General features: G+C 64.9%; 101 protein-coding genes and 1 tRNA gene (2 of these 102 cut by a window edge). 69 read left to right on the plus strand and 33 right to left on the minus strand.

Annotated features, from left to right (window positions below; translation table 11 throughout):
• From CAL29_RS05425 to CAL29_RS05435, 3 genes are all read right to left on the minus strand, one after another.
• Nucleotides 1-552, minus strand: partial view of a hypothetical protein gene (locus tag CAL29_RS05425; protein WP_094851918.1) — the 5' portion only. Its footprint begins 135 nt before the window's first position; 552 of the gene's 687 nt are visible here — the first part of the coding sequence; it begins with the start codon at nt 550-552; its stop codon lies off the left edge, out of view.
• Complete coding sequence (locus CAL29_RS05430) at nt 549-923, minus strand: response regulator (RefSeq protein ID WP_094851919.1); 375 nt, start codon at nt 921-923, stop codon at nt 549-551. The genes CAL29_RS05425 and CAL29_RS05430 overlap by 4 nt, the downstream gene beginning before the upstream one ends.
• Before the next feature lie 219 nt (nt 924-1,142).
• Complete coding sequence (locus CAL29_RS05435; RefSeq protein WP_094851920.1) at nt 1,143-3,119, minus strand: LTA synthase family protein; 1,977 nt, start codon at nt 3,117-3,119, stop codon at nt 1,143-1,145.
• Nucleotides 3,120-3,445: 326 nt separating this feature from the next.
• On the opposite strand from CAL29_RS05435, the gene CAL29_RS31960 reads away from it, so the two are divergent.
• Nucleotides 3,446-5,695 carry an AsmA family protein gene (locus CAL29_RS31960; RefSeq protein ID WP_256977206.1) on the plus strand — a complete coding sequence of 750 codons (2,250 nt, stop codon included), beginning with the start codon at nt 3,446-3,448 and terminating at the stop codon, nt 5,693-5,695.
• Between the two features lie 37 nt (nt 5,696-5,732).
• Here the strand turns inward: CAL29_RS31960 and CAL29_RS05445 are convergent, their stop codons facing one another.
• Complete coding sequence (locus tag CAL29_RS05445) at nt 5,733-7,331, minus strand: sensor domain-containing diguanylate cyclase (protein ID WP_094851921.1); 1,599 nt, start codon at nt 7,329-7,331, stop codon at nt 5,733-5,735.
• 582 nt (nt 7,332-7,913) lie between these two features.
• Here CAL29_RS05445 and CAL29_RS05450 point away from each other — a divergent pair.
• A tRNA-Lys gene (locus CAL29_RS05450) sits at nt 7,914-7,989 on the plus strand.
• 14 nt (nt 7,990-8,003) lie between these two features.
• Here CAL29_RS05450 and CAL29_RS31235 read toward each other — a convergent pair.
• A complete protein-coding gene (locus tag CAL29_RS31235; RefSeq protein ID WP_143277615.1) occupies nt 8,004-8,186 on the minus strand; it encodes a hypothetical protein in 183 nt (60 codons plus the stop codon).
• A 189-nt stretch (nt 8,187-8,375) separates the two neighbouring features.
• On the opposite strand from CAL29_RS31235, the gene CAL29_RS05460 reads away from it, so the two are divergent.
• Nucleotides 8,376-8,933 (plus strand): TetR/AcrR family transcriptional regulator, encoded by a 558-nt coding sequence (locus CAL29_RS05460; RefSeq protein WP_218831806.1) that lies wholly within the window; start codon nt 8,376-8,378, stop codon nt 8,931-8,933.
• A 114-nt stretch (nt 8,934-9,047) separates the two neighbouring features.
• Complete coding sequence (locus CAL29_RS05465) at nt 9,048-10,220, plus strand: MFS transporter (protein ID WP_094851924.1); 1,173 nt, start codon at nt 9,048-9,050, stop codon at nt 10,218-10,220.
• Nucleotides 10,221-10,353: 133 nt separating this feature from the next.
• Here CAL29_RS05465 and CAL29_RS05470 read toward each other — a convergent pair whose 3' ends face one another.
• Nucleotides 10,354-11,238, minus strand: a complete 885-nt coding sequence (locus CAL29_RS05470) for a LysR substrate-binding domain-containing protein (RefSeq protein ID WP_218831807.1) — start codon at nt 11,236-11,238, stop codon at nt 10,354-10,356.
• A gap of 65 nt (nt 11,239-11,303) precedes the next feature.
• Here CAL29_RS05470 and CAL29_RS05475 point away from each other — a divergent pair, with 65 nt between their 5' ends.
• A complete protein-coding gene (locus CAL29_RS05475) occupies nt 11,304-12,200 on the plus strand; it encodes a DMT family transporter (protein ID WP_094851926.1) in 897 nt (298 codons plus the stop codon).
• Between the two features lie 112 nt (nt 12,201-12,312).
• Here the strand turns inward: CAL29_RS05475 and CAL29_RS05480 are convergent, their stop codons facing one another.
• Together CAL29_RS05480 and CAL29_RS05485 are read right to left on the minus strand one after the other, a co-directional pair.
• Nucleotides 12,313-13,818: an amidase gene (locus CAL29_RS05480; RefSeq protein ID WP_256977207.1), complete on the minus strand. Its 1,506-nt coding sequence runs from the start codon at nt 13,816-13,818 to the stop codon at nt 12,313-12,315.
• Nucleotides 13,815-15,446 carry an ABC transporter substrate-binding protein gene (locus CAL29_RS05485; RefSeq protein ID WP_094851928.1) on the minus strand — a complete coding sequence of 544 codons (1,632 nt, stop codon included), beginning with the start codon at nt 15,444-15,446 and terminating at the stop codon, nt 13,815-13,817. Before CAL29_RS05485 ends, CAL29_RS05480 begins: the two co-directional genes overlap by 4 nt.
• Here CAL29_RS05485 and CAL29_RS31240 point away from each other — a divergent pair.
• The 9 genes from CAL29_RS31240 to CAL29_RS05525 all read left to right on the plus strand — a co-directional run bounded on the left by CAL29_RS31240 (nt 15,445) and on the right by CAL29_RS05525 (nt 27,835).
• The gene (locus CAL29_RS31240) at nt 15,445-15,654 is read left to right on the plus strand and encodes a hypothetical protein (RefSeq protein ID WP_143277616.1); all 210 of its coding nucleotides are present in this window, start codon (nt 15,445-15,447) and stop codon (nt 15,652-15,654) included. The genes CAL29_RS05485 and CAL29_RS31240 overlap by 2 nt on opposite strands.
• A 31-nt stretch (nt 15,655-15,685) precedes the next feature.
• Nucleotides 15,686-16,705, plus strand: coding sequence for an aldo/keto reductase (locus CAL29_RS05490; protein WP_094851929.1), 1,020 nt, complete (start codon nt 15,686-15,688; stop codon nt 16,703-16,705).
• Nucleotides 16,706-16,836: 131 nt separating this feature from the next.
• Nucleotides 16,837-18,396 (plus strand): ABC transporter substrate-binding protein, encoded by a 1,560-nt coding sequence (locus CAL29_RS05495; RefSeq protein ID WP_094851930.1) that lies wholly within the window; start codon nt 16,837-16,839, stop codon nt 18,394-18,396.
• An 18-nt stretch (nt 18,397-18,414) separates the two neighbouring features.
• Nucleotides 18,415-19,410 carry an ABC transporter permease gene (locus CAL29_RS05500; protein WP_094851931.1) on the plus strand — a complete coding sequence of 332 codons (996 nt, stop codon included), beginning with the start codon at nt 18,415-18,417 and terminating at the stop codon, nt 19,408-19,410.
• Nucleotides 19,411-19,591: 181 nt separating this feature from the next.
• A complete protein-coding gene (locus CAL29_RS05505) occupies nt 19,592-20,380 on the plus strand; it encodes an ABC transporter permease (RefSeq protein ID WP_373559717.1) in 789 nt (262 codons plus the stop codon).
• Between the two features lie 2 nt (nt 20,381-20,382).
• Nucleotides 20,383-22,104 carry an ABC transporter ATP-binding protein gene (locus tag CAL29_RS05510; protein ID WP_094851933.1) on the plus strand — a complete coding sequence of 574 codons (1,722 nt, stop codon included), beginning with the start codon at nt 20,383-20,385 and terminating at the stop codon, nt 22,102-22,104.
• A 49-nt stretch (nt 22,105-22,153) separates the two neighbouring features.
• Complete coding sequence (locus CAL29_RS05515) at nt 22,154-24,328, plus strand: hydantoinase/oxoprolinase family protein (RefSeq protein WP_094851934.1); 2,175 nt, start codon at nt 22,154-22,156, stop codon at nt 24,326-24,328.
• A gap of 146 nt (nt 24,329-24,474) precedes the next feature.
• Nucleotides 24,475-26,193, plus strand: a complete 1,719-nt coding sequence (locus CAL29_RS05520) for a hydantoinase B/oxoprolinase family protein (protein WP_256977209.1) — start codon at nt 24,475-24,477, stop codon at nt 26,191-26,193.
• Nucleotides 26,194-26,230: 37 nt separating this feature from the next.
• On the plus strand, nt 26,231-27,835 hold the full coding sequence (locus CAL29_RS05525; protein ID WP_218831808.1) for an ABC transporter substrate-binding protein: 1,605 nt from the start codon (nt 26,231-26,233) through the stop codon (nt 27,833-27,835).
• 90 nt (nt 27,836-27,925) lie between these two features.
• Here CAL29_RS05525 and CAL29_RS05530 read toward each other — a convergent pair whose 3' ends face one another.
• From CAL29_RS05530 to CAL29_RS05550, 5 genes are all read right to left on the minus strand, one after another.
• Nucleotides 27,926-28,588, minus strand: coding sequence for a methionine ABC transporter permease (locus CAL29_RS05530; RefSeq protein WP_094851935.1), 663 nt, complete (start codon nt 28,586-28,588; stop codon nt 27,926-27,928).
• Nucleotide 28,589: 1 nt separating this feature from the next.
• Nucleotides 28,590-29,393, minus strand: coding sequence for a methionine ABC transporter ATP-binding protein (locus tag CAL29_RS05535; RefSeq protein WP_094851936.1), 804 nt, complete (start codon nt 29,391-29,393; stop codon nt 28,590-28,592).
• A gap of 39 nt (nt 29,394-29,432) precedes the next feature.
• Nucleotides 29,433-30,608, minus strand: coding sequence for an acyl-CoA dehydrogenase family protein (locus tag CAL29_RS05540; protein WP_094852731.1), 1,176 nt, complete (start codon nt 30,606-30,608; stop codon nt 29,433-29,435).
• Nucleotides 30,609-30,684: 76 nt separating this feature from the next.
• Complete coding sequence (ssuD, locus tag CAL29_RS05545; protein WP_094851937.1) at nt 30,685-31,857, minus strand: FMNH2-dependent alkanesulfonate monooxygenase; 1,173 nt, start codon at nt 31,855-31,857, stop codon at nt 30,685-30,687.
• A 28-nt stretch (nt 31,858-31,885) separates the two neighbouring features.
• Complete coding sequence (locus CAL29_RS05550) at nt 31,886-32,692, minus strand: MetQ/NlpA family ABC transporter substrate-binding protein (RefSeq protein ID WP_094851938.1); 807 nt, start codon at nt 32,690-32,692, stop codon at nt 31,886-31,888.
• A gap of 265 nt (nt 32,693-32,957) precedes the next feature.
• Here CAL29_RS05550 and CAL29_RS05555 point away from each other — a divergent pair, with 265 nt between their 5' ends.
• From CAL29_RS05555 to CAL29_RS05570, 4 genes are all read left to right on the plus strand, one after another.
• Nucleotides 32,958-34,283: an LLM class flavin-dependent oxidoreductase gene (locus CAL29_RS05555; RefSeq protein ID WP_094851939.1), complete on the plus strand. Its 1,326-nt coding sequence runs from the start codon at nt 32,958-32,960 to the stop codon at nt 34,281-34,283.
• A gap of 210 nt (nt 34,284-34,493) precedes the next feature.
• Entirely contained in the window at nt 34,494-35,159 is a 666-nt protein-coding gene (locus tag CAL29_RS05560; RefSeq protein WP_094851940.1) for an RraA family protein, read from the plus strand.
• A 3-nt stretch (nt 35,160-35,162) separates the two neighbouring features.
• Nucleotides 35,163-36,158, plus strand: coding sequence for a Bug family tripartite tricarboxylate transporter substrate binding protein (locus CAL29_RS05565; RefSeq protein WP_094851941.1), 996 nt, complete (start codon nt 35,163-35,165; stop codon nt 36,156-36,158).
• Nucleotides 36,159-36,236: 78 nt separating this feature from the next.
• Nucleotides 36,237-36,926, plus strand: a complete 690-nt coding sequence (locus tag CAL29_RS05570; RefSeq protein WP_179283918.1) for a GntR family transcriptional regulator — start codon at nt 36,237-36,239, stop codon at nt 36,924-36,926.
• 67 nt (nt 36,927-36,993) lie between these two features.
• On the opposite strand, the gene CAL29_RS05575 is transcribed toward CAL29_RS05570, so the two are convergent.
• From CAL29_RS05575 to CAL29_RS05590, 4 genes are all read right to left on the minus strand, one after another.
• The gene (locus CAL29_RS05575; RefSeq protein ID WP_256977211.1) at nt 36,994-38,085 is read right to left on the minus strand and encodes a PhnD/SsuA/transferrin family substrate-binding protein; all 1,092 of its coding nucleotides are present in this window, start codon (nt 38,083-38,085) and stop codon (nt 36,994-36,996) included.
• Between the two features lie 186 nt (nt 38,086-38,271).
• Entirely contained in the window at nt 38,272-39,027 is a 756-nt protein-coding gene (locus CAL29_RS05580; protein WP_094851943.1) for an ABC transporter ATP-binding protein, read from the minus strand.
• Complete coding sequence (locus CAL29_RS05585) at nt 39,017-39,964, minus strand: ABC transporter permease (RefSeq protein WP_256977212.1); 948 nt, start codon at nt 39,962-39,964, stop codon at nt 39,017-39,019. The genes CAL29_RS05580 and CAL29_RS05585 overlap by 11 nt, the downstream gene beginning before the upstream one ends.
• A gap of 2 nt (nt 39,965-39,966) precedes the next feature.
• Complete coding sequence (locus tag CAL29_RS05590) at nt 39,967-40,902, minus strand: TauD/TfdA dioxygenase family protein (RefSeq protein ID WP_094851944.1); 936 nt, start codon at nt 40,900-40,902, stop codon at nt 39,967-39,969.
• 283 nt (nt 40,903-41,185) lie between these two features.
• Here CAL29_RS05590 and CAL29_RS05595 point away from each other — a divergent pair, with 283 nt between their 5' ends.
• The 11 genes from CAL29_RS05595 (at nt 41,186) to CAL29_RS05645 (ending at nt 52,863) form a co-directional block, all read left to right on the plus strand.
• The gene (locus CAL29_RS05595) at nt 41,186-42,406 is read left to right on the plus strand and encodes an ABC transporter substrate-binding protein (protein WP_179283919.1); all 1,221 of its coding nucleotides are present in this window, start codon (nt 41,186-41,188) and stop codon (nt 42,404-42,406) included.
• A complete protein-coding gene (locus tag CAL29_RS05600) occupies nt 42,406-43,197 on the plus strand; it encodes an ABC transporter ATP-binding protein (RefSeq protein WP_094851946.1) in 792 nt (263 codons plus the stop codon). The genes CAL29_RS05595 and CAL29_RS05600 overlap by 1 nt, the downstream gene beginning before the upstream one ends.
• Nucleotides 43,194-43,913, plus strand: coding sequence for an ABC transporter ATP-binding protein (locus CAL29_RS05605; RefSeq protein ID WP_094851947.1), 720 nt, complete (start codon nt 43,194-43,196; stop codon nt 43,911-43,913). The genes CAL29_RS05600 and CAL29_RS05605 overlap by 4 nt, the downstream gene beginning before the upstream one ends.
• Nucleotides 43,913-44,773, plus strand: a complete 861-nt coding sequence (locus CAL29_RS05610) for a branched-chain amino acid ABC transporter permease (protein WP_094851948.1) — start codon at nt 43,913-43,915, stop codon at nt 44,771-44,773. The genes CAL29_RS05605 and CAL29_RS05610 overlap by 1 nt, the downstream gene beginning before the upstream one ends.
• Nucleotides 44,774-44,780: 7 nt before the next feature.
• Nucleotides 44,781-45,698: a branched-chain amino acid ABC transporter permease gene (locus tag CAL29_RS05615; RefSeq protein WP_094851949.1), complete on the plus strand. Its 918-nt coding sequence runs from the start codon at nt 44,781-44,783 to the stop codon at nt 45,696-45,698.
• The gene (locus tag CAL29_RS05620; RefSeq protein WP_094851950.1) at nt 45,695-46,246 is read left to right on the plus strand and encodes a carboxymuconolactone decarboxylase family protein; all 552 of its coding nucleotides are present in this window, start codon (nt 45,695-45,697) and stop codon (nt 46,244-46,246) included. Before CAL29_RS05615 ends, CAL29_RS05620 begins: the two co-directional genes overlap by 4 nt.
• Before the next feature lie 25 nt (nt 46,247-46,271).
• The gene (locus CAL29_RS05625; RefSeq protein WP_094851951.1) at nt 46,272-47,702 is read left to right on the plus strand and encodes an LLM class flavin-dependent oxidoreductase; all 1,431 of its coding nucleotides are present in this window, start codon (nt 46,272-46,274) and stop codon (nt 47,700-47,702) included.
• 62 nt (nt 47,703-47,764) lie between these two features.
• Nucleotides 47,765-49,393 (plus strand): ABC transporter substrate-binding protein, encoded by a 1,629-nt coding sequence (locus CAL29_RS05630; protein ID WP_256977213.1) that lies wholly within the window; start codon nt 47,765-47,767, stop codon nt 49,391-49,393.
• A gap of 11 nt (nt 49,394-49,404) precedes the next feature.
• The gene (locus CAL29_RS05635; RefSeq protein ID WP_094851953.1) at nt 49,405-50,382 is read left to right on the plus strand and encodes an ABC transporter permease; all 978 of its coding nucleotides are present in this window, start codon (nt 49,405-49,407) and stop codon (nt 50,380-50,382) included.
• 7 nt (nt 50,383-50,389) lie between these two features.
• Complete coding sequence (locus tag CAL29_RS05640; RefSeq protein ID WP_094851954.1) at nt 50,390-51,220, plus strand: ABC transporter permease; 831 nt, start codon at nt 50,390-50,392, stop codon at nt 51,218-51,220.
• On the plus strand, nt 51,217-52,863 hold the full coding sequence (locus CAL29_RS05645) for a dipeptide ABC transporter ATP-binding protein (protein ID WP_094851955.1): 1,647 nt from the start codon (nt 51,217-51,219) through the stop codon (nt 52,861-52,863). Before CAL29_RS05640 ends, CAL29_RS05645 begins: the two co-directional genes overlap by 4 nt.
• A 23-nt stretch (nt 52,864-52,886) precedes the next feature.
• On the opposite strand, the gene CAL29_RS05650 is transcribed toward CAL29_RS05645, so the two are convergent.
• A complete protein-coding gene (locus CAL29_RS05650) occupies nt 52,887-54,104 on the minus strand; it encodes an acyl-CoA dehydrogenase family protein (protein ID WP_094851956.1) in 1,218 nt (405 codons plus the stop codon).
• 251 nt (nt 54,105-54,355) lie between these two features.
• Between CAL29_RS05650 and CAL29_RS05655 the strand changes: the two genes are divergently transcribed.
• The 11 genes from CAL29_RS05655 to CAL29_RS05705 all read left to right on the plus strand — a co-directional run bounded on the left by CAL29_RS05655 (nt 54,356) and on the right by CAL29_RS05705 (nt 66,472).
• Nucleotides 54,356-56,002 carry an ABC transporter substrate-binding protein gene (locus CAL29_RS05655; RefSeq protein WP_179283920.1) on the plus strand — a complete coding sequence of 549 codons (1,647 nt, stop codon included), beginning with the start codon at nt 54,356-54,358 and terminating at the stop codon, nt 56,000-56,002.
• Nucleotides 55,999-57,048, plus strand: a complete 1,050-nt coding sequence (locus CAL29_RS05660) for an ABC transporter permease (RefSeq protein WP_218831809.1) — start codon at nt 55,999-56,001, stop codon at nt 57,046-57,048. The genes CAL29_RS05655 and CAL29_RS05660 overlap by 4 nt, the downstream gene beginning before the upstream one ends.
• Nucleotides 57,049-57,051: 3 nt before the next feature.
• Nucleotides 57,052-57,897 (plus strand): ABC transporter permease, encoded by an 846-nt coding sequence (locus tag CAL29_RS05665; protein WP_094851958.1) that lies wholly within the window; start codon nt 57,052-57,054, stop codon nt 57,895-57,897.
• Nucleotides 57,898-57,988: 91 nt separating this feature from the next.
• On the plus strand, nt 57,989-59,638 hold the full coding sequence (locus CAL29_RS05670) for an ABC transporter ATP-binding protein (protein ID WP_094851959.1): 1,650 nt from the start codon (nt 57,989-57,991) through the stop codon (nt 59,636-59,638).
• 15 nt (nt 59,639-59,653) lie between these two features.
• Nucleotides 59,654-60,973, plus strand: coding sequence for an NtaA/DmoA family FMN-dependent monooxygenase (locus tag CAL29_RS05675; RefSeq protein ID WP_218831810.1), 1,320 nt, complete (start codon nt 59,654-59,656; stop codon nt 60,971-60,973).
• A 141-nt stretch (nt 60,974-61,114) separates the two neighbouring features.
• The gene (locus CAL29_RS05680; RefSeq protein ID WP_218831811.1) at nt 61,115-62,113 is read left to right on the plus strand and encodes an aliphatic sulfonate ABC transporter substrate-binding protein; all 999 of its coding nucleotides are present in this window, start codon (nt 61,115-61,117) and stop codon (nt 62,111-62,113) included.
• Nucleotides 62,113-62,910, plus strand: coding sequence for an aliphatic sulfonate ABC transporter permease SsuC (gene ssuC / locus CAL29_RS05685; RefSeq protein ID WP_218831812.1), 798 nt, complete (start codon nt 62,113-62,115; stop codon nt 62,908-62,910). Before CAL29_RS05680 ends, ssuC begins: the two co-directional genes overlap by 1 nt.
• A 21-nt stretch (nt 62,911-62,931) precedes the next feature.
• Entirely contained in the window at nt 62,932-63,720 is a 789-nt protein-coding gene (locus tag CAL29_RS05690; protein WP_094851961.1) for an ATP-binding cassette domain-containing protein, read from the plus strand.
• Nucleotides 63,721-63,915: 195 nt separating this feature from the next.
• On the plus strand, nt 63,916-64,725 hold the full coding sequence (locus CAL29_RS05695; protein WP_256977214.1) for a MetQ/NlpA family ABC transporter substrate-binding protein: 810 nt from the start codon (nt 63,916-63,918) through the stop codon (nt 64,723-64,725).
• Nucleotides 64,726-64,734: 9 nt separating this feature from the next.
• Nucleotides 64,735-65,838, plus strand: a complete 1,104-nt coding sequence (locus CAL29_RS05700) for a methionine ABC transporter ATP-binding protein (RefSeq protein ID WP_306430679.1) — start codon at nt 64,735-64,737, stop codon at nt 65,836-65,838.
• Nucleotides 65,816-66,472, plus strand: a complete 657-nt coding sequence (locus CAL29_RS05705; RefSeq protein WP_094851962.1) for a methionine ABC transporter permease — start codon at nt 65,816-65,818, stop codon at nt 66,470-66,472. Before CAL29_RS05700 ends, CAL29_RS05705 begins: the two co-directional genes overlap by 23 nt.
• 29 nt (nt 66,473-66,501) lie before the next feature.
• Here CAL29_RS05705 and CAL29_RS05710 read toward each other — a convergent pair whose 3' ends face one another.
• From CAL29_RS05710 to CAL29_RS05730, 5 genes are all read right to left on the minus strand, one after another.
• The gene (locus CAL29_RS05710; protein ID WP_094851963.1) at nt 66,502-67,485 is read right to left on the minus strand and encodes a Bug family tripartite tricarboxylate transporter substrate binding protein; all 984 of its coding nucleotides are present in this window, start codon (nt 67,483-67,485) and stop codon (nt 66,502-66,504) included.
• Between the two features lie 127 nt (nt 67,486-67,612).
• On the minus strand, nt 67,613-68,860 hold the full coding sequence (locus CAL29_RS05715; protein ID WP_094851964.1) for a CaiB/BaiF CoA transferase family protein: 1,248 nt from the start codon (nt 68,858-68,860) through the stop codon (nt 67,613-67,615).
• Between the two features lie 31 nt (nt 68,861-68,891).
• The gene (locus CAL29_RS05720; protein ID WP_094851965.1) at nt 68,892-69,869 is read right to left on the minus strand and encodes a Bug family tripartite tricarboxylate transporter substrate binding protein; all 978 of its coding nucleotides are present in this window, start codon (nt 69,867-69,869) and stop codon (nt 68,892-68,894) included.
• Between the two features lie 31 nt (nt 69,870-69,900).
• The gene (locus CAL29_RS05725) at nt 69,901-70,764 is read right to left on the minus strand and encodes an SMP-30/gluconolactonase/LRE family protein (protein WP_094851966.1); all 864 of its coding nucleotides are present in this window, start codon (nt 70,762-70,764) and stop codon (nt 69,901-69,903) included.
• Between the two features lie 252 nt (nt 70,765-71,016).
• A complete protein-coding gene (locus tag CAL29_RS05730; protein ID WP_094851967.1) occupies nt 71,017-71,907 on the minus strand; it encodes a LysR family transcriptional regulator in 891 nt (296 codons plus the stop codon).
• 75 nt (nt 71,908-71,982) lie between these two features.
• Between CAL29_RS05730 and CAL29_RS05735 the strand changes: the two genes are divergently transcribed.
• The 3 genes from CAL29_RS05735 to CAL29_RS05745 all read left to right on the plus strand — a co-directional run bounded on the left by CAL29_RS05735 (nt 71,983) and on the right by CAL29_RS05745 (nt 74,751).
• The gene (locus CAL29_RS05735) at nt 71,983-73,017 is read left to right on the plus strand and encodes a YeiH family protein (protein ID WP_094851968.1); all 1,035 of its coding nucleotides are present in this window, start codon (nt 71,983-71,985) and stop codon (nt 73,015-73,017) included.
• Nucleotides 73,018-73,158: 141 nt separating this feature from the next.
• Nucleotides 73,159-73,710 (plus strand): DsrE family protein, encoded by a 552-nt coding sequence (locus CAL29_RS05740; RefSeq protein WP_094851969.1) that lies wholly within the window; start codon nt 73,159-73,161, stop codon nt 73,708-73,710.
• Nucleotides 73,711-73,728: 18 nt separating this feature from the next.
• On the plus strand, nt 73,729-74,751 hold the full coding sequence (locus CAL29_RS05745; protein ID WP_218831813.1) for a substrate-binding domain-containing protein: 1,023 nt from the start codon (nt 73,729-73,731) through the stop codon (nt 74,749-74,751).
• A gap of 25 nt (nt 74,752-74,776) precedes the next feature.
• Here the strand turns inward: CAL29_RS05745 and CAL29_RS05750 are convergent, their stop codons facing one another.
• The 6 genes from CAL29_RS05750 to CAL29_RS05775 all read right to left on the minus strand — a co-directional run bounded on the left by CAL29_RS05750 (nt 74,777) and on the right by CAL29_RS05775 (nt 80,984).
• Nucleotides 74,777-75,352 carry a cysteine dioxygenase family protein gene (locus CAL29_RS05750; protein WP_094851971.1) on the minus strand — a complete coding sequence of 192 codons (576 nt, stop codon included), beginning with the start codon at nt 75,350-75,352 and terminating at the stop codon, nt 74,777-74,779.
• Between the two features lie 57 nt (nt 75,353-75,409).
• Nucleotides 75,410-76,615, minus strand: coding sequence for a 3-sulfinopropanoyl-CoA desulfinase (gene acdA / locus CAL29_RS05755; protein ID WP_094851972.1), 1,206 nt, complete (start codon nt 76,613-76,615; stop codon nt 75,410-75,412).
• Between the two features lie 9 nt (nt 76,616-76,624).
• On the minus strand, nt 76,625-77,824 hold the full coding sequence (locus tag CAL29_RS05760) for a CaiB/BaiF CoA transferase family protein (RefSeq protein ID WP_094851973.1): 1,200 nt from the start codon (nt 77,822-77,824) through the stop codon (nt 76,625-76,627).
• A gap of 230 nt (nt 77,825-78,054) precedes the next feature.
• The gene (locus CAL29_RS05765; protein WP_094851974.1) at nt 78,055-79,044 is read right to left on the minus strand and encodes a Bug family tripartite tricarboxylate transporter substrate binding protein; all 990 of its coding nucleotides are present in this window, start codon (nt 79,042-79,044) and stop codon (nt 78,055-78,057) included.
• A gap of 102 nt (nt 79,045-79,146) precedes the next feature.
• Nucleotides 79,147-80,199, minus strand: a complete 1,053-nt coding sequence (locus tag CAL29_RS05770; RefSeq protein WP_256977216.1) for an Ldh family oxidoreductase — start codon at nt 80,197-80,199, stop codon at nt 79,147-79,149.
• Nucleotides 80,196-80,984: a LamB/YcsF family protein gene (locus tag CAL29_RS05775; protein WP_094851975.1), complete on the minus strand. Its 789-nt coding sequence runs from the start codon at nt 80,982-80,984 to the stop codon at nt 80,196-80,198. Before CAL29_RS05775 ends, CAL29_RS05770 begins: the two co-directional genes overlap by 4 nt.
• A gap of 205 nt (nt 80,985-81,189) precedes the next feature.
• Here CAL29_RS05775 and CAL29_RS05780 point away from each other — a divergent pair, with 205 nt between their 5' ends.
• From CAL29_RS05780 to CAL29_RS05815, 8 genes are all read left to right on the plus strand, one after another.
• Nucleotides 81,190-82,401 (plus strand): pyridoxal phosphate-dependent aminotransferase, encoded by a 1,212-nt coding sequence (locus CAL29_RS05780; RefSeq protein ID WP_094851976.1) that lies wholly within the window; start codon nt 81,190-81,192, stop codon nt 82,399-82,401.
• A gap of 79 nt (nt 82,402-82,480) precedes the next feature.
• Nucleotides 82,481-83,158 carry an RraA family protein gene (locus tag CAL29_RS05785; protein ID WP_094851977.1) on the plus strand — a complete coding sequence of 226 codons (678 nt, stop codon included), beginning with the start codon at nt 82,481-82,483 and terminating at the stop codon, nt 83,156-83,158.
• A gap of 24 nt (nt 83,159-83,182) precedes the next feature.
• Complete coding sequence (locus CAL29_RS05790) at nt 83,183-83,656, plus strand: acetyl-CoA carboxylase biotin carboxyl carrier protein (protein WP_094851978.1); 474 nt, start codon at nt 83,183-83,185, stop codon at nt 83,654-83,656.
• Between the two features lie 3 nt (nt 83,657-83,659).
• Nucleotides 83,660-85,015, plus strand: coding sequence for an acetyl-CoA carboxylase biotin carboxylase subunit (accC, locus tag CAL29_RS05795; protein WP_094851979.1), 1,356 nt, complete (start codon nt 83,660-83,662; stop codon nt 85,013-85,015).
• Complete coding sequence (pxpB, locus tag CAL29_RS05800; RefSeq protein ID WP_094851980.1) at nt 85,005-85,676, plus strand: 5-oxoprolinase subunit PxpB; 672 nt, start codon at nt 85,005-85,007, stop codon at nt 85,674-85,676. The genes accC and pxpB overlap by 11 nt, the downstream gene beginning before the upstream one ends.
• Nucleotides 85,673-86,683 carry a 5-oxoprolinase subunit C family protein gene (locus CAL29_RS05805; RefSeq protein WP_094851981.1) on the plus strand — a complete coding sequence of 337 codons (1,011 nt, stop codon included), beginning with the start codon at nt 85,673-85,675 and terminating at the stop codon, nt 86,681-86,683. The genes pxpB and CAL29_RS05805 overlap by 4 nt, the downstream gene beginning before the upstream one ends.
• Complete coding sequence (locus CAL29_RS05810; RefSeq protein ID WP_094851982.1) at nt 86,680-87,138, plus strand: hypothetical protein; 459 nt, start codon at nt 86,680-86,682, stop codon at nt 87,136-87,138. Before CAL29_RS05805 ends, CAL29_RS05810 begins: the two co-directional genes overlap by 4 nt.
• Before the next feature lie 14 nt (nt 87,139-87,152).
• Nucleotides 87,153-88,166 (plus strand): phosphoglycerate dehydrogenase, encoded by a 1,014-nt coding sequence (locus CAL29_RS05815; protein ID WP_094851983.1) that lies wholly within the window; start codon nt 87,153-87,155, stop codon nt 88,164-88,166.
• A gap of 27 nt (nt 88,167-88,193) precedes the next feature.
• On the opposite strand, the gene CAL29_RS05820 is transcribed toward CAL29_RS05815, so the two are convergent.
• On the minus strand, nt 88,194-88,937 hold the full coding sequence (locus tag CAL29_RS05820; protein ID WP_094851984.1) for an IclR family transcriptional regulator: 744 nt from the start codon (nt 88,935-88,937) through the stop codon (nt 88,194-88,196).
• Nucleotides 88,938-89,303: 366 nt separating this feature from the next.
• Here CAL29_RS05820 and CAL29_RS05825 point away from each other — a divergent pair, with 366 nt between their 5' ends.
• A complete protein-coding gene (locus tag CAL29_RS05825) occupies nt 89,304-90,194 on the plus strand; it encodes a LysR family transcriptional regulator (protein ID WP_306430676.1) in 891 nt (296 codons plus the stop codon).
• A 342-nt stretch (nt 90,195-90,536) separates the two neighbouring features.
• Nucleotides 90,537-91,487, plus strand: coding sequence for a LysR substrate-binding domain-containing protein (locus tag CAL29_RS05830; protein WP_094851986.1), 951 nt, complete (start codon nt 90,537-90,539; stop codon nt 91,485-91,487).
• A gap of 2 nt (nt 91,488-91,489) precedes the next feature.
• On the opposite strand, the gene CAL29_RS05835 is transcribed toward CAL29_RS05830, so the two are convergent.
• Entirely contained in the window at nt 91,490-92,149 is a 660-nt protein-coding gene (locus tag CAL29_RS05835) for a TetR/AcrR family transcriptional regulator (protein ID WP_256977218.1), read from the minus strand.
• A 206-nt stretch (nt 92,150-92,355) separates the two neighbouring features.
• On the opposite strand from CAL29_RS05835, the gene CAL29_RS31550 reads away from it, so the two are divergent.
• The 7 genes from CAL29_RS31550 to CAL29_RS05865 all read left to right on the plus strand — a co-directional run bounded on the left by CAL29_RS31550 (nt 92,356) and on the right by CAL29_RS05865 (nt 100,374).
• Nucleotides 92,356-92,511 (plus strand): hypothetical protein, encoded by a 156-nt coding sequence (locus tag CAL29_RS31550; protein ID WP_179283921.1) that lies wholly within the window; start codon nt 92,356-92,358, stop codon nt 92,509-92,511.
• A gap of 117 nt (nt 92,512-92,628) precedes the next feature.
• Nucleotides 92,629-94,146, plus strand: coding sequence for a class I adenylate-forming enzyme family protein (locus CAL29_RS05840; protein ID WP_179283922.1), 1,518 nt, complete (start codon nt 92,629-92,631; stop codon nt 94,144-94,146).
• Nucleotides 94,147-94,190: 44 nt separating this feature from the next.
• Complete coding sequence (locus CAL29_RS05845; protein ID WP_094851989.1) at nt 94,191-94,946, plus strand: enoyl-CoA hydratase/isomerase family protein; 756 nt, start codon at nt 94,191-94,193, stop codon at nt 94,944-94,946.
• Nucleotides 94,947-95,148: 202 nt separating this feature from the next.
• Complete coding sequence (locus tag CAL29_RS05850) at nt 95,149-96,114, plus strand: Bug family tripartite tricarboxylate transporter substrate binding protein (protein WP_094851990.1); 966 nt, start codon at nt 95,149-95,151, stop codon at nt 96,112-96,114.
• Between the two features lie 95 nt (nt 96,115-96,209).
• Complete coding sequence (locus CAL29_RS05855; RefSeq protein ID WP_094851991.1) at nt 96,210-97,412, plus strand: mandelate racemase/muconate lactonizing enzyme family protein; 1,203 nt, start codon at nt 96,210-96,212, stop codon at nt 97,410-97,412.
• Nucleotides 97,413-97,483: 71 nt separating this feature from the next.
• Nucleotides 97,484-97,828, plus strand: coding sequence for a carboxymuconolactone decarboxylase family protein (locus CAL29_RS05860; protein WP_094851992.1), 345 nt, complete (start codon nt 97,484-97,486; stop codon nt 97,826-97,828).
• 416 nt (nt 97,829-98,244) lie between these two features.
• The gene (locus tag CAL29_RS05865; RefSeq protein WP_094851993.1) at nt 98,245-100,374 is read left to right on the plus strand and encodes a c-type cytochrome; all 2,130 of its coding nucleotides are present in this window, start codon (nt 98,245-98,247) and stop codon (nt 100,372-100,374) included.
• A gap of 131 nt (nt 100,375-100,505) precedes the next feature.
• Here the strand turns inward: CAL29_RS05865 and CAL29_RS05870 are convergent, their stop codons facing one another.
• Nucleotides 100,506-100,799, minus strand: a complete 294-nt coding sequence (locus tag CAL29_RS05870; protein WP_094851994.1) for a hypothetical protein — start codon at nt 100,797-100,799, stop codon at nt 100,506-100,508.
• Nucleotides 100,800-100,931: 132 nt separating this feature from the next.
• Here CAL29_RS05870 and CAL29_RS05875 point away from each other — a divergent pair, with 132 nt between their 5' ends.
• Complete coding sequence (locus CAL29_RS05875; RefSeq protein ID WP_094851995.1) at nt 100,932-101,351, plus strand: PaaI family thioesterase; 420 nt, start codon at nt 100,932-100,934, stop codon at nt 101,349-101,351.
• Between the two features lie 406 nt (nt 101,352-101,757).
• Here CAL29_RS05875 and CAL29_RS31555 read toward each other — a convergent pair whose 3' ends face one another.
• Nucleotides 101,758-101,925, minus strand: a complete 168-nt coding sequence (locus CAL29_RS31555) for a hypothetical protein (protein WP_179283923.1) — start codon at nt 101,923-101,925, stop codon at nt 101,758-101,760.
• Between the two features lie 522 nt (nt 101,926-102,447).
• Between CAL29_RS31555 and CAL29_RS05880 the strand changes: the two genes are divergently transcribed.
• The 8 genes from CAL29_RS05880 to CAL29_RS05915 form a co-directional block, all read left to right on the plus strand.
• Nucleotides 102,448-103,707 carry a nucleotide sugar dehydrogenase gene (locus CAL29_RS05880; protein WP_094851996.1) on the plus strand — a complete coding sequence of 420 codons (1,260 nt, stop codon included), beginning with the start codon at nt 102,448-102,450 and terminating at the stop codon, nt 103,705-103,707.
• 37 nt (nt 103,708-103,744) lie between these two features.
• Nucleotides 103,745-106,225 (plus strand): hypothetical protein, encoded by a 2,481-nt coding sequence (locus CAL29_RS05885; RefSeq protein ID WP_094851997.1) that lies wholly within the window; start codon nt 103,745-103,747, stop codon nt 106,223-106,225.
• Nucleotides 106,222-108,282, plus strand: coding sequence for a glycosyltransferase (locus CAL29_RS05890; RefSeq protein WP_094851998.1), 2,061 nt, complete (start codon nt 106,222-106,224; stop codon nt 108,280-108,282). Before CAL29_RS05885 ends, CAL29_RS05890 begins: the two co-directional genes overlap by 4 nt.
• Nucleotides 108,283-108,323: 41 nt before the next feature.
• Entirely contained in the window at nt 108,324-109,478 is a 1,155-nt protein-coding gene (locus tag CAL29_RS05895; RefSeq protein ID WP_094851999.1) for a polysaccharide biosynthesis/export family protein, read from the plus strand.
• A gap of 7 nt (nt 109,479-109,485) precedes the next feature.
• Nucleotides 109,486-110,826 carry an ABC transporter permease gene (locus tag CAL29_RS05900; RefSeq protein ID WP_094852000.1) on the plus strand — a complete coding sequence of 447 codons (1,341 nt, stop codon included), beginning with the start codon at nt 109,486-109,488 and terminating at the stop codon, nt 110,824-110,826.
• 9 nt (nt 110,827-110,835) lie between these two features.
• On the plus strand, nt 110,836-111,555 hold the full coding sequence (locus CAL29_RS05905; protein ID WP_094852001.1) for an ATPase: 720 nt from the start codon (nt 110,836-110,838) through the stop codon (nt 111,553-111,555).
• Nucleotides 111,556-111,676: 121 nt separating this feature from the next.
• Complete coding sequence (locus CAL29_RS05910) at nt 111,677-112,708, plus strand: sugar ABC transporter (RefSeq protein ID WP_094852740.1); 1,032 nt, start codon at nt 111,677-111,679, stop codon at nt 112,706-112,708.
• A protein-coding gene (locus CAL29_RS05915) for a tetratricopeptide repeat protein (RefSeq protein WP_094852002.1) crosses the window boundary here: on the plus strand, nt 112,701-114,388 show its 5' portion. Its footprint extends 247 nt past the window's final position; only the first 1,688 of its 1,935 coding nucleotides appear in the window; its start codon is at nt 112,701-112,703; its stop codon lies off the right edge, out of view. Before CAL29_RS05910 ends, CAL29_RS05915 begins: the two co-directional genes overlap by 8 nt.

The following is a 114,388-nucleotide window of genomic DNA, read 5'->3' on the forward strand; positions in this document are numbered from 1 at the left end:
CGGGGAGGTGTCGGGGCGCGGCTCGCGCCCGTTGGGTTCCGCGGGAGCCTGCTGGATGGCGGCTTCGATCCGGCCGGGCGCCGCCAGCCGGATGTCCAGGATCCCGCGCTGGGGCAGGGCCTGGATGGCGTGGATCATCCAGGCCATCAGTACATAGCGGGCGGCGCGCTGGGACACCGATGCCGCATGGGAGGACGCGTCCAACTGGACTTTCTTGCCGGACAGCAGCAACTGCGAGAACGCCAGCTTGCGGCATTCGGACAATATCTCGTGGACGCCGGCGCGCCGGCCTTCGTCCTGGAACCAGGTGTTGAGCAGCCGGATGGTCTCCACGCTTTCGTCCAGCATGCCGTCCAGGTCGCTGACGAAGGGAGGCGCCGCCGGATCCAGGATGGTGCCCTTGGCGATGGATTTCTCAAGCAGGACGATGGTCAGCTTGGCATTGGACAGCGGCTTGAGGGCGTCGTGCCGCAGCACGGGAAACACCTGCGCGAGCACCTTGAACTGGATGCCGGCCAAGACCTGGGCGCGTTGCTGCTCCGCCGGTGTCATGCCGGCTTCCTGTCGAGCTGCGCCAGCAGGTTTTCGAGCGTGGTCAGGTCGACGGGCTTTTCCAGCCAGTGATCGAAGGCCACGGCTTCGGGCCGCTGGTTGTTCTTCGGCAGGCCGCTCAGGGCGATGATGTGGACGCCGGCGCCGAGCTGCGCGCGAAAGCGCGCGGCCAGTTCATAGCCGTCGTGGTCCGGCAGCATGATGTCGGTAATGATGACGTCCGGGCGAGCCTCGGCGCACAGGGCCAGGGCCTCGGCGCCGGTCGCCGCGGTTTTCGCATCGTGGCCCAGCAGGCCGACAAACTCCGAAAGCAATTCCGACGCCATGTCATTGTCGTCGACGATCAAAACGTGGAGGCCTTCGGCGCTCATAAGGAAATCCGCTCCTCGCGCCTCCAGGTAGGCCGCTGTCTGTCAAATCTGTGTTTTTCGATGGGGCGGCGGCCTCTGGTCCTGGCAGATGCTGATACCGCTGATACCGCGTTGCAGCTTTGTAGTGTGACACGATTAATGAATCGCGCAGAGACGGCGACAAATCTCTGTTACAAAACAAATAAATAATTTCTGTCGGTGTAAAAAGCGACAAAAAATTTACGCCGGCTTTCCCCCTGTCGCACCGTCGGCGGCGGTGGCCGCCCCGGGCCGCGCGGCGGCCGCGCGCTGCGCCGCACCCTGGCGCGCCGGCAGGGCGTAGCGGCCTTCCCGGTACGCCCAACTGGGCCATAGCGCGTGGGCCAGCGCCTCGTGGGCCAGGGCTTCGTCGACGGCCACGGGCTCGTACGTTTCCGGCGCGGTGTAGCGGAACTGCGCGGGGGCCTTCTGCGGGCCCAGCACCAGCAACTGGTCGCCCTTCAGGTAGCCGTAGTTGTCGCCGTACTGCATGATGGCGCGGCCGTCGCCGGCGCCGGCTTGCGCGCGGGTCAGGTCGCGGCCGAGCATGGGATGCTGGGTTTGCACGCCCATCAGGGACAGCAGGGTCGGACCGAAATCGATCTGGCTGATCAGGCGGTCGTCGCGGCGCGGCGCGATGTCGGCGCCCAGCATCAGGGCCGGAATCTGGAAATGGCGCACCGGCACCAGGCTGGCGCCCGACACGCGCGAATCGTGGTCCGCGGCGATGAGGAAGACGGTGTTTTCCCAATAGGGCGACTGGCGCGCCTGGTCGAAGAACCGGCCCAGCGCCCAATCCGCATAGCGGACCGTGTTTTCCACGGTGGCCGGGTTGCCGTCCGGTTCGATGCGGCCGCTGGGATATTCCCAGGGCGTGTGGTTGGAGACCGTGAACGCCAGGGTGAAGGTCGGCTGTTCGCCGTCGGTGCTGAGCAGGCGGTGCAACTGGTTGAACATGTCCTCGTCCGAGGCGCCCCAGGTGCCGACGAACTGCGGATCGACGAATTCGCCGCGGTCGACGATGCGGTCGAAACCGTTGCCGAGGAAGAAGCCCTTCATATTGTCGAAGTGGGCCTCGCCGCCATAGATGAAGCGCGACTGGTAGCCATGGCGTCCCAGCAGGTCGGCCAGCGTGAAGAAGCCGCGCTGCGCATCGGGCAGCTTGACGACGGCCTGCGCCGGCGTCGGCATGAAGCCGGTGACGACGGCTTCCAGGCCGCGCACCGAGCGCGTGCCGGTCGCATAGGCGCGGGTGAAGTTCCAGCCCAGTTCCGCCAGCTTGTCGAGATTGGGCGTCAGCGGCGCGCCGCCCAGGTTGGCGACGTACTGCGCGCCCAGGCTTTCCTCCAGGATGATGACCAGGTTGAGCGGCCGCTGGCGCGGGCGCGCGGGCTCCTGGGCGTGCATGCTGGGAAAGTCGGGATCGGCGGGCGGGTAGGGCAGGCCGGCGCTGGCCAGGACCTGGGCGTGCATGTCCTGTTCGGGCATGTTGCCGTAGACGGCCGACGCGGATTTCTCGTTCTTCATGCTGTAGATGGCATACAGCACGCTGTAGAGCGAATTGAGCGGCAGCATATTGAGCATGCCGTCCGCGCAATAGGCCACCGTCGACGGGTTGATGGGACGATGCTGGAGCGTGCCGCGGATGGCCAGGATGCCGATGGCCAGCGCCAGCAGGCTGAGGATGGGAACCAGCCACCAGGGCAGCGGGGTGTCCGGCACGGCCTGGGCGAACAGCGCGTGGCCGACCCAGGCCGCCAGGATGACGATGACCGTGCCGCCCAGCACGGGCACCTTGAAGCCGCGCCACAGCATGCCGGTGACCTCGCGCGGATGCTTGAGGTATTCGACGAACAGCCGGTTGGGGCGCGAATCGTATTCCAGGATGAAGGGCGGCGTCGCCACTTCCATGAAGACCAGCAGCAGCCACGCGAACTGGAACCAGACCGACGCGATGGCCGTGGCCATGGGGTAGTGGCCCAGCCAGGGCGACAGCACGGCCGGCGCGACCGCCAGCACGGCCACTTCATGCGCGTCGATGCGCAGGCCGCCCAGCATGATGGGCCGCAGGCCGCCGGCATTGCGCACGCGTTGATGTTGCCAGGCGGCCAGCGCCAGCCGGCTGAGGCTGAGCATGACGAAGGCCGCGATGATGAAAACCAGAGTCAGGTGCCGCATGGGCTCTCCCGGACGGCCGGCGCGCTGCCGGAACGTCCCCTTGCTTGTCTATCTACAAATCGGCCTGACGCGGGGCGCCGGGCCGGCGATTCCATTCAGGCGCCTGCCCTTTGGGGCGGCGCGCGGGGGGTAAAGCTTACACGGTCGGACGTCGATTCCCCGTCGAACCCGCCGTCCGGCGGCCGAGGCGGCCCGGGGCAGGCACGAAAAATGCGTGGTACCGTCACCAAAACACGCGTCGCAGCGTCGCCGGTCCGGGGGCGCCGCATGCCCGGGGCCCCAGGCGCCTGGCGGCGCGACAGGGAACACGCACATGGGACCGACGCATGGCACGCAAGTACAAAATCCTGACCGGCATCGTCACGGTGTTCATTTTATTCCTGGTCGTCGTGGTTATCGTGATCGCCACCTTCGACTGGAATCGCCTCAAGCCTTATATCGATAGCAAGGCGTCCGACGCCCTGGGCCGGCCCTTCGCCATCAACGGCGACCTCAGCGTGGCCTGGCAGCGCGAGCCGGACGAAGGCGGCTGGCGGGCGTGGGTGCCCTGGCCGCACGTCACGGCCAACGACATCGTCATCGGCAATACGGACTGGGGCAAGGCGCCGCAATTCGCGGCGCTCAAGCAGGCGCAATTCAGTATCTCTCCCCTGGGGCTGCTGCGGCACGCCATCGTCATCCGGCGCATCCAGTTGACGCAGCCGTCGGCCGACCTCGAGCGTCTGGCCGACGGACGCGCCAACTGGGTGTTCACGCCGAAGAAACAGGACGAGGACCAGAGCGAGCCGTCTTCCCCCTGGGCGCTGGATATCAACCAGATCGGCTTCGACAAGGGCCGGGTCGGCTATCACGATGTCACGCTGCAGGCCGACGTCGAGGTGACCGTGGATCCCCTGGGCAAGCCGGTGCCCTTCGCCCAACTGGCCGGACCGGCGTTGGCCGGGGACCAGGCGGCCGCGCCGCGCGATTACGTATTCGGGTGGAGCGCGAAGGGACGCTTCAAGGGTCTGGACCTCACCGGGCAGGGCAAGGTCGGCGGGATGCTGGCCTTGCAGGACGCGGAGAATCCTTTCCCCTTGCAGGCCGACGTCGCCCTGGGCCATACCAAGGCGTCGGTGGTCGGCACGCTGACCAATCCCATGCACCTGGGCGCGCTGGACCTGCGGCTCAAGCTGGCGGGCGGCAGCATGTCCGATCTCTATCCCCTGACCGGCGTGACCTTGCCGGACACGCCGCCCTATAGCACCGATGGCCACCTGACGGCGCGGCTGAACGACGCGCAAGGGTCGGTGTTCGAATACAAGGGCTTCAACGGCAAGGTGGGCAATAGCGATATCCATGGCGACGTGACCTACGCCGCCACCAAGCCGCGGCCGAAGCTGACGGGCAAGTTCACTTCGCAGTTGCTGCGTTTCGCCGACCTCGGTCCCTTGGTCGGAGCGGACACGGGCAAGAAGGGCGCGACGGATGCCGCCAAGGTGGCGGCGGCCGAGCGGGCCAGCGCTGCGGCGGCGGCCGCGGCTGCCAAGGAAGCCGCTGCCAAGGGCGACGCCTCGCAGGCGCAGGCGAAGAAAGACGAGGCCGCGTCGCACGCGACGGCCGCCGCCCATGCGCAGGGTTCGAGCCCCGCGCAACAGCCGGCCGACAAGGCCTTGCCGGTGCAGGAATTCCGGACCGAGCGCTGGCGCGACATGGACGCGGACGTGACCCTGGAGGCCAGGCGCATCGTCCAGACCGCGGATCTTCCGATCTCGGATCTGCAGGCCCATGTGGTCCTCGACGATGGCAAGCTGACCTTGCAGCCGCTGCGCTTCGGCATGGCGGGCGGCTCGTTGAACGCGGACATCCAGTTGGATGGCAGCAAGCGGCCCATGCCCGGCAACGTCAAGATCGCGGCGCGCAAGCTGCAGCTCAAGCAGTTGTTCCCCGGGGTCAAGTCGATGGAGAAGAGCCTGGGCGAACTCAATGGCGACGCCGCCATCACCGGCACGGGCAATTCGGTGGCCGCCTTGCTGGGGACCGCCAACGGCGAGACCAAGCTCCTGATCAACGACGGCGTGATCAGCCGCAGCCTGATGGAGCTGGCCGGACTGAACGTCGGCAATTACGTGGTCAGCAAGCTGTTCGGCGACGACGAGGTCAAGATCAATTGCGGCGCGGCCGACGTCGGCTTGAAGAACGGCCTGGCCACCCCGCGCATCTTCGTGTTCGACACCGAGAATACGCTGGTGGAGATCGAGGGGAACGTGAACTTCAAGACCGAGGCGATCGACCTGGACATTACGCCGCACAGCAAGGGGCTGCGGATCATTTCCCTGCGCTCGCCGCTGTACGTGGCAGGGACGTTGAAGAATCCCAAGCCGGGGGTGAAGGCCCTGCCGCTGGCCGCGCGCGGGGCGGGCGCGGTGGCGTTGGGCGCCTTGCTGACGCCGGCCGCCGGCCTGCTGGCCTTGATCGTGCCCAGCGCGGGCAGCGATAAAGAGAACGAATGCAGCACGATGCTGCGGCAGATCCGCCAGCCGCCGAAGGCGCCGGCGCCCAAGGCCGCGCCGAAGTCGGCGAGCCAGGGGCGGTAAGGGTCGGCGGCCAGGCCGCGGCGGGTGGGCGTCAGCGTCAGGCCGCGTGGCGCCGGGTGACGGCCAGGTAGCCGTCCGGACCGTCCGGCTGGGCGATGCAAGTCAGGTTGCGGCCGGCATTCTTGGCGTGATAGAGCGCCTTGTCGGCTTCCTTGAGCGCGCCCTCCAGGTTCTTGCCATGCTCCGGGAAGCGGGCCACGCCGATGGAGATCGTCACGGGGCCGCGGGTGGCGTTGGGCGTCTTGTGCATGGCGCCACGCAGCCGCTCCGCCGCGCTGACCGCGTCTTCCAGCGAGGTGCCCGGCATCAGCACCGTGAATTCCTCGCCGCCCGGCCGCGCCAGGATGTCGTTGCTGCGCGAGCCATTGCGCATCAGCGTCGCCAGGCCGCGGATCACCTCGTCGCCGACGTCGTGGCCGAAGCGGTCGTTGACGGACTTGAAGTTGTCGATATCGATGGCGAGCACGGCCACCGGGACGCCGGTGGAGGCGAACTCGTCCACGGCCTTGACGAGGCCGCGCCGGTTCAGCAAGGCGGTCAAGGCGTCCGTATTCGACTCGCGGCGCAGATTGCGCATTTTGTGGTTGATGCTGCCCAGGCCGGTAAGCAGGGCGCGCTTGAGCTCGGTCGATTCGAAATACCAGGAGCGGACGCGGCGGATGCGGTCCGCGGCTTCGTTCTGGTCGATCTGCTTGGCGACGCTGGCCAATTCCCATAGCGGCCGGGCGATCAGCTTGGACAGCCAGCCGATGCAGAACAGGAGGATGAGCAGCAGGGGCAGGGAATTGCGGATGGTCATCCACAGCAATTCGTCCATGCGCCGCAGCGTGCCCTCCAGGGGGCGCTGGGCCACCAGGCCCCAGCCGGTGGACGCCACCACGGCGAAGCCCGCCAGCATGGGCACGCCGCGGGTGTTGACGACCTGTTCCTGTCCGCTCACGCCTTTCATGAGTTCGGCGACCACGTTGTTGCGGGTGGCCGATTCGCCGATGCGGGCGGCGTCCGGGTGGTAGATCAGCGTGCCGTTGCGGTCGACCACGTACAGGTAGGAGCCGTCCCGGTAGTAATGGTCGCCCAGCAGCCGGTGCAGCCCACTTGCGGCGTGCAGGTACAGCGTGCCGCCGATGAAGCCGAGGTAATTGCCGCTCTTGTCGAAGATCGGCTGGGAATAGATGATCACCCAGCGGCCGGTGGCCGCGACGAAGGGGTCGCTGACCATGGGCTTGCGCTGGGCCAGGGCGTCGCGCACGCCCTTGCTTTCCAGTTGCGTGCCGACCATGCTGGCAAGCGGCGGCGACATCGCGGCGACCTTGCCGTCGGCGCGCACGATCACCACGGAGTTGTAGTGGTCGCTCTGGCGTTGCAGGCGCTCGGTTTCCTGCTCCATCAGCGCCGGGTGCAGGGCCATGTCGGCGAGAATGCCCGCGCTGTAGGCCAGTTCGCGGTGGATTTCATTGACGTAGCCGTCGGCCGCGCCCGCCAGCTTGGCGGCGTAGGCGCGATTGCCTTCCAGGGTGTTGTTCAACAGGATTTCGCGCTGGACCCGGTAGCTGGCGTAAAAGCTGTTGCTCAGGGCCACCATGACGGAAAGCAGGCAGAACCAGAGAATGAGGCGGCGCAGATCTATGCGAAACATGGCTGCGGTGTGGGGGCCGGCGTCCGCCCGGGAGGGGGGGCCAGCAGGTTGTCATCTTCCAGCATCGTCATTCTGTTCAGGTCGTCGATCTGGCCGCGGCTCTCGCTTCGCCGGCCGTAACGCTCGCCAACAAATTTGGCGGTGCAACAATCCGACTCATCTGTCGGAAACATCCGTAACGCGTCGGCACGCGTTCGCGGTCGCTACGGCACGTGAGGCGATTCTAACCGGGGGGATCGGGGAATCGTTTGTCCTATGTCTACTTCCTTTGGGGACGGGGTGGGGGAAGTGGAGGGGGGATTACAAAGTGCGGTTTTTTGGCGGGGGCGTGTGTGGCAAAGTATTCCTTGATTTGAGGTGATGATACGGGGGAGTTGGGGCGAAGCCGGTTGGTGGGGCTTGCGCGGGGACTGCGCGAGGTGGGCTCGACGGGGGGCGCCGGGGAGGTAGGACAGTGTCCGTGATTGCCGTCCCCGTTTCGGTATGGAAAGGCAGGGAGTTGGACAAGCGCCAAAAACTATGTATAATCTTCTTCTCAGCAGTTGCAGCGCGGTACGAAGTGCCTAGCGATGTAGCGGTGCCGGGCTGTTAGCTCAGTTGGTAGAGCAGCGGACTCTTAATCCGTAGGTCGAGTGTTCGAGCCACTCACAGCCCACCAGGAATATCAAGCATTTAGGCCAGTCTTCGGACTGGCCTTTTTGCTTCTTCCCTCGCCGTGTCCGACTTGTGTCCGAAATTTCCGGCGCGAGAATCGAGACAAATTGAGACGCCGGCTGCATCCTTGTCGGCCAGCGCCGTCTGCCGCCCCAGTTCCACCTCGGCTTCGCGCTTGCCCATGCCGAGAAAGCGCGTCATCCACGCCTGGGCATGGCAAGGTCTTCTGGCCGGCATCGCGCAAAGGCCCCGGCGCATTGTGGTCGGCATGGTATGGGGGAAGTCCCGCGCGACATCGATTAACTCCATAATAGCTGTCGACATCCTTGCCCAATGACAGCTTGCCCCATCATGAATCGTCATAACCGCGGCCGACCGCGCGAGTTCGATATGGATGAAGTGCTGGACAAAGCCATAGGCGTATTCAGGACGCAGGGCTACCACGCCACGTCCATCAACGATCTGGCTGCTGCCACGGGATTGGCAGGCGGGAGCCTATATAAGGCATTCCGAGTCAAGGATGCCGTGTTCCGAGCGGCGTTCGAGCGTTACAACGACATCCGAAACGGCCAAATCAAACGACTCCTCGAAATGGACAAAACGGGGCGCGAGAAGATCCGCGAGCTGATCTCGCTGTATGTCGAGAGCTCTCATGGCGAAAAAGGCCGGCAAGGGTGTCTGGTCGTCGGCAGCGCCGTGGAGCTTTCCACGTTGGAGCGCAGCAGCGCGAAGTACGTCGAAGATGCCTTGGCTCGTCTGCAAAAGACCATCGAGACGCTGATAAGGATGGGACAGGCCGACGGATCGATTCCTCAATCAGTGGAGGTAACGGCCGCCTCCCGATTCATCTTGTGCCTGCTGCAAGGCCTGCGCGTCATCGGGAAAACCGCGCCCACGAAACGAGAAACGGCCGCAGCGGCTGATTTGGCGCTGAAAATTCTCAGCTAATTTTTTTGTCTATTTTTTTGTCTATTTAGGAGATGATCATATCCTAAATTGGAGGATGCGCCCGTGGAAACAAAATGCGCTGATGAACCGGCATCGAGGTCGCCCGAACAACCCATGCCTATGGGTCTAACGCTTCTGCTTGCAACGACTTGCGGGATGATGGCGGCCAGTATCTATTATGTGCAGCCGCTGATAGGCCCGATCAGTACCGCGCTTGGCCTCTCTCATCAGGCATCCGGTTTGATCGTCACCATGACGCAGGTGGGCTATGGCGCCAGCTTGTTGCTGATTGCGCCGCTTGCCGACGTTATCGAAAACCGCCGATTAATCGTCGGTGCCGTCTTGGCCAGTGCGCTTGCGTTGGGTAGCGCAGCGCTCACCGGGGGCACTATTTCATTCCTGGTGGCCATGCTCTTCGTCGGACTCAGTGCCGTCGCCTCGCAGATCGTGGTTCCTTTTGCTTCCCATCTCGTGGAGGAACGGATACGCGGGCGGGTCGTGGGAAACGTCGTGAGTGGAATCATGCTCGGCATCATGCTGTCCCGCCCGATTGCCAGTTTCCTGACGGACATATCGTCCTGGCGTACCGTGTTCGCGGTATCGGCCGCGGCGATGACCGTGCTTGCGATCGTCCTTTCCTTGTGCCTGCCACAACGCCGTCCGGCAAGCGCAATGGGCTACGCGGCCCTTCTCGCATCGATAGCACGCCTGTTCGCTGAAACGCCGTTGCTACGGCGCCGCGCCGCCTATCATGCCTTGCTCTTTGGCGCCTTCAGCTTGTTTTGGACTACCGTGCCGCTTTTTCTCGCGGGACCCGGCTTCCGTTTGACCCAGGCCGGCATTGCCTGGTTTGCATTGGTGGGGGTCGCAGGGGCCGTTGCCGCGCCGCTGGCGGGCCGATTGGCCGATAAGGGACGGACACGCCTTGCGACAGGGGGAGCCATGATGCTCGTCGCCGTGGCACTGCTGCTGACGCATATCGATCCGGGTCAATCTTCCATCCGTCTTACCATCCTCGCCCTGGCGGCGATTGTGCTGGACTTCGGCGTTTCGATGAACCTGGTTGTCGGTCAGCGTGCAATCTTCGCATTGGCGCCGGAACATCGCTCCCGCCTGAATGGCCTTTACATCGCGATTTTCTTCATGGGCGGCGCGCTCGGCTCGGCCGTCGGGGCATGGTCTTTTGATCGCGCTGGATGGAGTCTCGCGTCGTGGATCGGATTTGCGCTGCCGGTTCTGGCGCTGATCTTTTTCACGACGGAACGACAGGCCCGCAGTTCCGCGTAGCGCGCGTACAGCTTTGAAATACCGATCGCGGCATCGCGGGACTGGACCCAGCCACAAGACGACGTTACCGAACCGGAGCAAGCCCTTGCCGGCCGCGGCCAGTTCGAGGCGCTGCTGCGCAGCGGCAAGCGGCTCACGGTCTGAGCGCCGCGCGTAGGAAACCCTCCAAGCATTCCACGGCGCTCGTCCTTGAATTTGCATTTCGCAAGATGCCGATTTCAAGCGTTTCAAGCTCTGGCAGCCCCTCTTTCCGTCCGATCACTTGCAACGCGGGCGGAACGCTGCAAAGGGCCAGGCCGGCAATAGCCAGCCCAGCCTGCACTACCGCGATGAGACCGAGAAGGCTGGCACTCGAATAGGTGCAGCGATAAGGTCGCCTCTCGACGTCAAGCGCATTCAAGACCCGCATTCGCGCCGCGCACCCGGCCTCGAACAAAGCGACCGGAAGCGGATCGTCCTGCCATGCGACATGAGAGGGTGAAGCAACCCAGACAAAGGGTTCCCGCCGTACGACCTCGATAGCCTGATCGGGCAGGCGGGTGACGATCGCCAGATCGATCCGCCCCGCACCGATGGCCTCCACCAAGGCAGACGACGGCTCACAGACCAGCTCTACGGTTACCAAAGCATGCTCGGCTGCGAAGCGCGCCAATACGGGCGGCAACAGGTAGGCGGCATAATCGTCGGGAACGCCGAGACGCACGCATCCTATTTCCTCCGGCTGCGTGATGCTTGCCCAGGCCTCGTCGGACAATTTCAAGAGTCGGCGCGCATGAACCAGCAGTTCGGTTCCAGCCGCGTTCGGAACGACGGCTTTGACGCCACGGATCAGCAACGGCTTGCCGACCGTCTGTTCGAGCCGCTGCATTTGCATGCTCACGGCAGACTGGCTGCGGCCGATCTTTGGAGCCGCGTGGGAAAAACTTCCCGCCTCGACAACGGCGACAAAAGTTTTCAGAAGATCCCGATCAAGTGGTGTTGGCATTGCTCTATCAGTATATCGAATGGCTTCCTTCAAATTTATTCGTTTGATTGACGCCTGATCGATCGGCAAAATCCCTCATATTGACAGAGAGCGCTGCCATGAGCGAAGTGCCATCCATCCAATTTCCTGCTGCCCGCCTGGCTCTGGCCATGGCGGTCATTGGCACGGTGGGCGCTTTCGCCACGCAGGCCGGTCTCGATCCGATCACCACGGTCTTCTGGCGCTGCGTATTCGCTGCCATATTTCTCGGCATCTGGTGTCTGGCGCGAGGACTTCTGCCGGACCGCGGCCTGTCGGCCAAATCGATAGGGTTCGCCGCGCTTGGCGGCGTCTGTATGGTGTTGAGCTGGGCGGGCTTTTTCGCCGGCTTCGCCATGACTTCGATCGCCACCACTACCATCGTCTATCACATCCAGCCCTTCTTCGTGGTGCTGATCGGCATAACGGTGTTCAAGGAGCGCATCACGCTCGACCAGCTTGTGTGGATGGTCGGCGCCTTCATCGGGGTCGTGCTTGCGAGCGGCCTAGTCATGTCATCCAGACCCATCTCCGCGGCCTGGATGCTCGGGATCGCGGTGACACTGGGAGCCGCGCTCCTCTATGCCATTGCCACAATTCTCGCTAAAGGGCTTGGCCGACAGCGGCCGGAGATCACCATCCTTTGCCAGACGGTCGTCGGGATCGTTCTGCTTGCACCCTTTGCCGATCTTGGCCGCTCCGTGCCGCTGGCGTCTTGGGGCTGGCTCGTCGGCATCGGCATGCTGCATACAGGCGTCGCCTACGTGCTGATGTATTCGGCCTATCCGCGCCTGACGACACCGGTCATTGGCGTATTGACCTTCATCTATCCCATCGTCGCTATTGTCATTGACTGGGCTTTCTACGACCATCCGCTAGGGTTCATGCAGGCAGTCGGCATGCTACTCATTGCGCTAGGAACGCTGGGAGTGCGGCTCGGCTGGCGCGTGTTACCTCGCGGAGCTTCCGCGGCTTAGCGTGGAATATCGCCTCTCCCGCAAACGATTCCCCGCAGTGCCGCTTCCGTCGGCCAGTTTGACCTGGCCGGGGCCGTCGCCGTACTTCTGGGGCTTGTGGGCCTCGACGCTATCAGTCCAGCCCCGAGGGCGCCTGGAAGCCGATGGCGCCGGCGCGCTCCAGCAGGTGGGCGAAGCGGATGGGTGTCAGGTCTTCCAAGTAAGGACCGACTGCCTGCGCGCCATAGGGCAGGCCGTCCTCGTCGATGCCGAGCGGGAAACTGGTGGCGGGCAGGCCGGGCAGCACCGGCAGGCCTGCCCAATTGAAGAGTTCGGCAAAGCGCAGGCTGCGCGTGCCAGACGGGTATTCCACGGGCGTGCGGCGGGCATCCTTGGGGGAATGGTCGTGGCGGAACGCGGTTGTGGCCAGCACCGGCGTGAGCACCAAGTCGACCGCGCCGAAGAAGGCTTCCCACCGATTGCGCAGTTGCAGGCGCGCCTCGTGTTTTTGCAGCCATTCGTGGTGAGAGAGATAGGGCGCGCGCAGCCAGGCGGCGTCGGGGTCGTCCTCGTCGCCGAGATTGCGCAGGCCGTCTATCGTCACGCCTTCCGGCAGCGAGGGGCGCGGCGGCAGAGAGGCTCCCAGCAGGCTGCGGTACAGCACGTGCGCGGCGTTGAGGTCGGGCAGCAGGCCCGACGGCAGGTCGGCCGGCCGCAGCACCCGCGCGCCGGCCGCTTGCAGAATGTCCAGCAGACGCGCGTGCACCCGCAATTCGGAGCGCGAGGCCTCCTGCCCCGGCCACTGCGCCAATAGCAGCACGGTGAAATCCCGCAGCCGCTCGTGCCGGCTGGCGGGCAGTTGCGCGCGCCAGGCCTTGCTTGCCAGCGGATCGCGGTTCAGCAGCACCTGCAGGGCCAGTTCCAGGTCTTGCGCGCTGCGGGCCAGTGGGCCGGCTACGGCCAGGTCGCGAAGCGTCTGCCGGCCGGCCGGCACGCCCGTGCCGCCGTTGTGAACCAAGCCGACGGTCGGCTTGTGGCCGAAGACGCCGGTGAAGTGCGCCGGGATGCGGATGGATCCGCCGATGTCGGTGCCCAGCTCCAGCCCGGTGAGGCCGGCCGCGACGGCGGCGGCCGCTCCGCCCGAGGAGCCGCCCGGCGTGCGGGTTTCGTCCCAGGGATTGAGGGTGGCACCGTAGATGTCGTTGTAGCTTTGCAGGTCGGCCAGCGCCAGCGGCACGTTGGTCTTGCCTATCAGCACGGCGCCGGCCTCGCGCAGCGCCGCCACGGCGGGGGCGTCCTGCGTCGCGCGGTTGCCGGCATGGGCCGGGTCGCCGACGCTGGTGATCAGGCCCGCGACGTTGAAGTTTTCCTTGACCGTCACGGGCACGCCCAGCAGCGGCTTGCGTTCGCCGCGCGCCAGTGCCGCGTCGGCAGCCCGGGCGGCGGCGCGGGCCGCCGCGTCGTCGCGCGCGATGATGGCGTTGAGCCGCGGATTGTGGCGTTCGATGCGCGCCAGCAGGTGCTCGAGCAGTGCCGAAGCGCTGGTCTCGCCCGCGGCCAGCGCGCGGGCCTGTTCATGGGCTGCGGCGTAGGCCAGCGCGTCGAGCCGGTCGATCGCGGAGGACATTGAGACGGTCACGGGGCTTCCTTGTGGGATTCGGGTTCCAGCCAGAGATCGGCGTAGTCGCCGGAAGTCAGGTCGACGCTGTTGTTCAGGCCGTGCACGCGAGCTTGATAGACCTGCAGGGACGCGGGCACCGTGACCAGAGGCAGCACCGGCAGGTCGCGGCCGACGATGGACTGGATTTCCTTGAACTCGGCCGCGCGCCGGGTCTCGTCCGTTTCGGTGGCAGCCTGGCGGAACAGATCGTCGACCTTGGGGTTGCGATAGTGCGAGGCATTGATCCACGGAATGGCCTTTTGCAGCGACTCCGACCAGAAGATGCGCTGCACGCCCACCGTCGGGTCGAACAGACGGCTCAGGCCGTTGACGTTCAGGTCGAAGCCACGCTCCTTGTAGACCCGGTTCAGGAAGGTAGGCAGGTCGCCGTCGAGAATGGCGACCTTGATGCCCACGCGATTGAGCGTGGCGCGGAGGTATTCGGACACGCGCTTGAAGTTGGCCGAGGGCAGGAAACTCAGGCGTAGCTCGAAGCGTGTCCCGGCATCCTTGCGCGGATAGCCGGCCTCGTCGAGCAGGGCGTTGGCATGGGCGAGGTCTGTCGGATAGTCGAAAGCGCTGTCGTCATAGTACCGGGACAGCACGGCGGGGACGGGCGAGTTGACCACCTGGGCCCGTCCGTAATAGATGGTCTTGCCGATGAAATGACGATCGATGGCGTACGCGATGGCATGGCGCACCTTGGCATTGGCCAGGATGGGATTCTCAAGATTGAATTCGAGAAAGAGCGCATTGTTGAGGAAGCCATCGTCACTGTCGTCGACGCGCAGTTTGGGATTCTTCTGCAAGCGATCCAGGTCGGATAGCGCCACGTTCAGCGCGCCGTTGACCTCGCCTGTCTCGATGGCCGCCGAGATGGCGGCGGTGTCATTGATGAAGCGGTAGATCACCCGGTCCAGGTAGGGGCGGTCTTTACGCCAGTAGTTGGGATTGCGCTCAAGCACCAGATGGCTGCCCCTGGCCCATTCCTTGAACATGAAGGGACCGGTGCCGATGGGGTGGGAGATGTTGGGGCTGTTCAATGGATCGCCGTCGCCGTAGACATGGTGCGGCACGATGGGCAGCTCGGCCGAGGATAGCGCGTTGATGAGATAGGGCGCCGGCTTGCTCAATACGATGACGGCGGTATGCGCATCGGGCATCTCGACGTCCTTGACATTGGCCAGCGTGATGCTGCCGCGCGGCCCCCGTTCCTTCTGCTTGAGGATGGAGTAGCGCACGTCGTCGGCGGTGAAATCGGCGCCGTCGTGAAACTTGACCCCCTGGCGCAGCGTGAAGGTATAGCGCAGGCCGTCCGGGCTGATCCGCCAGGCGGTGGCGAGCAGGGGTTGGGGTTTGAAGTCGAGGTCATAGCGCAGCAGGCCTTCGGTGATCTTGGCGCTGATGTTGCGATTGTCGGTCTTGGTGTCGAGGAAGGAGACCAGGGTGGTCGGCTCCTGCGCGACGGCGTAGGTGAACGTGCCGCCGTGCACGGGAGTTGCGGCCGCGATCGTGGCGGTGGTCGCGCCGTGCGTGTCCGCGGCGGACGCGCAGTTTAGCGAGAGGGCCAGCGAGCAGGCCACGAGAAGATGCTGCAGGGAAGGCATGGAGTTTTCTCTGGAGTGGAGGCGTGCCGCCGACCTCGATATTGCCGCCGATGGCACGCCGGCCGGTTCGGTGATCGAGACGCGCACGGCCGATCATTCTGTTCAGAGGCCGGTTTGCTTCGCAAATAAATTCCGCGATGAACTAAACAACTTCTTAATTAATAAGTCGTACTTCTTTGATCGATGTGTTTGGGGATTACTAGAATGAGGCCCTCTCTCTTCATCTTCCTCCCCGCCACATGAGTTATCGCTATTTGGGCAAGAGCGCCCTCAAGGTTTCTCGCCTGGCCCTGGGCACCATGATGTTCGGCGGCCCGGCCGACGAGTCCACCTCGCGCGAGATCGTCGCGCGCGCCAAGGCGCAGGGGATCAATTTTCTCGACACAGCCGACGTGTACCAGAACGGCGCCACCGAGGATGTCGTGGGCCGCGCTATCCAGCGTGACCGCGACGATTGGGTGCTCGCGACGAAGTTCGGCAATCCGGGTGGAGAAGGCCCCAACCAACGGGGCACTTCGCGCAAGTGGATCGTCGAGGCGGTAGAGGGCAGCCTGCGCCGCCTGGGGACCGACTACATCGATATCCTGTATTTTCATCGCGCGGATTTTCACGCCCCGTTGGGCGAGGCGGTGCGCGCCATAGCCGACCTGGTGCGCGCGGGCAAGGTGCGTTATTTCGGCGTATCCAATTTCCGCGGTTGGCGCATCGCCGAGACAGCCGATCTGGCCGATGCCGAAGGCATAGACCGGCCCGTGGCCAGTCAGCCGCTCTACAACCTGGTCAACCGCACGGCCGAGGCCGAGCAACTGCCCGCGGCACACGCCTACGGTCTGGGCGTGGTGTCGTACAGCCCCTTGGCCCGAGGCGTGCTCACGGCCAAGTACGACAGCATCGACAATCCGCTGGCGGGCTCGCGCGCCGCGCGCCAGGACAAGCGCCTGCTGGAGACCGAATGGCGCAAGGAGTCGGTGGACATCGCTCGGACCATCCGCGAGCACATCGCTGACCGAGGCATAGATCCGGTGGCTTTCGCGCTGGGTTGGGTGCTCAACAACCAGCTCGTCACCTCGGCCATTGCCGGTCCGCGCACCCTCGAACAGTGGGAAGGCTACGCCAAGGCGCTGGACTATCGCTTCACGGCCGAGGACGAAGCCCTGGTCGATCGCCTGGTGGCGGCCGGGCATCCATCCACGCCGGGCTTCACCGATCCGGGGCATCCCGTGGAAGGACGCGTGCCTCGCGTGCCGGCCGTTGTCTGAAACGCCTCGGGGCACGGTCCATTCCAAGCCTTCCTGCACGGTTTCCCATCGATATGTTGCGTAGCTTCCTGACTCATCTCCTGCTGGGCCGCCCGTCTCCCGTGCTTCGCGCCGGCTGCGCGATTCTTGCCATGGCCTGCCTGGGCGCGGCCTCGTCCACGGCTGCCTTGGCGCAGGCCCCGGCGGCGCTCGCACCCGCGCAGGGCGGCACGCTGAACTGGGTCATCACCGTCGAGCCCTCCGTATTCCTGCCCTTGACGACGACCGCCGGCGGCAGCACCGAGGTCGGTCCCAAGGTGGTCGAAGGCTTGTTCAACTACGACCAGAAGCTGCAGCCCATTCCAGCGCTGGCCACGGCTTACAAGGTCTCCGGCGATGGCCTGGTCTATACCTTCACGCTGCGCAAGGGCGTCAAGTGGCACGACGGCCAGGATTTCACCGCCGCCGACGTGGCCTTCTCGATCCGAACGCTTAAGGAAGTCCATCCGCGTGGACGGGTGACCTTCGCCAACGTAAAGAACATCGACACCCCCGACCCCTACACGGTGGTGCTGACGCTGGAAAAACCCGCCCCCTACCTGCTGACGGCGCTGGACGGTGAAGAATCGCCCATCATTCCCAAGCACCTGTACGAAGGCAAGGACGTGGTCTCCAACCCCTTGAACAACGCGCCGATCGGGACAGGCCCCTTCATCTTCAAGGAGTGGGTGCGCGGCAGCCACATTACGCTGGTGCGCAACCCCAACTATTGGGACAAGCCCAAACCCTATCTGGACACGCTGGTGGTCCGCTTCATTCCCGATGCCGCGGCGCGCGCCGCGGCCCTGGAGTCGGGCGAGATACAGTTGGGCGACAAGGTGATCCCGCTGTCGGACGTGGAGCGCTTCAGGACGCTGCCCAATGTGTCGGTAAATTTTCGGTCTTGGCCCTATATCGGCGACCATATGCAGATTTACTTCAATCTGGATTCGCCTTACTTAAAGAAGAAGGAAGTGCGCCAGGCGGTGGCGCAAGCCTTTAATTTTGACGCTTTCCAGAAGACGATCTGGTACGGCCATGGCGTGGGCTCAGCCACGCCCATCGGTGCGGCTTCGCCTTTCCACGATCCCGGAATCAAGCGCTACCCCTATGACGTGAAGGCGGCGGAAGCGCTGCTGGACGCGGCGGGCTATCCCAAGGGCGCCGACGGCAGGCGCTTTTCCATCAAGCTGCTCTATAACCCCTTCCAGGAAAAGCGCGCCGCCGATTTCTTCAAGCAGGCCCTAGCGCGCGTCGGCATCGACGCCGACCTGCAAAGCCTGGATTTCGCCACCTATGTCAACCGCGTCTACACCGACCGGGCCTTCGACATCACGCTCGAAAACCTGACCAACGTCTTCGATCCCACCATCGGCGTGCAGCGCGTGTTCTGGTCGAAGAACTACAAGATAGGCCTGCCGTTCTCCAATGCGCCGCACTACGTCAGCGCCGAGGCGGATCGATTGCTGGAGGCCGCGGCAGTCGAATCCAACGCCGAAAAGCGCAAGGCGCTGTTCTTCAAGTTCCAGCAAGTCGTGCACGACGATATCCCATCGATCGAGCTGGGCGAGGGCCCCCGCGTCATTATCGCCGCGAAGAATCTGCACGGCTGGGACCGGTACGCCGGCGGCGTGCGCGCCAGCTTCGCCGATGTGTATTTCTCCAAGTCCTGAGGCGGAGCGGCCGCGATCATGAGCAAACGAGGAGGCGGCGCGCGCGTGTGGCGGGCGCTCAAGCGCAATGCCTGGCAGGCGGTTCCCACGGTCATCGGCGTGGTGATCCTGAACTTCCTGTTGATGCAACTGGTGCCGGGCGACGCGGCCGACGTCATCGCGGCCGAGTCCGGCTCGGCCACGGCGGAGACGATGGCGCAGTTGCGGACGCATTTCGGCTTGAACCTGCCCATGCTGCAGCGCCTTTGGGAGTACCTGCTGAATCTGGCGCACCTGAACCTGGGTGTTTCGCCCAGGCAGAACGTGCCGGTGTTGTCGCTGATCCTCGATCGGCTCGGCAACACGCTGCTGCTGATGGGAACGGCCCTGGGCGTGGCCGTGCTGGCCGGCGTGCTGCTGGGCGTGCTGATGTCGGTCAAGGCGGGCAAGTGGCAGGATCGCATCCTGTCGATGCTGGCCCTGCTGCTGTATTCCACGCCGGGCTTCTGGCTGGGGCTGATGGTTATCGTGCTGTTCGCGGTCAAGCTGGGCTGGCTGCCCACCGGCGGTGACGTGACCATCGGTGCCGGCCTCTCGGGCTGGAGCCTGCTGGTCGATCGGGTCCGCCATCTGGTGCTGCCGGCCTTGACCACGGCGGGCTTTTTCATTGCCATCTTCGCGCGCTTGACGCGCGCGTCGATGCTGGAGGTCAACCGCCAGGATTTCGTCCGCACCGCCGAGTCCAAGGGACTCGGCCCGGTAGCCATCACATTCAGGCATGTGCTGCGCAATGCCTTGATCCCGGTGACCACGGTGGCCGGCATGCATTTCGGCGCGCTGCTGGGCGGCGCCACGGTGATCGAGACCGTGTTCAGTTGGCCCGGCATGGGCCGGCTGGCGATGGATTCCGTGCTGGCGCGCGATTACTCGGTGCTGCTGGGCATCCTTTTCATGGCTTCGCTGCTGGTGATCGTGACCAATATGCTGGTTGACCTGCTGCATGCCTGGCTGGACCCGCGCATCGAGATCCGCTGAGGGCGGAACGAGAAGGGAAACAATCATGAAGAAGAACGGGACCGAAACGGCCAGGCATGCAATCCTGTCATGGCGCTTCTGGCGGACGGACCGGGCGCCCGGGCAGGCGGCCGCCGGCGAGTTGCTGCCGACGGCCAGCCGCTACGAGGCGTGGAGGGCGTTCCTGCGCAATCCCTGGGCCATGGCCGGCCTGGCGATCCTGGCGGCCATCGTGCTCATGGCGGTCTTCGCCGGCAAGCTGTTCCCGGGCGATCCGCTGGACATGGTGGCCCAGCCCGTGGTCTGGCCCGGCACGGACGCCTCTCTTCCGCTTGGCAGCGACTCGCTGGGCCGCGATGTCGCGGCCGAGGTGGTCCACGGCGCGCGGGTATCGCTGGCCGTGGGGGCGGTGGCGGCGGTCATCAGCCTGTTCATCGGCGTGCTGGTGGGCGCGGCAGCCGGGTACTTCGGCGGCTGGGTGGACGACCTGCTGGTGCGGTTGATCGAGCTGGTGCAGACCATCCCCACTTTCCTGCTGGTCATCGTCATCGTGGCTATCGGCCACCCCTCGGTGCGAGTCATCGTGCTGGCGATCGGGCTGGCTTCCTGGCCGGTGATCGCGCGCCTGGTGCGGGCCGAGTTCCGCGCCTTGCGCGAATCGGAGTTCGTCCTGGCGGCGCGCAGCCAGGGCTTCGGCGCCGCCTGGATCATTTTCCGCGAGATCCTGCCCAACGCCCTGCCGCCCGTGGTGGTGACGACCTCGGTGCTGGTGGCGACCGCCATCCTGCAGGAGTCGGCTTTGTCATTCCTGGGCATGGGCGACCCGAACGTGGTTTCATGGGGCAGCATGATCGGCGAGGGACGCGAGATGCTGCGCACCGCGTGGTATCTGACCGCCATTCCAGGGATCGCCATCATCGTGACGGTGCTGTCCCTCAACCTGATCGGCGATGGCTTGAACGACGCCTTCAACCCCCGCCTGCGAGGTTGAGCATGAGCATCGAGAACCCATTGCTCGACGTCCGCGGCCTGGATGTGCAGTTCCGGGGCAGGCGCGGCGCCCATCACGCGGTCAAGCGACTGGACTTCGCGCTGGCCGAGGGCGAGGCCCTGGCCCTGGTGGGCGAGTCGGGCTGCGGCAAGTCCACCACCGCGTTGTCCATCCTGCGCCTGCTGGGCGCCAACGCCCGGATCGGCGGCGAGATCCGGCTGCAGGGCCGGGATATCCTGGGCTTGAGCCTGGCGGCGTTGCGCCGGTTGCGCGGCCGCGACGTGTCGATGATTTTCCAGGAGCCCATGACGTCGCTCAACCCGGTGCACACGGTGGGAGCGCAGATTGGCGAGACCCTGCGGCTGCATCAGGACCTGTCGCGGCAGGCGGCCCGCCGCCGCACGCTGGAGATGCTGGACCTGGTCAAGATACCCGAGCCGCAGCGGCGCATCGACGACTATCCGCACAATCTCTCGGGCGGGCAGCGCCAGCGCGTCATGATCGCCATGGCGGTGGCCTGCCAGCCCAGGCTGCTGATCGCCGACGAGCCCACCACGGCGCTGGACGTGACGGTGCAGGCGCGCATCCTGCAACTGCTGGACCAGTTGCGCCGCGATCTGTCCATGGGGCTGCTGCTCATCACCCATGACCTTGGCGTGGTGTCGCAGTGGGCCGACCGCGTGCTGGTGATGTTCGACGGCGAGAAGGTCGAGGAAGGACTTACCCGACAGGTGTTCGAGCATCCGCGGCATGCTTATGTCCAGGGTTTGCTGGGCGCCTCGCTGCATGCCGGCCGGCAGGCTCACTACCGCCATGGCGCGTTGCCGGAGATCCATCGCGTGGTCGACCGGGAGAGCGGAATGCGCAGCTTCCGCCTGGCGACGCCGCAGCTTCGGTTCGACGAGACCGCGCCGCGCGGGCAGGGCGGCGCGCCCGCCCTTTTGTCCGTGCAAGCGCTGCGCACCAGCTACGCCAGGCGGGATGGCAGCTTGTTTCACGCCGTGGACGGCGTGTCCTTCGAGATCGGGCGCGGGGAAACCCTGGGCCTGGTGGGAGAGTCGGGCTGCGGCAAGTCCACGCTGTCGCGCACGTTGATGCGGCTGGTTCCCGCCGCCTCGGGACGCATCGTGCTCGACGGCGTCGATCTGGCCAGCCTGACGCAGCGCGAGGTCAAGCCGTGGCGCAAGCGCATCCAGATGGTGTTCCAGGACCCCTATGCCTCGTTGAACCCGCGGCGCAATGTGTTCGACACGCTGGACGCGGTGCTGGCGCTGCACGGAGAGAAGGACCGCGCACGCCGCCGCGCGCTCATCGGCCAGACCCTCGAGCGGGTAGGGCTGCCGGCCGCCGCCGCGAACCGCTTCCCGCACGAATTCTCGGGTGGCCAGCGCCAGCGCATCGGCATCGCGCGGGCGTTGATCCTGCGGCCTTCGCTGGTGATCCTGGACGAGCCGGTGTCGGCGCTCGACGTGTCCATCCAGGCGCAGATCCTCAATCTGCTGGCGGAGTTGAAACGGGATTTCGGCCTGTCCTATCTGTTTATCTCGCATGACCTGGCCGTGGTGCGCTACATCGCCGACCGGGTGCTGGTGATGAACGAGGGCAGGATCGTCGAGGAGGGCGACCACGAGCAGATCTGGCGGTCGCCGCGCCACCCCTACACGCAAAGCCTGATTGCCGCCGTGCCGCGGCCCTTGCCCGAGGTGGCCGTGGCGGTCGCCTGAGCCGGTTGCGTCGCCGGCCCGGGAGCCGGCCTTATTCCAAGGATGACCCATGACCCGTATTTCCCCAACTTCCGCCGGCTCGCCGGTGCGCGCCGCGGTTGACGTCGGCGGCACGTTCACCGACATCGTTCTCGAGCACGGCGAGCGGCGCTGGTCCGCGAAGCTGCTGACCACGCCCGATGCGCCGGAAAACGCGGTGCTGCAAGGCATCGACGAACTGCTCGCGCGGGCCGGGCTGGCATGGCCGCGCGTAGACTTGCTCATTCTGGGCACGACCCTGGCCACCAACGCGCTGATCGAGCGCAAGGGCGCCCGGACCGCGCTGTTGACCACCGAGGGTTTCCGCGACCTGGTCGAGATCGGGTTGGAAGACCGCTTCGCCCAGTACGACATCTTCCTGGACAAGCCGCAGCCGCTCGTGCCGCGCCACTGGCGCCATGGCGTGGCCGAGCGCGTCGACGCGAGGGGCCGCGTGCTGACGCCGCTCGACGAGGCGCAGGTTGCCGGATTGGCGCGAACCCTGGTGGCCGCCGGCGTCGAAAGCGTTGCCGTGTGCTTCCTGCACAGCTATGCCTTTCCTGAGCATGAGCGCCGCGTGCGCGAGCTGCTGCGCCAGCACGCGCCGCAACTATGGGTATCGCTGTCTTCGGATGTCTGCGCCGAAATCCGCGAATTCCCGCGGCTGTCCACCACCTCGGCCAATGCCTACGTGCAGCCGCTGGTCTCCGGCTACCTGCGCCGGCTCGACGCCGCGGCGCGCGGGCGCGGGCTGCGTGCCGAGCCTTTCCTGATGACTTCCGGCGGCGCCATCGCCACCTTGCGGACCGGCATCGAGGAACCCGTCCGGCTGGTCGAGTCGGGGCCGGCGGGCGGCGCCATCCTGGCCCAGCACGTCGCCCGGCAGCTTGGCGCCGCGCGCGCATTGTCCTTCGACATGGGCGGCACCACCGCCAAGATCTGCTACATCGACGACTACGAGCCCGAGGTCAGCCGCAGCTTCGAGTTCGGCCGCGTGCACCGCCATCTCAAGGGGTCGGGCCTGCCCATCCGCATTCCCGTCATCGAGATGGTGGAGATCGGCGCGGGCGGCGGCTCCATCGCTCGCGTCAACCATCTCGGCGTCATCCAGGTCGGGCCGGACAGCGCCGGTTCCGTGCCCGGCCCCGCCGCCTACGGCAACGGCGGCGACCTGCCCACGGTGACCGACGCGCACGCCCTGATCGGCGCCATCGACCCGGCCCGCTTCGCCGTGGGCAAGGTCGACCTGCAGCCCGCGCTGGCGCGCCGCGCGATCGCCGCAGGCTTGGCCGAGCCCGCCGGACTGGACGAGGCGCAGGCCGCGCAGGCCATCATCGAGGTCGTCACCGAGAACATGGCCAACGCGGCGCGCGTGCATGCCTCGGAACTGGGCAAGACCGCCGAAGAGCACACCCTGATCGCCTTCGGCGGCGCGGCTCCGCTGCACGCGGCCAACCTGGCGCGCAAATTGGGCATCGCCACCGTGGTCGTCCCCGAGTCGGCCGGCGTGGGTTCCGCCGTGGGCTTTCTCTGGGCGCCCGTGGCTTACCAGGCCGTGCGCAGTTTCCACCAGCCGCTGGCGGGCGTGGACCTGGCCGCCGTGCAGCGCCTGCTCGATGCGCTCACCGCCGACGTGGACGCCGTGGTGCGCCGCGCCGCGCCCGCGGCCGCGCTGGCGCACAAGCGCCAGGTCTACATGCGTTACGCCGGACAGGGCCACGAAATCGCCGTCGACTTGCCCGAAGGACCATTCGACGCGGCCGCGGCGGCGGCGCTGGGCGAGCGCTTCGCCGCGCGCTACGCGCAGATCTATGGCCGCAGCCTGCCGCACATCGCCGCCGAGGCGGTGAGCTGGTCCGTCTCGGCACAGGCCGGTGAACCCCGCCAGGCCCCGCCCGATGCGGTAGCAGACGGCGCCGCCACGCCGGCCGCCGCGGCGGGCCGGCGCGCGCTCTATCACCTGGAGCAGGGCGCCTGGACCGAGGTTCCCGTCTTCGAGCGCGCGACCCTGGCGCCCGAACATCTGGTGCGTGGACCGGCTCTGATCGTCGAGGACGAGACCACCACTTTCGTGCCGGCGGGCTTCGAGGCGCGGCGCAGCCGCCTGGGCTCGCTGGTGCTCGCCGACACGCTTGCCGACGCGTGGACGGGCGCTTCGTCCGTCACCGCCGCCCGGAACGAATACCCGGAGGAGACCGCAGCATGAGCGCGCCGGGCCGCCCCAAGCGCGAATCCTCCCCCGGGGAGGAAGTCGCGCAGCGACAGGAGGGCACACCAATTAACGCGCCGGGCCGCCCCAAGCGCGAATCCTCCCTCGGGGAGGAGGTCGCGCAGCGACAGGAGGGTAATCCAGTGATCCATCCCGCATCCACCGTGTCCGCCGCCCGCGAGCGCATCCGCTTGCAGCTTGCCTGGAACCGTCTGCTATCCGTCGTGGAAGAGCAGGCCCAGGTGCTGATACGCTCGGCCTTCGGCACGTCCACCCGCGAGGCCGGCGACCTGTCGGCCGGCCTGTTCCTGCCCGACGGCCGCATGATCGCCCAGGCGGTCACTGGCACGCCCGGCCATGTCAACTCCATGGCCGAATCGGTCAAGCACTTCCTGAAGGCGTTTCCGGCCGAGCGCCTGCGCGACGGCGATGTGCTGCTCACCAACGATCCCTGGAAAGCCACCGGCCATCTCTTCGACATGACCATGGTGACGCCGGTGTTCCATGGCGGGCGGCTGGTGGCGCTGTTCGCCTCGACGCTGCATGTGATCGACATCGGCGGCATCGGCAGCAGCGTCGACGGCATGGAGATCTACCACGAAGGCCTGTTCCTGCCCATCCTACGCTTTATTCACGCGCACGAGGTCGACGCGGGTGTGCTGGACATCATCCGAGCCAACGTACGCGACCCTGAGCAGGTCGAGGGCGACCTGTTCGCGCTGGTGGCCTGCAACGAGATCGGCGGGCGCCGCCTGAGGGGCCTGCTGGCTGAGTTCCAGTTCGACGACCTGAAGGCGCTGGGCGACTATATCGTCGACCAATCGCTGCGGGCGATGCGCGCAGCCCTCGCGCAGTGGCCGCAGGGCACCTGGCGCAACACGCTGGTCATCGACGGCTACGATGCCCCCATCACCCTGCAGGTCGCCGTGACCCTGGGCGCGGACCGCATACGCGTGGACTTCGCCGGCACCTCGCCCCACGTCTCGCGCGGCATCAACGTGGTCAAGGCCTACACGGACGCCTACACCTCGTTCGGCATCCGCTGCCTGATCGGCTCGGACGTGCCCAACAATGCCGGCTCGCTGTCGATTATCGAGGTCGAGGCGCCGGGAGGCTCCATCCTCAACGCGCCGCATCCGGCCGCGGTCAATGCGCGCCACATCGTGGGCCAGTTGTTGCCCGACGCCGTCTTCGGCGCGCTGCGCCAGGCGCGTCCCGACCGGGTGCCGGCCGAGGGTTCGTCCTCCCTGTGGAACATCCATCTGGTGGGTGGCCAGGCGCTGGCCGGAGCAACGCCCGGGGAAACCGCGAGCCTGCTGCGCGGCGCGCGCTTCAACGCCACCAGTTTCTCGACCGGCGGAACCGGCGCGCGGCCCGGCAAGGACGGTCTTTCGGTCACGTCCTATCCCAGCGGCGTGCGCAACGTCTCGCTGGAGATCCTGGAAACCGCCAACCCGCTGGTCTTCGAGCGCAAGGAATACCGACCCGACTCAGGCGGCGCGGGCGAGGTGCGCGGCGGCCTGGGACAGACCGTCGTCGTGCGCCATGCCGACCCGCGGGCCGGCATGATCGTCGCCGCCGCGTTCGACCGCGTGGACAACCCAGCTCGTGGGGCGCTGGGGGGACTGCCCGGCGCGCCGGGCCGCCTGCTGCTGGGTTCGGGCAGGCCCCTGCGCGCTAAGGGCCGCCAGCTCGTGCCCGCCGGCGACAGCCTGGTGGTGCAGACGCCGGGCGGGGGCGGCCTGGGCGATCCTGTCCGGCGCGATCCCGCCTTGATCGAACGCGACCTGCGCCACGGCCTGGTCGATCCGGAGCAAGCCAGGGCGGTCTACGGCCGCGCCGCCGCGGATCGCCCGGCCTGAACAACCCGTTTTCCCCTTGCAAATCAAGTCGAACCTCATGATGAAACTCGATCGCCGGACATTCCTTCTGACCCATCTCAGCGGCGCCCTGCTGGCCGCGTCTCCGCTTGTGCGCGCCCAGGCGTCCTCACCTGTCCGCGGCGGCACGCTGACCTTGCTGCTGCCGTCGGAGCCCACTGCCCTGGTCACCATCGGCAACGTGGCCACGTCCATACTCAGCGTCAGCGCCAAGGTCACCGAGGGCCTGCTCAAGTACGACTACGACTTGAATCCGCAGCCGCAGTTGGCCACCGCGTGGAGCATCAGCCCCGACGGGCTGCGCTACACGTTCACGCTGCGCCAGGGCGTGAAGTGGCACGACGGCAAGCCGTTCACCTCGGCCGACGTGGCTTATTCCATCGGTCTGCTGAAGCGCATCCATCCGCGCGGCCGCAACACCTATGCCAATGTGCTCGGCATCGACACGCCGGACGACCATACCGTGGTGCTGCGCCTGTCCAAGCCCGCGCCCTACCTGATCCGCGCCTTCGTCGCCACCGAGTCGCCCATCGTGCCCAAGCACGTCTACGACAACGGCGGCGATCCGCTGGCCAATCCGAACAACAACGCCCCCATCGGCACCGGACCCTTCCTTTTCAAGGAGTGGGTGCGCGGCAGCCATATTGTCTACGCGCGCAATCCTGATTATTGGGACGCGCCCAAGCCATACATCGGCCAACTCATCGTTCGTGTCGTGACCGACCAGGCCGCGGCGGCCAACGACCTGGAAACCGGCGCCGTCGACCTGGGCTACCGCACGCCCGTGCCGCTGTCCGACCTCGACCGCCTGAAGAAGGTCAGGACGCTGCGCTTCGAGACCAAGGGAAACAGCTATTCCTTCAACGTGACGCGGCTGGAATTCAACCTGGACGATCCTTACTTCAAGGACTTCAAGGTGCGCCAGGCGGTGGCCCATGCCGTCGACCGCAACGTCATCCTGAAAGTGGTGAACTTCGGGTACGGGACGATCAGCTACTCGCCCATCGCCCCTGGCCTGAAAACCTACAACGATCCGACGCCCACGCCGTATCCCTACGACTTGAAACGCGCGAACGCCCTGCTCGACGAGGCAGGCTACAAGCGGGGCGCCGACGGCGTGCGTTTCAAAGTGCCGCTCGACGTCAATCCCATCGCGTCGGACGGCGCGCGCCTGGCTGATTACCTGCGCATCACCTTGGCGCGCGTGGGCATTGCCGTCACCGTGCGCGCGCAAGACCCGGCGGGGTTCATCAAGCGCATCTACACGGATCGCGATTTCTCCTTCACCACGAATGGCGCCAGCAACCTGTTCGACCCGACGGTCGGCGTGCAGCGCCTGTACTGGTCCAAGAACTTCATCAAGGGCGTGCCTTTCTCGAACGGCACGCACTACAACAACCCGCAGGTCGACCGGCTGCTGGAGGATGCGGCCGTCGAGAACGACCCGGCCAAGCGGGTGCAGCTTTTCAAGGAGTTCCAGCAGATCGTGGCCCGGGAGATTCCGGACTTGAACCTCTACCAGCCGGAATTCATCACCATCGCCAACCAGCGCGTGCACGACCACTCGCTGACGGCGGACGGGGTGGAGTCCAACCTGGCGGACGTCTACCTCGATAAGGCCTGACGCGCCGCGTCGAAGCGAGGAATCCTCGATCGCCAGGGCGCCGGGTTTCCTGCCCGAGACCAGGGCTGACCATGTTTTTCCTGGGAGGATTCAACGCTTGTCGATGCGGCGCGCCACGGTGTTGCCGGCGAATTGGATGACCTGCACCAGCACCACCAGGACGGCTACCGTGATGACCATGACATCGGTCTGGAAACGGTAGTAGCCGTAGCGGATGGCCAAGTCGCCGATGCCGCCGCCGCCCACCACGCCGGCCACCGCCGAATAGGAGAGAAAACTCACCGACAGTACCGTCAGGGCCAGCACCAGGCCGGCGCGCGCCTCGACCAGCAGCACGCGGCGCACGATCTGCAGCTCGGAGGCGCCCGCGGCGTGCGCGGCCTCGATCACGCCGCGCGGCACTTCGCGCAGGCACTGCTCGACCAGCCGGGCAAAGTACGGGATGGCGGCGAACGACAGCGGCACCGCCGCGGCCGTGGGGCCGATGGAGGAACCTACGATCGAACGCGTGAACGGCACCAGCGCCACCAGCAGGATGATGAAGGGGAAGGAACGCACGGTGTTGACCGCCCAGCCCAGCGTGCGATGCAGCACGGGACGGTCCAGCGACTGGCCCTTGCCCGTCAAAAACAACAGCACGCCCAGCGGGCCGCCCAGGACGACGGACGCGCCCAGCGCGATGCCCAGCATCAGGAAGGTCTGGCCCAGGGCCACGGTCAGCTCGGGGATGAGCTGGACGAAGGTGTTCCACATCTCAGGCCACCTCTTCGTAGGGGTGCGAGGCTTCGCGGATGAGCTCGCGGCCCAGCGGCGTGGCCAGATTCACGCCGTCGCGCGAGATCTCGGCCTGCTCGACGATACGGCCGCCTTCCATCACGGCCACATGCCGGCACAGCGCGCGCACCACCGCCAGTTCGTGCGTGACGATGACGATGGTCACGCCCAGCCGCCGGTTGATGTCGCGCAGCACGCCCAGCACCGAGCGCGTGGTCTCCGGGTCGAGCGCCGAAGTCGGTTCGTCGCACAGCAATACCGCCGGCTCGCTGGCCAGGGCGCGCGCGATGGCCACGCGCTGCTTCTGTCCGCCAGAAAGCTGGGCGGGATGGCTGCCGCGCTTGTCGGCCAGGTCCACGATGTCCAGGCATTCGTCTACCCGCGCCGTGAGTTGCGCCTGGTTGCGGCCGCCATGCACACGCAGCGGGAAGGCCACGTTCTCGAACACGGTTTCGTTCTGCAGCAGGTTGAACTGCTGGAAGATCATGCCGATGGACTGTCGCGCTTCGCGCAGGGCACGCTTGCCCAGGGCGGTCAGTTCCATGCCGGCGACGTGCACGGCGCCGGCGTCGGGGCGTTCCAGCAGGTTGATCAGGCGCAGGAGCGTGGACTTGCCCGCCCCGCTCTTGCCGATGAGGCCGAAAGTGTCGCCCTGCCGGACGGACAGCGACACGTCGCGCACGGCGTCGAAGCGGCCCTCCCGGGTCGAGAAATGCTTGCTCACGCCGTCGAGCCGGATGACAGGGGGCGGTTCGGGATGCTCGCTCGCGCTCACGACGGACAACCTTTGGGATGGATTCACGGGATTGTCCTGGGCGGCGCCTTATGAATACGCCGTGGGTTCGGGCGCGCGGCCGTCCAGCTCGTAGCGGCCCAGGTCGCGGATCTTGTAGGCCACCGGGTCGTGCAGCGTATGCACGCGGGCATTGCGCCAGAAACGGTCGTAGCCATAGCGGGCCGAGGTCGAACGCGCGCCGGTCGCCTCGAACAGTTCGTTGCCCACCTTGAGGGCTGCGCGGTGCGACCAGATCTTGGCCTCGGCGATGGCCACCGCCAGTTCGCCGCGCTCGGCCGCCGTCAGCGCGGCGCCGCGTCCCAGGGCTGCGTCCAGTTGCCGGCCCGCCGCGTCGGCCAGCGCCTCGGCCGCGCGCGTTGCCAGGCGGAACTCGCCGAAACGCGCCTGCACGTAGGGGTCGTCGGCCTGGCGCTGTACGTCGGCGGCGAACCAGGGGCGGGCGTCCTCCAGCACGAAGCGGCATGCCTCGGCCAGCGCGCCCTGGGCGATGCCCAGGTACAGATTGGCCATGATCGCCTGGGAAAACAGGGTCCGCAGGGTGGACCGGGGCGTGGGCGAGAAGCCGGGCGCCTGCAGCACCTGCAGAAACTCCAGCCGCACGTGATCGAAGCGCACCGTGCCGCTGTCGGTCTGGCGCTGGCCGAAGGCGTCCCAGTCAGGATTGACGGTGACGCCCTGGGTATCCGTGGGCAGCGCCGCGACCAGCGCGGTGCCCGAGGCGCGATGCCAGGCCGAGATCGTCAGCACATCCGACCCTATCGAGCCCGAGCTGAAGCTTTTCACGCCGTCCAGCCGGAAGCCGCCCGGCTCCTCGGCCGCGATCGCGCGGCGGTCCAGCGGATTCAAGGCATTGCCCCAGAATAGATTGCCTTCTACCGTAGGCGGCAGGAAATGCGCGTGTTGCGCGGGCCCGCCAGACAGCAGCACGCCCGCGATCTGCAGGTGGTGAAAGCCGAACACGTGCGCCAGGGCGCTGTCGACCCGGGCCAGACGGCGCACAATGCCCAGGATGGTCGACCAGTCCGTCTCCAGGCCGCCATGTTCGCGGGGAATGGACAGGAGCAACAGGCCGCTGGCGCGAATCAGCTCGCGCTCGGCGGCCGCATGGCCGCCCTGGCGATCGCGCTCGACCGCGCTGGCGGCCAGCTTTTTCACCAAATCGTCGACGACGGCATCGATGGCCGGCCCGACCGGGGGCGGCATGCCGGATGCCGAAGTGCCCAGCGGGTTGTCGAGGATATTGTGGAAGAGAGGCGCTTTCGCCATGGCGACTCCCGGTTCAACTGGCCGACGCGCCGGGCACCAGATCGGTCGCCATGACCTCCCCGAACGGCCCGGTGAGCACGTTGCTGCCAAGCTGTTTCCGGAGCTTGCCCGGCAGCAGCGGAAAGACCAGCTCGGCGAAGCGATAGGCCTCTTCCAGATGTGGATAGCCCGAGAAGATGAAGGTGTCTATGCCCAGGTCGGCGTATTCGCGGATGCGCTCGGCCACGGTCCGCGGGTCGCCCACCAGGGCCGTGCCGGCGCCGCCGCGCACCAGGCCCACGCCCGCCCACAGATTGGGCGAGATCTCGAGGTGCGCGTGGCTGCCCTGGCCGTCGCGCAGCTTGCCGCCGTGCAGTGCCGACATGCGGCGCTGGCCTTCCGAATCCAGGCGTGCCAGCCCCTGCTGGGCGGCCGCCACGGTGTCCTCGTCGAGATGGCTGATCAGTTCGTCGGCCGCGGCCCAGGCGGCCTCGCTGGTTTCGCGCACGATGACGTGCAGGCGGATGCCGAACTTCAACTCGCGGCCGGCCTTCGCGGCCCGCTCGCGCACATCGGCGATCTTGGCGCGCACCGCGCCGGGCTTCTCGCCCCAGGTCAGATAGACGTCGAGTTGCTCGGCCGCGAGCTGGTGGGCGGCTTCCGAGGAGCCGCCGAAATAGAGCGGCGGGTAGGGCTTCTGCACGGGCGGATAAATGACCTTGCCGCCCTTGGAAACGAGCTTTTCGCCTTCGTGGCTGAAATCGCGGCCCGCATGGCTGGCTTCGAGAATGCCGCGCCAGATCTTCAGGTAGTCGCTGGTGACGGCATAGCGTTCATCGTGGCTGAGGAAAAGGCCGTCGCCCTCCAGTTCGCCTGGATCGCCGCCCGTGACCACATTGATCAGCAGGCGGCCCGCCGACATACGGTCGAACGAGGCGGCCATGCGCGCGGCGAACTGTGGCGAAGTCACCCCGGGCCGCACCGCGACCAGGAATTTCAGGTTGCGGGTCGCGCTGATCAGGCTGGAGGCCACGACCCACGCGTCCTCGCAGGACCGGCCGGTGGGCAACAGCACGCCGTCGTAGCCCAGCGTGTCGGCGGCCACGGCCACCTGTTGGAAATAGTCGTGGCTACCCGCGCGGGCCCCCGTGCTGGTGCCCAGGTAGCGCGAATCGCCGTGAGTGGGAATGAACCAGAATATGTTCATGGCGTGCTCGTTTCGGACTGGCCGCCGCTCAGAAGGCGGGGATCAGCGAGCCCTTGTATTCCTTGTCGATGAAGTCCCGCACTTCGGGCGACTGGTAGGCCGCGACCAGCTTCCGGACCCAGGCTTGGTCCTTGTCCGCACGGCGCACCGCGATCAGGTTGGCGTAGGGGCCATCGGGCGCTTCGCGGCCGATGGCATCCCGCGCCGGCACCAGGCCGGCCTTCTCGGCGAAGTCGTTGTTGATCGACGCGGCCGTCAGGTCGTCGAGCGAGCGCGGCAGTTGAGCGGCGTCGAGTTGCACGATCTTGAGCTTGCGCGGGTTGGCGATGATGTCCGACGGCGTGGCGGTGTTGTTTTGCACCGCTTCGGGTTTGAGCGTGATGAGTTTGTAGGCCTGCAGCACCAGCAGGGCGCGGTTGCCGTTGGACGGGTCGTTCTGGATTCCCACCGACGCGCCTTCGGGCAGGTCTTCCAGCTTCTTGATCTTGTGCGAATAGAAGCCCAGCGGCGCGGTCACCGTCAGGCCCACGGGCACGAGGTCGAAGCCGCGCGCCTTGATCTGGGCGTCGAGAAAGGGCTTGTGCTGAAAGGCGTTGGCGTCGAGGTCTCCCGCGGCCAGCGCGGCGTTGGGCAGTTGGTAGTCGTTGAAGACGACGACGTCGATGTTCAGGCCTTCGCGCTGGGCCACGCGCTTGACGACCTGGAAGATCTGCTCGGCGGAGCCGACGGAAATGCCCACCTTGAGGGTGTTCTTGTCGGCGGCGATCGCCGTGGCGGAGGCGAGGGCCAGGGTCAGGCCCAGGGCGGGAGCGGCGCGGCGCAGCAGCTTGAACATGAAGCGGGTTTCCTTGGAACGTGGGGATGCCCGGGGATTCTGTCACCCGCTGGCATATGCCGAAAATACATAGTCGGCATGTCAATATGGCCAGGACAGGAACAGCCGGAAATAGCTATTTGGCAGATCGTTATTGTTTGGGCCGGCCTTCAGCGGCGTTAGCATCGTTCGATTCCATCCGCGCCAGGAGCATCGTCATGAGGTCCGCCATTCCGTCCGCGCCCCGCGCGCCCGCTTTCATCATCCGTGCAGCGGGGGGGCATTGATGGCCGCCCGCCAGTTGAAACTGGGCGCCTTCATGCGTCCAGTCAGCATACACACCGGCGCGTGGCGCTATCCCGGCGCCACGCGAGACGCCAATTTCAACCTGCAGGCATTGAAGCGCTATGCGCAAGCGTTGGAGAAGGCGAAGTTCGACGCCTTCTTCATGGCCGATCACCTCGCGGTGCTCAACATGCCGATCGACGCGCTGAAGCGCAGCCACACCGTCACGTCGTTCGAGCCTTTCACGCTGCTCTCCGCCCTCAGCCAGGCAACCGAGCACATCGGGTTGATCGCTACGGCCTCCACCACGTTCGATGAGCCCTTCCACGTGGCGCGCCGCTTCGCGTCGCTGGATCACCTGAGCGAGGGCAGGGCGGGATGGAATGTGGTGACCACGTCCAATCCCGACGCCGCGTTGAATTTCGGCCGTGAGGAGCATGTCGACCACGCGCGACGCTATGCCCGTGCGCGGGAGTTCTTCGACGTGGTCACCGGACTATGGGACAGTTGGGCGGACGACGCGTTCGTCCGTGATGCCGAGCAAGGCATCTATTTCGATCCCGCGCGTCTGCATACCCTGGCGCACAAGGGCGAGCACTTTGCCGTCCGCGGGCCCTTGAATATCGCGCGGCCGGTGCAGGGCTGGCCGGTCATCGTGCAGGCGGGCGCGTCCGAGCCCGGGCGGCAATTGGCGGCGGAGACGGCCGAGGCCGTCTTCACATCGGTGCCTGACCTGGCGGCCGGCCAGGCTTTCTATGCGGACGTGAAGGGCCGCATGGACCGTATCGGGCGCAATCGCGAGCATCTGAAGATATTGCCGGGCGCGCTGGTGGTTGTCGGCGAGACCCATGAGCAGGCCAGGGAAATACGCGCTCGCCTGGACGCGCTCGTTCACGATGCCAGCGCCATCGCGTCGCTGTCGGTCATGCTGGGCCACGACGTGTCGACCTTCGACCTGGACGGGCCGCTGCCTGACATTCCCGAGAGCAATGCCAGCAAGAGCGGCCGGCAGCGGGCCGTGGATCTGGCGCGCGCGGAAAACCTGACCGTGCGCCAGTTGGCGCACCGCATGGGCGGTTACGGCGGCTTGGCCTTCGTCGGCACGGTGACGACGATCGCCGACGAGATGCAGGAATGGCTGGAGGCCCATGGGTCCGATGGCTTTAACGTGATGTTTCCATGGTTGCCTGGCGGCCTGGATGCCTTCGTGCAGGGCGTCGTGCCCGAACTGCAGCGGCGCGGCATTTTCAGGCGGGAGTACGAAGGCAGGACATTGCGGGAGAACCTGGGGCTGCCGCGGCCGGAGAATCGCTTCTTTCGGCGTTGAGACGGTCCAGAGGGGGATGCCCCGCCTATCCCGGCCGCGGGCGGACCGGCTTCATCGCTCTCCGATCCCGCTGGTCCCGGCCCCTCCCGTCGCCGTTCCCGATTCCCGGCCGAGCATAAGAATCCAACTTTTAAGCCTTTTTCAATAAAACAATTCTGGTGCAAAGTTTCAACCTGTTCAGCGGAATTTTCCGTTTACTCAAGGTGAAACATGTCAATTGGCCAGAGAATCAGTACAAAATATGAACAAATAAGCGACACTTTGGTGTCCCTGGCACGGGACATTCCCGTGGCCGTCATCGGTGACGTCTCCAACCGCCTTTACTGCTTCCCGGGAGGATGGGCCAACTATTCGCACGTCGCGAAGCGCGTTGCCGGGCCGGCGTTGACCGTCCGCGTGCGGCCGGGGGACAACCTCTTCTTGCATAAAGCGCTGGACATTGCCCGTCCTGGGGACATCGTCGTGTGCGACGCCGGCGGCGCGCTGGAGAATGCCATCCTGGGGGAAATGATGGGTCGCTACGCGGTATCCCGCGGCGTCGCCGCCATCGTCATCAACGGCGCCATTCGTGACGTGGCCGGCCTGGCTGAACTACCTATTCCCGTCTACGCACGCGGCGTCACGCCGAACGGTCCCTTCAAGAGTGGCCCGGGGGAGATCGGCTATCCGGTCTCCGTCGGCGGGGTTTCCATTGCCAGCGGCGATTTGCTCGTCGGCGACGAGGACGGCCTGATCGCGCTGCCCCGGCTGGATGCGCCGGCCGTCATCGAGCGCGCGCAGGCACACGTTGCCGTGGAGGCGCGTTGGGCCGAACAGATCGCCGCGGGTACATGGCCGCGCGGTTGGGTCGACCAGGCCATTGCGGCGCTGAGTTGAATCATGAGTTTCCTGCTGAAGCCGCTGCGCGGCATAGGCGCCGCCGCGGCCATCGTTTGCGCCATGTCCTCTCTGGGCGCCGCCGCCCTGGCGGCGACGGACTATCCCACCCATCCGATTACGCTGATCGTTCCTCAATCGCCGGGCTCGGTGGCCGACATCATGGCGCGAGCCATCAGCGTGCCGATGGCGACCTATCTCAAGCAGCCCATCATCGTGGAGAATCGCGCGGGCGCCAGCGGCGTCATCGGCGCGCAACTGGCCGCGCGAGCCGCGCCGGATGGCTACACGCTCTTCGTCGGCTCCGTCAGTACGCATGGCCTGCTGTCAGGTACGCAGGCCAATCTGCCCTACGACCCGGTCAAGGACTTCCGCGGCGTTTCGCAGATCAACGATTCGCCGCTGGCCCTGGTCGTCAACCCCGCTTCGGGCATCAAGACGATGAAAGACCTGGTGGAGCGCGCCCGCAAGGAGCCGGGCAAGCTGTCGTATGCGTCTGCGGGCAATGGCAGCGGCTCCCGATTCACGGTGGAACTGCTGCGCCTGCAGGAGCACCTGGATATGTTGCACGTGCCGTATCGCAGCCCGATGGAGGCGGTGCAGGCCGTCGTGGCGGGGCAGGCGACGCTCGCTTCGCCCTCGTTGCCCAGCGTGCCGGAGTTGATCAAGGCTGGCCGACTGCAGGCCCTCGCCGTCACCGTCCCCAAGCGTTCCCCGCTGCTGCCTGACGTCCCCACGACGGCGGAGGCGGGTTATCCCGGCGTCGTCTTTACCAGTTGGACCGGCATATTCGCGCCGGCCAACACGCCGGACGCCATCATCGATCGCTTGAACAACGCCGTTCGGGAGGCGCTCAAGGATCCCGCGGTGATCGAGCACATCAAAGCCACCGGCGCCACGCCCGTCAGCCAAAGTCCGAGCGAATTCGACGCGTTCGTCCGGTCCGAGGTAAAGAAATGGGTGGTCGCCGCGCAAGAGGCAGGCATCACGCCGCAGTAACGCCCGAGACTCGTCTAAAATCCGGCGTCCCCGATTTCAGCGATGCCGGGCGCGGGTCGGCTCCTCGCCGGCTGCCTCGTGCGCGCTGTCGTCCTTCATCGCAGACGTCCGATCATGGCAAAGTCAGCACCAGAGGTTTACGCACTCATCCGGCGGCGCATCATATTGGGCGAGTTCTCGCCCGGCACGCAACTCAAGGAAGCCGGGCTGGCGGACCAACTCGACGTCAGCCGCACGCCGGTGCGCGCCGCGCTCAAAACGCTGGCGAACGACGGGCTGGTGACGATCGAGCCGAATCGCGGCGCGTTCGTCGCCGCGTGGACCGAGCACGATGACGACGAAGTCTTCGACCTGCGCATCCTTGTGGAGTCCCATGCCGCGGCATTGGCGGCCAAGCGCCGCCAGCCCGAGCACCTGGCGACGCTGCATCGCTTGAATGCGGAACTGGCCGCCGCCATCGCGGACAAGCCCGATGATTTCCTGGAGCGCATCCAATCCATCAACCGGCAGTTCCACCGTGTCATCCTGCAGGCTTCCATGTCGCCGCGCTTGATGTCGTTCGCCGAGACCTTGCTGACGGCGCATCGCGTATTCGGCGCCTTCTATCACTACACCGACGGGCAGTTGAAAAACAGCCTGCAGGATCACCTCAACATCACCAGCGCAATAGATCGTGGCAACGCGCGTCTCGCCCGCGCACTGCTGGACGCGCACATTCGCGAAACGTGGGAAAGGTTGCAGGCCAAGCGCGGCAAGGGAGCTTCCTGATCCTGTACGGTTGCGCGCCGATGGCCCCAGGCGCCCGGGCATACGGACGGCGGGGGCCGATCCGAATTCAGCGAAGCACGTAAGGCCTGCTGCCGGGACGTTGCGAACCGTCGTCGACGGCGCGGTCGTTGACCAGCGGCCGCAACCGGACATGGTCGATGCGGTTCTGCGCGGTGACGATGTCGTTGTAGCGGCCGTCCACGTAGGGCGCTATATCGATCTTGCGCGAAAGCGCGCCTGTTTCCACCAGGCCGTCGGAGATCTCCTGGAAGATCCGCGTCAGCCGGCTGTCGATCGGGTAATAAGCGCCCAGGCCTTCCTCGTCCAGCAACAGCTTGCCCTGGGCCGTTGTCAAGCCTTGCAGCTTGACGTAGCTGGCCTGTATCCAGGCCTCGGGGTGGGCCGCCTGCCAGTTGTAGATCGCGACCGCCCTGCGCACGAAGTCGGCGATCGCCGCCGCCTTGGCGGGGTCCTGCAAGGCGGAACGTCGCGCGACGATAGGGTTCAGGCCCCAGTTGTGGCCGGCGCCGTTGGCGAGGATAGGCGGCGAGCCCAGTCTGAAGTATTGATGTCCCAGGACGATGGCGGCATCCACCGCGCGCGATGAAAATGTCGGCGCGACCTCCGAGCCCGGCACCTGCACGCCCTTGACGTCCTTGCGCAGGTCCAGCCCATGTCTATGCAGGATGCCCGCCAGGATCATGTGCCGGCCCGTGCCGGCGGGGTACGCGACCTTCCTGTTGCGCAGGTCCTCGACCTTCTGGATGCCGCTGCCGGGCTGGACGACAAGGTAGGTATTGGCGGGACTGCCGGGGTTGGCGGTGATGGCGATCGCCACCAGATCCTGGACGCCCGCGCCCACCGCGATGGGAATGGGAGCCTCGCCGATGTAGCCCACATCGACGGCGCCCGCCACCAGGGCTTCCAGCACCGCCGGACCGCCGTTGAATGTGGCGAAGCTCACCTGGTAAGGCGCATCCTTGCCCAGGCCCGACAGATGCCAGGCGGCGGAGGCCTCCCCGGATTGTTCGGCCACGACCAGGCGCGTGCCCTTGGGGACCGCGGCGGCGAGGCGTCGCGCGAGGGTGGCGTCATCGGCGGAAGCGGTCTCTTGCTGCGCGCCGCCGGCGGCTGCGGAGACGCCCTGGGCTTGCGCCATGACGCAAGCCCAGGCCAGGCAGCCGGCGATCAGCGCCCGGGCCCACCGGCGTGGCGCACGCCGGCCATTGGTCGCCCACCCTCGGATACGTTTGTCGTGGACGCGCGCAGGGCGCGGCATGGCTGCGGTTTCGCCGTACATGGCAATACTCCTGGTGTCATCGGAAAAAATACTCGGGCGGCGTCGCTAGTCCGGTTCGACGCCCAGTTCGCGCAGCAGGTGCGCCCGCAGCGGGCCGAATCCCGGCGCCGCGTGACGCTGCTGCGGCGGAAGGTCCACGGGCATGTCCACCGCAATGCGGCCCTCGCGCAGCACCAGGATTCGGCCGGCCAGTTGGATCGCCTCGTCCACGTCGTGGGTGACCAGCAGGACCGCCGGGCGATGCCGCGCGTAGAGGTCGCGCAGCAGGCCGTGCATGCGCAGCCGGGTAAGCGCGTCGAGCGCGCCGAAGGGCTCGTCCAGCAACAGCAGTTGCGGTTCGCGCACCAGCGCCCGTGCCAGGGCCACGCGTTGCGCCTCGCCGCCGGACAGCGTGCGGGGCCATGCCCCCAGGCGGTGCGACAGGCCGACCTCCTCCAGCGCCGACAACGCCAGGGCGCGGTTGCGCGCGGTGCGCGGCAGGCCCATCAACACGTTGCGCAGCACGCGCTGCCAGGGAAAGAGGCGGGCATCCTGGAAGACGATCGCGCGCTGCCGCGGCACGAGCACTTCACCGGACACGTCGCCGTCCAGCGCAGCCAGGACGCGTAGCAAGGTGCTCTTGCCCGAGCCGCTGCGCCCGAGCAGCGCGACGAACTCGCCCGCTGCGATCTCCAGGCCGAGATCCTGGAGCACACCGTGCTCGCCGAAGGTCCTGCCCAGGTGTTTCAGGACGACGGCCGGCGTGCCGGTGGTCGTGCCGGAGCGCAGGGCATGCCGCGGAATGTCCGGGTCAACGGCCATCGTAGGTTCGCCGCCAGACGAGCAGGCGCGCCTCCAGGAAACGGACCGCGGCCAGCGACAGCAGGCCAAGCAGCGCATAGACGGCGAGCAGCACGAAGATCACGTCGACGCGAAAGTATTCGCGCGCGTCGCTCATCATGCGGCCCAGGCCCACCGGCGCATTGATGGTCTCCGCGAAGATGAGTGACAGCCATGCGCCGGTCAGGGCAAGCCTGAGTCCCACGAGGAAGCCGGGCAATGCTCCGGGAAGTATGACGGCGCCGACGAGTTCGCGGCGCCCCACGCCCAGGCAACGCGCCGCCTCGATCAGCGAGGCATCGACGTTGCGTATGGCGCTGTAGGTATTGATATAGATGCACACGGCCACGTGCAGGGTGATGAGCAGCACCTTGGAAAGGTCGTCGATGCCGAACCATGCGATCAGTATGGGCAGCAGCGCGAAGTTGGGCACCGCGCGCAGGATCTCCATGTTGGTGTCCACGATGTTTTCGCCGGCGCGCGACAGGCCGCCCAGCAGCGCCGCGCCCAGTCCCACCGCCAGTCCCAGCGCGAGTCCCTTGGCCACCAGGGTGAGCGATGCCAGCAAATTGGTGGCCAAGACGCCGCTGGTCGCCAGGTCCAGCGCGGTGCGCAAGACCGTGACGGGCGCCGGCGTATTGCGCGGGTCGAAGACGTCCAGGGACGATAGCGCCTGCCAGGCCGCGATCAGAAGCAGCGGGCCCGCCAGGCGCTGCAACGCGCGCGGGATGCGATCCGACGCGGTAGTCCTTGGCGCCTGGGTCCGCGGGTCCACCACGGCGATGCCGGCGGGCGGCCGGACGAATGCCGCGGGCGCTGGTGGCGTCGCGTCCGATGTGGCGATCGGCGGCCCATGGGCGGACGCCGCGCCGGCATCCTGGGCGGCATGCGCACGCGCGACGGCGAGGGTTCGCGGCACGATCAGGCCGCCAGGAAAGGGTCGCCCGAGATCGATTCGGACGGCTTGCCGTCAACGCCTACGGGAACATCGCCAACCAGGGTGATGCGGTGGAGCACGCGCTCGAAGTTCAGGTGCTCGAAATCGCGGGGCGCCAGATGCAGGACCGCACGATTGTCCCAGAACGCCACGCTGCCGGGCTTCCAGCGGAAGCGGTCGGTATATTCCGGTTGCTGGATCTGGTCGAACAACAGGTCGAGAAGATAACGGCTCTCGCGCGGCGACACGCCGACGATGTGCTTGGTGAAACTGGGGTTGACGTAGATTACGCGTTCACCCGTCTCGGGATGCACGCGCACCACAGGATGAATGGAGGCCAAGGGTCTATTGCGCACCCACTCGCCGATGCGTTCGTCGCTGCGTTCCGCGTTGTAGTTGGCGCCGAAACGGTGTTCGGCGCGCAGGCCGTCGATCAGGCGCCGTATCGGCTCGGACAGCCCCTGGTAGGCGGCCGCCACATTGGTGAACTGCGTGTCGCCGCTATAGGCCGGCACGACTTCGGCGCGCAGGATGGAATACGCGGGCGGATTGATCAGCGGGGTCACGTCCGCGTGCCAGGCCGGGCCGTTGGCGCTGAGCTTGCGCGTGTAGCTCTTGCCGTAGCGCTGGGTATAGGCTTGCGGCGAGACCGTGTGGATTTCGGGATGGCCCTTGGGCGCGGCGTCCCCTTCGTAGGGATGGCCCGGGGTCACGTCGCCGAACTGCTTGCCGAAGGCAATCTGCTGCGCGTGGGTGAGGAACTGGTCGCGGAAGTAGACCACCTTCCACTTATGCAGGGCCTGGCGGATGGCTTCGATATGTTCCGCGGGAAGCGGGTGGCGCAGGTCCACGCCGGAGATCTCCGCCCCGGTCCAACCGGATTGGGGCAGCACTTCGATACGGTTCAGTACGGCGCTCATGTCTGGCCTCGCAGTCACGTGGAAAACGTGAATCATGCGTGGCCCGCACGCGGCCGCCCAACGAAATCATCCCTATTTGCTAATCCGGCATATGCGCATGATTTCTTCCCATGCCGAGCGCGCCGCATTCCTGGCCCGCCGGCGCTGCGGGACGCGGCCATCCGGCGGGCCGTGCCGATACTGCGCTCAGGGGGTCGATATATTTATGGAAAATCGGTATTTGTGGATAGTGAGACGGAGCACCAGAATATCGGCCTTCAATTTTCAAGCGGATGGTGCAGGCATGAAAGCCAGCAAGTGGAGGGCGGGTGTCGCCGCGGTATTTGCAACGGCATTGGGTTTCGGGGCGCTGGTCGCCGCGCCGGCGGCGTTGGCGGCCGGATCCATCAAGATCGGCCTGCTTGCGCCCTTGACAGGAACGGGCGGACCCTACGGCCAGGAAGAGGTCGACGCCGCCAAGGCGGCGGTCGATCACATCAATGCGGCGGGCGGCGTGCTCGGCAAGCCGCTCGAACTGGTGGTGGCCGATGACGAATCCACGCCCACCGCAGGCGTCGCCGCGGCGCGCAAGCTGATCGACGTCGATGGCGTGGTTGCCATTGCGGGCATCTGGAGCAGCGGCGTCGGCCTGGCGGTGCGTCCGGTTGCCCTCGAAAAAGGCGTCGCCCTGCTGCCCAACGGTTCAGCGGATGAATTGACGCAGGGAGATACCAAGGGGTTGGTGTGGCGCTTCCAGACCAACGGCAAGGCGTGGGGCGAAGCCTTCGCCAACGTGGTGGCCGGCGACGGCGCCAAGACGGCTTCCATCCTGGTGCTGCAAACGCCTTTCACATTGAGTACGGTCCAGCCTTTTGCCGACCGCTTCAAGGAGAAGGGCGGCAAGATCCTGGACATCGTCTATTTCAACCCGAACCAGCCGTCGTACCGGACCGAGGTCGAGAAAATCTTCGGCAAGAGGCCGGATGCGGTCTTCGTGCCCAGCTACATCAACGAGTTCAGCGCGATAGTCAAGGAAGCCTACCGGGGCGGCTATGAAAGCAAGCTCTACACGTTCAGCCATGCGGCCGACAGTGGCGGCAAGTTCGTGCAGAACGTGGGCAAGCAGGCGGCCGAAGGCGTGAACCACGTGCAGGCGACTCCCGTCGGCGCCAGCGACACCTACAAGCTCTATCTGCGGCAGACGGGCCAGAAGGAGGGCACCATCGTGGCCTTCGGCGCCAATGTGTTCGATGAAATCAACGTGCTGGCCCTGGCCATCGCCAAGGCGGGAAGCGCCAGGGCGGTCGATTTCGCCAAGGAAATCCCGAACGTGGTCAATGCCGATGGCCCGGCCGTGCACGATCCGGTCGAAGGCCTGGCGCTGGCCGGCCAGGGCAAGCCCTTCCGCTATGCGGGCGCGGCGGCGGACTTCAAGTTCCTGCCCAATGGCGACCAGACGAATCTGGACTACGGTCATTGGCGTGTGCTCGACGGGGTGAGCAAGCTGGTCGGAACGACCAAATAATGCCGCGTCAGCCCGATGCAGCACATGCCGGCGCGCTGTTGGCGGCGGCGAATGTCGGCGTCCGGTTCGGGGAGTTCACCGCGTTGGACGGCGTCAGCGTGGCTTTTCCCCGAGGCGCCGTCACGGGCCTGGTCGGCCCCAATGGGGCCGGCAAGTCCACGCTGTTCAACGTGCTCGGGGGGCAGGCGTCGCCGGGGACGGGGCATGTGGTTTTCGACGGCGCCGATATCACGCATGCCGCGCCGCACCTGCGGGCAAGCCTGGGCTTGACGCGCACTTTCCAGATTTCACGGGAATTGGGGGCCCTGACGGTCCTGGAAAACCTGCTTCTCGCGCTTCCCGGGCAGTCAGGGGAAGGGGTGCTGCGGGCGCTGTTCAGGCCTGCCCGCGTGCGGCGGGAGGAGGAGCAGGGGATCGAGCGCGCTCGCGCATTGCTGACCCGCGTGGATCTCTGGCGCCTGGCCGACGCGCGTGCCGATACCCTGTCCGGCGGCCAGAAGAAGCTGCTGGAACTGTGTCGCGCCCTGATGCTGCGACCCAGGTTGATATTGCTGGATGAGCCCGCGGCCGGCGTGAATCCCGTGCGGGTGGGCGAGGTCGCCGATTTCATCCGCGTCCTGCAGGCCGAGGGCATGAGCTTCGGCATCGTGGAACACAACATGGACATGATCGCGGCATTGTGCGAGCCGATCTACGTCCTGGCCGAGGGGCGTGTGCTGATCAAGGGAAGCTTTGACGAGATTTCTGCCGACGCACAGGTAACGCAGGCGTATCTCGGAGGCCTGCGGTGAGCGGATTCGCGCTGGTGGACGTCGTGGCCGGCTATGGCGCGGAGCCGATATTGCACGGCGTCGACCTGGACATTCCCGAGGGCGGCAGCCTCGCGGTCGTTGGGCCGAACGGCTCCGGGAAATCCACGTTGATGCGGGTGGCGGTGGGACTGTTGCGGCCCCGCTCCGGCAAAGTGCTGCTGCGAGGCGAAGACATTACCCGGCTGGATGCCCCGGCGCGCGCCCGGCGCGGCATGGGCTATGTGCCCCAGGAGGCCAACGTTTTTCGCAATATGACCGTGCTGGAGAATCTGAAGCTGGGCCTGGAGTTCATCGACAGGCACGCCGCCAGGCGCTTTTCATCCCGGCGCGACGAGGTGCTGGATCTGTTTCCGGAAATCGCGCCGAAGCAGGATACGCTTGCCGGGCACCTGAGCGGCGGACAACGCCAGATGGTGGCCATGGCCGCGGCCTTGATGCCCGGCCCATCTTTCCTGGCATTGGACGAACCATCCGCCGGCTTGTCGCCGAAGAATGCCGAGGCCTTGTTCGCCGTGATCGCGCGTGTCGCGCAAACCGGAATCACCTTGTTGATGATCGAGCAGAATACCCGGCTGGGCTTGGGCGCCGTGCGGGAGGGGATGGTCCTGGCCGCGGGCGAAACGCGCGCGCGCGGGCCGGCGGCGGATATGCTTGCCGATGGCATGCTGCAGCGGCTTTACCTGGGGGCGGGCTGATGGCGCAACTGGTCTTCAACGGCATCGTCACCGGCCTGCTGATCGCCCTGCCCGCCTTGTCGCTGTCCCTGGTGTTCAGCGTGCTGCGGTTCGCCAACTATGCCATCGGCGCCATGGTCACGTTGGGCGCCTACCTGGTCTACGTGTTCAATGCGGGATTGCAATGGCCGCTCGTGCCCGCCGTCCTGGCGGGCATGTTCGCGGGCATCCTGGTGGCGTTGCTGGTCAATCGCATGGTGTACGAACCGTTGCGCGGCCGTTCGGGCGTGACCTTCCTGGTCGCTTCGGTCGGGGTGGGATTGGCGCTGGAGAATGCCGTGCGCTTCTTCGCCGGCAACGATCCGCGCAGCTTTGGCGTCGAGATCGCCCGGCCGATCCGCCTGCTGGGCCTGCGCATCAACCATGAGCAGGCGATCACCATGGGAAGCGTCCTGCTCGCGCTGGCATCGGTATGGATCGTGTTTCGCTATACCCGCCTCGGACGCGCCATGCGCGCGGTGGCCGACAATCCAGACCTGGCGGCGGTGCGCGGCATATCGCGCGAGCGGGTCGTGGCGGCCGTCTGGGTCTTGTCTTCGGCCATGGCGACGCTGGCGGGTGTCCTGGTGGGACTGGATGCCAATATCGATCCTCAAATGGGTTGGAACTATATCCTGCCGGTTTTCACCGCGGCGATCCTGGGGGGCATCGCCAGTCCCATGGCCGCGGTCGCCGGCGCGCTGGTCCTGGGGGTGACCGAAGAGTTCGCCACATTGGTGCTGGCGCCGCACTACCGGACGATCGTCGCGTTCGTCGTCATGGCCATTCTGCTGCTGGTCCGGCCATCGGGTCTTTTTGGAAAACGCTGGCTGGCCAGGTGAGGGGCGCATGACCGCATATATCATCTCCATTCTCACCCTCGTGGTGCTTGCCACGATGGCCGGGCTGGCACTCAATCTGCAATGGGGGCTGGGCGGCCTCGTCAATTTCGGTTTGTTCGGCTTCTACATGCTGGGCGCATACACCTGCGCCCTGTTGACCACCCACGGCGTACCGCCGCTGCTGGCCATGGCGGCCGCCATGGGGCTGACCGCCGCGGCGGGCGCCTTGGTCAGCCTGATTTCCGTCCGCCTGTCCGAGGATTATCTGGCCATCGTGACACTGGGGTTCGCGGAATGCCTGCGGCTGTTCATCAGCTACGAGGAGTGGCTGACGCGTGGGACGCTGGGGATTTCCGACATTGCCCGGCCGTTCGCGCCATGGCTGCCCGTGGCCTGGCGGGACGCGGGGTTCTTCGCGTTCGCGGCGGCATGCCTGGCGGTGGTCTTCGTCGGACTCCAGCGCCTGGCGGGTTCGCCGTTCGGACGCCTGGTGCGCGCCACGCGCGAGGACGCCGCTGTCGCGCAGACACTGGGCAAGAACGTGCTGCGGGTGCGCGCGAAGGTTTTTGCCATAGGCGGCGCCGTATTGGGCGTTGCCGGAAGCCTGCACGCCTTCTACTACACCTATATCGATCCAACGCAGTTCACCGCCACCATTACCGCTTATGCTTTCATGACGGTCGTCATCGGCGGTCGAGGGAGCAACCTCGGCGTGCTCGTGGCGGGCTTTACCGTCGTCCTGCTGCTGGAAGGCAGCAGGATGCTGATGGATGTGGTGCCTTGGCTGGACGGCGCCCAACTGGCGTCGCTGCGGCTTTTCCTGGTCGGCGTGGCCTTGGTGCTCATACTGATCTACCGGCCCGGCGGCTTGTTTGCCGAGCGCACGCTCCGTATCTCCGTTTCTCGAAGAGGTTTGCAACCATGACATCATCGCGCATTACGCTGAAGGAACGAGTCGACCTGCCCGAGCGTCTGTGGCCGCTCTGGGACAAAATGCTGTCCTACGGCCCGTTCCACGACCAGTCGGGCGTCATGGCCCATCGCCTGCCGATTTTCGAACACACCTGGCGCCTGCTGACGCAATTGTCCGATGAAGCGGTCCTGCACAAACGCTATCTCGAACTGGCCATCGTTACGGTATCCCTGCTCAACCAATGCCATTATTGCGTGGGCCAGCACACCCCCAAGCTGTCCGTACAGGGGATTTCGGAAGAGGGCGCCCATCGCTTGCTGGACTACGAGAATCATCCGGAGCTCGATGCGGTGGACAAGCTGGTCGTCGAATACGCCATCGCGGTGACGAAGAACTGGAACCGCACCGGGGACGAGATATTCGACCGCCTCAAGCAGCATTTCACGGAAGAGCAGATCGTCGAATTGACCTGGCGCGCGGCCCTGTGCGGCGCCTTCAATCGATTCAATGACATTCTCCAGGTCGAAACCGCGCAGCCCGCGCCGCGTACAGCCGCCTGATCACACCTGCGTTCCCGGGACAATCATGGGCAAATCGAGAGAAATCCGCCTGAATACTTTCCAGTTCGCGGCGCCATCGCACAATTGGGCAGGGCTCTGGCGGCATCCGCGCGACAACCAGGCCGATTACAACCGGCTGGATTATTGGGTGGACATGGCGCGGCTCGCCGAGCGCGGCCTGCTCGACGGCATCTTCATTGCCGACGTATTCGGCATCTACGATGTGTACGGCGGAAACGCGGATGCGGCGCTTGCCGCCGGGGCGCAGGCGCCGCAGCTCGATCCCACGCTCGCCGTTTCCGCCATGGCATTGGCGACCCGCCACATCGGTTTCGGCGTGACCGCCAACATCAACTGCGATCATCCCTTCGTCTTCGCCCGCCGTTTCTCGACGCTGGATCATCTGACGGACGGCAGGCTGGGTTGGAACATCGTCACGGGCTACCTGGACAGCGGCGCCCGTGGCATGGGGCAGACCACCACGCGCGAACACGACCAGCGCTACGAGGTCGCCGAGGACTATATGGCTGCGCTCTACAAATTGTGGGAGGGCAGTTGGGAGGACGGCGCCGTGGCGCGCGACAGGAGCGCGGGGCGGTTCACGCATCCGGACAAGGTCCATGTGGTCGACCACGACGGCCCGTATTTCAAAGTGCACGCGCGCGCGCTGGCCGAGCCGTCCCGCCAGCGCACCCCGGTGCTGTACCAGGCGGGAACGTCGCAGCAAGGACGCATTTTCGCCGGCCGCCATGCCGAGGCGGTTTTCCTGAACGGACAGACCCCCACGATCGCCGCGCAAGCGGTGCGCGATGTGCGCGAGGCGGCCCGTTCCGCGGGACGCGATCCTTACGACATCATCGCCCTGCTCGGAGCAACCGTCATCGTTGCGCCCACTTCGGCAGAGGCCCGCGAACTGCAGGCCGAATACCGGGAATATCTGCATGCGGCGGGCCAGTTGGCGCTGGTTTCCGGCTGGACGGGCGTGGATCTTTCCGCCCTGTCGCTGGATGACGCGTTGCCGTTCGTGCGCAGCAACGCCATACGCTCGACGCTGGAGAACCTGACGGTCCGCGCAAAAGCGCCCACGCGCATTCGGGATTTGCTGGACTTCACGCCCGTGGGCGCGCGTGCGCCGGTATTCGTCGGTTCGCCCGTCGAAGTCGCGGACCAGATCGAGGCCTGGGTCGGCGAGACCGGCGTGGATGGCTTCAATCTGGTGCGGACGGTGATGCCGGAAAGCCTGGCGTCCATCGTGGACCTGCTCATTCCCGAGCTGCAATCGCGCGGGCGATTCAAGACCGCCTATCGCGAAGGCAGCCTGCGCGAAAAGTTGTTCTCGGGCGGTTCGTCCCGATTGCCGGAAACCCATCCCGGCGCTTCGTATCGTCGCGCGACGGCGGTTCAGGCCAGCGCCCTGAGCGAGCCGGCCTCCGGCGCAACGCGGCGCACACCATGAATATATGAGAAATAGGCATTTCTCCTGAGGCCAAGGGGGCCCCTAAGATCCGCCACTCATCAATGAGTTTCGGAAAGCCCCCAATGAGCACCACCCGTCGCGAGTTTCTTCTTTCCTCCGGAGCCCTGGCGCTGGCCGCCGCCTGGCCCGGCGTTACGTTGGCGCAGCCCCCGGGATCGCCGCAACGCGGCGGCGTGCTCACCGTGCACCTCGGCTCCGAGCAACGGATCCTGAATCCATCGCTGCGTGCATCGACGGGGGTCTACATCGTTACCAGCAAGATCATCGAATCGCTGGTCGATCTCGACGCCGATGGCAAGCCGGTGCCGCAACTGGCCACCTCGTGGACCGCCGAACCCGACGGCAAGACCATCACTTTCAAGTTGCGCGAAGGCGTCGTTTGGCATGACGGCAAGCCGTTCACTTCCGCCGACGTCCAGTACAACGCGCTGGAGCTCTGGAAGAAGCAACTGAATTTCGGTACCGCGCTGCAGTTGTATCTCCAGGCAGTGGATACGCCCGACCCTCATACCGCCGTCTTCAAATACGAGCGGCCCATGCCGCTGGACCTGCTGCTGCGGGCGCTTGCCGACCTCGGCTACGTCGTGCCGCGGCATGTATTCGAAGGCAAGAACGTGTTGGAGAATGCGGCCAACACCGCTCCCGTCGGCACGGGGCCTTTCAGGTTTGTCGAATATCAGCGCGGTCAGTACATCATCGCGGAGCGTAATCCCCATTATTGGCGGCAAGGCCTGCCCTACCTCGACCGCATCGTCTGGCGAGTCATCACCGACAAGTCTGCGGCGACCGCGGCGTTGGAAACCGGACAGATCCAGCTCAGCGCCTATTCGCAGTTGACCCTCGCGGACCTGGACCGCCTCAAGAACGATCCGCGTTTCGAAGTGCGAAGCAAGGGCCTGGAGGCCAACACGTTCAACAACACGCTGGAATTCAACTTCCGCCGAAAGGAACTGGCCGACGTACGCGTGCGCCGGGCTATCGTCCATGCCATCGATATCCAGTTCTTCATCGAGAATTTTCTTTATGGACTGGGCAAGCCGGCCACCGGGCCGATCCCTTCGTCCTCCAAGGGTTTTTTCCCGGAGGGCAGCAAGCCTCCCTATCCGTTCGATACGAAACGCGCGGAAGCCCTGCTGGACGAAGCGGGCTTGCGGCGCGGTAAGGACGGCCGGCGTTTCTCGTTGAAGCTTGTGCCGATCCAGAATGGCGAAGACGTGCCGTTGCTCGCAACGTTCATCCAGCAGTCGCTGGATGCCGTCGGGATCAAGGTGGATATCGTTCAATACGACATCGCGGGGGCACTGACCGCGGTTTACACCAATCACAACTTCGACATCGCCACCGGTTGGCATCAATACCGCGGCGATCCGGCGGTGTCGACGACCGTGTGGTACCGGTCGGGCAGCCCCGCCGGCGCGCCCTGGACCAACCAGTATGGCTGGCAATCCGACAAGGTCGACAAGCTGATCGACGATGCCGCCACGGAGATCGATCCCGCCAAACGGCGAAAGCTGTATGCGGAATGGGTCGAGGCCGTAAACGAAGACCTTCCCATCTGGATGGCGACCGAGCGCGAATTCTATTCGGTTGTCAGCCGTGCCGTGCAGAATAGCCATAACAACGCGCGCTGGCCGTCCAGTAGCTGGCACGATACCTGGATCAAGACCTGAGGAACACTGGCATGCGCTTCCTCGCCCTGGCTGGACGAAGGCTGCTGGCCGCCGTGCCTGCCTTGCTCATTATCTTGGCCGGCTTGTTCCTGCTTCTGCAATTGGCGCCGGGGGATACCGTCGATGCGCTGGTCGCCCAGATGGGCGGCGGAGACGCGACGCTCATCGCACAGTTGCGAGAACAGTACCATCTCAACGATTCCGTATCCATGCGGCTTGGGGACTATCTCTGGCGCCTGGTCCATCTGGACCTCGGCCACTCCGCCATCTACGGCAAGCCCGTTGCCGTGGTGATCGCCGAGCGGCTGCCCACGACACTGCTCCTGATGGGGTCGGCGCTATCGCTGGCGTTCGCGTTCGGCACGGTCCTGGGCTTGCTCGCCGCGCGGCGCGTGAACCGGTGGCCCGATACGTTGATCTCGATACTGGGACTGATTTTCTACGCAACGCCTTCGTTCTGGTTCGGCCTCATGGGCATCTTCGTCTTCGCCGTATGGCTGGACTGGTTGCCGGCGGGTGGCTACTCGTCCATCGATGCGCAACTGTCGGGCATGGCGCGCGTGCTGGATATCGCGTGGCACCTGATCCTGCCGACGGTGACGCTGGCGCTGATTTTCATGGCGATCTACCTACGCGTCATGCGGGCTGCCATGCTGGAAGTATCGACGCAAGACTATGTCCGTACGGCCCGCGCAAAAGGCGTCGGTGAAACGGCCGTCGTCGTCCGCCATATCTTGCGAAATTCCCTGCTGCCCATGGTCACGTTGATCGGCCTGCAGGCGGGCACCATGTTGGGCGGGTCGGTGGTCGTCGAAAGCGTATTCGCGCTGCCTGGATTGGGCCACTTGGCCTATGACGCCGTCGTACAGCGGGATCTGAACACGTTGCTTGGCATCGTGTTCGTATCGGCGCTGCTGGTGATTGCGATCAACTTCATCGTCGATCTGCTCTACACCCGCCTCGATCCCCGCATCGCGGCCGGACGTTGAGCTCGCCATGGACATGCTGAGACGCTATCTGCGCAATCCCGCCGCGGTCATCGGGCTGTTGCTGATATTGCTGGTCATTGCCGCGGCCTTGTCCGCGGATTTCGCTTATCCACGCAATCCCCTGGGACTGGCTGGACGCCCCCTGCAATGGCCGGGGGATAATCCTCGCTTCCTGCTGGGCACGGACCAGGCCGGCCGCGACATTGCCGCGCAGATCCTGCACGGCGCGCGCGTCTCGCTGGCGATCGGCCTGATCGCCACCACGCTTGCCGCGGCCCTGGGGATATTGATCGGCTCCGTGGCCGGCTATTACGGAGGATGGGTCGACGACGTATTGATGCGCATCACCGAAGCATTCCAGATTCTGCCGAACTTCCTGCTGCTGCTGGTCCTGGTCGCGGTATTCGGATCCGACATACGCACCGTCGTCGTGGCGATAGGGATCGTGTCGTGGCCGCCGGTGGCGCGGCTGACCCGATCCGAATTCCTTACCTTGCGCAATCGCGAGTTCGTACAAGCCGGCCGTGGCCTGGGCATGAGTCATACGCGCCTGATATTGCGCGAGATACTGCCGAATGCCTTGCCGCCGATCATCGTCTACGCGAGCGTCATCATGGCGGTGGCGATACTGCTGGAGAGCGCGCTCGCCTTTCTCAATCTGTCCGATCCCAACATACCCTCCTGGGGCAATCTGATCGGGGCGGGACGCGGCGTGATTCGCGTCCAGTGGTACGTCAGCGCCATTCCCGGCGTCGCCATCCTCGTAACCGTGCTGGGTATCTCGTTGGTCGGGCAGGGGCTCAACGACGCCCTCAATCCCAGGCTGCACCGAACATGAACCCGCTGCTGTCCATACGCAATCTCTCCATTGCGCTACCGCCAGGCGCCGATCGTCCCCTGGCCCTGGACGGCATTTCGCTGGATCTCCATCCGGGCGAAGTACTCTGCATGGTGGGAGAAAGCGGCTCGGGTAAATCCCTGGCCGCCGGGGCCCTGCTGGGGCTGCTTCCGGATGGCGTGAAGGTGAAGGGCGGCGAAGCCATCTGGGCAAGCCGAGACCTGCTGAGGATGGCTCAATCCGAACTGCGGCAGTTGCGCGGCAAGCAAATCGGCATGGTGTTCCAGGAGCCGATGAGCGCGCTGAATCCCTTGCACACCATTGAACGCCAGTTGGGGGAAGTGTTCACGACGCACACATCGCTGGGCCGCGGGGAGATCCGGTCACGGGTGCTCGGCCTGCTCGAGTCCGTGCAGCTTCCCGATCCCGCGGCCGTGCTGCGGGCTTACCCGCATGAACTGTCGGGCGGTCAGCGCCAGCGGGTCATGATAGCCATGGCCCTGGCCCTGGAGCCGGCGCTGTTGATCGCCGATGAGCCCACCACGGCGCTGGACGTCACGACCCAGGCGCAGATACTTGCTCTCGTCCACGATTTGCAGCGCCGCAAGGGAACCGCCGTCCTGTTCATCACCCACGATTTCGGTGTGGTGGCGGAGATTGCCGACCGCGTGGCGGTGCTGCAGCGCGGCGTACTGGTGGAGACCGGCGCTGCCCGCCAGGTGCTGGAGCATCCTTCCCACCCCTACACACGGGCGCTCATCGCCGCCGTGCCGCCTCTTCGGCCCCCGCCCGAACGCCCGGGACTTCCTGAGAGTGCGCCGCCCGCATTGACCGTTGCCGCGCTCAGCAAAACGTACCGGCGTCGTGGCTGGCCAAGGCGCGGCGGGCAGGCAACCAAGGCGCTGGACAACGTCAGTCTACAGTTGCCCGCTGGGTCCACCCTGGGCTTGGTGGGCGAAAGCGGTTCGGGAAAGTCGACACTCGCGCGCGTGGTCATGGGACTGGTCGACGCCGATGCGGGGACATTGTGGATGGATGGCAAGCCGGACGCGGCGAGCCGTCCTGGGCGCGGCCTGGACCGGGCAGAACGCCTGGAGCGGGCGCGCCGGATCCAGATGGTGTTCCAGGATCCCTATGGATCGCTCAACCCGCGCCAGCGTGTCGGCGAGATCGTGGCGCACGGCCCGATCCTGCAGGGCGTTTCCCGTGACGAGGCGCACGCGCGATCCCGTGAACTGTTCGAACTGGTCGGCCTGGAGCCCGACGCGGTGCGCCGCTATCCCCATGAATTCTCCGGCGGCCAACGGCAGCGGGTGGGCCTGGCCCGCGCCTTGTCGGTGCGGCCGCGCATCCTCATCGCCGACGAGCCGGTCTCGGCATTGGACGTATCGGTCCAGGCGCAGGTGCTGGCGCTGCTGGGCCGCCTGCGCGAGCAACTGGGCCTGTCGATATTGTTCATCACCCACGACCTGCGCGTCGCCGCACAGGTTTGCGACCGGATTGCCGTAATGAAGAATGGGCGCATCGTGGAGGAAGGGCCGTGCAGGACGCTCTTCGAAGCGCCGGCACATCCCTATACCCAGGCGCTGCTGGCTTCCGTGCCCGGCCGCGACTGGCGAGGCGCCGCTCGTTACGCGGCCTGATCCGCACGGCGAAACCGGCGGGCCTAGAACACCTTGCCTTCGACCAAGTGGGTCGTGGTGCCGTTCAGGTAATAGTCGCCCACCACCCTGGCCTTGTGCAGAAGGGGGTTATGGCTGAACAGCGTGCGCAAATTACGCCAATGCCGGTCGAAATTGTGCGAACGTCCCGTCATCGACGCGCCGCCGGCGTCGAACAGCCGCTCTGCCGCTCGCAGGGCCAGTTGCGCCACGACAAGCTGGGTGCGCGCCGTCGCCAAGGCGCTTTCCAGCACGAGCGCCTCGGCGTCGGGAGCGTGCCTCGCCAAGGCATCGGAAGACCGGTCCAATGCGCGCGCGTTTTCGCGAACCAGGGTGTCGATGGCGAGGCTCTGGGCGGCGAGCTCTCCTATCACCTGTTGCACGAACGCATCTTCCCGCGCCGACGGCGCGGGACTGTGCTGCACCGGCCGGCCGTGCCGCAAGACATAGTTGCGCGCATCGGCCAGGATCCGGCGGACGATGCCGCATGCCGTCGCGACCAGATGCAGTTGCCGCAACGCGCCGGTATGGCGGCCCACGAGTCCGCCGGGGACGCGCGGGACGACCTCATGGGCCTCCACGCGAACCTCGTTGAGGACGAGCGTGCCGCTCGCCGTCATGCGCTGGCCCATGCCGTCCCAATCGTCCAGGATCTCCACGCCGTCCCGCTTCACCGGAATGAAGATCATCACGCCCGCCTCTTGTTCGTCGACGAGGTTGATCCGCGCAAAGTCGGCGAATGCCGTGCCCGTGGAGTAGTACTTGCGGCCCGAGACGCGGAAGTGGTCGCCTTGCCGCACCAACCGCGTGGTGACTTCCCCCGCGCGGGCGGTTCCGCGTTCGCTGGACGCGCCGCCATAGATCGCGCCGCCGACCACGCGTTCGATCTGCAGATCGGTATGGCTCGAGCGAGGATCCAGCCGCAAGGTCTCGGTAATGTCGAAATGCAGGCGCAATGCGTGCGCGACATTGGATTCCGCGGCGGCAAGGGTGGCCACCAGTTCAAATAGATCTTCCAGCGAGCCGCCACGACCGCCGCGTGCAACGGGGATACGCAAGGCGCCCAGTCCAGACGCGCGAAAGAGGTCGAACGCGAAGTAGGGAAGTTCGCGCCTGGCTTCCCGGGCGGCTGCATCTTCGCCGACACGCCGCGCCAATTCATCAAGGCCCGCAAGCGGGGCCCGTTCACCGCCCGCATGGGGTTTGTCCGTCTCGATTGTCATCCGGTACGCGCTGCCTTCTCAAGTCAATGATCGCGATCGGCAGTGTGCAATATCGCCGCGCGCAATGCGAGAGGCGTGGCGGTACTAACTTATATTCTCAGGCTATAAACCTCCGCCATGATGCGCCACATAATCAAATAGCGTCTATTTCCTATAGGACTCAAATGTTTGCCCTTAGGATAAGCCCTGGTTGTCGCACCGGTCCTGGCGCCGGTGCCACACATATCGTGGGTCGGACCAAGGTGAGGGCGATGCCGGGCAATATAGATCGACGCAGTTTTCTTCGTGCCGGCGGCATTGCGCTCGGCGGCTCGATGCTTGCATATGCAACGGGAGCACGCGCCGCGGGAGGCACGGGAGACAGCCCGGGCGCGCCGGGAGCGAGCGGCCCTTCAGGCGAACCGGTACGCGGCGGAACGTTGACATTCTCGGACACCGATACCGTGGCCAGTTGGCAGAACCAACGGTTGGGCACCTACAGTTCCGGCAACCTGATATCGCCGACCAACGTGCTCCTGCTGAATTTCGATCCCTACAAAAAGGTCTTTCAGCCGTGGGTCGCGGAAAAATGGGGCAAGAACCCGGAAAACACGCGCTTCTGGTTCAAGATCCGCAAAGGCATCACCTTCAGCGACGGCACTGCGTTGACACCTCTTGTGGTGGCGAAGAATTTCGAGCAGTTTGGCCGCGGCGACGAGAAGCTGCGCATCCCCGTGCATCCGCAGATTGCACGCGGATACGATCATGTGGAGGTGGACGGCGACGTCGTCACTGTCGTTCTCAATAAGCCGAACCAGCAGTTCCTTCGCGATGTGACGCGGTCCAATTCTGCCATCGTCGGGGAAAGGACGCTCGCGCTGACGCTCGAAGAGGCCGGATTCCCACAGAACCACGTCGGCGCCGGGCCGTTCATACTGGAGTCGTACGTGCCGGGGCAGGGCGCCGTGCTCGTACGGCGCGTGGGGTATGGTTGGGCGCCCGGCGGTTCGCCCAATCAAGGCGAGGCCTACCTCGACAAGGTCGTCTGGCAGGTGTTGCCCGAGATTGGCTTGCGCACGGGCGCCTTATTGTCCGGCCAGGTCGACGTGGCGCGCGGTATCCAGCCGGCCGATGAAGCGGCAATCGTCGAACAGGGATATCAGCTACTGGCCTATCGGCCGCCCTTGGGGACCTCGAATTTCGCAGCCTTGCGGGTGAATAACGAATTCACCCGGGATCCGCGCGTGCGGCAGGCACTCGTCCTGGGCATCGACAGGGCAGGCTTGTCGCGCGATGCGCTGACCCCGCGCTATCCTCCGCCGATCTCGATCCTCAATGCCAACAATCCCAACGCCGTCGATTTGTCGCAGGAGTTCGCCTACAACCCCGGCAAGGCCCGAGACCTGCTCGAGCAAGCGGGTTGGACGCGCGGTCCGGACGGCGTTCGCAACAAAGACGGAAGGCGTCTGCATTTGTCGGTGCCGCAAAGTTCGCAACAAGTCGCCCTGGGGCCGGCCTGGGAGTACATCGCGCAACAGTGGCGCAAGGAATTGGGCATCGTGCTCGATGTCCGGAATGATCCGTCCTTCGCGGCCAAAGCCAATCAGGATGTGAACGTGCCCATCATCGTCAACCGCACATCCATCATCTCCCTGGGGCAGTTCTTCGCCGACACGGGCAATACGACCTTGCTGGCTTCTCCCCCGGAACTCGTTGACCTCTATCGGCGCGAACTGGAAGCGGCGGACGACGCCGAGTTCAGGCGGGTGCAGATCGAACAGCAGAAGGCGCTGCACAAAGGGGCATACGTGATCGCCTACTTCGAGGAAGCACAGACCTTTGGCGCCTCGCCCGACGTGCACCTGACTTTTCAGGCGCAGACATATCCGGACTTCTACAACGCGTGGAAGAAAGCATGATGTCCTACCGCACGGCAGAGAGCGTCGACAACATAGAGCCAACCGTCCCAAGTAACTTCGCGGCGGCAACACGTTCCGAGGCGAACGGCGCGAAGCGACTGACCCGTTACGTGCTGTCGCGCATCGGGCAAGCGATAGGGGTATTGTGGCTGGCGTACACGCTGATATTCGTCGCGATCGCCCTGCTGCCCGTCAATCCCATCGTCCAGTTGTCCGCGAGCGAAAGCGGCATCGTCGATCCTCAGACAGTGGAACAGATGAAACGTTACTACGGCTACGACCGGAATGTGGTCGAGCGGTATTTCATCGAACTGGGGCACGTCGCGCAGGGCGGCCTGGGCTACTCGATCAGCACCGGACAAACTGTCGCGCAGGCCATCAGCGAAGCGGCTCCCCCTACCTTGCGCCTGGCGGCGACAGCGTTCTCCGCAGCCCTTTTGATCACCTTCCTGATCGTCGCCGCCGCCTCGTTGGGGCCCTGGCGCTGGCTGCGCGAATCCGTCTTGTTGTTGCCGCCGCTATTCGCCGCCGCGCCCGTGTTCTGGGTAGGCGTCGTCGCCCTGACCATCCTGTCGTTCAAGCTTCATCTCATCTCGGTCTTTCCAGACGGTACCTTCCTTTCCATCCTGGTGCCGTCCGTCGTCCTCGCGCTGCCTTTGTCGGCGGCGTTCTCCCAGGTGCTGCTCAAGAGTGTGGAGACGGTCTACGCCAGCGAATTCATCGACGTCGTCCGCGCGAAGGGCGCCGGCCCCAAGTGGGTTTTCTTTCGTCATGTCGTGCGTAACGCCGCCGCTCCGGGATTGACCGTCGCCGGCCATATCCTCGGCACGCTGGTGGGTGGAACCGTCGTCACGGAAACGGTGTTTGCCCGGGCGGGTGTGGGCCGCGCCTTGCAGGCCGCCGTGACCACGCAGGACTCGTCCCTGGTGCAGGGTTTCATTCTGATCATTGCCGCCGTCTACGTGGTGCTGAACCTGATCATCGACCTCCTGTACCCGGTTCTGGATCCCCGGATTCTGCTCGTGCGCGGCACGACCCGGGGATGACGCATGGCTTTCAGAAACCTGGCCTTCAAGCGCGTGAACCTGCCGTCCCTGGCGGGAGCGGATATCCTGAACGCCCTGGCGCTCATCGTGCTGGCCGTCGTCGTCATGTGGACCCTCGTTCCAGGTTGGTTCACGGCGGCCGATCCCCTGGTCGGTAACGGCGCGGACAGATTCCTGCCGCCGAGCGCTCTGCACTGGTTCGGCACCGACCGCGCAGGTCGCGACGCATTCGCGCGCGTGGTGCACGGCACCCACACCACGGTATATGGGGCGGTCATCGGTACGGCGATCGGGCTCATTGCCGGCACGGCCATCGGCGTGGCCGCCGGCGTTGCGCGCGGCGCGATCGACGCGGTGCTGATGAGGCTCGTGGACGTATTGTTGGCGTTCCCGGGCTTCTTGATTGCCCTGTGCGTGGTTTCCGCCTTCGGACCCGGCACGGCGAAAATCGCCATCGGCGTCGGCATCGGGGCGGTGGCGCCGTTCGCAAGGGTCGCTCGCAGCGAGGCGCTGCGGGTGGTGCAGCTCGACTTCGTGGACGCCGCGCGCATCTCGGGCGCCCGCCCCGCGGCCGTGTTGTTCCGGCACGTGCTGCTGAACTCGTCGGGGCCGATAGTTGCGCTGATTCCGACTGAACTGGGCTCGATGATCCTGGCCATCGCCGGCCTGGGCTTTCTAGGGTATGGCGCCCCGCCGCCTCAGCCGGAATGGGGAACATTGCTGTCCGAGGGGCGCGACTATATCGCCAGGGCATGGTGGCTGACATCCTTGCCGGGAATCGTGGTGCTCTGTGCCGTGCTGGCGGTTTCCCGCGTGAGTCGGTTGTTGCAGCGGCGATTCCGGCTCTAGACCATCCATCAATGCGTGCGAATGGGGCCTTGGACGCCGTTGCGGCGGCGCCTCCCCAAGTCCATGACCAGTCACCAGTGAAGGCCAGCCATTGCTAGAGATAGAGAATCTGACCGTCCAGTACCGGGACAATGAGCATCCTGCCGTCGACGGCGCGCGCGTGTCGGTTGGAAGCGGTGAAATCGTGGCGCTCATCGGGGAGTCCGGTTCGGGAAAATCCACGCTGAGCAGGGCGGTCATCGGCTTGCTTCCGAAGACGGCGAGAATCGCGCGCGGCAGCATCCGCGTCGATGGCCAGGAACTCACGGCGCTGAGTGAACGTGAATGGGTGAAGTGGCGCGGACGGCTGATCGGCCTGGTCCCGCAAGATCCGGCGACTTCACTCGATCCGGTCCAGGCGATTGGCGCCCAGGTCACGGAGATATTCCGGCTGCATGCGTCGGATCGTCGGCGCTCCCGCGCGGAGCTGCGCGACGAAGCCGAGGCGCTGCTCGAGTTGGTGGGCATCGACCATCCCGGACAACGTCTGCGCCAGTATCCGCACGAACTCTCCGGCGGCATGCGGCAACGGGTCCTGATTGCCATGGCTTTCGGTCTGAGGCCCAGGCTTCTGATCGCCGATGAGCCGACCAGCGCCCTCGACGTCACCGTGCAGAAGCAGGTGCTGGAAGTATTTGACAGGCTCGCCCGGCAGACGCGCGTGGCCGTGCTCTTCGTTACCCATAACCTGGCCGTGGCCTGCGACCATGCACAGCGCGCGGTGGTGATGCGCAATGGGAAGGTGCTGGAGAGCGGCGCTGTCGAGGACGTCCTGTTCAAGCCTACGCAACAATACACCCGCGACCTCGTCGGCTCGGCGTTCAAGGTCCGGGCCGGCGCCGACCGCGCGGCGCGGCGGGAGCTTCCTCCCGCCAGGCCGGCCGTCGAAGTGGCTGGCCTGACCAAGGTATTCGCTCATGGTCCGGGACAACGGTTCACGGCGGTGGACGCCGTGTCCTTTGCGGTGCCGGCGGGAAGCACGTTCGCGCTCGTGGGAGAGTCCGGCTCGGGAAAATCGACCATTGCCCGGCTCATCCTCGGCCTGACCCGTCCCAGCGCGGGCATGGTGCGCGTGGACGGCCGGGAGACCTCCAGCCTGACAGGCGGCGCGCAGCGTGAGGTTTGGCGGCATATCCAGTTGGTGCAGCAGAATCCCCAGGTTGCGCTCGATCCGCGGATGACGGCCGAGCAAATTATCTCCGAGCCGCTGCATGCCTTCGACATCGGCGATCGCGCGCGCAGGCGGCTGCGTGTCGTTGAACTGCTGGATCAGGTGGGACTGCCTCGCAATACGGCTCGGCGCAGGCCCCGGGAGTTGTCCGGCGGCCAGCAGCAGCGGGTCGCCATTGCGCGCGCGCTTGCCCCTGAGCCCCGCATCGTGGTCCTGGACGAAGCGCTATCGGCCCTGGACGTCGTCACGCAGGCAAGAATCATCGACCTGCTGGATGGACTCCAGCGCGCCCTGAATCTGACCTACTTGTTCATATCGCATGATCTGGATGTGGTGCGCTCCCTTTCGGACGCCGTGGCCGTCCTGCGGCATGGACGCCTGATCGAGACGGGAGCCGCCGGCATTGTGCTCGCTCAGCCTCGGCACGCATACACCCGCGCCCTGCTCGAAGCCACCCCCGGCCAGCGATGGCGGCGCCGGGAAGAGGAGGCGTCCTTGACGGCCGCGCCCACCGCCCTGGCTCTTCAATAAGCACTGGAGATATCCTTGATTCCATCCGCTGCAAATCCCAAGAGACGCCTTTTCCTCAGCGTCGCCATCAACAGCACCGGCTCGGCTGGAAAATCCTGGGCATGGCCCGGCACGGATTGGACACGCTTCAACAGCTTCGGCCACTACCTGCGTTCGGCCGAACTGGCCCACGCGGGATTGTTCGACATCGTTTTCGTCTCCGACCATCCGGCGCTACAGCGCGACAACACCAGCCGGCCATTGCACAGCTTCGATCCGACGGTGCTGTTCTCGGCCATCGCGGCGCGGGTGCCCGATATCGGCTTCCTGTTGACGGCCTCATCGTCCTACAACTCGCCCTACAACCTGGCTCGCCGGCTGGCTACCCTGGACAACATCTCCGGCGGCCGCGTGATCTGGAATGTCGTGTCCAGCTTCAATCCCGATATTGCCGCGAACTTCAGCGCGGCCCCGCTACCGCCGCGTGACGAACGCTATCGCCGGGCGGACGAGTTCGTGGAAGTGGTGAAAAAGTTGTGGCTCAGTTGGGATACGCCGTCGGGAGAGGCGCCGGAGACAAGGATATGGGACCCCGCAACCGCGCGCAAGATAGACCATCACGGTGAATTCTTCGATGTAACAGGCCCCTTGAACGTGCCGATCGGTCCACAGAGGCATCCAGTCATCTCACAGGCCGGCGCTTCGGATGCGGGTATCGACCTGGCCGCCAAGCATGCGGATATCGTGTATGCCTCGCTGTTCAACAAGCAGGCGGCTTTCGGCTACAAGGCGCAGTTGACGCAGCGCGCCCTGGCGCACGGCCGGGATCCGGACAACATTCGGCTTATGCCGGGGCTGGTCGTTGTGCTGGGTGAAACGCGGGAAGAGGCCTACCGGAAGCATGAGGCGCTGCACGGGGAGGGCGGCGAGGAAAGCCTGGTGAAGGACTTCTTCAAACGCGCCGCGCTCACGGACATCGAGGGCCTGGATCCTGATAAGCCCATCGATCCCGCGGTGTTCAAGTATACGCAGGACCAGGCTCGTCCCGTCGGGTTCTCACGTTCATTCGCCGAGCTGACCGAAGCGGAAAACCTGACTCCCCGGCAATTGGTAAGGCGCGTGGACGGCGGGCACCGCCTGGCCGTCGGCACGCCGCGCGAGGTCGCGGACACGATCCTGGACTGGTGGCGCAGCGGCGCCGCGGATGGCTTCAACATCCATATCCCGGTGTTGCCGGACGGCATCGCCGAATTCAACCGCACCGTGATCCCATTGTTGCAGGCCGCGGGCGCCATTCCGACCGAGTACGATGGGTCGACCATCCGGCAACGGCTGGCCTTGCCTGATCCCGCGTAGCGAAAGAAGAAGACGAACCGCGCGGAATGCGCCGCATAATCAAATGGCGCCGGTGCCGTTCGGATGACTTGATAATCACATATCCAAACGATATTGGACCGGCGCCGGCGCTCGTCGCCAGAATCCACAATTCCAACGGTCTTGAGCGATACCCTCGCGCTTCACATGAAAAACATCCCGTCTCGTCAGCGTCGCGGTTTCCTCCAGGACGCATTGACCCTCTCCATTCTTTCCAGCGTCGGGGTTTTCAACGCTGCTTTCGCCGCCGATAACGGGAGGGAGTTTCGCGTCGGCTGGCAGAAAGGATCCAACCTCGCCATTCTGAAGGCACGCGGTAACCTGGATGCGCATTTGAAAAGGGAAGGCTGGCGCATCAAATGGGTGGAATTCACTGCCGGCCCGCAAATGCTGGAGGGCCTGAATGTAGGCAGCATCGATTTTGCCTGCGTGGGCGAGACGCCTCCCATATTCGCCCAGGCCGCGGGCGCGGATCTGCGTTATGTCGCCAGCGAACCGCCGGCGCCTCGCGCCGAAAAGATCCTGGTGCCCGGGAACTCGGCCATTCGATCCGTGAGCGAACTCAAAGGCAAGCGTGTTGCGCTGAATCGCGGTTCCAATGTGCACTATCAGATCGTCAAGGCCCTGGAGCGGGCCGGCCTGAAATACGCGGATGTGGACATCAAGCTGCTGCCGCCTTCCGATGCCCGCGCCGCTTTCGAGAACGGTACCATCGATGCCTGGGTCATCTGGGACCCGTTCGCCGAAGCCGCCATAGGCCAGATCGGCGCGCGCGTTCTGGAAACTGCCGAGGGTGTGGCCCTGAACTACAACTTCTACCTGTCCACGGGCGATTTCACCAGGAACCGTTCCGACGTCCTGCAATGGGCCATCGAGGAAATCAAGGCGACGGACGATTGGGTCCAGAACAACTTCGATGCCGCCGCCGATATCCTGGCGCCGCAGATTTCGCTGTCCAGGGAGATCACGCGCAACGCCCTGCGCAATTACAGCTATGGCGTTGCGCCTTTGGATGCCCGGGCGATAGGCAATCAGCAGACCATTGCCGATACCTTCACCGAATTGAAGCTCATCCCCAAGAAACTGGACGTCGCCTCGGTGGTCTGGAAACCGCCCGCGTGATGGAGGTATCGAATATGGCGCGGCCATTTCATCGTAGCCTTGGCGATGCGCTGCTTCCCTGGCTGGTTCCCGTTATCTTGCTTGCCTTGTGGCAGGCAGCGGCGCAGCTGGGGTGGATATCCACGCGCATTGCGCCGTCCCCCACGGCGGTCGTGGAAGCGGCATGGCGGGTGATCCGCTCGGGGGAGTTGTTCGCGAACCTGTGGGCCAGTTTCGTGCGCGCCGCCATCGGCTTCCTGATAGGCGGCAGTATCGGCCTGTCTCTTGGCCTGCTCACCGGCGGCTCGCGTATTCTTGAAAAACTGCTGGACACCTCGGTGCAAATGCTGCGCAACGTGCCGCACCTGTCGATGATTCCCCTGGTCATCCTGTGGTTCGGCATCGATGAAGCAGGGAAGCTGTTCCTGGTGGCATTGGGCACGATGTTTCCCATCTACGTAAACACCTTTCATGGCATCCGCTCGGTGGACGCGGGACTGGTGGAAATGGGCCGTTCCTATGGCCTGACCCGTTGGGAACTGTTCGTGAAAGTCATCCTCCCGGGCGCCTTGCCCAGCATATTGGTCGGCGTGCGCTATTCGCTGGGCTTCATGTGGCTGACGCTGATCGTCGCGGAAACCATCGCCGCGCCGAGCGGTATCGGCTTCATGGCCAACAACGCGCGGGAATTCATGCAGACGGACGTCGTCGTGTTGGCCATTCTGCTCTACGCGCTGCTCGGCAAGTTGGCCGACACGCTGGCGCGCGCGTTGGAGCGTCGCTGGCTGCGCTGGAACAGCGGCTTCAAGCCTGCCTGAACAGGAAAGGGAGGACAGGACATGGCCAAGCAAGCCCCGGACTCGCGCGCAGGCGTCGTTATCGAGGCGCGCGGCATAGTCAAGCGCTTCGGCGACCGCGAAGTGCTGCGTCATGTGAGCCTGGCCGTTGCCGCGGGCGAATTCGTCGCCATCGTGGGCAAGAGCGGTTGCGGCAAGAGTACGCTGCTGCGCCTGCTCTCGGGCCTGGACGCCGCGAGCGAGGGTGTCGTAACCCTCGACGGGCAGCCCATCAAAGGTATTTCCGGCCAGGCCCGCATTATGTACCAGGACGCGCGTCTGCTGCCTTGGCATAGCGTCCTGGACAACGTCACGCTGGGGCTGCGCGGCCGTAAGGCCGAGGTGCGTGACCGGGGACTGCGGGCCTTGGCCGACGTGGGCTTGGCCGATCGCGCCGGCGAATGGCCCGCTGTGCTGTCCGGCGGCCAGCGCCAGCGCGTGGCCCTGGCGCGCGCGCTGGCGCATCGTCCGCGCCTGTTGCTGCTCGACGAGCCGCTGGGCGCGCTGGACGCATTGACCCGCATCGATATGCAGGACTTGATCGAGGGCCTGTGGCTGGACCACGGTTTCACGGCGCTGCTGGTCACGCATGACGTAGGAGAGGCCGTGGCGCTGGCCGATCGCGTCATCGTGGTGGAAGACGGCCGCATTTCCCTGGAGCAGCCCGTTCCTTTGCAGCGTCCGCGCGAGCGCGGCGATGCGGGCTACGCGGCGATCGAAGGGGAAATATTGAACCGGCTTCTGCATCGCCGCCGGCACGATGCGCGGGATTCGCTGCGCATCGTCGTTTGAAGCGCGCCGCAGTTTTCGATTATGAAAAATTACTTATAAAAACATGAAATAAAAATCGAGGCCTGTAATGGCGATACATGGCTCAATACGCCTTTTCCGTCGAGCCGCCCCAGGGCATGAGTTTCCCGATATAGCCAACGAACGGCGGGATCCCATGGCGTGGGGAGTTTTTGTCGTCATCAGAAGGAATGCACCGTGTTTAAACTTCCCAAGGTGTTGATTGCACTGGCAGTGCTGGCAACCGCGCTATCGGCCCATGCCGCTGAAAAGCTGAAGATAGGCGTGGTTCCGGGCGCCTATGGCGATTCGGTCAGCGCCGCCGTCGCCGAAGCCAAGGCGCAAGGCATCGATGTGCAGGTCATCGAATTCACCGACTGGACGACGCCCAATGTCGCGCTGGAGTCGGGTGACATCGACATCAATTTCTTCCAGCACAAGCCATTCCTGGACAACGCCAACAAGAAGAACGGCTTTCACCTGGCCATCGCCGGGGATGGAATCCTGGCCAATCTCGGCCTGTACTCGCTCAAGCACCGGAGCGCCGGCGAGATTCCGCAGAATGGCAAGGTGGGCATCGCCAACGACCCGGTCAACCAGGGCCGCGGCCTGTTGCTGCTGCAGAAGATCGGCCTCATCAAGCTGAAGCCCGACGTTGGCTTCCTGGGCTCCATCAATGACATCGTGGAGAATCCCAAGCACCTGAGTTTTGTCGAAGTGGAAGGCCCGCAGCTCGCCCGGATCACGGGCGACGTGGACATCGCTGAGGGCTACCCGCACTTCATCGTGGCCGCGAAGGCCTTCGATCCATCCAGCGGGCTTATCTATTCCGGCATCGAGGACAGGCAATTCGCCGTGTCTTTCGTGACCAAGGCCGATCGCGTGCAAGATCCGGTCATCCAGAAGTTCATCCGGATCTATCACGATTCGACGGCGGTGAAGGCCGCCATCGACAAGGCTTTCGCGCACGACAAGCGTCTCTATGTCCTGACCTGGGTGAAAACCTGAGCGGCCGGTATCGTGTCCTATCAGGATAGGCCGGAAACCGCGCCGCGTGGTCTTGGGTCCGTGGCTTTCGAGCACGTCGGCAAGGTGTACATGCTTTCGACAGGCCCGGTGCAGGCCCTGTCGGATATCAACCTGGAAATTCCGGCAGGCAGCATATTCGGCATCATCGGGCGTAGCGGCGCGGGAAAATCCAGCCTGTTGCGCACCATCAACCGGCTGGAGCGGCCCACGGAGGGACGTGTCCTGGTCGACGGTGAAGACATCGGTCTTCTCGGAGAAGCGGGATTGCTGGCCCTGCGGCGCCGTGTCGGCATGATCTTCCAGCATTTCAACCTGCTTTCGGCCAAGACGGTATTCGACAACGTAGCGTTGCCGCTGCGCGTGGCTGGCGTGTCCAGGCCGGAAATCAGGCAGAGGGTGACCGAGCTGCTTGCCCTGGTCGGTTTGCAGGACAAGCACGAGATCTACCCCAGCCGCCTGTCCGGTGGCCAGAAACAGCGTGTCGGCATCGCGCGGGCGCTGGCGACCCGTCCGGAAATCCTTCTCTGCGACGAGGCGACATCGGCGCTAGACCCGGAAACCACGCAAACCATTCTGCGGTTGTTGCGCGACATCAATCGCCGCCTGGGCATTACCATCGTCCTCATCACGCATGAAATGAGCGTGATCCGCGAAATCGCCGACCGCGTGCTCGTGCTTGAGCAGGGCCGTGTCGCCGAATCGGGAGATGTCTGGCGGGTATTCGGCTCGCCGGAGCACGATGCGACCCGGGCGCTGCTGGCGCCCATGCAGCACGGTCTGCCGGAAGATATCCAACGGCGCCTGTCGCGCCACCCTCCCGTCACGGGAGCCTATCAATACGTCCTGTCCCTGGGCTACACCGGCGCGGACGGACTGGAGCCCGATCTCGTCCGCATCGCGGACGCGCTGAACGCGCCTATTCGGCTGCTGCAAGGCGGGGTGGACCGCATCCAGGGGCACGTCCATGGCCGTCTACTGCTGGCGGTGTCCGGGTCCGCCGATCTGCCGGCGCTTTCCTCCTTGACCTCCGGCCCGAAGGCCATTGCCCATACCATCGAGATCATCGGCCATGTCGTTGACGATACCCTTTGAGCGTTATGTTTCCTCTTTCGGCGATACGTTGACGATGGTGGGAATTTCCGCGTTGATCGCGCTTGTGGCGGGAATTCCCCTGGCGGTATTGCTGATCTTGACGGCGCGGGGAGGATTGCTGGAGTCGCCGCGCGTCAACCGGGCCATCGCCTCGGTCATCAACGGGTTCCGCGCGACGCCTTTCATCGTGCTGCTGGTGGCTTTGCTGCCCTTCACCCGCTTGGTGACCGGCACCACCATCGGTGTATGGGCGGCCATCGTTCCGATGACCATCAGCGCCACGCCGTTCTTTGCTCGCATCGCCGAGGTCAGCCTGCGCGAAGTGGACACCGGCTTGATCGAGGCCGCGCAGGCGATGGGTTGCAAGAAATGGCACATTGTCTGGCACGTCCTGTTGCCGGAGGCATTGCCCGGCATCGTGGGCGGCTTCACCGTCATGCTGGTGACGCTGATCGGCGCCTCGGCGATGGCCGGCGCGGTGGGCGCCGGCGGCCTGGGCGATCTGGCCATCCGCTATGGCTATCAACGCTTCGACACGCAGGTCATGGTCATCGTGATCGCCGTGCTGATCGTACTTGTCACACTGGTTCAACTGGCCGGTGACTTCTATGCCCGGTTCCTGAAGAACCGCTGATTCCTGATTCTCCATGAAGGATTGCACGCTCAGTTCACCGTAATGTGCCCGTTCCGAATAATGTCCCCCCACTTACGGTATTCGGACTTGACGAAATCGGCGGTCTGTTCCGGGGTGGCGTCCACCCGCTCCAGCGTGGCGGCGTCAAGCACCTTGCGTAGTTCGGGATTGGCTTGCGCCGCGTTCAGCGCATCGTTCAGGCGCTGGACGATTTGCGGCGGCGTGCCCTTGGGCGCGAAGGCGGCGAACCAGCCTACGATGTCGAAGCCGGGAATGCCGGATTCGATGACGGTGGGCACGTCGGGCAGTTGGGGCACCCGCTCGGCGGTCGTGACCGCGATGGCGCGCACGGAGCCTGCCTGGATCTGCGAGACGGCGGCGCCGATATTGGTGAACATGAAATCCACCTGGCGCCCGATCACGGCCGACATGGAGGCCGATGGGCCGTTGTAGGGCACGTGCAGATAGGACAGGCCGGGGACTTTCTGCTTGAGCAGTTCGGCGGCCAGGTGGCTGGAGCTGCCGACGCTGGGCGAGGCGCCGATGGCTTGCCCTTTCTTGTCCTTCAGGTAGGCGATGAATTCCTGGAAGTTGTGCACGGGCGAAGCGGGCGGCACGATCAGGACGTTGCCGTTCTTGCCGAAGATGCCAATGGGGGCGAAGTCCGTCAGCGGGTCGTAGTGCACCTGCGGCATCAGTTGGGGAGAGATGGCATGCGTCACGTTCGTTCCCAGCAGCAGGGTGTAGCCGTCAGGCGCGGCCTTGGCCACGTAGTTGGCCCCGATCATGGCGCCCGCGCCGGGCTTGTTCTCCACGATGATGCTGCCGCCCAGTTGCTCGCCCATGTATTTGGCGAAAGTGCGGGCGGTGAGATCCGTGATGCCGCCGGGAGGAAAGGGCACGACCAGGACGATGGGCCGGGAAGGGTACGCGGGCTCAGCCGCATGCCCTTGCAGGCTCAGCAGGCCGCAGGCCGCCACGCACAGGCTCGCCAGGCAGTGTTTCAGTTTCATGGTTGTCATCCTTCTTGATGAGAGGCGGCGACAGGGTGGCGCTCTGTCGCCTGTTCCGTCCGGCGCCGCCACGGGCCGATCGCCTGGGCGATGATGTCTTGCTGTATTTCCGAAGTGCCCGCGAGGGCTATGGCCTGCTGCCGACGACGCCGTCGCGCACTAATGCCTCCACCTGCGCGTCGTCCAGCGCCAGCACGTCGCGCAATACGTCGGCGGTGTGCTCGGCATAGCGCGGCGGGGCGCGATAGCCTTCGATGGGGGCATTGGCGAAATGGATGGGGTTGCCGACCATCGGCAGGGATTTGCCGCTGTGGTGGTCCGCCTGCACCCGCGCGCCCCGGGCGCGGACCTGCGGATTTTCAAACACCTGCGACAGGTCGTTGACCTGGCCCACCGCGATGCCGCCGGCCGCCAGGCGCCGCTGCCATTCGCTGGCGGGGGCCGTGGCGAACACTTCGCGCAGCGCGTGTCCCATCGCCTCGCGGTTCGCGGCGCGCGCCTGGTTGACGGCGAAACGCGGGTCGACGGCCAGGTCGGGGCGGCCGATGAGGTCGCAGAAGCGCCGATATTGCGCATCGTTGCCCACCGTGATGACGATGCTGGTGCCCTGCGCGCAAGGGTACATGCCGGCGGGCACCCCGCCGCCGCCCGCCATGTTGCCGCGCCGCACCGGCAGTTGCCCGGACATCAGGTAGTGCATGGCATGGTGCGACATCAGCGCGACGCAGGACTCCAGCAGGCTCAGGTCGATGTGCTCTCCGCTGCCGCCATTGGCGTCGCGGCGGTACAGCGCCGCGATGATGGCGATATCCGCGTACAGGCTGGTGACCACGTCCACCGCGCTGAAGCCCACGCGCATCGGCCCGTCTCCAGGCTGTCCATCCGGATGCCCGATGCTGTGCATCAGCCCGCCCTCGGCCTGGAAAATCGCGTCATAGCCCGGGCGCTCGCGCTCCGGTCCCGTCTGCCCGTAGCCCGTCACCGAGCAGTAGACGAGCCGCGGATTGACTTCCTTCAGCGATGCATAATCCAGCCCGTATTTCGCCAGCGTGCCGACCTTGTAGTTCTCGATCAGCACGTCGGACGCCGCCACCAGATGGCGCAGCAGCGCCTGCCCCTCGCTGCGCGTGAAGTCGACGGCGATGCCTTTCTTGTTGCGATTGGCCGCCAGGAAGATGGCCGACTCCAGGTCCGTGCGGTCGGCGTCTTCCTCGAAAAACGGCGGGCCGTAAAAGCGCGATTCGTCGCCCACGCCCGGGCGCTCCACCTTGATGACTTCGGCGCCCAGATCGCCCAGCATTTGCCCGGCGAGCGGACCGGCGAGTACGCGGCTCATGTCCAGCACCCGAACGCCGCTGAGTTGCCGTCCTGGCATATATACGTTTCCTTTATCGTGATGGTGACGGTCAGAGATGGATGTTCGCCGTCTGGATGATCCTGGCCGAGATGGCGACTTGTTCCTTCAGGAAGGCGCGGAATTCATCCGGCGTCGTTCCCATGGGCTCGAAGCCGACGAGCTGGTCCTGGATATCGGGCGACCGCACGGCCTTGTTGAGCTCGACGCTCAGGCGTTCGACCAGGGGCCGCGGCGTCGCGCCGGGGGCGATATAGCCTATCCACGAGGAGAACGCGAAACCCGGATAGAACTCGGCAATGGCCGGCACATCGGGAACCTGCGCCTGGCGCTTGGCGGTCGTGACGGCCAGCAGGCGCAGCCGCTTGTCGTGCACCGCTTCCAGCGCGGTCGCCAGCGAGGCGAACAGCACCTGCACCCGGCCGCTGTACAGATCGGGCATCAGCGCCGAAATGCCTTGATAGGGCACGTGCAGCATGTCTATGCCCGCCTCGGCTTTCAGGTATTCGCCGCACAGGTGATTGGTGGAGCCGATGCCGGCCGAGCCGAACGTGATCCGCCCGGGGTTGCGTTTGGCGTAATCGATGAATTCCGCGAACGTCTTGGCGGGCAGCGACGGATGCACCAGCAGCGTATGCGCGGTGCGGTGCGTCATCGAAATCGGCGCGATGTCGGTATCCAGCTTGTAGCGCAACTTGCCCTTGTTCAGCGTTTCGTTGACCGCGAGATTGTTGGTGGCCAACGCCAGGGTCCTGCCATTCGGCGCGGCGCGCGCCAGTTGGCTGGTGCCGATCATCGTGCCGCCGCCGGGCTTGTTCTCCACGATGATGTTCAGGCCCGTGTTTTCCTGCACCTTGCGCATGATGGCGCGCGTGGATGTGTCGGTGGAGCCGCCGGCGGTGAACGGCACGATCATCGTGGCGGGCGATTCGGGCAGGCCGGGATCGGTGGCTGCCAGCGCCGTCCTGCCGGACAGCATTGGAGCGGCGCAGGCAGCGGCCGCCGCCTGCAGCAGTGTTCTGCGCTGCATGTTTGTCTCCTGAGCGGCGCGCCGGCGGCGTTCAAGCGCCGGTCGGCGGCACGGCGACGGAGGCCGTCAGCACCGAGTGCGAGTGCGCTTCCGTGATGTACAAGTCCTGTCCCTGCGGGCCGCCGAGCGCAATGTTGGTCGTCATGGCCCCCTGCGGGCATTGCACTTCCAGGCGAGGGCGGCCGCGCTCGTCGAATACCCATACCGAGCCCATGCCGGCATGGGCGATGTAGAGGTTGCCCTGTTTGTCCAGGGCCAGGCCGTCGGGACCGGTTCCACCGGATAGCTGAATCCAGGTGCCGACCCGGCCCACGCCGCCCTTGCGCCGCAGCGGCACGCGCCATACGGCATTGGCCCGGGTCACGGCCAGGTACAGGAAGCGGTCGTCAGGCGTCACGACCAGGCCGTTGGGGCTGGGAATGCCGTCCAGCACCAGTTCGACGGTGCCGTTTGCGCGCAGCACCCATACGCGGCCGTCCGGCCGGCGCAGGTCGCTCTCGCCCTGATCGGTGAAGAAGAGGTCGCCGGCGCTGTTGAAGGTCAGGTCGTTCAGGCCGCGGAACGGCTCGTACATGGCGCCCGCCAGCACGGTGTCCAGCTTGCCGCTGGCGGGATCGAACTTCAGCAGGCCCTTGCTGTGGTCGGCGATGTAGATGCATGCGTCACGGCCGATCTTCAGCCCGTTGGGCTCGCCGTCATATTCGAGCGCCAGGCTCACGTCCCGCTGCGGCGTGATCTTGAAGATCTGGCCGTAGGGCACGTTGACGACGTAGAGATTGCCGTGGGCATCGAATACCGGACCTTCCAGGATGCCCTCGCGCCGGCCGGCCTTCCAGAGCGTTTCGGGAATGGGCGCATGCACCTGCGCGGTCACCACAGGGGGAGCGGCGAACATATGGGGAAGTCTCCTATGCATTGAAATGCGCCGGCTTCCCCCTTGCGGCAAACCGGCCAGATGCCGGTTGACAGGGGTGTTGGTGTTTCATAGCCGAAACGCTGCGCGTGCCAGGAAGAATTCTATGCAGGGGAGATTTGACGGCCTAGTGGCGTCATCGGAATCCATCGTTCCGATAATGCAACGATGGTCCGTGTGCGCGCGGATCTGGAGCCGTCGCTGGCCTTGGCCGTGCAAGGCAGCCGACGCTGGTCATGGTGACGATGTGGCCCGCAGCAGCGATTGCACGAATGCCGCGGTGGCACGTCCCAGGCGGCGTTCCGGGTGGCGGAGCATTTTGAAGTTGCGCGCGGGCAGCGGCCAGGGGAGTTCGACGATCTGGCCTGCCTTTACCCTGGGCGCCGCCGCCAGGTCGGAGATGCCGGCTATCAGCGCCTTGTTCGCCAGCGTTTGCAGGACGGCGCCGTTGGATGGCAGTTGCAGGCAGACGTTCAGGCGGCTTACGTTCACCCCCGAGCGCGCCAGTCCATGGGTGAGATGATCCCGCGTTCCGGAGCCCGGTTCCCGCATGACCCAGGTTGCCGCTTCGAGGCATGCCGGCGTGAGGGGACGGCCGGCCAGAGGGCTGTCCATCGAGGCATAGAGCCGCACGTGATCCGCGCCGACCACCGTGCTTTCGAGCGGAAATTCGATGCTGTCGCTTTCCACGAAGGCGACGTCCACGTCTCCCTGGTTCAACAGCGCCGCCGCCTGGGTGGTGTTGCCGACCCGGAGATCCAGCGAGATGCCGGGATGCGCGACGGCGAAGCTGGCCATGCGGTTGGGCAACCAGTAGGTCGCCACGGTCTGGCTCGCGGCGATTCGCACTTCGCCTTGCAGCAGACCCGCCAGGTCGTCGAGCACGCGCTTCGCGTCGTCCGCCCTGGCCAGCACCGCGTGGGCCTCCGGCAGGAAACGCTTGCCCTCCGCCGTCAGCTCCAGTCTGCGTCCGACCCGGTCGAACAGCTTCGTCGAGTGCCTGTCCTCGAGCGCGGCGATGGCGGCGCTGACTGCCGGCTGCGTCAAATGCAAGCGCGATGCCGCCTTGGTCATGTTCAACATGTCCGCGACGGCGGTAAAGATGCGGAGCTGCTCGAGAGTCATTAAATAACTTTAGCTTATTGTTTCGACTCAAACAATGAATTGGAGTTTTATAGGATCGACTTCCACAATGGTGGGATGAACTCGTTGACACGTCTGCATCCCGTCGTCCCAGGGCTTATCTTGAGCGCTGGTGTTGCCCTCGCATCCGTCATGGCGGAACAAGCTGAAATCGCGCTGACAGGGCGAGCATGGCTGGAGGCGCTGGTGATCGCGATCCTGCTGGGCGCGCTGGTGCGGACGATCTGGCGGCCGGCCGGCCATTTCAAGCGAGGCATCGGCTTCTCCGCGAAGACGGCGCTGGAAGTCGCGGTCGCGCTGATGGGCGCGCAGATCAGTTTCGGCGCGGTGGCGCGCGCGGGCCTGCCGCTGGTCGCGGGCATCGCCGGCACCGTCGTGGTCGCCATCGCTTTCAGCTTCATGTTAGGCCGCAGCCTCGGCCTGCCCGGCAAGATGTCCCTGCTCGTCGCCTGTGGCAACGCGATCTGCGGCAATAGCGCGATCGCCGCGGTGGCGCCCGTCATCGACGCGGACAGCGACGATGTCGCGACGTCCATCGCCTTCACCGCGGTGCTGGGCATCGCCGTCGTGATCGCGCTGCCGTTCATCGCCGGCGCGTTGCATCTGTCGCCGCAGAGCGGAGGCATCCTGGCGGGGTTGACGGTCTATGCGGTGCCCCAGGTCATCGCCGCCGCGGGCCCGATGGGCGCGGCGGCGATCCAGGTGGGCACGCTCGTCAAGCTGGTGCGTGTGCTGATGCTGGGCCCCGTGGTCGCCGTGGTCTCCCTTTTGATCAGCCGGCGCGCGGCCGCGCCGGGGACCGCGTCCCGGGTGAACATGCGTTCCTTCACGCGCTTCATGCCGGTTTTCATTCTTGCCTTCCTGGCGCTTGCCATGGCGCGCTCGCTGGACGTGTTGCCTCATGCCTTGCTGAGCCCGGCCCAAAGCGTCAGCAACCTGCTTACGGTATTGGCGATGGCGGGGCTGGGATTGGGCGTGGATTTGCGCAGCGTTACGGCGGCGGGACCGCGCGTGGTGATCGTCGTCACGGCCTCGCTGCTCCTGCTCGGTCTCATCGCGTACGCGATGCTCCGTTTCATGGGACTGACCTGAGCCGGGCAAGCCCGGATAGCGCCGGCGCGAAAAATCCAGGATTTTCTGGTTTGATTTTCTGGTCTTATAGTGATCGGTCTTCAGGCGCGGCTTCGCCGGCGTCCTGGAGCCATCCATTCGATAAAGCTAAGGAGACATTGCATGCGTCGTCTGTCTGTCCTGGTCGCCGTGGCCGGCGTGGCCTTCTCGGCTTGCGCCGTGGCCGAGCAACCCGCCGGATTCTGGAGCACGCCCACCATCGAGGGCTACGGCAAGATCCATTATTTGCCGAACGCGGCCTATAAGCCGGACCCGAAGCAAACCTACAAGATCGTCTTCGCATTGACGCAAGCCGCGAAGTCGCCTGATCAAGTGAATCCCGCGCTGGATCGCGTGGCGCGCACCGTCAACCTGTACGTCGCGGCCGGCGTTCCGTTGAAGCACCTGAAATTCGTCGCCGTCGCATCGGGCGCCGCGACGCAGTTGGTGCTCGACGACGCCCATTACCAGGCCGCTTTCAAGACCGCCAATCCCAATCTGCCCCTGATCGAAAAACTGCGCAAGGCGGGGGTGGACGTGGCCGTGTGCGCCCAGGCCGTGGCCGAACATGATTTCCAGTACGAATGGGTGGACAAACATGTAACGCTGGCCTTGTCGGCCTTGACCACGGTCACCACGCTTGAACATCAAGGCTATGATCTGATGGCTCTCTAAAAAAGAAGGGGTTCTGCCATGTGGATTCTTCGTGTCGCCAGCGGGACCATGCTGGGAATGGCCGCGGTCGCCGCGGTGGTGGGCGCCGGATCGGCGGTGGCGTTGACGGAAAACGCGCCTTCCTCTCCCACTACGATAGCGCCGCCGGATTCCTCGATGGCGCCCCCTTGGCAGAATGGCCGGAACAACGATGCCGTCTCGCGCGGCTTCGAGTTCACCGTTCCGGACGCCGACAATCTCGCCGATTTCCACGGCGATCCCGCCCACCCGGCGTTGTCGCTTTACGTCGGCGGCAATTATTTCTTCGCCATGGCGCCGCTGGTCCAGGCGTTCGAGAAGAAATACCCCGAGTACAAGGGGCGCTTGTATTGGGAAACCTTGCCGCCGGGCTTGCTGGTGCGGCAAATGAAGGCCGGCGGCAGGGTGACGGTGGGCAATATGACCTGGACGGTCAAGCCGGACGTCTACCTGGCGGGACTGGGGGCGGTGAAGAAGCAGATAGAGGACGGGCTGTTGCAGGCGCCGGCGGTGCCCTATGTCACCAACACGCTCACCATCATGGTGGCGTCCGGCAATCCCAAGGGCGTCAAGAGCCTCGCCGATCTCGACCGGGACGACGTCAAGCTCGCCATGCCCAATCCCGAGTTCGAAGGGATCGCGCGCCAGATCCAGTCGTCGCTGGAGAAGGCCGGAGGCAAGGACCTGGCGCAAAAGGTCTATCACGACCGGGTCGGGCGCGGCGGCACCCTTCTGACCCACATCCATCATCGCCAGACGCCGCTGTGGATCATGCAGGGCAGGGCCGACGCGGGCGTGACATGGCAATCCGAGGCCATGTTCCAGGAGCAGGCGGGCCATCCGATCGGCCACGTCGATATTCCCGCCTACCAGAACACGACCGCCATCTATGCTGGAGCCATCGTCAAGGGCACCCAGCACAGGAAGGCGGCCCAGCGCTGGCTGGATTTCATCCGTTCCAATGAGGGCGTGGCGATTTTCAAGCAGTACGGTTTCCAGCGCTACGAGGGCAAGGGGGCCTGACTCGCCTGCACGCCTGTCTCGGGCATCAGGCCGGGTCGTTCGAATAGCCGGAAATGAACGTTTTCGCCTCTCCCGTATTCATGTCGAAGACATGCCGGGAGATCCGGCCGATGTTGCCGCCGTAGACGTGGATGCTGATGGAGACGCGGTCGTCGAACACATTGGAAACGCGATGAATGTCGCCGAGGCGCGGCGACACCATGTCGACGTCGCCGGGCGTGAGCACGTCTTCTCCCAACAGGCGCATCGGTTCGCCCGGATTTTGCCTGGCGAAGAGCTCGGCGCGCTCGGAGCCGCGCATCATGCCTATCAACGCCCAGACCGTGTGGTTGTGGATAGGCGTTTTTTGGCCGGGACCCCATACGAAACTGACTACCGAATATCTGTCCCGCGGGTCGGCGTGCAGAAGGTATTGCTGGTAATACTGGGGATGCGGTTGTGCCAGTTCCTCCGGCAGCCAGTCGTCGTTGGATACCAGATCCGCCAACAATCCGCGGCCCGTTGCCAGGATGGCTTCTTCCTCGCCGGCGGACTGCTCGACAAGCCGGGTGAACGTTTCGACGAATCGCTGAAAGCGGGGGGCGGAAACCGTGGTGGTCATCGTATTCTCCTATGAGACTTGTTTTTTCCGGCGGTTATCGGCGGAGCGGCTCCGGGGTCAGTCCGAACGTTTCTGCGCGGTTTTCAGATATCCGTCGCGTGTTTGAGGCAGCTTCATGTCGAGCAGCCTGGACGCCACTTGTGTGCGGAGAATCTGCGCCGTGCCGCCGGCGATGGTGAACATCCGGGCGTCGCGCACGTGCCGCTCCATCGGATTGTGCCGGCCGTATCCCGACGAGCCGTAGAACTGGAGCGCGTCGTTGGTGACCTTGTTGGCGGTTTCGGCGGCGAAGATCTTGGCGCGCGCGGCCTTGTCGATATCCGGAAACTCGGCACCGCTGGCGGCCGCGCAACGCAGCAGCAGTCGCGCCGCTTCCAATTGGGTGGACATGTCGGCGAGCATCCATTGCAATCCCTGGAATTCCGCGATCGGGCGGCCGAACTGGCGCCGGGACTTGAGATAAGCCAGGCCTTCCTCGAACGCGCCTTGCGCGATGCCAAGCGCCACCGTGCCGGCGCCGACGCGCTGCGCGTTGTAGGCGGTCATGAGGGAAGCGAAGCCGCGCTTCGGGCCGCCCGGCAACGCGACCATCATCGACTTGTGAATCTGCAGGTCGCGGAACTCGATATGCGTTTCCGGAATGCCGCGCACGCCCATGGCATAGAGGCGGCGGCCGATGACCAGTTCGGCGGGGCTGTCGTCTTCCCGCGCGCAGATGAACGCGCCGACGCCTTGCTCCACGCCGTCCTCGAACACGCGGGCGAAGATCAGGTGCAGCTTCGATACGCCGCCGCCGGTGATCCAATATTTTTCGCCGTTGAGGATGTAGTGGTCGCCTTTTTTGTCGGCGCGGGTCGTCATCTCGCTGGCGGCGCTCCCGGCATTGGGCTCGGAGATGCAGATCGCGGGCTTATCCCCCGCGAGAACCAGCCTGGCGGCAAGTTCCTGTTGTTCGGGCGAGCCATACCTGGCAATGGCGCCGATCGCGCCCATGTTGGCTTCCACCGTGATTCGGCCCATCGTCGCGCACGCCTTCGCCATCTCCTCGATGACGATCACGGTGTCCAGATAGGACAAGCCTCGTCCGCCCAGGCTCTTGGGCAGCGTCATGCCCATGAAGCCGGCGTCGCGCAGCCGCGCGACATTGTCCCAGGGGTATTGCTCGGTCCGGTCCGTTTCCGCGGCGGTGGGGGCGAATACGGACTGCGCCAGTTCCCGCGCCTCGGCTTGCAGTTTCACCTGTTCAGGGGTGAGGTCGTACATGGTCGTCTCCTAATTGGTCGCACGGTTTCCGAGCCAATCCGTCAGCACTTCGGCTTCGTGCTCATTGAGCCGCGGGGGAGGGCGCTGATAGCTGGGCGGCGTCGCGGACATCCTGAGCGGATTGGCAAGAAGCCGCACTTCGCCTTCCGCGGCCCACTCGCAAGGCATGTGCAATTCGGCGCCGCGCGCTTTCACGTGCGGATCGGAAAAAACGTCTTCCAGGTTGTTCACCGGCCCGCAAGGCACGCCCGCGGCGTCGAGTTCCCGCAGCCAATGCGCGCGGGTTTTTTTTTGCAGCGCGCTTTCGACGAGCGCGCACAGGTCCATGCGATGGCGTACCCGCATGGGATTGGTTGCATAGCGTTCGTCGGACGACAGATGCGCCACCCCGGCCACTTCGCAGAAACGCCGGAATTGGGAGTCGTTGCCCACGGCGAGAATCATCGGCGCATCCTCGGTCGGGAAAACCTGATACGGGACGATATTGGGATGGCCATTCCCCAGGCGAATCGGCAAGGCCCCGTCGGTCAGGTAATTGGTGCCCGCGTTGGCGAGCCAGGATATCTGCGTGTCCAGAAGGGAGATGTCGATGTGCTGTCCCTCTCCCGTCCTGTCCCGGTGGCGCAGCGCCGCCAGGATGCCCACGGCGGCATACATGCCGGTCATGATGTCGGCGATTCCCACCCCGACTTTCATGGGTTCGCCTTGCGGTTCCCCGGTCAGGCTCATGATGCCTCCCATGCCTTGAATCAGGAAGTCATAGCCTGGCCGGCTTGCATAGGGGCCCGTCTGCCCGAATCCGGTCACCGAGCAATAGACCAGGCGGGGATAGCGCGTCCGGAGCTGCTCGTAAGCCAGTCCGTACCTGGAAAGGCCGCCGACTTTGTAGTTCTCAATGAGCACATCGGCCTTCGCGATCAGGCTATGCACGAGTTCCTGGCCTGACGCGGACGTGATGTCGACGGCGATGGAGCGTTTATTGCGGTTGGCGGAGAGATAGTAGGCGCTCTCTTCGGTTTCCTCGCCCGAACGCCCCAGCACATAAGGCGGTCCCCACTTGCGGGTATCGTCGCCTTCGGAAGGCTTTTCGACCTTGACCACGTCCGCGCCGAGGTCGCCGAGTAGCTGGGCCGAGCTGGGGCCGGCCAGTATCCGGGACAAGTCGAGCACCTTGACGCCGGCAAGCGTCGTTGCGCGATCCGTGCTCATGCCAGGCCTCTCGCGGTCGGCAGGTTGCGGACGGCGGGGCTGGCCGACAAGTTGGAAATGCTTTCAGGATTGCCTGACTTCATGAGTTTCCTGTCGTGCATGGTGGACTCAATGAAGTCTAGGATTCATTCCCTTCACTCTCAATTGAAATTCGCTTCAAGTCGGCAAGCTCCGGCGACTCGAAGACGAGAACGCGCAGCGACGACGCATCGCCGCCGGGCGTTCAAATCTCAGTCCAGCGTGATGTTCATCTTCTTGATCAACGTTCCCCACTTGTCGGCGTCCGACGCCATCTGGTCCTCGAGTTGCTTCGGAGAACCCCCGCTGATCTCGAAGCCCAGGTCTCGCAGGCGGCTGGCGATATGTTCGTCCTGTAACGCGACGTTGAAAGCGGCATTGAGCTTATCGACGATGACATCAGGCGTTCCCGCCGGAACGACGGCGCCATACCATGTCAACATCTCGAAGCCGGGCACACCCGTTTCCGCAACGGTGGGCAGATCCGGCAAAGACCGGATGCGTTCCTTGGTCGTGACGGCGAGCGCCTTGATCTCGCCCGCCTTGATAAGCGGAAGCGCTTCAGGCGCAACCGCGAACATGAAATCCACCCGGCCGGCCGCCAGGTCGGCCAGCGCGGGGGCGCCGCCCTTATAGGGAACATGCACTGCCTTGGCGCCGATTTCCTGTTTGTATAGTTCAACCCCAAGATGAGTAGGCGTACCGCTGCCAGCGCTGGCGTAGAAGGCCGCTTCCCCGCGCTTCTTCAGGCTTTGGGTCAGTTCCTGCATTGTGGCAACGCTATTCTTCTGGTTTACGACGACAAGGTTGGGCAGCGTGGTCGCCAGGACGACCGGTTTGAAATCTTTTTTTGGATCGAATGCCAGGTTCTTGTACAAGCTGGGATTGACGGCCAGGGCGGCGGACGTGGCCAGCAATACCGTATAGCCATCCGGCTTGGCCATGGCGACGTAATTGGCGCCGATATTCGAACCGGCCCCGGGGCGATTTTCAACGATGATCGGCTGCCCCAACGTCTTGGTCAGGCTGGTTCCCAGCAAACGAGCCAGCACGTCGACCGCGCCCCCGGCGGAAAACGGGACCACGATCTTGATCGGTTGTTGCGGATACGATGCCGCATCGCTGGCGTAGGCGGTCGACGTGGCGAGCGCGCCAACAACCGGCACAAACGCGCATAGCCGCTTCAGAAGCTTGAAAGACATTTTTTCCCCTCGTAGTGTGAATTGACGGGAGACGTCCGCGCCTCCCAAGAATCGTTCGCCTTCGCATACCTATCAGGCATGCGAGCGGCAAGAACCCGATTGCTAGCTTTTCAATGGCGCCACCGAAAAGGCTTGGCCCGTCATGCCCTGCAGGCCGGCCAGCTCCTGCACGACGCTGGCGGGTAGCGGTATGCCGCGCGCCAGCCGCTCTTGCTCGCATTGCGCCGCGCGTTCGCCTGGGTAGCGGCCGTTTTCCCCCGAGGCGTCCAGGAACAAGGACAGCCAGCCGGCCATGTGGGCGTCGAACGTTTGACGGCCGATGAGCAAATCGGGATTGATGACCTGGATGAACGCGCTGGCGTTGCCGCCGCTGCTGGTCGCGCCCGGCACTTTTTCCGATCCGGTCAGGCTGCCGGCCAAGACCTGCGCCAACATTGCCAGGCCGATGCCTTTATGGCCGGCCATGGGCGCCATCGCGCCCTTCAAGGCAAAAGCGGGGTCGGTGGTGGGTTGTCCGTCGGGTCCGATGGCCCAATCCGCCGGAATCTCGGTGCGTTTGTCGCGCATCGCCTGCAGCAGATTGCCGCGCGCCACGACACTGGTTGCCATGTCGAACAGCAAAGGCGCTTTGCCGGCCACCGGCGCGGCGAAGGCGATCGGATTGTTGCCGATAGCGGCACGGGACGAACCAGGCAAGGCCATCAACGGCGGCGTGTCCTGGCACATGAGAGCAATCATGCCGCGTTCGGCAGCAGCCAGCACAAACTGTCCGAGGGCGCCCATGTGGCCGCTACGTTTGACCAGGCACGTCACGACCGGCGATTGCTTCGCGCGCTCGACGGCCTGGTCTATCGCCTGCGTCGCGACATACTGGCCCAGGCCATTGTCGCCATCGAAATGCAGGACGCCGTCGCGCCACTGAGCCAGGGGACGAGGCGCCGTATTGACTTCCTTCTCGACAATTTTTTCCAGATAGGACGGTACGCGCGCCACGCCGTGCGTGTCGATGCCGCGCAGATTCGTGCGCACCAGGACAACGGCCGTTTGACGGGCGCAAGCGTGCGGGACACCCATGCTTTCAAAAGCCGCCGTCACCCATTCGGTCAGTTGCGTGGCGTCGTAGAGAGCGTGTTGCTGAGAAGCCGCCATGATCATTTCCCGTGGATGATTTTCGAGATCGGCATCAGCGGGCGGCCACTTTGGCTGATGGCGTCAAGAATGGTCTTGCCCAGTTCGATGGATCCCGGCGTGTCGCTGTGCAAAAGAATCTGGTCGACGCGCATGGGCAGCCGCTTTCCCGTGATGGTGGTAATGCTGTTGTCGTTCAATGCCTGCTTGACGCGCTCCAGAATCGCGGCGGGGTCCTTGATTACCGCGCCCGGCGTGCCGCGGCCCACCAGCAAACCCTGGTCGTCATAAGCGCGGTCGGCCAGGAATTTGGTGGCCAGAGGCAGATTGAGCCGCTCGGCGGCACGGGCGGCCGCCCCGTTCGGAATGGACGAGACGATCAGAGATGGATCGAAGCTGCGCGAGGCGCCAAGCAGGACCATGGCCAGTTCGTCGTCTTCGGCCACCATGTTCCCCAGGGCGCCGTGAAAACTGACATGCGTCATGCGATGGCCCGCCCCCACCGCGATCGCGTGCAGCGCACCCAGTTGGTACAGCGTCAGTGTTTCGAGCTCCTTGCGGCTCAACGACAGACGACGGCGGCCAAAACCCTGCATGTCGGCGAAGCCGATGTGCGCCCCCACGTCGGCGCCTTGCTCGAGCGCCCGGCGCACGGTGGCATCCATGATGACAGGGTCCCCTGCGTGGAACCCGCAAGCCACGTTGGCCGACGTGATCATGCCAAGCAGCGCATGGTCGTCCGCAATGCGATAGGGGCCGAAGCCTTCCCCCAGATCGCAGTTCAAATCCACACCTCTCACACCGCTATTCATGTGGCCTCCATTACGCACAAAGAAATTAAATTACAGTGAACGGATTCTAGATCGTCTGAATTTTTTAGCCACTAAGGGCAAACGAGCATGCTTATTGATTGAAATTAGGTATTTACCCTAATGGTTCGCACGTAAACCACACAATTACACTGTACGTAATTTAATTAACTCTGTTGAAATTTACAAGCGAGGCGGAACAGACTTCATGGACACTCCTTACCAGTACTACGCGGATCGGGCTTTGAACGTGGCGTCTTCCGCCAGTGGCGCGGCCGCCCAACGCGCCCGCGAGCTGCTGGCGCTCGGGCGCAGCATCATGAATCTCACCGCGGGCGAGCCCGACTTCGACACCCCGTCGAGCATCTGCCAGGCGGCGGTCGAGGCCATCGCAAATGGCGAAACGCGTTACACCACCGTGGACGGCACGCCAGCGCTGAAGAAAGCCGTGGTCGAAAAGTTCGCCCGGGAGAACGATCTTGATTACGCCCTGGACGAAGTCATGGTGTCCTCCGGCGCGAAACAGGTAATCTTCAACGCCATCATGGCCACCATCAATGACGGCGACGAGGCCATCGTTCCCGTTCCCAGTTGGGTGTCGTATCCGGAAATGGTGCGATTCGCCGGCGGTGTGCCTGTGCTGGTGACCTGCGAAGAGGCGCGGGATTTCAAGATTACGCCCGCCCAACTGGAAGCCGCCATTACGCCGCGCACGAAATGGTTGATGCTGAATTCGCCCAGCAATCCCACGGGCGCCCTGCTTTCCCAGGAAGAGCTGCAGGCCCTGGGGGAGGTCCTCCTGCGTCATCCCCAAGTGCTCGTCATGTGCGACGACATCTATGAGCACCTGCTCTATGACGGGCTGAAGTACTACACCATGGCGCAAGTTGTGCCCGCCTTGAAGGACCGTGTGCTCACCATCAATGGTGTCTCGAAAGCCTACGCCATGACGGGCTGGCGCATCGGCTACGCGGGTGGCCCCGCCGGCCTGCTCAAGCAGATGCGCAAGATCCAGTCGCAAAGCACCTCCAATCCTTGCTCGGTCAGCCAGGCCGCCGCGCTGTCTGCCCTGACCGGGCCGCAAGACTTCATCGCCGCCAATGCCGCCGAGTTCCAGGCCCGCCGTGACCTGGTCGTTAAGGCGCTGAACGCCATTCCCGGCATGACCTGCGCCAATCCGCAGGGCGCCTTTTATGTCTATCCATCGTGCGCCGCCTATATCGGCAAGAAGACGCCCGAAGGTTCCCTCATCCAGAACGACGCCGATTTCGTGGCCTATCTGCTCGAGCAAGGCGTTGCCGCCGTTTCGGGCAACGCGTACGGGCTGTCGCCCTATTTCCGCCTGTCGTTCGCCACCTCTCGCGAGAACCTGGTCGAAGCATGCCGGCGCATTCACGCCGCCGTCGAGCAACTGGGCTGACGCTTCTTGTTTCCCGTTCGCGACCGGATCGGCTATCGCCTGCTCCGGCTAGCGCCAAACTTCTAAAAAGGAATCGCATATGTCATTGGGACTTCGGATCGGCAAGCGTGAGCGCTGCGTCAGCGCCGCCACGATCAAACAGTATCAAGGCGCCGCCGCCGCGCACGCAAGCGACGCAATGGGCCGCCTTTTCCATGGCGGGTCGGCGCTGCGTCCGATGCACAAGGAGGGCGGCATGGTGGGCGCCGCACTGACGGTCAAGACGCGCCCGGGCGACAACCTCCTGGTGCATAAAGCGCTGGGGATGCTGTCGCCGGGAGACGTGCTCGTGGTGGACGCGGGCGGTGACACCACCAACGCCATCATCGGCGAACTGATGGCCGGCCAGGCCCAGCAGGCGGGCGCGGCGGGCGTGATCATCTATGGCGCCATCCGCGATTACGGAACGATAAACAAGGGCACCTTTCCCATTTATGCCGTCGGTGTGACCCACCGCGGCCCTTACAAGGATGGCCCGGGAGAGATCAACTTTCCAATCGCCATCGACGGCATGGTCATCAATCCCGGCGACTTGATCGTCGGCGATGAAGACGGCGTGGTCGCGGTTCCGTACGACAACGTGGACGAGATTCTCAAATCGATTCTGGCCACGCGCGAGAAAGAGGGAAAGAAAATGGCCACTATCCGGGCCGGCGAACCCATGGATCGCAAATGGGCCGACGACATTCTGCGGAAACTCGGCTGCGAAGGCCTGTAAGGCGTGCTTGGAGGAAACAACGACATGGGACTGGATCGACTGAAAAGCGTCATTGCGCTCGTCGCCGACTCCACGATTGTGGAACTGAAGTATTCGGAAGGCGATACGCATATCAGCCTGGTCCGCCGCGCCGAAGGTGTAGTACCGAGTCCTCTCCCCACGCCATCGCCGGCCGCGGAGGCCGCCGGCGATGGCGCGCCGCGGGAGCCCACGCCTCGGAAAGCGGAGCAGGCGCCGCCGCCCGCGGCGAGCGACGGCGATTTCGTCGTGGTCGCCCCTATGGCGAGCATCTTTCACCGTTCGCCTTCTCCGACCGCGCCGCCGTTCGTTGACGTCGGCGACGGATGCGAGCCCGGCACCAAGCTCTGCATTCTCGAGGCAATGAAGGTTTTCACCATGCTGGATTCGGAGTGCGCGGGCACGATCGCCGAGTTCTATGTCAATGACGGCGATGAAGTGCAGATCGATCAGCCGTTGATCAGGATCCGACGGAGATAACGCGTGGTCAATACGGTCCTTATTGCGAACAGGGGCGAGATCGCCCTGCGTGTTCTGCGCGCTTGCAGGCAGTTGGGCTTGAAAACGGTGGCCATATACTCGGAGGCGGATCAGGACAAGAACTACGTCGCGCTGGCCGATCAGGCGGTTTGCATCGGCCCGGCCGGCGCCGCTCGCAGTTATCTGGATCAACGCGCGCTGATCGCGGCCGCCCGGGCCACCGGGGCGGACGCCATCCACCCGGGATACGGATTCCTGTCCGAGAACGCTGAATTTGCCCAACGTGTGATCGATGCCGGGATCCAGTTCATCGGCCCCCGTCCCGAAGCGATCCGCACCATGGGCGACAAGATCCGGGCGAAGCAGGCCATGCTGGCGGCCGGCGTGCCATGTGTGCCTGGCTGGTCTCAGGAATTGCCGGAATCGACTGCCGAGTTGCAAGCCATTGCCAGGCAGGTCGGCTACCCGGTCATCGTCAAGGCCGCCGGGGGCGGCGGCGGACGCGGCATGCGCGTGGTGACCGACGAAGCGGAGATAGCCGATACGGTGGCCCTGACGCGCGAGGAGGCGCGCCAGGCATTCGGCAACCCCGCGCTCTACCTTGAAAAGTATCTCAGCCGCCCCCGGCATATCGAGATCCAGGTATTGGCGGATACCCACGGCAATGCAACGTGGGTCGGGGCGCGCGATTGCTCGGTTCAGCGGCGCCACCAGAAAGTGCTCGAGGAGGCGCCGCCCCCCGGCGTATCGGCACAGGCCCTGGCCGAGCTGGGCGCACGGTGTGTCAAGGCTTGCCAGGACATTGGATACCTGGGCGCCGGAACATTCGAGTTCCTGTACGAAGACGGCATTTTCGCCTTCATCGAAATGAATACTCGCATCCAGGTCGAACATCCCGTCACCGAGATGACCTGGGGCATCGACCTGGTCGCCGCGCAGTTGCGCATCGCGCAAGGCGAGCGGCTGGAGACCATCGTCGGCGACGGCACCGGTCATGCCATCGAGGCACGCGTCAACGCCGAGGATCCGGCGACCGGCCGTCCCTCTCCCGGCAAGATCACGGCATGGCGCGCGCCCGGCGGCTCTGGCGTGCGCGTCGACACCCATATCGAAGCCGGAACCATGGTGCCTCCCTATTACGACTCGCTCATCGCCAAGGTGATCGGGTTCGGACGCACCCGTCAGGAGGCCCTCGTGCGCCTGCGTTGCGCGCTTGCTGAAATGCGCGTGGAAGGTGTCCGCACCAATCTGCCGCTGCTGCTGCGCATTCTGGATGACGAGCCGTTCCGGGAAGGCGAGGTGGACATTCACTATTTTGAAACCCGATTCGGCGCCAAGGAGGCGCAGCATGCTGAATGACGCCCTCAAAGACGTGCCCCATATCAGCCTGCTGGGCACCACGGGCATATTGTTCGAGGCGCCCGGCCTGTTCGACCTGGAGACCCAGCGGCGAATCTGGTCGCTTGCCCGCGAGGCCGCGGGCTGGAAAGGCATACGGGAAGCGGCTCCGGGCATGACGACGCTGCTGCTGACTTTTTCCGCTCCTTTCCGCGAGATCGAGGCGCTCAAGGCAAGGCTTGAACAGGCATGGGAAGACGCGCAACCCGACCACCGCCAGGGCAAGCTCGTGGAAGTGCCCGTCATCTATGGCGGCGAATATGGCCCTGACCTCGAGGCGGTAGCGCAAGCCAAGGGCTTGAGCGTCGACGAGGTCGTCGCCATCCACACCGCCGGCGTCTATCCCGTCTTTGCACTCGGCAGCCATCCTGGGTTCGGTTATCTCGGCGCGCTGGATCCTCGCATCCACATGCCTCGCAAGAAGGTCCCCATCCTGCGCGCCGAGGCGGGTTCGGTCGCCATCGGCGGCATGCAGACCGGTGTTTCCTCCACGGCCGGCCCCAGCGGCTGGAACGTCATCGGGCGGACGGAAAAGCGCCTGTTCGACGAGCAGCGCAATCCGCCCGCCGTGCTGGAACCCGGCGACACGATACGTTTCACGGCGCAGAGAGTGCAGAAATGATTGAAGTCCTCACAGTTGGCGCCCAGACCACGATCCAGGACCAGGGGCGCCTGGGCTACCTGCGCTATGGGGTAGGCTGCGCGGGCGCGATGGATACGGTTGCCTTGCGCTGCGCCAATATCTGGCTGGGCAACGACGAAAACGCGGCGGCCATAGAGATTCCCAGTTTTCCTTTCAAGGTCCGGGCGTTCGCGGACACGCATCTTGCCGTCAGCGGGGCCGACGTCGACGTCTGGGTCGACGACATCCCGCGCTCCCCGTGGGGCCGGCTGATGCTCAAGGCCGGACAGACCCTGCATATCGGCGCGCCACGCCGATACAGCCGTTGTTATCTTGCTGTCGCCGGCGGTTGGGATGTACCGCTTGTTCTCGGTTCGCGGAGCACGCAGAATCGAGGTGGATTCGGAGGCCTGGAAGGCCGCGGCCTCACGGTGGGAGACCGATTGCAGGCGGCAACCCGGCCGGATCGCAGCGCTCCGCTACCCCGCGACGAAACCTGGCTCGGATTCGTTTCGCCTTATTCGGTGTTGCCGGACCCCGCGATCGTCCAGGACGGCGCGTGCGCGTTGCGTGTTTTGCCCGCCGGTGAGTACGGACACTTCACCGAAGCGGCCCTCGCGGCGTTCTGGCAGACGCCATGGAAGGTCACGATGCAGAGCAACCGGGCAGGCTATCGGCTCGCGGGCGAGAGCCTGACGTTCCAGAAGACGGTGGAAATGCGTTCGCATGGAATCGTGCCGGGCGTCGTTCAAGTGCCGCCGAGCGGCGCTCCCATCATCCAGCTCAGTGACGCCCACACGGCGGGCGGCTATCCCAAGATCGGGACCGTGATTCAAGCCGATCTCTGGCGCATCGGACAAGTCCCGTTGGGCAGCGCCATCCGCTTCGTGGAGGTCGATTACGAACAGGCGCTTCAGGCCCTGGAGGAAATCGAGCGCTACCTGGATGCGTTGCGCTCGGCGGCCAACGACACCTGGGACGCTGCGTCCACCAAGGAGCAGGCATGACAACGATGGAAGACCTGGCTGAAATCAAACGTCTGATGACGCAAGCCGGCATCACCAAGCTGACGCTGGCAAGTCCCTCCCTGTCGCTGGAGATCGTTACGGCAGCTCATGCCGCCGATCCGGGGCTCGCGGCCAACGCCGGTTCAGATCCAGGTGCGATACCGGATACGCAATCAGGCTCGGGACCGGGACCGACACCGGCGGAAAAGCAGGCTCAGGTTCACACGGTGCATTCCCGCCATATCGGTCGATTCGAGCCCCGGCATCTCACGCGCAAGCTACCCGCGATCGCTCCCGGCACGCGCGTCGTGCGCGGCGAGATCCTGGGTTTCGTTCGGGATGGCATGGTCCTGCGCCCCGTTCACGCCGAAAGCGACGGCGCCGTTACCGAGATACTGCGGCGCCCAGGCGCCGTGGTTGGGTACGGCACCGCGCTCATCGCCTATCGCCCCTGATTTCCTACGAGACTATGCACACTGCACTCAAGAGGGTCGTCGTTACCCAGCGGTTTTTCGATGCCGGCACGCGGGAATATCTTCAGAACCATGGCTGCACTGTCGAAATCGCCGAGTTGCCGCCCGGCGAAGCGGACGGCAATCTGACGCATGAACAGTTGGTCGGCATCCTGCGAGGCGCTTCGGCATGGATTGTGGGTCACGCACGCGTCACGCGCGAATTGATGGCTGCCCTGCCTGACCTCCAGGTCATTTCGCGGCGTGGGGTGGGCTATGACCGGATAGATTGCCAGGCGGCCAAGGAACTTGGCAAGGTCGTGGCCATCGCCGCCGGCGGCAATGCCGAGGCCGTGGCGGATCACGTGCTGGCCCTGATGCTGGCCGGCATCCGCCGCGTGCGGGATTTCCATACGAGAATGAACAACGGATGCTGGGAGATCGAGACGACCGGAGACCTGCATCGAAAGACTGTCGGCATCATCGGATACGGGCACATCGGGAAAACGGTCGCGAAACGATTGAGTGGTTTTGACTGCCGTATTCTCGTACATACGGCGAACCCCGGCAGCGCTGCCGAACAGTCCGGCATACCCGCCGTTGAATACGTGGACCTGCGGACGCTGCTGAAACAGAGCGACGTGGTTACCGTCCATGCGCCCCTGACGCCGGCCACCCGGTTCCTGATCGACAGCGCGGCCCTCAACACGATGAAGCCCTCCGCGTTCGTGGTCAACACGGCCCGAGGCGGCTTGGTCGAAGACGCTCACCTGCTGCAGGCTCTGCGCGACGGCGTCATAGGCGGAGCGGGGCTGGACGTGTTCGTCAGCGAGGCGGACCCTGCCTATGCCCCGGTGACGCGAGCGCTTCTGGCCTTGCCCAATGTGGTGGCTACGCCTCACACGGCGGCTTCTACGGAGCAAGGATTGGCGCGCACCAATCGGGTCGCGGCCGAGGCGGTGGTGGCGGTGCTGTCGAGTTCGCCCGTACGGGCGGACTGCGTCATCGTGGACGGCCGGCCGGCAGCCTGACGCCACCTTGGCGCTTGCGGCGATAAATTACGGGATGTCGGAGATCGACGGCACGAGGGAATAATTATTCTTTCCGAAACGCTGGGCCCCCAACGTACCGGACAGGTCTTCGGCATGCTGATGGAGCGCTTCCGCCAGGCGTTCCTGGCGCGCGGGGGTAAAGCGGCTGATCGGGCAGATCACCGTCAGCGCGCCAATCAATTCTCCGCTACGCCGGTAGATCGGGGTGGACAGCGAGGCCAGATCTTCGACATTCAGCCCTTGGGACACGAAAATCACGCGGAACCGGTTGTTTTCCAGCTCCTCCGGAGAAATGCACAGCGCCTGGGCCGTCGATGTGCCGTCACGCAGGTCGTTCTCGGCCACGACGCCGAAGCCGGCGCGCAATTGTTGCGAGGACTCGAGTTTGAACAGGCATACCCGGCGGGAGCCTTCGCGCACGTTGAAGGAACTGCTTTCGCCCGTGGCATTGCATACGCGTTCCAGCACGGGCAACACATGGCTTTCGAGATCGAAACTGCGTTTGTAGCGCTCCCCCATTTCCAGCGCGCGAGCACCCAACTGGTAGCGGCCATCCTCCAGTCGGCGCAGGTAATTGTGCTTTTCCAGAGAAACAACGTTGCGCAGGATGGTCGGCGTCGACATCTGGACGGCGTTGGCCAGGTCGATCAACCGCATCGGCTTGTTGGCCGCAATGAGCGTATCGAGAATGGTCAGTGCGCGTTCAACTGCTTGAATGCCTTGAGTTTTTCGCGGAGGGTGCGTGCTCATTCCTTTATGTATCCGAATCGGCTGGCTGTTCTTATGGATGACTTGGGATTTTGCGGTCGATTATCTCATAGCACCTTCCGCCGTTTCCCGCTTGCGCCAAGGCGGAAAATCCCTCCCGGGGAGGGCCACGCAACGAAAGGCCTGGAAGGCATGATTAATCGGGGACGAATCGTGTTCTTGAGCGCCGCTGCGCGGTGGGCGCCAGAAGCTGCGTGGGCTGCATGAGAGGGCGGTATCGGGCGCGGCTCGATAGCGATCTTCCGCCGGCTTCGTGACCGGTTGCGACGACGGAAGGGCGTCAATAGAATTCACGAATAGCCAAAATAATTGAGACAAACGTCAATGCGCAGACCACTTGGCACGGGTGTGCCCACGCTCCGCCAGCTCGAGCTTTTTCTTGCGCTTGTCTCTTCGAACGGGATTGCGGGCGCGGGGGCGAAGCTGGGCATGTCGCCTTCCGCGACGAGCCACGCCTTGCGGGCATTGGAGACCGCGCTCGGGACGGAACTGCTCGATCGCCAGTCTCCGGGAATCGCGCTTACCTACACCGGCGAACATATTCTTCCTCACGTTCGCGATGTCTTCGCGTCCCTGCAATTGGTTCAGGCGACGGCGCTGGCCGGGGCCGAACTCAAGACCGGATTGCTCCGCTTGGGATCCTTTGGCGCGAGCGCGACGATAAGGGTGCTTCCACCGCTACTGGATCGCTTCAAGGCTCGCTACCCCGGCGTCGACATCATGGTCACGGAGAAACCGGATGAGCAGACCTCCCAGGATCTCAAGGAGCGGCGCCTGGAGCTCGCCGCCGTTACGCTGCCGAAGTCCGAATTCGATTCGCTGACGCTCGCCATCGATGAATTGGTGGCCGTTCTTCCCGCCAGTCATCCGCTGGCCAAGCTGGATGCCGTTCCTCTCAAGGAGATGACGCTGGATCCGTTCATCCTGACGCGTGCCGGTTCGCAGTCGCTGGTGAACAAGTTGTTCGCCAGAAACGGATTGCGCCCGCGAATGGCTTATGAGCTGCTTCAGTTGATGTCGATACTGGAGGTGGTCGCGAGCGGCAAAGGCGTATCTATCCTGGCGAAATTGGCGCTTCCGGATCGTTATCCCGGTACGGTTTTCCGGCCTATTTCGCCTAGCAGTTCGCGGCGCATCGGCTTGGTTTGCCTGGGCGAGAATCGGCTTTCGCCGGTGGCCCGCGCCTTCTGGCAGGAGGCGCGCCGATATCAAAGCGATCTCAAGGCATCGGCGCGTTAGGAGCCTTTCGGCGTTGAGAAAAAATTCAATTCGTGATGAAGGACGATGTGTGTAGACTGTCCTTCGACAGGCCGGATCGGTGCGCTGCCACACGAAAACGATGAGTGCCGATGCCGGTATTGCCGACCCGGGATGCTTGCCGACCCGGGATGCGAGCGGGCCAATGGAAAAGTCGTCCAGTTTCCTGCTGGGCCCGGCATCTGAAATGAGGCGAACGTAGGTGGAGACGTTTTGCAGCGCATGCCTTGCCGTGTACGCTGCGCGGCCGATGGTGGACGGCGGCTAGCGGGCGTTTATCCAAGCCTGTTTCGCTTCGACTCCTGATCTCAATTGGAGTTGCCGATGAATCGACCCACCGAATTTTTCATGAGCGCGCCGCGGCCGAGGGATGGACAACGGCGCTTGCGAATCACGTTGCGGCAGCTCGAGGTGTTCGTCGCCATCGCGAAGGAGCGTTCCACGCCCGCCGCGGCCGATAGCGTTTCCCGGTCCCAGTCGGCGGCAAGCAGCGCCTTGGTCGAATTGGAGGCGACCATGGCGACGCCGCTCTTCGACAGGCGCGGGCGCAGGCTTGTCCTCAACGAGTCCGGCGCCCGCCTGCTGCCCGCGGCGGTTTCCTTATTGGAGCAGGCGGCGGAATTCGAGGGGGTTCTCGAGGACTATCTTTGCGGGCCGTTGAAGATCGCGGCAACCGCCAGCATCGCCGAGTACCTGTTGCCGGAAATACTCGCGCAATGGCGGGCGAAGCATCCCAGCAGTCCCGTCAGGGTATTGGTGTCGAGCGCGACTGGCGTATTCGATGCCTTGCAGAACCTGCAGGCCGATGTCGGCTTCCTCGATAACAACCAATGCCGGCCGGGAATGAACGTGGCCTCCTGGTTCGGCGACCAGATGGTCGTCGTCGCCGCGGCGGGGCATCCGCTGCTTGAAGGCACGGCGACGATGGATGCGCTACGGTCCGCGAGCTGGGCGATGATCGAATCCGGATCGGGGAGCAGGGAGGCCGCCGAGCGATGGCTGGTGGAGCACATCGGACCGATCAACATCGATTTCGAAGTCGGCGCGCCGCAAGCGGTGGTTGCCCTCGTCGCGTCGGGCGCCGCGGTAGGATGCCTGCCACGGCATGCCGTCACCCGCTGCCTGCGCTCCGGCGATATTCGCGTGGTATCGACCCCGCTGCCGCCGTTGGAGCACGGCTTGAAGATCGCGACCAACAGCGCCAAGCGGTTGGCCTCGACCGGACATGTCTTTATCGCGCATTGCGTTTCCGCGAAGAAGTCATTCGGCGCGTAGGTCTATCCCCGCCGCGTCTTTCGCCCAGCGGGTTGCGCGGCAATATGCTTGAGGAAAGCGGACCCCACGATCTCCAATGGGGTGCTGGACTGTTCTAGTTTCGAACACAGGACCGCGCCTTCCCATGCATACCAGAAGAACTGGGCCAATTCGCCTGGATCGGCGTCGGCTCGCACTTCTCCGCATTCGACTCCCTCGATCAGGCAGGTTTGCAGGACCGATTGCCAGTCCCTTAGCGTCTCCACCAAGGACTCCCGGAACCTGTTATCCAGCGCGCCCATTTCCTGGCCCAGGTTGCCCACCAGGCAACCGCGCCGATAGTGGAATCTCTCCACGCCGTCGCGGGCTTCGTGGATGAAGCCCTGGATGCGCTCCAGCGGCGAGCGCGACGCGTCCTGAAGCGCGCGCGTCAATTTCTTGTGGAAATAGGCGGCATAGACCTTGATGACTTCATGCGTATAGGCGTCCTTGGAGCCGAAGTAGTACGTGAACGAACCCTTGGGGATACCGGCAGCGGCAACGAGTTCGTCCACGGTCGTGTTGTGAAACCCTTTCTCCGTGAAGATCGCGACCCCGATTCGGAGCATGTGCTCGCGCTTGCCGTTGGAGCGCCCCGATTGGCTCGGTTCAGTTGATTGATTTTTCCGGTCAAAACCGTTCATGGCGATACTTGATCTCTATACTAGTTGACTGTCTGTCTAGTAAACGAGATTACCCCGAATCGGCGCGCCGGCGCTACTTCGAAATACCTTCGCCCGCGGCAAGGCGATGGCCGGCGCGGGCGTGCTTTCCACCGGGGAAAGCCGTCACGGATCACGAGCACGCCATAGGCATGGATCGAGGAGCAAGAAACATGGTACGAGCCGTCATGTTGAATGAGCCCGCCGAAGGGACCCGTCAACCGCAAGCCGGGATCGTCGATCTGAACGACGACGAACTGGCCCGGGGAGCCGTGATTTCGGCCGCCCCACGGCTTATCGAGGGGAAGGTTCGCGGCAGGGCCATCGTCGACGTCAACCGGTAAGCGGAGGCTCGAACCATGGCTACCGAGACCGGCCATCCGCGGGATATCGGGCGCGGAGAACGCACTGCCGGCGATAATGCGCCCCCATGCAATGGCGAGTGCCCGGGCGACACCCGCATGCATCAGGCCATTCTGCGTTGGGCCGGCATCACGCCCGACGCGCCCGCCTTGACGGATGCCCATGGCACCTGGTCCTATCGCCAATTCCGCGACGCCGTCGCCGCGGCGGCCGATTTCATGGCCCAGCGCGGCGTCCGGGCGGGCGATCGCGTCATGCTCATCGGCGAAAACGGAAGCGCGCTGGCGGCCTTCATTTTCGCCGCGAGCACGCTCGATGCCTGTGCCGTCCTGGAGAATGCGCGCCGGGCGCCGCAGGAAGTCGACCGTATCCGCGCGCATGCCGATCCTCGCCTGGTTATCTATTTGACGCGCGACTCGTCGGACGCGGCGGCGCATGCCAGGCAAGCGGAGGCGCTCACGCTCGACGTCCCCGCGTTCGGCGAGGTCGCGATATCCCATGACCGCCCCGAAGCGGCGCCCGATACTGTCGCCGGCACGCGCGACGACGTCGTCGCGCTGATATACACCACCGGTACGACGGGCGCGCCCAAGGGCGTCATGGTGCGGCATGGCGGCCTGATGTATCTCGCGGCCACGGTGCGCCAGCTTCGCGCCATCTCCGCCCGAGACCGCGCATATTGCGTCTTGCCCATCACCCACATCATGGGCCTGGCCATCGTCCTCGGCGGAACGCTGCGCGCCGGCGCGCATCTCTACCTGATCGCAAAATTCGACGCCGCGGAGTGCGCGTCGATGTTGGCGAACGCGCATATTTCCATGTTGCAGGGCGCGCCGGCGATGTTTGCCAAGCTCCTGCAATTCCACCATGCCCACCCGTTCGAATGCCCGGACTTGCGTTTCATCGCGACCGGCGGCGCGCCCCTGGATGCTTCGCTCAAGACGCAATGCGAGGCCGTGTTCGGCGTCGCCCTGCATAACGGCTACGGACTGACGGAGGGGGCGAGCCTGTGCTTCACGCGGCTCGACGACCCGCCGCCGGATAGCAGTGTCGGCCGTCCGCTGCCCGGCGTCTCGGTGCGCATCGTCAGCCCTGCCGGCGAGCATCTGCCCCAGGGCCAGGTCGGCGAACTGTGGGTTCAAGCTCCCCAGATGATGAAGGGCTACTTCCGCGACCCCGCGCTCACACGGCGGGTTCTCACCGAGGACGGTTGGTTCAATACCGAAGACCTGGCCACGCTTGACGCGGCGGGCAGCGTGCACATCGTCGGCAGGACCAAGGATCTCATTGCCTGCAATGGCTTCAAGGTCTATCCCCTGGAGGTCGAGGACGCCTTGAACGAGCACCCGGGCATCGTCCACAGCGCGGTAGTCGGCCGCGGAACGATGGGCAGCGAAGACGTCATCGCCTTCGTCGAGCTGGCCGACGGCGACGCGCCTTTCGACCTGGACCTGCTGAGGAAAATCTTCGCGGAGCGCATCTCTCCTTATAAGAAACCGCGAGAGATCTACGCGATGGCCTCGCTGCCGTCGTCGCCGAACGGAAAAGTGCTGAAAAGCCAGTTGCGGTCCATGCTGGCCGATGGAAAGACCGAGGAATTGACGCGCATTCTTTAGCCGCGCCGCGAACGAAAAACATCCCTTGCCACAAAGGAGCAGCCATGCAGGACGAGACAAACGCCGTGACGTACGAATCGCAAGATGGCGTTGCGACGATCACGATCAACCGGCCCAAGCAGATGAACGCCATCGACGGCGCCGTGGAGGAAGGGCTCGCCCAGGCGTGGCGGCGCTTCAACGCCTCCGAACAGGACAGGGTTGCCGTGTTGACCGGGGCGGGAGATCGCGCTTTCTCGTCGGGGCGCGATCGGGACATGACCGAGCCGCCGGACTACCGGCGATTCACGCCGGGCGGCGTCATCCAGGTCGACAAGCCCATCATCGCGGCGGTCAGCGGCTGGGTGGTAGGGGGATCGATCGTGCTCGTGCAAATGGCCGACCTTTGCATTGCCACGGAAAATACGCGATTCGTATTCCCGGAAGCCAAGCTGGGCTTCGGCGGCGGATTCATCGCGTCGATCGCGGGCCGCATTCCCCATAAGATCGCCATGGAACTCATGTTGCTCGGCGAAGAGATCGGCGTGCAGCGCATGTACGAGGTCGGCTTCGTGAATCGTATCGTCCCCGCGGGTGAGCATCTGGCGGTGGCGCAGGATATGGCGCGGCGGCTGGCAAGGAATTCCACGCTGGTTATCCAGATGTTCAAGCGCTTTACCGCCGCCGTCCTGCCCAAGAGTCCTGTCGAGGCAAGTTCGGTCGCGTTGCGCGAAATCGAAGCCATGGCCGCCAGCGCGGATTTCCACGAGGGCGTCGCGGCGATTCGTGAGAAACGCGCGCCGATATTCCAGGGTAAGTGAGCAACTCGAAACCGCCACGGGCGGCCGGGCGTTCGAACCGACGATCGTCCGATGACGATAGGCGCGTCGGCGGCGGAGACCTGAACGGTTTTTCCGTTCAGGCGGGCGAGGATCGGCTGGAAATATGCGTTTCGAATGTTGGGATATTGATCCTTATTATTAGGACGCAATGATTCCACATAAAAATTCGGAGACAAATATCATGCTATCCAACCTGCACAGGATTTCCCGTCTGCTTTCGGTGGCCGTCCTCGGTCTGGCTGCCAGCGTGGCCCATGCCGCCTGGCCGGACAAGCCGATCACGCTCATCGTGCCTTATCCGCCAGGCGGGAATACGGATATCCTGGGACGCCTGTTGGCGACCCATCTGGGCAACAGCCTCAAGCAAACCGTCGTTGTCGAGAATCGGCCCGGCGCGGGCAGCATGCTGGGTTCATATCAGGTGGTGCGCGCGGCGCCGGATGGCTACACCTTTCTCCTGGGCAGCATCGCGAATGTGTTGAACCAGTATTTCTACAAGAATCCGTCCTTCGACATGAACAAGGACCTGGTTCCCGTCGCTCAACTCGTCAATGTGCCCAACTACCTCGCGGTGGGGCCCAAGGAAAAGTTGCGGACCGTTTCCGACATCATCGCCTATGCGAAGGCCAATCCCGAGAAGCTGAGCTGCGCCAACACCGGCATAGGGACAAGCACCTACCTCTCCTGCGAAATGCTGCGGACGATGACGGGAATAAAAATCGTGAACGTGCCCTACAAAGGCGGCGTCGCCGCCATGCAGGACGTCATGGGCGGCCAGGCCAATATGGTGATTGCCAACGAGGCATTGGCGTATATCAACGACAAGCGGCTGATCGGCGTCGCCGTCACGTCGGAACACCGTAGCTCGCTCGCGCCTGACCTGCCGCCGATCTCGGATACTGTCCCGGGGTTCGACGTCAATTCTTGGTACGGCGTTTTCGCGCCGGTGGGCGTGCCGCAGGACATCATCGATCGCGTGTCGCGCGAGGCCAGTGCGATGCTCAAGGACAAAGCGGTGCTGGAACGGCTCAAGATTCTCGGCGCCACCCCGGTCGGAAGCTCGCCGAAGGAATTCCAGGCCTTCGTCAAATCCGAGATGACGAAGTGGGGCAAGGAGACCCGAAAAATGGATCTGAAGCCCGAATGAAGAATGAACGATCCCTGCGCGCCCTGCGGCTCGATCTTGCTGTCGCGCGCGGCGCCTCGGGAAATACCGCGATTGGTCCTTGAGGGAAATGATCCATGAAAGTGACTTCGATTGAGAGCATTCTTTGCGACGCCGGCTGGCGCAACTACTTCTTCCTCAAGATATGCACGGACAAGGGCATCGTCGGCTGGAGCGAGTATGACGAGGGTTTCGGGTCGCCCGGCGTCGGCGCCATCATCGAACAGCTCGGAAAACGGCTGGTGGGGCAGAACGTGCATGACCATGAGCGCTTCTTCCAGGAAGCGAGTTGCCTGACCCGGCCCGCGCCCGGCAGCGTCATCGCCCAGGCGATGGGCGCCATCGAGAACGCGCTTCTGGACGCGAAGGCGAAAGACCTGGGTGTCCCGTGTTATGAGCTGCTGGGTGGAAAGGTCCGCAACCACATACCGGTCTATTGGTCGCACTGCGCAACGTGGCGCATCAATCATCCGGCGCTGTATCCGCCGGCGATTACCGACCTGGAGGGCGTGAAGCGTGCGGCCGCCGAGGTGAAGCAGCGAGGTTTCAGCGCGCTCAAGACCAATCTGTTCATCTTCGACGAGGGCGATGCCTATGCCTGGCGTCCCGGCTTCGCGGTGCCTTTCGCGCCCGCCTTGAACGTGGACCGGAAGCTGATCGGAAACGTCCAGCGGCAGTTGGAGGCGCTGCGCAGCGGCGCCGGTCCGGACGTGGATATCCTCATCGACTTCAATTTCAATGCCAAGCCGGAAGGCATGCTGAAGCTGCTCAGGGCGATTGCGGACGTCGATATATTCTGGGTGGAGACCGACAGCTTCAACGCGAAGGCGCTGGCCTATGTCCGGGATCACAGTCCGCATCCGATCGCGTCGTGCGAGACCCTGATCGGCGTCAGGGGATTCATGCCTTTCCTGGAGCACCAGGCCGTCGATGTGGCGATCGTCGATACGGTGTGGAATGGCGTCTGGCAGTCGATGAAGATCGCGGCCGTGTGCGAGGCGCATGACGTCAATATTGCCCCGCACAATTTCTACGGCGATCTCTGCACCATGATGAATGTGCACTTCGCGGCGGCTGTTCCCAATCTGCGTATCATGGAAACGGACGTAGACCGTTTGCCGTGGGAGAACGAGCTCTTTACCCACCAGCCCGAGTTCCGCGACGGCCAGCTCGTCGTGCCTGACCGCCCGGGCTGGGGCACCGAGCCTGTCGAGGCGGCGTTGCGGGCGCGGCCGCCCAAGAGTACGGGCGGTTTGCTGCAGTACAAGCGGGCAGGCTGACCTGGCCTGCGCGTTTTTATCGCCCGGCCGCAGGGGCGGCCGGGCATGTTTTCTTTCGAGGAGTCCACATCATGATGAATAACTGGGTCGATCAACTCTCGAATCTCCGCGCGGGCGCCAAGACGTTCGCGGAAACGAATCCCGCCATGGTCAAGGCATACGGCGGCCTCAATCAGGCCTTGGGAGAGGCCAAGCACCTGGATGCCAAGACGCGCGAGTTGATTGCATTGGCGGTCGCGGTCACGACGCGTTGCGACGGCTGCATTTCTTCGCACGCCGCGGCGGCGCAGAAGGCGGGCGCCACGGTCGGGGAGGTCAGCGAGGCGCTCGGCACGGCCTTGGCCTTGAACGCCGGCGCCGCCTATGTCTACTCGGTGCGCGCGTTGGAAGCCTTCGGCCAGTTCGAAGGCAAGTAGGCAATACGCGGGCGGGTTGGAAAACCTGCCGGCCGGGCGGTCGCATCCGATAGATTATTTTTTAGTCGTGCGACGCGCTCGGCGGGCGCGATATCCGGGAGGAGGGGTGGACTTTGTTGGCGTTCCTGATCGCTTGCCAGGATTCCCTGGCGTTGTCGTTTTCACCTTGGTTCGTTTTCTTAATGGTGATTTAATCCTGGGGCTGTAAAATCCACAGGGTCTATATTTATCTATAAAAATCAAAGACTTATTGATTGATCTTGATCAATTGAATAAATCCCGGGAGCCCCGAAAATCCACGGCACGACCGTCAATGGATTTTCACCGTGGACAAGATCAAGAACGCAGAAACCCAGCTTCCCACCCCCCGCGGACGCAATCCGCTGCGAGCGTTTTCAGCGCGCCGTTCGAAACGCATGGCCGCCCTGCTGGGAGGCATTTCCCTGGCCTGGCTGGCGGCTTCGGCCCAGAACGAGCCGGCCTCGCCGCATGTGCAGATCCCGCAGATCATCGACGACCTGCCCGCCGATTATGCGGCTGGCCTTACCCCACAGCAGCGCGAGCAGGTCGATCTGGGCCGCTATGTCGCGCGCCTGGGCGACTGCGTAGCCTGTCACACCGGAGACAAGTCCAAGCCCCTGGCCGGCGGCCTGGCGTTGGAAACGCCATTCGGCAAGCTCTATTCCACCAATATCACGCCGGACAAGGCCACGGGCATCGGCGGTTATAGCCTCGAGAAATTCGAGCGCGCCATGCGCAAGGGCGTGGCGGCGGATGGACACAACCTGTACCCGGCGATGCCTTATCCGTCCTACGCCAGGATGACGCCGGAGGACATCAAGGCGCTTTACGCCTACCTGATGCAGGGCGTCAAACCCGTGGAACAGGCCAACCGGCCTTCCGACATGGGGTTCCCGTTCAACCAGCGCTGGGGCCTGTCGATCTGGAACTGGATTTTCCTGGACGACGAACCTTTCCGGCCGCTGGAAGGCAAGGGGGACGTGTGGAACCGGGGCGCCTATCTGGTTCAGGGCCTGGGCCACTGTGGCGCGTGCCACACGCCGCGCGGATTCGCTTTCCAGGAAAAAACCATGACCGGCGAAGGCGGCAACGGCCATCTGTTCCTGGCGGGAGAGACCGTTGAGGGCTGGCGCGCGCTGAGCCTGCGCAACCTGTGGACGCCGGAGGAAACCGCCGAGCTGCTCAAGACCGGACGCAACAAGCACGGCACGGTGTCAGGCAATATGGTGGACGTGGTGCAGCACTCGTCGCAATACATGACCGATGCCGATCTGCTGGCCATCGGCACTTACCTGAAATCGCTGCCGCCGGGCAAGGACGACCTGCCCATGCAGGCGGCGCAGGGCCCGGCGCCGGCCATCGCGCCGCGCCAGGCCGGCGGCGCGGCCACGCCCGGCGATATGCCCGTCGGCCTTTTCACCACGCGCGGCGGCCTGGGCTACCTGCAGTTCTGTGCGGACTGCCACCGCGCCAACGGCGAGGGCGTGCCCGATGCCTTCCCGTCGCTGGCCGGCAACAACAGCCTGCAATCGCAGGATCCGTCCACGCTGATTCACATCATGCTCACGGGCTGGCGCGCGCCCGTCACGCAAAGCCACGCACGGCCCCTGACGATGCCTTCGTTCGCGCAACTGGGCGACCAGGAGATCGCCGACATCCTGAACTTCACGCGCCGCGCCTGGGGCCGCGCCGACGCGCGCGACATCAAGGTCGGCGAAGTGAGCAGCGCCCGCAAGCAGCTCGATGCCGCGGCCGAAAACCATCGTCCGTTCGAGACGCCGCGCCTGGCGGAGATGCTGAAGGAAAAGAACGCCGATCAACTGGTGCTGGGCGCGCGCCTGAACATCGACACGGCGCGCATGCTGCCCAATAACGTCGGCAACAAGCTCAACTGCGCCAGTTGCCATCTGAACGCGGGCACCGTGGCCGACGGTTCTCCCTATGTCGGCGTTTCGGCCTTCTTCCCCAGCTATGCCGCGCGCGCGGGCCGCATCATCACGCTGGAGGACCGCATCAACGGGTGCTTCCAGCGTTCGATGGACGGCAAGCCGCTGCCCATCGCCAGCGACGAGATGAAGGCCATGGTCGCCTATTTCGATTGGATGAAGGGCGCGACCAAGCCGGAGGACAAGGTGGAAGGCCGTGGCGTGGGCAAGATCGACCAGACGCTCATTCCCAATATCGAGAACGGCAAGCGCATCTATACGGCCCAGTGCGCGCTATGCCATGGCGCGAACGGCGAGGGCGTCAGGAACGCCAGGGGCGACATGGTCTATCCCCCGCTTTGGGGCAGCGAGTCCTTCAACATCGGCGCCGGCATGGCCCGCACCTACACGGCGGCGGCCTTCGTCAAACGTAATATGCCCATCGCGTTCGGCACGCATTTCCCGCTGGGGCAGGGGGGACTCACCGACCAGGAAGCGGTGGACGTGGCGGGGTACTTCACCCACATGGACCGGCCGGATTTCGCGGCCAAGGTCAAGGACTGGCCGAAGGACAAGAAGCCGGCGGATGCGCGTTATTGATGGGAGCGCAGGCGGGGGGCATCGGGCGATGGACTGACAGCCGGCCAGTCTCCTGGCCGGCGCACGCGCGGCAAGCGGAGGTCTGTGGGGTAGGATTCGCGCCGGTGCGCGCGGCCGAGGACGCCCGCGGTTCAGTCCGCGGGCAACCGCTTTTGAACGCGGATATGTCCAGGCTCGCCGGCGGGCGCGAGGCGCCATGCCCGCGCCGCCACGTCCGTTCCGTGTTGCGTGCGATAAGCCGGCATCCGGAGCACGGCGAAATCCTTGTGCGCTTCCAATAAGCATCCGGTGGCTAGCACGCCGTCGCTGAATTCCACCAGCATGTCGTCGTCCGCAGACAGCCGGGTGTCGTCCGGGGTGTCGAGGCAGCGCAGCCGGGCGCCGGGGTAGAGGTGCGTGTGGTTGGCAGAGAAGCGCCAGAGCATGGAAAGTCTCCCTTGTGCTCAGGGACATCGGTCAGGAATTCTATCATTCGTATGTGGGCGGGCGCGGGCGGCAAGGTCGCGCGGGTATGATCGCCGGGATAACTGTCATACGTTTCCCGTAGGAGATAAAAGATGGATGAAAACGCCGCCCGGCGCGCATTCGAGGTCGCCTTGTCCACGCAGCGACCGGTGTTCGAGGAGTTCTTCCTCGCCCGTCTGCTGGACTTGAAGTTCGAATACCAGGAAGCCCGGTGTGTCATCACCTTCGGGATCCAGGATTTCATGCTGAACCCGCAGGGATCGCTGCACGGCGGGATCATCGCGACCGTCATGGATATTTCCATGGGGCATTTGTTGAACCATGTCCAGGGGCCGGGAACGACGTTGGAGATGAAGACGCAGTACGTCAAGGCGGCCCGAACAGGGCAGCTACAGTGCGTCGGGGAATTCATACGCCTGGGGCAGGGCATCTCTTACTTGAAGTCGACGCTCTCGGACGAGGCCGAAGACGTGGTGGCGTTCGCGACCGCTACGTGGAAGCGGTTGAAGTAGGCGCCGCGGGCGGGATGAGTCCCGGCGGCTCCGGTGACGTGTGCTCGTGCGGTCGGAAATGAGCAAAAGCGCGTCGCGCAATCCAAGCCGGATTCGGGTTAGTTATATAGACATAGATATTGCAGATCAGGTAATCGACGCTGATGTGCGGGAGTGGGGAGATTACAGGTTCAAGCGGCTTAGATATCCGCCCAGGGATTGGCTGGACGATATTTAAGCGCGGGTAAATATCCGCCGTGTTGTCCCGTCGCACGCGAAAGCGACGATTGCAAGTACGGCATCGTGCTTTCTACTACGATCGGTATCGAGTCATGCCGGTAAGGCGCGGCTTTCGATGGCATTTTGTTCCGGCGATAAGGGCCTGAGGCCGTGTCGCTGGGCGTTCATCTTCGCCTTATTTCCCTTCTCACGCGTCCGGCAGATCGTCTTCGGTTGCTGCGACCGCCATCCACATATCCCGCTTTTCGCCCTTGTTTTCGCTGCCCACAAGCCAGCGCCAGCCTCCTATTCGCCGCTGCGGCGAATTATCAGGGGGTGAAAATAGAATCTCATTTTGGCGCAAAAAATAACTCATATACGACGAATTGTTATTTCTTTGCAGTCAGATTAAATAAAAATAAATAATACATATTTAATTATTTAGATATATCCATTCGAGCTGCTTTGTTGCGGTTTATGTAATGGATGTAATTTAATTCAGTGAAAACCCGGGTTTGTTGCGTTGCGGCAGACTCATTTTCAGAGCAATAAACATTTTTAGAAAGAAAATTGCCGGATTGGGCGTCTAGGATTCACCTCGCTTGCTGTCAGCGGCAGGTCGGCCAAGTGTCTGTTTGTAACCTACCCAGGGCCAGTGTCCTGAGCAAAACCAGACAAAGTATTTCTATTTTGTGTCAGCTTGCCAATCTGCGGGCACAAATTTTTTGCCGTCAGGCGCGTCTCCAGGGAAATCCCCCGGAGCTGTAAGCGGCGTGGGGCCTTTTTGCGTCAAGCCTACCCGAGGCAAAACCTCGGGGCAGCAGGCGGCGCGAGGGCTTTTTCCGTGTCTCCGACACGACGACAAATAGTGAGGTAGCCAGTGGTAAAGAGAATCGCAGTGTGTGGCCTTGGATATGTGGGGCTACCGGTCGCCGTGGCGTTCGCCAGACGCTTTGACGTCATCGGTTTCGATGTGGACAAGCGGCGGATCGAACGCCTGAAGGAAGGAGACGACTGGACCGGCGAGATCGAGCGCGAGGCGCTGCTTGCTTCCAAACTACGGTTTACGGACCAGGTGACGGACCTGGAGGGTTGCGATTTCTTCGTCGTGGCCGTCCCCACGCCCGTCGACGAGAAGAACAATCCGGATTTTTCGCTGCTGGTGCGGGCGTGCCGGTCGATCGGTCCGGTGCTGCGCCCCGGCTGCATCGTCGTCTTCGAATCCACCGTCCACCCCGGCGCCACCGAGGATATCTGCGGGCCGGAGCTGGAAAAGGCCTCGGGCCTGCGTTGCGGCGTCGATTTCAAGCTGGGCTACAGCCCCGAGCGGATCAACCCCGGCGACCGCGAACATCCGCTGGAGAAGATCGTCAAGATCGTGTCCGGCCAGGATGCGGAATCGCTGGAAATCATCGCCGGCGTCTACGAGAAAATCATCGACGCGGGCGTGCACCGCGCCTCCTCCATCAAGGTGGCCGAGGCGGCGAAGGTGCTGGAGAACACGCAGCGCGACATCAACATCGCGCTGATGAACGAGATGTCGAAGATTTGCGACCTGGTCGGCATCCGCACGTCGGAAGTCCTGAACGCCGCCGGCACCAAGTGGAATTTCCTGCGGTTCACGCCCGGGCTGGTGGGCGGCCACTGCATCGGCGTCGATCCGTATTACCTGACGTCGAAAGCGCAGGAGCTCGGCTACCACCCCGAGGTGATCCTGTCGGGCCGCCGCATCAACGACGGCATGGCCAGCCACGTCGCCTCGCGCGTCGTCCAGGTCCTGGCCCGCAACGGCCGCCTCAATGCCGAGACCCGCGTCGGCATCCTGGGGATGACGTTCAAGGAAAACGTCCCCGACATCCGCAATTCGAAGGTGGTCGATCTCTACAACGCGCTGGGAAGCTACGGCATCACGCCGGTCGCTTGCGACCCGATGGTCGATTCGGACCAGATGGAGCACGAGTACGGCATCAAGCTCGTGGAGCGGGACGCGTTCAAGGACATGGACGTGCTGATCCTCGCCGTTCCGCATCGGGAAACCATGGATTCCATCTGGGACGACATGCCGAGCCTCGTCAAGCGCGGCGGCATGGTGTGCGACCTGAAGTCGGTGCTCGACAGCAGCCGCCTTCAATCCGACCTCCTGTACTGGACGCTCTGAGTTCGGGCTCCCCATCCCCCACTATAGGTGACCCTGAATGGCTGCTTTTACGACCGCTCCTATTGGAACCTGCCGCATCCACACGCCGTTGCGCGACGCGGTGGGCCGTTATCCGATCAAGCTGCAACTCGGGCGCAACTACGGTTTCGTGCACACCAGCGCCGAGGCGTTGCAGCAGGCACGATTCATGTACGGCAAACAGGACATCCCCGCCGACGTCCAGCGCCTGATCTTCCGGCCGTCGAACGGCGATAAGGCCCGCCGCGGCACGCACAAGCCGGCCGACCTGTACATGGTGGAACTGTCCTCGCGCAAGCTGCTGACCATCGACGGCTATCCCATCCAGTCCAACTACGTGGCGCGCTACTTCAGCGAATTCTTCGCCGACCGCGCGCGCACCCGGACCTTCTGGTCCATGGCCGTGGCCGACCAACTGGCGGAACGGCGCGCCTGGCTGGAGCAGGAGCCGGTCTTCAAGAGCCTGCCCGCGAGCGACAAGGACCTGCTCGCCCGCATCCTGAAGCGCGATCTCTCGGACGACGAGATCGAGGGCGATATGCGGCAGATCGCCGATCTGCTGGGCAAGGACAAGGTGGTGTTCGTCACGCACGTCAACGCCCTGACGCCGGACAACGTGCCGATCGAACAGCGGGAACAACTGATCGCCGCCGTGAGCGCCGCCGCCCAGCGCATCGCCGTGCCCTGCTACGATCCGACGCCGGTCATGAACAAGATAGGACAGGCCGACGCGATGGAGGACGGCGGGCTCGACCTGACCCACTATACGGAGCTGTTCGCGGAGCGCCTGTGCGCCGAGTGGTACAAGAACTTCATGCGCCCGCGGATGACCGCGCCCGCGCCGCAGCCCGTGGTGGCGAAGCTCGCCGCCGACGAAACCGCCGAGCGCATCGAGAAGATCCTGGATGCGGGCGACCTGCGCGAGGCGTCGCGCCGCACGCGCGACGTGCTGCGCCGATTCCCCGGGACGCCCGACCACGTGCTGCTGCTGGCGCGCATCCAGGGCGAACTGGGCGACTACGAAGGATCGATCGCCCTGCTGGAAAGCGCGGACGGCTCGCTGGCGACGGGCAGCAAGGCCGAGCAGGTGTTGATGCGCGCGCAGTTCAAGCTCGGCCATCATGACGTGGCCTACTCGCTGGCGGCCGGCCTGCTGGGCGACGAAATAGAAACCCCGGAAATCGTGCGGATCGCGGCGATTTGCGGCGGACAACTGGGCCACATGGAAGAGGCGCTGGGCAACTGGAAGCAGTTGTTCCGCATTTCGTCCTCCGACGAGGCCGGCGCGCTCGAAGCGGCCGATACGGTGCTTTCGATGTTGCAGGCAAGCGGCGACATGGAAGCCGTCATGCGGTGGGTGCACGAGGTCCGCGCCGCCTTCCCCTCGTATGGCCGCGGCTTCGCCGTGCTGTGGCGCGACCGGTTGCTGGCGGGCGACCGCGCCGGGCTGCGCGCGCTGGCGTCCGAATCGCCCGTCATGCCGGACCTGGACGCGCTGGAGCTGGTCAAGGAAGCGCAGTGGCGCGGCTGCATCGTGGCCGCGGCCGCCTTGGCCGTGTCGTGCAATCTGGCCGAGAGCGAGCAGGAGGACATCCCGGCGTGGCTGCGCGCGCAGTCCGTGCAATGGGCCGAGGAAGGCGCGCGCGCGCTGGAGGAAGGGCGGCTGCGCGACGCGGCCGAGCGGATCTGCGCGCATCGCCTGCTCGAACCGGGCACCCTGGCGGGCGTGCGGTCGCAGCGGGCCTTCGAGCGCGCCATGCGCCTGGGCGTGCGCGCCGCGCTGATGGCGGGCAACCACAAGGAAGTGATCGAGCTGACGGACATCGCGCTCGACACGCAGATCCAGTTCCCGGAACTCGACGCGATGCGCGGCCGGGCCGCCGACGCGCTGGGCGACAAGCAGACCGCCATGCGCCATCTGGAGCAGGCGGCGGCCGGCGAGTCCGCCCAGTTCAGCACCCAGTTGTATTTCGCCCGGGTGGCCTTCAACGGCGGCTGGTTCGGCGAAGCCATCGACGCCTATACCGCCGTGCTTTCCCACGCCTCGGCCGACCAGAGCGCGAAGGAAGAGGCGGAGCGCCAGTTGCGCCGGCTGGGACCGCGTTCGATACGCGCCGCCCGGGAAGTCCTGGCCGCGGGCGATCCCCGCGCCGCCTGGAAGCTGCTGGAGCGCGTGGCGCAATCCTGGCCCGAGATGCCGGAAGTCGCCCACGAAAAGCGGCGCATCCTCTCCACCCTGTATGCCGAAGCGCGCGCGCTGGATCCGTCGAGCACGACCGAGCGCCTGGCCCTGGGCGAACGCATTCTCGAACTCGTGCCCGATGACGCCATCGGCCTGCGCCTGGCGGCCGTGGGCGCGATGCGCCTGCACCGGTTCGAGCAGGCCTTGCCCTACTGGCAAGCGCTGAAGGCGCGTTCGGATAAACCGGAGCAGTTCGACCACTACATCCAGCGGTGCCAGGTCTGGATCGAGAAGTTGAACCGGAGGAAGGCCGCATGAACGCCCCGCTGGCTGCCGAGCAGGAGAACGATGCGTCCGACCTCGAATCGGTTCATGCCCAGTTGGATGAGATCGTCGCGGCGTCGGGACGGGTCCAGGTCGCGCAGGGCAACCTGGCGCGCGCGCAGGCGCTGGCGCGCGATCACCAGGCGGACCCGAAGGTCCGTTTCCTGCTGCTTCGCCTGAAGGAGCTGGCCGGGCTCAACGAGGGCATGTCCGAGCAGTGGGAAGCGCTGTTGCGCGATTACCCGGACGATCTTCTCATCGTCCGCCACTGCGCGTCCCGCCTGGTCAAGGACAGGCATGTCGACGATGCCCTGTCCCTGATCGACCGCCACGTGCCGGACTCGACCGACAACGCGGCCCTGCTGTTCGCCAGGGCCAAGCTGCTCAGCGACATCCGCGCGCACGAGCAGTCCGACGAGTTGTTCCGCCGGCTGCTGGCGCGCGACAACGACCGCAACGTGCGCGTCGAGTTCGCCAAGCGCCTGCGCAAGCGGGGCCTGCTGGCGGAAGCCTACGAGACGATACAGTCCGTCGCCGGCCAACTGGCCGCCGGCAGCAAGGCGGCGGAACTGGCCAGCGCGCTGGCCAGGGATTACGCCTTCTATCGGGACCTGGAGCCGGGCGAGGAAATCGCCGGCAAGGACATCAAGATCGTCTCGATGAAGCACGCGATCCTGCACTTCCGCGACCGCAAGATTGCGCCGCAGTCGCCGGAGAAACCCGTTTCGGTCGCGCTGGTGACGGGCAGCCTCGGCCCCGGCGGCGCCGAGCGGCAATTGACGCGCCTGGCCGGTGAATTGCGCCGCATGGCGGACAGCGAGGAACGCGAGCCGGGCGCCATGATCGTGAAGCCGGAGAAGGTCGAAGTGCTGGTGAAGCAGCACACCGAGCCTTCCGGCGCCGGGAAAAAACAGGGCCTGGATTTCTTTCTGCCCGTCCTGGCCAAGGCGAAAATCCCGGTCACGGAAATCAACCGCCTGCCGCCGGTGTCGGTGGCGCACCAGCCGGTCGGCGATTCCGGCCTGGCCCGCCTGCTGGAGCACCTGCCGCCGCCGGTCCACTATGGCGTGACGCGGCTTGCGCCTATCCTGCGCGTCAACGCTTTCGACGTCGTCAGCCTGTGGCAGGATGGAACCTGCCTGTTCGGCGCCCTGGCGGCGCTGCTTGCCGGCGTCCCCACCATCCACCTGGTGTTTCGCGGACTGCCGCCGAATATCCGCAAGGACCGCTACCGCGCCGAATACCCGGAGCTGTACCAGGCCCTGGCCGAGGTCCCTGGCGTGTATTTCGTCAGCAACAGCCGCACGGCGGCGGAGGCGTATGCGGAATGGCTGGGCATCCCGATCGTGCGTTTCCATGTCCTCTATAACGGCGTGCCCGACCTGACGACCGGATCTTCCCCCGCGGACGAGAAAAAGTGGCGCGAGTTCCAGGCGAGGACGGCCGACGCCACGGAGACCATCGGCGGCGTTTTCCGGCTGGAGCCGGACAAGCGGCCGCAACTCTACGTCAAGCTCGCAGCGCAATACCTGAAGCAGCGCCCGCAGGCGCGCTTCTTCATCGTGGGCGACGGGCGCCTGCAGGAGAACGTCACGGCGCTGGCCGAAGAACTGCGCGTGATGGACCGGCTGCTGCTGGTGGGACTGTCCAACCACGTCGGCTACTGGTATTCGCAGATGGACGCCAGCGTGCTGCTGTCCCGCTACGAGGGCCTGCCGAACGTGTTGATCGAGGCCCAGCTCCTGGGCGTGCCGGTCGTGTCCACGCCCGCCGGCGGCGCGGGCGAGTGCTTCGTGGAGGACGTGACCGGGCACCTGCTGAGCGACGTCGACCACCCGGACCTGAACGAGGCCTGCGAAAAGATCGCGTCCATGGTCGACCTGGCGCGCGAGAACGAGGAATTGAAGGAGCATAGCCGCCGCCGGGCGCGCGAGCTGTTTTCGCTGGAAGCGATGCTGGAGAAATTCCTGGCCTTGTGCGCGCCGTTCATGCCGATGTCGGAGAACGACGAGCGCATCGATATCGGGCCGATGCGCCTGATGGAGGCCTGATTGCCCGGCTCTTTCCCGCGATCTTGAAAATCAAGGCTTTTATGCAAAAGAACGTCCAGGCCCTGGGCCTGAGAAGCAGGGCGGCGCCGCTCATGGCGCTGCTCGCCGCACTTTCACTCACGGGATGCCAGTTGCCGCGTTCCGGGCCGATGTTGAGCGAAATGACCTCGGCGAACGACGCCAAGGACGTGGTGGTGATGCCCGTCTCGCGCGAACTCGCGCGGCAGAGCAACGTGCCCGAGGTCTCGGATTTCCCCGCGCGCTACCGCGATGCCGGCCAGGCGGGGTTCGATCTCCTGGTGCCCGGCGACGGCATCAACGTCACCGTCTGGGAACGCGACGGCCTGGGCGTGTTCGCGGCCAATCCCGCGGGCGTGAGCGACCTGGGAAACCAGGAGATAGACCGGACGGGCAATCTCTATTTTCCCATCCTCGGAAAATTCCGCGCCGCGGGCCTGACGCTGGCCCAGTTGCATGACGCCATCCTCGCGCGCCTGAGCAAGCTGGTGGTCGCTTCCGACGTCAGCGTGACCCGCGCCGACGCGCGCGGGCAGATGGTCACCGTCCAGGGCAACCTGACCAAGCCCGGCATGTATCCCATCACGCAGACCACGCAGCGCCTGAGCAGCGCGCTGGCGCAGGCGGCGCCGGTGCAGACGAACCCCGAGCAGTTGATCATCAGCCTGCGCCGCGACAAGCAGGTGGCGTCGGTGCGGCTGTCGGACATCTACCGCAACCAGGATAACGACATCCTGCTGCGTCCGGGCGACGTGATTACGGCGCACGACGCGCGGGAATACCTGACCGTGCTGGGCGCGGCGGGCAACCAGGGACGCGTGGCCATCAGCAAGCGCAACTACAGCGTGCTGGACGCCCTGGCCGATTCCAAGGGGCTCGACGACAAGACGGCGGACCCGCGTTCCGTCTTCCTGTTCACGCCCGCGAAGGCCGGCGTCGCCGGCAAGCCGGACACGCTGCCCATCGTCTACCAGTTCGACCTGACCCGTCCGGAGCAGGTGGCGCTGGCCCGCGAGTTCACCGTGCATGAAGGCCAGGCCATCTACATCTCGGATGCGCCGTTTACCCAGGTGCAGAAGGTCCTGTCGGCATTCCGCGTCACCATGAGCGCGGGCTTCAGCGCCACGCGGGCCATCGACAGCGATTCGGGCTCCAGTTCTTCCGGCGTAACCCAATAGCGTGCCGATGAGCAACGAGGACCGGATCAAGGGCTGGCGCACGCGGCGCAAGGACAGGAACTACACGGTAGGGTCCGGCGTCGACGCCTGGCGCCTGGATCCGGCCAAGCTGTTCGAGGCCAAGGCCCCGCCGGCCGTCTTGCTCAAGCCCCTGCTGGCGCGCCTTCAGGGCGAGCCGCATGATTCCGTGGCGGCGCGGCGGGCGGTGTACGAGGCCGTGCAGGCGGAGCTGGACGCGGAGATCGCGCGCAGCGCCGTCGACGAGACGCTGGCGGACTTTTCGCGGCGCCGCCTGCGTCTTATCGTGCGCCTGCTCGAACAGGAAATCCGCGCGGGCGCGGCGGTGTTCGAGCCGGGATACATGCCGTCCCGGCTGGTGGCCGAAGACGAGCGCCTGGCCATGGCGCACGCGCGTCGCGTCGAGCGGCGCAGGCAGGACGAGGCGCGCGACGCGCGCCGCCACGCTTCCCGCAACGACATTCCGCTGGAAATCGCGCTATCGCCCGCGGAAGCCGGCGATCTCGCGATCCTGCGCGAACGCCTGCGCGCCTTGCACGAAGGGCATTCCCCCCGCCATGCCGGCAAGGGGAGGCCGGGCGGGCGCACCTTCCTGGCCATGCTCGTCTACCAGTTGCGCGTGATGCACGGAGAAAGCCGCATCGCCTTGCTATGGGCCCTGGTCGGCCCCGTGGTGCTGCTCACGCTGATTTCGTCGCTGTATATCCTGATGGGTACGCATTTCATCCTGGGCATGGACGTGCAGACGTTCTCGCTGCTCGGGGCGACGACCTGGATCATGTTCCGGCAGATCATCTTCAGGAGCAGCACGGCCTACGTGTCGGCCCGCGGCTTGCTGAACTTCCAGGGCGTGACGCCGCTGATGTGCGCGCTGGTGCAGGCGCTGATCTACGTGTCCGTGTACCTCGTGGTGTTCGCCGTGCTGATCACCGCCGGGCATGCGCTGGAGCTCATTACGCTGCCGGCGGATTGGGCGGGATTCCTGCTGTATGTGGTCCTGATGGGATTCGGCGGCGCCGCGATGGGCGTGCTGTTCGGCTCGATCGCGACCTTCTGGCATTTCTACCTGCGGCTGGCCCCGGTGATCGAGCGCTTCCTGCAGATATTTTCGGGGGTGTTCTTCGTTTCGGAGCAGTTGCCGGAGCAGTTGCGTCCCTGGATGCTCTGGTCTCCGTTCGCGCACGGCATGCAGCTTCTGCGTTCCGTCTACTTCGACAGCTACGAGTCCCAGGATGCGAGCCTGAGCTATTTCCTGACCGCGCTGGTGTTCCTGATGGTGGCGGCCCTGGCCGCCGAGCGGCTCGCCCGCCCCAATATCCAGCCGATGTGAGGCGCGACGATGATCCATTTCAACGGCGTAACCGACGAGCCCTATGCCTTTGGCAGCAGGCAGCCCCTGCTGGCCAAGGTCGACCTGGACATTCCCGTCGGGCGCTATGCCTTGCTTTCGCCCGCGCCGGAGCTGCATCGCCAGATCATCGACGTGCTGTGCGGCCTGCGCCCGCCGCGCCAGGGTTTCGTCAGGCACGAGGGCAGCGTATCGTGGGCGATAGGTCGGCAAGGCTTCATCCGCGGCAAGGCAAACGGCCTGAGCATGATCGAGTTCGTGTGCGAGATGTACGAAATCGACGCCGACGCGACCTTCGAACTGGTCGCGGATCTCGTCAGCGATCCCAGGGTGCTGGCGCGGCCCATGGAACATTGGCCGCTGTACGCGCGGCAGGAGTTCTCTTTCGCGCTGGCGCTGGCGCCGGCCTTCGACGTCTACGTGATCGAAGGGGCCATTCCGTTCGAGCCTTGCCGCTTCACGCGCCTGTGGCTGGCGCTGTTCGAGGAGCGGCTGATCGGCCGGACCCTCATTTTTTCCAGTTATCGCCAGAACCAGTTGGCGGACTATTGCTTCAAGGGTTTGATTTATGAACGAAGCGCACTCAGAATCGAAGACGACCTCGACCAGTGCATCCGCAAGTTCCCCCCCAGACGATCGAGGAGCGAATCCGGCAGCGCAGGCGACGACGTCTTCGGAGGCGGCTTCGAGGACGGCCAGCTCGGCCTCTGAGAACGGCTCCGAAATCGAGCGCCGCCGCCGGGAGCGCGGCGCTTCGCTGCGCGAGCGCCGCCGCCAGCGCTGGATCAACGTGCTCATCGTGATCGCACCGGTGGCGTGCGCCCTGGTCTACGTGCTGTGCCTCGCGACGCCCCGCTACGAGGCCGAGTCGCGGTTCTTCGTGCAGTCGAGTTCCGGCCAGCAGTCCGGGGGCGGCGGCGCGGCCAGCCTGCTGACGACGGGGAACATGGCGGGCATGCTGGGCGGTTTCGTGGACGGCTGGGCGGTCAGCGATTTCCTGAAGTCGCGCGACTGCATGCAGCAACTGGACCAGAAGATAGGCTTGCGCCGCTACCTGGTGCAGCCGGGGCTGGACCCCGCCAGCCATCTCTCGCGGGAGTCCAGCCAGGACGATCTGTATCGCGCCTACCAGGCCTCGATCCAGGTGTCCTTCAACGCGCTGGAGCAGATCGACGTGCTGCGCGTGAGCGCCTTCTCCCCGGAGGACGCGCAGACGCTGTCGAAGGCGCTGATCGGCCTGGCCGAGGACTTCGTGAGCCGGATGAACGAAAAGGGCGTTGCCGACAAGTTGAAGGTGAGCCAGGAATCCGTCAGGATCGCCGAGCAGAAGGCGCTCGCCGCCCGGGATGCGCTGACGGCGTGGCGGACGACCCATGGCAATATCGATCCGACGGCGACGGTGGCGATGCTGCTGAATCTTTCCAGCCAGTTGGAAGGGGAGTTGAGCAGCGCGCAGATCAATCTCGACAAGATCCGCGCGCTGGGCAACAAGGACCATCCCATGCTGAGACCGTCCGAACTGCAGGTCGTGGCCCTGCAGAAGCGGATCGCGGCCGTGCGCCATCGCCTGAGCGGCGAGGGCAATACGGAAGCGAAGCAGCTCAAGTCGTACGAGTCCCTGCGCAATGCCCAGGCCTTCGCGGATTCGAACCTTACCTTGGCGCAGCAGTCATACCAGCAGGCCACGACGGACGCCCTGCGTTTGCAGCGGTATCTGTCCATCATCGCCCAGCCGGTGCCGACGGACCGGCCCAGCAGCCCGCGCATGGCTATTCTGCTATTGCAGGCGCTGGCCCTGGGTTTCGTGCTGATGTTCATCGCTCGCGTGGCGATGGCTTTGTTGAGGGGACTGCGTCATGGTTGATACGGCTGTTGCAAGTCCGGGGACGGCGTCCGCCGCCGCTGCCCGGGACGCCACGTCCCGGTTGCGCGCCGTCATCCGGGACATTCATTTCGCCGCCGATCCCGCGGGCGAAATGGCCCGCCTGGCGCCGGCGCTGGCGGAGGCCGCCGACGGCTGGCGCGATGTCCGCCGCCTGCTGGTGACGCCCTTCGTGCGCGAGGGCAGGTTCGACCCGGCGATCGCGGCGCTGGAGGTCCTGACGGCGGCGTATCCCGCGCGCGCCGAGGAGCGCCGCCTGCTGGCCAGCCTGCTGGGCCGCACGGGGCAGTGGGAACGGGCCATCGCCGAGGCGGACGCCGCCGCCGCGATCGAGCCGGATTGCGCCGCGTTGCAGGCGGCGCGGATCCAGTTGCGCGTGCAGGCCGGGCGCGTGGCCGAGGCCGCCGAGGTCGCGCGCGCCAGCGCCGGCATGGCGGCGAGCGAACCCGGCGAGGCGTACTTCTGGATGCTGGCCTTCGTGCGCAATGGCGACGCCGTGGAGGCCGCGCGCGTGGCGGCGGGACTGGAGGCGGACCGCTTGCCGAACGAACGCGTGGCGGCGATGGCGGTGCGCGCCCTGTTGGAGGACCGCAGGGCGGAGGCGGCGATCCATCTCGGCCAGGCGGCCCTGGAGGCGGGCCACGATAGCGCGGCCTTGCGCACCTCCCTGGGCCTGGCGCACCTGCGGCGCGGCGGCGAGGAGGACCGCAAGGTGCATGCCCCGGCGCATTTCGAGGCCGGCCTGCGGGCGGCGCCGTCGGACGTGCGATTGCTGTCGCTTCACGGCGAAACGCTGCTGCGTGCCGGGCGCTACAAGGAGGCCGCGGCACCGTTGAAGCAGGCCATCGACCTGGCGCCGGAGCTGGAGCAGACGCGGGCGCTCTATGCGCGCGCGCTGCGCTATTCGTTGCAGTACGGCGAGGCGGCGGACCAGTTCGTCAAGCTGCTCGAACAGGCCCCCGAAAAGCTGCTGTGGCAGCGCTCGGCCATCGCGGCGCTGTCGCAGGCGGGGCGCAAGCCGGAGGCCGAGGCGCTGTTCGACCGGTATCTGGCGCAACGGGGCAGCCAGCTTCCGGCCACCTTCCAGGAGGCCATGGCCAGGCTGGAGGACAGGCTGGACGGCGCCCCGATACCGCAGGCGCGCCTGGATTGGGCGTGGTCGCTGCGCGGCGATGCCGGCGCCGACCGCGCGCAATGGGAGCGCCGGGCGCGCTGGGGCCATCTGGTGGACCATCTGCTGTTCGACTGGCTGGAGTGCCGCGAGGACGACGTCGAGGACGCCATGGGGCTGCTCGGCGAACTCGATACCGCCGAGCGTTTCTTCGCGCCGCTGTTGGCCGCCGGCCGGGGCGTCGTGGTCGCCACGGCGCACGTCGGTCCCATGTACGCCGGGCTGATGGCGCTGGAGCTGCTGGGCATTCCGTCTCGCTGGCTGGCGACGGCGCCCAGCATCGCCCGCAGCAGTTATGCTTCGGCCTTGATTTCCACCGCAGACCAGACCGAGGCGCAGGTCGCGAAGGCCTGCCTGCGCGCGGTCGGGTCGGGCTATGTGCTGTGCCTGGCCATCGACGGCGCGGCGAACCCGGCGGCGCCGCGGACGACCTTCGAGGGGCAGGAAGTGACGTATTCGAGTTTCGCCTCCCACATGGCGCACCGCCTCGG

The sequence above is a fragment of the Bordetella genomosp. 10 genome (assembly GCF_002261225.1).
Lineage (GTDB): Bacteria > Pseudomonadota > Gammaproteobacteria > Burkholderiales > Burkholderiaceae_B > Bordetella_C.

Bases quoted from the DNA above. Each gene is read 5' to 3' on its own strand.
- CAL29_RS05490 (WP_094851929.1), top strand. From the start codon at position 15,686: ATGAGTTATCGCTATTTGGGCAAGAGCGCCCTCAAGGTTTCTCGCCTG.
- CAL29_RS05820 (WP_094851984.1), bottom strand. From the start codon at position 88,937: ATGAGCACGCACCCTCCGCGAAAAACTCAAGGCATTCAAGCAGTTGAA.
- CAL29_RS05775 (WP_094851975.1), bottom strand. From the start codon at position 80,984: ATGAATAGCGGTGTGAGAGGTGTGGATTTGAACTGCGATCTGGGGGAA.
- CAL29_RS05780 (WP_094851976.1), top strand. From the start codon at position 81,190: ATGGACACTCCTTACCAGTACTACGCGGATCGGGCTTTGAACGTGGCG.
- CAL29_RS05590 (WP_094851944.1), bottom strand. From the start codon at position 40,902: ATGAGCGCCGTACTGAACCGTATCGAAGTGCTGCCCCAATCCGGTTGG.
- CAL29_RS05810 (WP_094851982.1), top strand. From the start codon at position 86,680: ATGACAACGATGGAAGACCTGGCTGAAATCAAACGTCTGATGACGCAA.
- CAL29_RS05460 (WP_218831806.1), top strand. From the start codon at position 8,376: ATGGATGAAGTGCTGGACAAAGCCATAGGCGTATTCAGGACGCAGGGC.
- CAL29_RS05665 (WP_094851958.1), top strand. From the start codon at position 57,052: ATGGCTTTCAGAAACCTGGCCTTCAAGCGCGTGAACCTGCCGTCCCTG.
- CAL29_RS05690 (WP_094851961.1), top strand. From the start codon at position 62,932: ATGGCCAAGCAAGCCCCGGACTCGCGCGCAGGCGTCGTTATCGAGGCG.
- pxpB (WP_094851980.1), top strand. From the start codon at position 85,005: ATGCTGAATGACGCCCTCAAAGACGTGCCCCATATCAGCCTGCTGGGC.
- CAL29_RS05555 (WP_094851939.1), top strand. From the start codon at position 32,958: ATGGCCGCCCGCCAGTTGAAACTGGGCGCCTTCATGCGTCCAGTCAGC.
- CAL29_RS05630 (WP_256977213.1), top strand. From the start codon at position 47,765: ATGAGTTTCGGAAAGCCCCCAATGAGCACCACCCGTCGCGAGTTTCTT.
- ssuD (WP_094851937.1), bottom strand. From the start codon at position 31,857: ATGAACATATTCTGGTTCATTCCCACTCACGGCGATTCGCGCTACCTG.
- CAL29_RS05705 (WP_094851962.1), top strand. From the start codon at position 65,816: ATGTCGTTGACGATACCCTTTGAGCGTTATGTTTCCTCTTTCGGCGAT.
- CAL29_RS05640 (WP_094851954.1), top strand. From the start codon at position 50,390: ATGGACATGCTGAGACGCTATCTGCGCAATCCCGCCGCGGTCATCGGG.
- CAL29_RS05740 (WP_094851969.1), top strand. From the start codon at position 73,159: ATGCGTCGTCTGTCTGTCCTGGTCGCCGTGGCCGGCGTGGCCTTCTCG.
- CAL29_RS05505 (WP_373559717.1), top strand. From the start codon at position 19,592: ATGGCCGGCCTGGCGATCCTGGCGGCCATCGTGCTCATGGCGGTCTTC.
- CAL29_RS05650 (WP_094851956.1), bottom strand. From the start codon at position 54,104: ATGACAATCGAGACGGACAAACCCCATGCGGGCGGTGAACGGGCCCCG.
- CAL29_RS05730 (WP_094851967.1), bottom strand. From the start codon at position 71,907: ATGACTCTCGAGCAGCTCCGCATCTTTACCGCCGTCGCGGACATGTTG.
- CAL29_RS05660 (WP_218831809.1), top strand. From the start codon at position 55,999: ATGATGTCCTACCGCACGGCAGAGAGCGTCGACAACATAGAGCCAACC.
- CAL29_RS05510 (WP_094851933.1), top strand. From the start codon at position 20,383: ATGAGCATCGAGAACCCATTGCTCGACGTCCGCGGCCTGGATGTGCAG.
- CAL29_RS05625 (WP_094851951.1), top strand. From the start codon at position 46,272: ATGGGCAAATCGAGAGAAATCCGCCTGAATACTTTCCAGTTCGCGGCG.
- CAL29_RS05885 (WP_094851997.1), top strand. From the start codon at position 103,745: ATGGCTGCTTTTACGACCGCTCCTATTGGAACCTGCCGCATCCACACG.
- CAL29_RS05850 (WP_094851990.1), top strand. From the start codon at position 95,149: ATGCTATCCAACCTGCACAGGATTTCCCGTCTGCTTTCGGTGGCCGTC.
- CAL29_RS05750 (WP_094851971.1), bottom strand. From the start codon at position 75,352: ATGACCACCACGGTTTCCGCCCCCCGCTTTCAGCGATTCGTCGAAACG.
- ssuC (WP_218831812.1), top strand. From the start codon at position 62,113: ATGGAGGTATCGAATATGGCGCGGCCATTTCATCGTAGCCTTGGCGAT.
- CAL29_RS05610 (WP_094851948.1), top strand. From the start codon at position 43,913: ATGGCGCAACTGGTCTTCAACGGCATCGTCACCGGCCTGCTGATCGCC.
- CAL29_RS05845 (WP_094851989.1), top strand. From the start codon at position 94,191: ATGCAGGACGAGACAAACGCCGTGACGTACGAATCGCAAGATGGCGTT.
- CAL29_RS05435 (WP_094851920.1), bottom strand. From the start codon at position 3,119: ATGCGGCACCTGACTCTGGTTTTCATCATCGCGGCCTTCGTCATGCTC.
- CAL29_RS05465 (WP_094851924.1), top strand. From the start codon at position 9,048: ATGCCTATGGGTCTAACGCTTCTGCTTGCAACGACTTGCGGGATGATG.
- CAL29_RS05900 (WP_094852000.1), top strand. From the start codon at position 109,486: ATGAGCAACGAGGACCGGATCAAGGGCTGGCGCACGCGGCGCAAGGAC.
- CAL29_RS05580 (WP_094851943.1), bottom strand. From the start codon at position 39,027: ATGGCCGTTGACCCGGACATTCCGCGGCATGCCCTGCGCTCCGGCACG.
- CAL29_RS05725 (WP_094851966.1), bottom strand. From the start codon at position 70,764: ATGTTCGCCGCTCCCCCTGTGGTGACCGCGCAGGTGCATGCGCCCATT.
- CAL29_RS05620 (WP_094851950.1), top strand. From the start codon at position 45,695: ATGACATCATCGCGCATTACGCTGAAGGAACGAGTCGACCTGCCCGAG.
- CAL29_RS05815 (WP_094851983.1), top strand. From the start codon at position 87,153: ATGCACACTGCACTCAAGAGGGTCGTCGTTACCCAGCGGTTTTTCGAT.
- acdA (WP_094851972.1), bottom strand. From the start codon at position 76,615: ATGTACGACCTCACCCCTGAACAGGTGAAACTGCAAGCCGAGGCGCGG.
- CAL29_RS05600 (WP_094851946.1), top strand. From the start codon at position 42,406: ATGCCGCGTCAGCCCGATGCAGCACATGCCGGCGCGCTGTTGGCGGCG.
- CAL29_RS05710 (WP_094851963.1), bottom strand. From the start codon at position 67,485: ATGAAACTGAAACACTGCCTGGCGAGCCTGTGCGTGGCGGCCTGCGGC.
- CAL29_RS05855 (WP_094851991.1), top strand. From the start codon at position 96,210: ATGAAAGTGACTTCGATTGAGAGCATTCTTTGCGACGCCGGCTGGCGC.
- CAL29_RS05655 (WP_179283920.1), top strand. From the start codon at position 54,356: ATGCCGGGCAATATAGATCGACGCAGTTTTCTTCGTGCCGGCGGCATT.
- CAL29_RS05515 (WP_094851934.1), top strand. From the start codon at position 22,154: ATGACCCGTATTTCCCCAACTTCCGCCGGCTCGCCGGTGCGCGCCGCG.
- CAL29_RS05530 (WP_094851935.1), bottom strand. From the start codon at position 28,588: ATGTGGAACACCTTCGTCCAGCTCATCCCCGAGCTGACCGTGGCCCTG.
- CAL29_RS05860 (WP_094851992.1), top strand. From the start codon at position 97,484: ATGATGAATAACTGGGTCGATCAACTCTCGAATCTCCGCGCGGGCGCC.
- CAL29_RS05560 (WP_094851940.1), top strand. From the start codon at position 34,494: ATGTCAATTGGCCAGAGAATCAGTACAAAATATGAACAAATAAGCGAC.
- CAL29_RS05890 (WP_094851998.1), top strand. From the start codon at position 106,222: ATGAACGCCCCGCTGGCTGCCGAGCAGGAGAACGATGCGTCCGACCTC.
- CAL29_RS05715 (WP_094851964.1), bottom strand. From the start codon at position 68,860: ATGCCAGGACGGCAACTCAGCGGCGTTCGGGTGCTGGACATGAGCCGC.
- CAL29_RS05745 (WP_218831813.1), top strand. From the start codon at position 73,729: ATGTGGATTCTTCGTGTCGCCAGCGGGACCATGCTGGGAATGGCCGCG.
- CAL29_RS05595 (WP_179283919.1), top strand. From the start codon at position 41,186: ATGAAAGCCAGCAAGTGGAGGGCGGGTGTCGCCGCGGTATTTGCAACG.
- CAL29_RS31550 (WP_179283921.1), top strand. From the start codon at position 92,356: ATGTTGAATGAGCCCGCCGAAGGGACCCGTCAACCGCAAGCCGGGATC.
- CAL29_RS05875 (WP_094851995.1), top strand. From the start codon at position 100,932: ATGGATGAAAACGCCGCCCGGCGCGCATTCGAGGTCGCCTTGTCCACG.
- CAL29_RS31240 (WP_143277616.1), top strand. From the start codon at position 15,445: ATGGAGTTTTCTCTGGAGTGGAGGCGTGCCGCCGACCTCGATATTGCC.
- CAL29_RS05905 (WP_094852001.1), top strand. From the start codon at position 110,836: ATGATCCATTTCAACGGCGTAACCGACGAGCCCTATGCCTTTGGCAGC.
- CAL29_RS05835 (WP_256977218.1), bottom strand. From the start codon at position 92,149: ATGAACGGTTTTGACCGGAAAAATCAATCAACTGAACCGAGCCAATCG.
- CAL29_RS05495 (WP_094851930.1), top strand. From the start codon at position 16,837: ATGGCCTGCCTGGGCGCGGCCTCGTCCACGGCTGCCTTGGCGCAGGCC.
- CAL29_RS05540 (WP_094852731.1), bottom strand. From the start codon at position 30,608: ATGCCGCCCCCGGTCGGGCCGGCCATCGATGCCGTCGTCGACGATTTG.
- CAL29_RS05500 (WP_094851931.1), top strand. From the start codon at position 18,415: ATGAGCAAACGAGGAGGCGGCGCGCGCGTGTGGCGGGCGCTCAAGCGC.
- CAL29_RS05805 (WP_094851981.1), top strand. From the start codon at position 85,673: ATGATTGAAGTCCTCACAGTTGGCGCCCAGACCACGATCCAGGACCAG.
- CAL29_RS05870 (WP_094851994.1), bottom strand. From the start codon at position 100,799: ATGCTCTGGCGCTTCTCTGCCAACCACACGCACCTCTACCCCGGCGCC.
- CAL29_RS05735 (WP_094851968.1), top strand. From the start codon at position 71,983: ATGAACTCGTTGACACGTCTGCATCCCGTCGTCCCAGGGCTTATCTTG.
- CAL29_RS05895 (WP_094851999.1), top strand. From the start codon at position 108,324: ATGCAAAAGAACGTCCAGGCCCTGGGCCTGAGAAGCAGGGCGGCGCCG.
- CAL29_RS05645 (WP_094851955.1), top strand. From the start codon at position 51,217: ATGAACCCGCTGCTGTCCATACGCAATCTCTCCATTGCGCTACCGCCA.
- CAL29_RS05575 (WP_256977211.1), bottom strand. From the start codon at position 38,085: ATGGCGCAAGCCCAGGGCGTCTCCGCAGCCGCCGGCGGCGCGCAGCAA.
- CAL29_RS31235 (WP_143277615.1), bottom strand. From the start codon at position 8,186: ATGACGCGCTTTCTCGGCATGGGCAAGCGCGAAGCCGAGGTGGAACTG.
- CAL29_RS05550 (WP_094851938.1), bottom strand. From the start codon at position 32,692: ATGTTCAAGCTGCTGCGCCGCGCCGCTCCCGCCCTGGGCCTGACCCTG.
- CAL29_RS05720 (WP_094851965.1), bottom strand. From the start codon at position 69,869: ATGCAGCGCAGAACACTGCTGCAGGCGGCGGCCGCTGCCTGCGCCGCT.
- CAL29_RS05475 (WP_094851926.1), top strand. From the start codon at position 11,304: ATGAGCGAAGTGCCATCCATCCAATTTCCTGCTGCCCGCCTGGCTCTG.
- CAL29_RS05445 (WP_094851921.1), bottom strand. From the start codon at position 7,331: ATGTTTCGCATAGATCTGCGCCGCCTCATTCTCTGGTTCTGCCTGCTT.
- CAL29_RS05785 (WP_094851977.1), top strand. From the start codon at position 82,481: ATGTCATTGGGACTTCGGATCGGCAAGCGTGAGCGCTGCGTCAGCGCC.
- CAL29_RS31960 (WP_256977206.1), top strand. From the start codon at position 3,446: ATGGCACGCAAGTACAAAATCCTGACCGGCATCGTCACGGTGTTCATT.
- CAL29_RS05635 (WP_094851953.1), top strand. From the start codon at position 49,405: ATGCGCTTCCTCGCCCTGGCTGGACGAAGGCTGCTGGCCGCCGTGCCT.
- CAL29_RS05430 (WP_094851919.1), bottom strand. From the start codon at position 923: ATGAGCGCCGAAGGCCTCCACGTTTTGATCGTCGACGACAATGACATG.
- CAL29_RS05565 (WP_094851941.1), top strand. From the start codon at position 35,163: ATGAGTTTCCTGCTGAAGCCGCTGCGCGGCATAGGCGCCGCCGCGGCC.
- CAL29_RS31555 (WP_179283923.1), bottom strand. From the start codon at position 101,925: ATGAGTTATTTTTTGCGCCAAAATGAGATTCTATTTTCACCCCCTGAT.
- CAL29_RS05525 (WP_218831808.1), top strand. From the start codon at position 26,231: ATGATGAAACTCGATCGCCGGACATTCCTTCTGACCCATCTCAGCGGC.
- CAL29_RS05485 (WP_094851928.1), bottom strand. From the start codon at position 15,446: ATGCCTTCCCTGCAGCATCTTCTCGTGGCCTGCTCGCTGGCCCTCTCG.
- CAL29_RS05865 (WP_094851993.1), top strand. From the start codon at position 98,245: ATGGCCGCCCTGCTGGGAGGCATTTCCCTGGCCTGGCTGGCGGCTTCG.
- CAL29_RS05765 (WP_094851974.1), bottom strand. From the start codon at position 79,044: ATGTCTTTCAAGCTTCTGAAGCGGCTATGCGCGTTTGTGCCGGTTGTT.
- CAL29_RS05790 (WP_094851978.1), top strand. From the start codon at position 83,183: ATGGGACTGGATCGACTGAAAAGCGTCATTGCGCTCGTCGCCGACTCC.
- CAL29_RS05830 (WP_094851986.1), top strand. From the start codon at position 90,537: ATGAATCGACCCACCGAATTTTTCATGAGCGCGCCGCGGCCGAGGGAT.
- CAL29_RS05760 (WP_094851973.1), bottom strand. From the start codon at position 77,824: ATGAGCACGGATCGCGCAACGACGCTTGCCGGCGTCAAGGTGCTCGAC.
- CAL29_RS05770 (WP_256977216.1), bottom strand. From the start codon at position 80,199: ATGATCATGGCGGCTTCTCAGCAACACGCTCTCTACGACGCCACGCAA.
- CAL29_RS05840 (WP_179283922.1), top strand. From the start codon at position 92,629: ATGCATCAGGCCATTCTGCGTTGGGCCGGCATCACGCCCGACGCGCCC.
- CAL29_RS05615 (WP_094851949.1), top strand. From the start codon at position 44,781: ATGACCGCATATATCATCTCCATTCTCACCCTCGTGGTGCTTGCCACG.